A 115,343-nucleotide genomic window follows, 5' to 3' on the forward strand; every position below is an offset into this window, starting at 1 on the left:
CTAGAGAATCAATGAAACTTAACCCTGGACAAAATGAAGCTGTTAAATATGTAAGTGGCCCCTGCCTAGTACTTGCCGGTGCTGGTAGTGGTAAAACCGGTGTTATTTGTCAAAAAATAGCGTACCTCATTCAAAAGTGTGATTACAAAGCACGAAATATTGCTGCGGTAACTTTTACCAATAAAGCCGCAAAAGAAATGAAAGAACGTGTGTCAAAAATGCTAGGTCGAGATTTAACTCGTGGCTTAACGGTTTCAACCTTTCATTCGTTAGGCTTAGACATTGTCCGTAAAGAAATTAAAACCTTAGGCTACAAACCTGGTTTTACTTTATTTGATGACCAAGACACCTTTGCGTTACTAAAAGAATTAACCATTGATGAACTTGACGGTGACAAAGATTTACTCAATAAATTGCAAGGCATGATTTCCAACTGGAAAAACGATTTACTGCTACCCGATCAAGCATTAAAACTTGCCACTGATGCCGACACCAACGAGTATGCAGAGTTTTATCAGCGCTATCACCAGCACATGAAGGCATACAATGCCTTAGATTTTGACGACTTAATTCTTATTCCAACGTTATTATTAAAAAATTACGCTGAAGTAAGACAACGTTGGCAAAATAAAATACGCTACCTTTTAGTGGATGAATATCAAGACACAAATGCCAGTCAATATGAACTCGTTAGATTAATTACCGGTGAACGCGCCCGACTTACAGTAGTTGGTGACGACGACCAATCGATTTACTCTTGGCGAGGCGCTAAACCTGAAAACTTAGTATTGCTAGGTAAAGATTTTCCCCAATTAAAGTTAATCAAACTTGAGCAAAACTATCGTTCAAGTGGCCGCATATTAAAATGTGCCAATATACTTATTGCTAATAATCCACACGTTTATGATAAATCACTATTCAGTGAACTAGCCTATGGGCCTGAACTTAGAGTGGTTCAAGCAAAAAATGAAGAGCATGAAATAGAGCGTGTTATTGGTGAACTTATTGGTCATCGATTTATGAATAAAAGCCAGTATCGTGACTATGCTATTTTGTATCGTGGTAATCATCAATCTCGTTTACTTGAAAAAGCCTTAATGACCAACCGCATTCCTTACAAGATCAGTGGTGGAACCTCCTTTTTCTCTCGCGCTGAAATTAAAGATGTTATGGCTTACTTGCGCGTTTTGGTTAACCCAGATGATGATAATGCCTTTTTACGCATTGTAAACGTACCTAAACGTGAGTTAGGGCCAGCAACCCTCGAAAAGCTAGGTAATTACGCCAATATGCGTCAAATTAGTATGTTTGCCGCAAGTTTTGAGTTAGGGCTAGAGCAACACTTAACGGGTCGAGGTTTACATAAACTGCAAGCATTTACTGCCTGGTTAGTGGAAACTGGCGATAATGCGCAACGAGGTGATACCGCTGCAGTATTGCGCTCAATGATCCGTGAAATAAATTACGAAGACTATCTATATGATACTTCACCTAGCGCAAAAGCAGCAGAAATGCGGATGAAGAATATTACTGAATTATTCAGTTGGGTAACACAAATGCTTGAAGGTGGCGATGATGAGCCGCCAATGACATTGCCTGAAATCGTCACTCGGTTAACCTTGCGAGACATGATGGAGCGCAATGAAGAAGAAGATAACAATGATCAAGTGCAATTAATGACCTTACACGCTTCAAAAGGTCTTGAGTTTCCATATGTTTTCTTAATTGGCATGGAAGAAGGTTTACTACCTCACCAAACCAGTATTGATGAAGGCGGCGTTGAAGAAGAAAGGCGCTTAGCCTATGTTGGCATCACCCGTGCTCAGCGCGAATTAATATTCACTTACGCAAGAGAAAGACGCCAATTTGGCGAAGTAATACGTACTGAAGCCAGTCGTTTTTTACATGAACTACCTCAAGATGATTTAAACTGGGAACTTGGACAGGTTAAAAAAACAGAAGAGCACAAAGAGCAATCGAACAAACAAGGTGTTGCGAATTTACGTGCGTTATTTAAGAAATAACGCTTCTCAACTTATTTTACAGTGCAGTTTTCTTTTAAAGCTGGAAATAATGAAGCTTTACTAGCCACTCTAACTTTTACACAACCTGTTTTTATATCTATCTTCTCTTTCTGTATCAGAGTGAATTTCCCTTCACGTTCTGATTTTAGCTGATACTCAAATGCTTGATTACTGCCTTCAAACAGCGCCACAAACAGCCCTCCTACTATCGCACCAGCTAGCCCACCTGCAATCATATCTTCGTGGTTACCGTCCAGCTCATCTATAACACCTACAGTGGCACCTCCGACAATCCCCGTAACCACTTCTGAAGAAAGTTGCACTGGTTTTACAGACTCTATTGACGCATAAAATTCTTTTTGTATTTCATTCTGATTTGACCTATCAACACCTGTGCTTGAGCAACCACTTAATAAAATAAGAGAAATTAATGTTTTTTTCACTTTTCAGCCCTTAGAAATAATGATGAATATATCTCATTGTAGCTGGGTAAATTCTTTAAAAATGACTGAATAGTGTCTTATCTTTGTAAAAAAACGTAAGTAATAAAACACTCTAAAATATATCGTTGCATAGGCGCCAAAATAGAACTGTTATAGTTCAAACCTATCACTAACTAACTGGTTGGAACGATTAAAAATTTTCCATTTATTTTTTAAATGCATTAAATGCAAATACCACTGACAGCGTTATTGCACTCGTTGATAACACCACAAAATTTTGTGTCAGTAGAATAGCTGAAACCACCAATAAACCCGTTGAAAAAACACCATACAATAACTTTTGTTGTTGTGCTTTTTGTTGATTCAACATCTTTTCAAACATTATGCTCTGTTTATGATGATGATCTTTCCCCGCTTTAAGGTAGTCGTAAACGAGATCAGGCAATTCAGGTAATTTCTCATTCCAAAAAGGAAGATTCTCTTTAATTTTACTGAATACGGCTTTTACGCCCATTTGCTCTTTCACCCAGTTCTCTAAAAACGGTTTAGCGGTTTGCCATAAATCTAGTTGCGGGTATAGCTGACGTCCTAAGCCTTCTATATAAAGCAACGTTTTTTGCAAGAGCACTAACTGTGGTTGTACTTCCATATTAAACCGACGGGCAGTATTAAATAAATTCACTAACACTTGCCCAAACGATATTTCAGACAAGGGTTTATTAAAAATTGGCTCACAAACCGCGCGAATTGCAAATTCAAATTCATCAACGCTGGTGTCTGACGGTACCCAACCAGAATCAACATGTAATTGTGCAACTTTGCGATAGTCACGATTAAAAAAGGCAACAAAATTTTCAGCTAAATAGCGTTTATCTTCTCTATTTAACGTACCAACAATACCACAATCAATAGCAATCCATGTTGGATCATCAGGTGTACTTGCATCAACAAAAACATTCCCAGGGTGCATATCAGCGTGGAAGAAACTGTCGCGGAAAACTTGCGTGAAAAAAACTTCTACACCGCGTTGTGCTAATAATTCCATATCAACATTCAAGCTATGAAGTTTATCAATTTCACCAACACCGATACCGTAAATTCTTTCCATAACTAGTACGTTTTTATAACTGTATTCGCTATGAATCTCAGGTACGTAAAGAACATTATCGTATTCACGCCCTTGAGAAAAATTATGTTTTAATTGAATAGCATTCGCCGCTTCACGATTTAAATCTAACTCATCTAAAATAGTTTTCTTGTATTCAGCAACCACTTCTTTGGGACGTAAGCGTTTGCCATCAGGCAGCCATCTGGCGACAACGCCAGCAAATAAAGACATTACCTTAATATCAGCCATAATCGTTTTAGCTATATCAGGTCTTAATACCTTAATTACTACATCTTGTTGCTGCTCATCTTCAATCAAAGTGGCGGTATGCACTTGCGCGATAGAGGCCGATGCTAACGGTGTCACATCAAAATCGTTAAAATGTTGTTCGAATATATCAAGGCCAACAGCGTCGATAATAAGCTGTTTTGCTTCTTCACCTGAAAATGGCGTCACTCTATCTTGCAATAAGGCTAATTCATCAGCAAAGTTTGGTGGTAATAAATCGCGCCTAGTTGACAGCATTTGACCAAACTTTATAAAGACAGGCCCTAATGATTCAATCGCTAAACGAAAACGCTGCTCTACAGGCTTATCTTTATGTTTATTTCTCAGCCAAAAAATACTGAATCGTGCAAATTTTGCATACCAAGGTAGTAATCTTGGTGACACCATTTCATCTAAGCCATATTGCAAAAATGTTTTAACTATTTGATATAGGCGACGAGTGCTCACTGATATATTCAACCTTATGTGATTGTATAATTAATTTTCGTTTGAATGATTAACTAATGTTGCTAAACGTGATTCGATATTACTTAGCTGTTCTTGTGTTTTTGAAACGGCCTGATTAAAACGTTTTATTTCGCTATTTGTTACCGCTAACTTCTTCTCATGAATGAGAAACTCAGTTACATCTGATTCTAATGAGGTGATCAGTTGCGCTAAACTACTTTTAGCTTTTTCACTGATTTTTGTTAATTTATGTGTCGGCACATCACCAATATGTTTAGCTATTTCTGTTTGCCAATCAATTTCAAGTTCTTCTGCTATACGTGCAAACTGCTGAGCCAGTTTAATATCACCTTGTATATCGAGTTGTTCTTGTTTAATTAACTCAGTTAACTGCTGCTTAGCTTGCAATTGACGTAACGTAGTTACACTACTAATAAGTGTACAATCACTGGCAGCGCCAGTACTAGTAACCAAGAGTTTAGTATTAGAGGCACTGACACTAATAGGAAAATTTAACTCTGCTAATTCAAGGGTTAACGTTTTATTTTCTATATTGGTAAGTGACACAGGCTTGTTACTTAAAGCAAGTGCTTTATTCATAATAAGTTCAATAGCAGAGCAAAGAAACTGAGGAATCATCAGCTGCTCTGAAATGTTAACTGCACGATTATTTGCAAGCATTAAAACTTATAACCTTTGTGTAATGCTACGATACCACCCGTTAGATTTTTATAACTTGTTTGTTCAAAACCTGCATTTTCCATCATGTTTTTGAGTGTATCTTGATCTGGATGCATGCGAATTGACTCTGCTAAATACTGATAACTCTCACCATCTTTAGCGACTAACTCACCCATTTTAGGCAAAATATTAAAAGAGTAGAAATCGTAAGCTTTATTTAGCACTTCATGTTCTGGCTTTGAAAACTCTAGCACTAACAATCGACCACCCGGCTTAAGTACTGAAAAAATTGATCGTAGCGCTTTATCTTTGTCGGTTACATTACGTAAACCAAAAGCAATAGTCACAATGTCAAATGTATTTTCTTCAAATGGAAGATATTCGGCATTGGCTTGAACATACTCAATATTTTGTACTAACCCTCGATCACGTAATTTATCACGACCTACATTCAACATTGAGCTATTAATATCAGCTAATACGACTTGCCCTTCTTTACCAACAAGTTGAGAAAACTTCGCCGTTAAATCGCCAGTACCGCCAGCCAGATCTAAAACTTTATTACCTGGCCTGACACCACTTGCATCTATAGTAAACCGTTTCCATAAACGATGAATACCAAATGACATCAAATCATTCATCACATCATACTGTTTAGCTACCGAATGAAAAACACCCGCAACCTTTGATACTTTTTCTTCTTTTTCAATAGTCTGGAATCCAAAATGCGTTGTATTATCGGTTGTTGAATTTGCCGTGTTTTGCTCTGAAGCAGGGGTAGAATTTTTTTCGACTGAAGACATCTTGTTATCACTGAAAGCTATAATTGCCGATAGTTTATCTTATCAATGCTTGAACACCAAATGACGGGTTAAATTTTATTGATCTAAATACAACATTTTTTAGCTTATGTTTTAAAAATAGGAACCTGTGGGTATTGACTGTTAACTTTCATTGTAAAACTCTATGTAACCACAACAAAAACTAATAAAAGAACACAAAAATGAAATAAAATTACATTTTTACTTGTCAAGATAGAGTATCTACTCTATACTTCTCTTCGTTCCCTTATGTGGACGCTTGTTGTAATAATTGAATATTCTAGCTTTCCTCATAGCTAACTCGCCGATAGTAATGCTATCGGCTTTTTTTTACCTGCAACTTTATCATCTACTTACTTTGTAAAATAATTACAACACACTTTCTTTAGCTAAACCTATAAACTAGCTTACTTTCAATTAATTAAAAAAATAAAATGCTCGTTTTCATTTTTTGTGGCTATACTAAAATGGACAAAAAACCAAAAAAGATTTAGCACCTCAACTAAGGGATATAGATAAACTATGAACTTCTCCGATCTTTCATTTAGAAAAAAAATACTCATTCTACTTTTATTACCAATGTTTGGCTTTCTCTGGTTAAGTATTTCCTCAATAATCAGCAGCATAAAAATAAGCAATGAAATGTCGACCATCTCCCAACTAACAGAGTTGTCTACAGTATACAGCGAGTTAGTGCATGAACTTCAAAAAGAACGAGGAATGACGGCTGGTTTTTTAAGTTCAAAAGGGACTAAATTTGTCAATAAATTACCGAATCAAAGACAAAATACAGATAACAAAATTGGCAAAAGAACACAGTACCTAAATGAAAATAAACTTCACCTTCCTGAAATAAAGCAACTTAATCAAGTAGTCAGTCAAAGTCTGCAACAATTAGCAAATATAAGACAACAAGTGTCTAAGCAATCGATTTCTACGCCTGATGCCATTACATTTTATACCCAATTAAATGCTAAATTACTTAGTGTCGCGGTTATTAGTTCTGATATAAGTACCGATGCAGTAGTCACTAGAGAAACCGTTGCTTATTACAACTTCCTTCAGGGAAAAGAAAGAGCGGGTATAGAGCGCGCAGTATTAAGTGGCACTTTTTCGGCGGATAAATTTGCTCCAGGTATGCTCGTTAAATTTATTAGTTTAGTGACCGAACAAAAAACATTTTTCGATAATTTTAATAATTTTGCAAATGATGAAAACATTACTTTTTTTCAACAAGCAATCGATCACCCAGCCGTTCGAGAAGTTTTGAAATTGAGAGAAGTGGCATCAAGCAAAGCGGAAAGCTTCGGCATTGATAGTGAATATTGGTTTAGTCAATCAACAGGCCGTATAGGACAGCTTAAAAAAGTAGAAAGTAAACTGAGTGAAACATTATTAGCACTTGCTCATGAAAAACAATCAAGCGCCTCTTACTCAATGATGATAAATATTATCTCTAGCGGTATTTTAATTTTCATTGCGCTATTAATTAGCCATTACATTATTAAAGAATTAACAAACCGCGTTCACGATTTAACCGCACTCATGGCTAAGGTGAGAGATGACAACGATTTAAGAGTACAAAGCACATTTATAGATAACAGCGAATTAGGGCAAATTGCGGCGGCTCTTAATTTAACACTGCAAAAATTTTCAACTGCTATCAGTGAAATATCGCATTCAAGTCTTACCTTAGCTTCTGCCTCAGAACAAACCTCACAAACCTGTGAACTTAATTCACAATCAATGCACCAACAACAAGAAGGAATCGCATTAATTGCTACAGCCGTTGAAGAACTATCAGCAACAGTTAAAGAGGTAGCGAATAACACCCAAAGTACCTCCACTTCAGCGAGAGAAGCGGACGAGCAAGCCAAAAGTGGTTTAAGTATTGTGCAAAAATCCTATAGTTCCATTGAAACCTTAGCACAAGATATTGATGGCTTAGCGGTTCAAATTACTAGCTTGCACGATAGCAGTAATAATATAACTAAGGTCGTCGATGTTATTAAATCGGTAGCCGAACAAACAAACTTACTGGCATTAAATGCGGCAATTGAAGCAGCAAGGGCTGGCGATCAAGGTCGAGGTTTTGCCGTTGTAGCAGACGAAGTAAGAACACTCGCACAACGTACGCAAGACTCTACATCAGAAATAGAAAGCTTTATCAATTCATTACAAACTGATGCTAACTCTGCCTACAATGTTATTGAAAGCAGTCAGAAAAAAGCAGAAGATGCGGTGAATAGTTCAAAAGATGTTGAAGAAATGTTAAGTGAAATAACAGCTTCCGTCAGTGATATTTTTGCCATGACTGAACAAATAGCAACAGCTATAGAAGAGCAAGCAGTTGTGACACAAGATGTTGCTCAAAATGTCGTGAATATTGAACAAAAAGCCCAAGAAGAATCAACGGGAGCAAGTCAAATTGCCGCCACAGCGAAAGAACAAGCTTTACTTGCTAGTAAGCTTCAAGATATTGCCAGTACCTTTAAGGTTTAAAAGGTTTAAAAACTAATCATTGCTTCATAATATCACTGAAGCAATGATTAAGTGAATTTCCATACGCTGTTATGGGTAGTTACCATTTCCTCTTAGTATTAATAGTTTTGTAGCTATCAAGGCGGATTAGTTAAATAACCCCTTGCGACTCAACAGCGGTATAACACATAAAATAAATATCATGATACTTGACGTTCCACCTGAACTAGAGCTTTCTACCTTAGGTGGCTCAACGACAGGAAATAAAGCCGAATTATCATCAATTAATCGCATAGATTGATCAACGCCACCACTATCAGATACATTTCCTAAAGCATTTTCATATTGATGCCAATGACCATTTTGCCAATCAGCCACGGTACGAGGGTTAGCATCCAGCTTTTGTCCTACCATATCGGTTGTCTCTACTTTAAGGTTTAATCGAGTAATAGACTGCCAGTCAAAATCACTGGGTAACTGAAAATCAATTAGATAGCTGTCAGTTTTATAATACCTAAAACCTTCTAGAAGCCATTCACCTTGGTTAGAAGTAATACTCACTTCTTTTTCTTCATTATTTTGCAGATACTGCCAATACAAATTAATTCCTTGAACTTGAGACAAATTTGAAAATGCGACAACGTCACTATCAGCTACTTGGCGCATAGGTTTATTAAAGCTAACTTGCAATTGATATGGGGTATCGGCTAACAAGGCTTGTTCAAGCACAGTGATTAATTCAGCGCTATTATCTGCGCTCTGCCACTCTTGCTGCCATATCACCTCATTAAGATGCAAAATAGTAATTCCTGTTATTACCGGCGGCTCTGACATAGCATATAGGCCAGCTAATGCTGCTGTAGTGGTTTCAGCTCTCATCCTATTGACTTCTGAATTCGGTAAAATAAAGCCATCGTGAGACACACCAAAACCACCGTATTCCGTTGCTGAATTTAACGGTTCAATTTCTAGAGTATATGAAGGTATTTGATAGGTATTCGCAAAATACTCATCGGTACTACCAATACCTGAACCCGCCGCAGAAGGTCCATACTGATACTTGTAGCTATTCGCAGCACGCATAATATTAGCAAGTTCAAAAGTAATGTTATCTCGCCTTTCGTCACCTGTCATCGGGGTGAAATAAATCTGACTAAATGAATGTGTGTCTGTATAAAACCGCAACCTGTCTTCACCAGCAACAACAGCAGCTTGTTGCAAGGCTTTTGTTTCAGACTCTGATGCGGCACTACTACCATGATAAATTAACGACGAATTATCAGGTGAACTGCCATTCGCGTTAGTTGCCCAATAGGGGTTGTTGTTTCTATTTAAATCAATGCCATGAAAATTATCAGCAAGCGTTTGAATATCTTCATCAACGGCATGCATATTTTTTCTTCGCATACGGCCTTCTCTTGGGTAGCTAGCAAGATCGGTAACTTTATTGAAAAAGCGCTGAGTTTGTAAAAAACCATCAATATTTAATACCGGAATCAACACAAGCGTTAGGTTTTCCAGTAAGTACTGCTCTATATGTTGATTCGCTTGACCTGAAAACAAGGCTTCCATATACCCTGTAACCGCCTCGGGAGATTGCCACTCCCTAGCATGAATACCTCCATTAATGAGTGCACTTCCTTCAAGGCCTCCGCTAACTTTTATTTCATCATTATCTGATAATTTATATGCCCATATACTGCGACCATTAAAGGTTTCTCCAATAAGTATTCTTTCTATTAACGATGTTTGAGCAGCCAATTGCTGATGACGTAAATCAAGACTCTGATAGCTTCTAAAACCATCTACAGGTGTTAATGAATCGACAGGAATAGGCACCGGATAACCGAGAGGTATATTACCGTTATCACTATTAATTTCAGTGTAAGTAAATGTCTCATTGCGTGCTTGATTCGAAAATAGAATAAGTAACATGACAAGATATTTCATTACAGAGCCTCCTTCATGCAACGTTTAACGTATAAGATGGCTGATAATTCACGGCCTAACTGCATAATTTTATCAATCATGCCTTCATGTTGAGATGAACAGACAGCCATAGCAACATGCCAGGCAGTGTCTTTTTCATTGAGTAAGGCCAATAACTTATTTTGCACTGAGTCATCATCAATAAATACTGTGGTTAACTTTAAAATGGCTTGTGATGCTAACTGGCTATTATGGCTAGCTAAGTTAAGTTGTTTTATAGCCTCTTCTTTTGCAAATAATTGCTCGATACCTTGCAGTAACTGATAACTATACTGATCAGCTTCATTTTCCCACACTTGAGCAACTAATGCTTTTGACGCATGCAATGAAGCTAACATTACAAGCAATTGATTATCAGCTTGCGTAAACGACGCACTATTGATTAATTCGTTTTGAAGCCAAAGCAATGACGCTTCATCAGCATCATTTAGCGCAAGGCTAAGTGCCGCATATTTTCCTTTACCTTGTTCTGCAATAAAATCATGCCACTGCCAACGATAACTGGCCAGTGCTTCAGTGATAGTTTTTGCTTTTTCTTTATATTGCCAAATTTCCAGCACTGCTTTAGCTTGTTTGGCAATGTTAACCACTTCAAGTTGTTGCTCTGGATGATCAGGGTTTGGAATATAAAGAACATCGTCAGATAATAACTGTGAATTAAGCCATGAGGTATGCGCAAATGAAGGTGGTTGTGCGGTTAACAACCTAAAGACACGCTCAGTCGCCAACAACCTCGTCTCGTGTTTTTCTATATCCGTTAATGCTAACTTGAGTTTCGACACGTCTTGCAGTTTAGAAGAAAGCGCAAAATGTTCAGCACTTTTCTGAGCTTGTATAAATTCACTATTTGATATGGTTTGACTATATATGCTAGCGGGCAACAACATTGACGCCAACATAATAATCGGCAGGGCTAACTTATGCGTGTTCATTACCTACTCCCTTTATTAACAATGTATTCTCTTATTAACAATATATTCTCTTTATACTAATCCGTATAAGAAAGTGATCTCTTAGCGAGAAATTTTTAGTCGAATGGTATAACTATAGCTCATAGTAATAAAGCACTCAGCGAATAACGAGAAAAGACTTAGTGCGTGTTGACCTAAACAAGCATTGTCACGGTTATAAAAAACAGACTCGGCAAAATAAAGAAATTTCGTTGATATTTACTGGTGGTAATGATGGTTATTAAAGTACCAATTGGTAACAAAATCAAAACAAACGTAGAGAAACCAAGTTTGCTTTGTAACACTATACTAACCAAAACGGCTAACGTAATAATAGGCAAAATATCAGTAATATAGCGCGTTCTAGTGCGGCTCAGTAAACTTGCTAAAAAATGCTCGTACTGCTGATAAAAAGCTTCATTATCAAACTGAAAGGATCCCAATAGTAACGCTAACAACCAACAAAACAGTACTTGTAAATACCCTTGTGAAACTTGTGCCATTTGCTGCTGAACATAGGCTAATAAACTCAGCAGCACTACTATGATAAAGAGTCGAATAATAGTATTCGAAGGCGAGCTCATCATGGCAACTAAACGTACTTGCCAGTAATACTTAGTTGGCAATAGAAGTGGCTTAATATGCGCTAATGGCTCAATCAACATTTCAATCGTCATCACAAATAAAACGATAAAATTTAACCAGCTAGCTGTCATTGTGAATTCACCTGGTAACAATAACAACACAATAGGTAGGCATAATAAAGACAGCCAAGGGATACGGGCAAGGTTAATGGCCCCATAGGCAACAAACCAAGAGATCAAAGTAAATAAAGGAAAATGCAACTGCTGCCAAAATACCTGCCAACTAGGAATATAAAAACTTAACAACAAAGGCGCTAATAATAATAAATTTCCTGCGACTATCGTTAACAAGGCTGTCGTGGTTCTGCTTATAATTACACGTTGGGAATAACTGCTAAGAAAGTGCTGATATTTACTCGCCAAAATGGCTTTTCTTTGGACTCTAATTAAGCAAAATAGTAAAAAGAAATAACTCCACTGATATATCACTCGATCTTGCAGTGTGGTCTCGGTATCCGCAATGATACTTAACCAAACTAGCGGCATTAATATCATGATGGGTAACGCTAAATACAGCACCAATGTTACAAAGGTAAATAGCTGGCCAACACTGGCAATTAATTGCTTCAGTTCATCATGATAAATCTGCCAGCGTAACGCTAATAAACTCATCATCTAACTAAGATCTGCAATATTAAGTTGATTAAAATCAGTGTTATTTACGAAGCACTCTTCATGACTGGTCACAATCAATTGGCCGGCATATCCAGCTAAAAACTTTAGCAGCCACTCTCGACTATATTTATCCAACCCCGTTGTTGGCTCATCAAGCAATAAATAACTCGGCTGGTGAGAGATTGCCAATAACAATGACATTTTTTTTAGGTTACCTAATGACAAGTCACCGATAAGGGTTGTTAATTGTCTATTAAAGTTTAACTTTTCAATATATTCTTGTGGGTACGGACATTGATGCTGGCTACAATGAAACACTAGCAACTGTTTTGCGGTTAAAAACTGCGGCAAAACTATTCTGTCTGATGATACACCGATACTTTTCTTTATTTCCTCTGTATACACAGCATGCTGGTTAACCATCACATCACCACAGTCAACTGGCTCCAAACCTGCCGCTAACATAAGTAAGGTAGTTTTACCGCTGCCGTTAGGTCCAACAATACAATACCGTTGCTCGGTAAAGTTAAATGTTATGTCCTGTAACACCACTTTCTGCTGATATGATTTGGTCACCTTGTTTAAGTTAAGCATTTATTTTTATTAGATAAGAATTGTAATTATCACTATGCAAAAATCACAGCCGCTATTCAACAAGAAACATGTCAGCGAACATTTCAGTGTCACTCAAACCCCTTGAAAAAATATTTTTAAAATTTAACCCCTTTTCTATTTCTGCATCGTTTTAGCTATGAAGGTACTTTCACTTGGTTTGAAAAATATTAAAAAACAAAAGGTGACAATATGAAAAAAACAGCAATTATTATCTTTCTAGCAGGCATTACTACCATGAGTTTATTTGCCTTTATGGCGTTTCTGATCTCGACTGAAAAAGTAGAAATCACCCAATTGCCAGAGGAACCTATTATTGATGTAGCCAGCTTACCTGAAGATTCTCAGGTAGAAAGTAAACCCAAACCCCTAATACAGCCGCCAGAACCACCACCGCCTTTACCGAATACAATTGAGCCAACAGAAGTAAACGATACCGTAAGTGATTTAGTTTATACATCACCTAAAATAAGCATACCTAGTACAACAATTGCCGGAGCTGGGCTTGGTAATCAACCTGATAAAGATGCTAGACCTATTGTTAGAGTAAATCCTAAGTACCCTATTGTGGCAGCAAGAGATGGTATTGAAGGCTGGGTTAAATTATCGTTTGATATTAATCCTATTGGCGAAGTGATCAATATTAAGATTGTCGATGCTTCCCCAAAAAGAACCTTCGACAAAGCCGCAAAACAGGCTTTAAAAAAATGGAAGTATCGAGCAAAATCCGTTGACGGTAAAGCCGTAGCACAACATAATTTCATCGTACAATTAGACTTTACAATGCCTAAAGCCAGTTAGCGATAAAGGAAATAATTTGCAGCTACCTTCAATGATAAAAGGTTGGTTTAATCCCTCAAATACACCTGAGCAATTAATGCTCAGGTATAGCCAAACGAAAGAGCAAAAATACCTCATTAAATTAATTGAGTTATTTAACTTGCCTATTTATCACTATTTATTGAGCCTTTCAAACAAAGAAACGGCTGAAGATGCCCTACAAACAACTTGGATAAAAGTAATGCAAAAATCTCATTACTATAAAAACCAACAACAAGTTAAAAGCTGGTTATTTGCTATTGCGAGAAATACTTTAATTGATGAACTTAGACATCAACAAAAATGGCAATGGACAACGCTAGATGAAGAAACATTAATATCTACCTCTAACCACAAAGACACAGAGCAAAAAGACCGCTTAACATTATTCAATAATACTGTTGAATCGTTACCTTTTTTTCAGCGAGAGGCGTTCATTTTTCAACAAGAAGGGTTTTCAATCAGTCAAATTTGCGCCATAACTGATCAGTCTTTTGAAACAATAAAAAGCAGGCTTCGCTACGCACGACAAAACTTAAAGGCACAATTAGGAAATCACCATGACTAACGATAAATTTGACCGTGAGCTGAACTCTTTATATCAGCAGCGTCAGTCTCAAATTACGCCCCCCAACGTCTGTGTAAGTGAAAAAAGCTCTGCACCTAAGCGAACTCCATTGCAATTTATCGCAGTTTTCGTTGCCGGTGGTTTTGCTTCGTTCGCTATTATGGCGTTCATTAGTCATTTATCTTCAGCCCCAGAGCCTGATATGGCAATACCATTGACTCATGTAGAAATAGATATCAATGATGTTGTTGATGATGATGAAGATCAAACAGTTATTGTTATTAAGCAACCTTTACCAAAACCGCCTACTTCGACCCAACCGCTTGCGCAAGAATCAATGATACCTAGCCCTGTAGCGCCAATCACACCGCTGTTAGCTGAAGACATTGTAATATCACCTGCTACTGACACCCGTTTACCGACGATTAACCTGTCTGCGTTCAAAATCGAACCTGTATTAAAAGTTATGCCCAAATACCCACGAAACGTTACCTTAAAAAAAGTCAGCTCCATTCAGTTGCGCTACACCATTACAACAGACGGCGCGGTAAAAGATATCGTTGTAGTGAAAAGCGATGTCGCAAATACATTAGAAAAAGCAACGAAGAAAGCATTATTACAATGGCGCTATAAACCCCATGCAACTTACCCAATTCAGAATGAGATTATTTTTGAATTTGAACCCAATGAACCATGATGTCATATAGTTCAATAAATGAATGCTAACCTAACAAGATACAAGTTTGATACACTAAGCGTACTGTTAACTCGCTAAAGTAAACGTGTATATGTCACTGACCCCGCAAGCATTAGATACCATTGAAAATTATGATGATGAACAACGCTTAAATTATTTAATTCAGCAAGCTGTAGAGCATAACACCCTTTGGATCCTTGCCGATGAACATGGCTGTGTCATGCTAAACACTGATGAAGAAGACTGTGTACCAATTTGGCCAAATGAAGCATTAGCACAACGCTGGGCAACAGAAGAGTGGCAACACTGCCATGCAGAATCAATCTCTTTAAACAAATGGTTTAGCCGATGGACTATGGGGTTATTAGATGATGAATTAGCCTTGGTTGCCTTTCCTAATCAGCAAAATCAAGGGTTGGTTGTTTATCCTGATGAATTTGAAGAGATGCTGAAAAAGGCACAACGAAAAAAAGGCAAAAAGTAATTTTTTGCCTTTGGTTTTATATATTTCCCGCTAATTTGGCGAGTAATTATTTTTTATTCGCTTGAACGTTAGCAATCCAGTCGTTAACTCTTCGTTCAAGAATTTCCATTGGCAATGCACCGCCACCTAACACGGTATCGTGAAAACCTCTGATATCAAATGACTCGCCTAACTCTTTTTCAGCGTGTGCACGTAACTCTAATATTTTCAGCATCCCCACTTTGTAAGCAGTAGCTTGGCCTGGCCATACTAAATAACGTCGTACTTCAGATTTTATCGCTTCTTCTGATATAGGCGTTTTCTCTTTAAAGTATTCCACCGCTTGTTGCTCGGTCCAGCCTTTTGAATGCAACCCAGTGTCAACCACTAAACGCACAGCTCGCCATATTTCATTCACTAAACGGCCAAAATCAGAAAAATCATCTTGATAGCCACCCATCTCTTTTGCTAGTAATTCAGCGTAAAGCCCCCATCCTTCTGCATAAGCCGTAAAACGGGCTTGCGTTCTAAATTGCGGCACTGACTCCAACTCTTGAGCGATAGAAATTTGCATATGATGACCAGGGCTACCTTCATGATATGCAACACCTTCTAATTCATTTTTTGGCATCGCAGACATATCAGATAGATGAGCATAATAAATACCTGGACGTGCACCATCAGGAGTACCTGGGAAGTAATGCTGAGCGCCACCATCTTGCTCTCTGAATGATTCAACACGTTTAACGACTAAATCAGCTTTAGGTAAAATGCCAAAAAAGTTAGGTAATTGTTCTTTTATGTGGGCTAAATGTTTCTCCGTTTGCGTAATATAACCTTGGCGACCTTCATCATCATTATTAAAGAAGAATTGCTTATCGGTTTTTACGAAAGTAAAGAATTCTTGTAATGTGCCTTCAAAGCCAACTTTATCTTTAATTTCTTCCATTTCACTGGTAATACGCGCTACTTCAGACAAGCCAATTTGATGAATTTCATTTGCTGTTAACGGGGTTGTAGTTGACGCTTTTAGCCTTGAGTTATAATACGCTTCGCCATTAGGCTGACTACCAACACCAGAGGCATTTTCTTTTGTATTAACAATATCTTGTTCGAACCAAGAGACTAACGACTGGTAGCTTGGTAAAAAATGCTCATTAAGCATTTTTTTAGTTTCAGCTTTTAATGATTCAGCTTGTGCTTCATCTATTTTTTTGGCTTCAACTAAACTGGTAATTTTTCGTTTTGCATCAGCCCATAATGCTGAATCTGGGGCATCACTTTCTTCGGTAAATGGTGCGCCGGTAATTAACGCGCGAGCTTGTTCAATAACACCATCATAAGCAAATTTTGGTGGCCTTATGCCTTTTTCAGCCCTTTCTTTTGCTCGCACAAGCAAGGTTGAAATCGCCTCTGAAACGCCAGCAATACGTTTATTGTATGCACTCATATCTGACGCATCATCAACCTTATGAAAATTAATTAAAAACTGAGCAGCAAATGCTTGAATACCTTGCATTTGAGTAAAAACATACGCACTTTCAGCAAACTTATCAGCCTCTAGCGCTTGATTGTATTGAAAGAGCCAGATGTCATAAGATATCTTCGCTTCTTCATCTAATTTACGGTAGTCGAAGTTATTTTGTAACTCTTGCGCAGCTTGCTTTTGCCACGCTAATTGGCGCAACTCTTCAGCGCGAGACATATCATCTACTTGGTCGTAACGCTCTTTTCTTCCAAGAAAAGTTAGCATCATCGGGCTGTTTTGAAGTTGTTCTTCATACTTAGTCGCAAACCATTGATTTAATCGTTCACTTTCACTGATGGCACTCGTCTCTGTCACGACTTGAGTTTCAACAGCTTTAGCAGTTTGGCTAGAAGTAGCATTATCTGCTGGCTGGCATGCGGCTAATACCGCGATAGCAGATAAGGTCAATACGGTTTTAAGTTTACCTTGTGTAAAAAGGTGCATAATTTTTCCCTGATTATTATTGTCACATTACGTTAACGTTATCGAGCATAGTCGTCAATTATCCGCTTTGTTTCAAAATATTACTAAACGGTACTACCTTGAATAGCCAGTAATTAACAATGTTTTAGATAATAGCTGATATTCTTTCTTGTCTCTCTTATACTCTGCTATATTCACATGCAAAAAATTATTCATTACTGATTAACTTTTTAGTCGCTTACGCTGTAATATTAATCACTTAATCAGTAAGTTAACCATATGGGAAAAATCATGAAGGGATCAATGAAACATTTTTTCATCAAAGGTTTTCTACTAGTGAGCATCGCTTTTTTACAAGCTTGCGGTGGCTCTAGTGACGAAAAAATCTATACCATTTCTACTGACATCTCTAATGCAAGCTTTAGTAATGAGATATTTCAGCAATCAACACAATCAATCGCAGTGCAAGTCACTTTTGAAGGTGATGGAATTTTAGTTGGATTTCCGCCAGAGCAAGATCCTGTGCCTTGGTTAGCATATCGTGCAGAAAATGTAACCGATAACTCTGCGACAATTTTTATTGAAGTCATTAATGAAGAGCGTTTAAGAGCAGATACTTATGCTAGTAAGTTACGTATTGCTGTTTCAAATGATAATGGTGAAAAATTTGCTTCAAAAGACATTGATGTTTCACTATTGGTTTGGCAGTTAACCCCTACTACAGCGAAACTAAATTATAGTGCTACGCTAGGTGATGCCAGTGTTGCTAGTCAGCAATTTGATATTATAAGCGAAAATAACCAGTGGGCAGCCAGTAGTGATGTTGATTGGCTATCTCTCGATGTTACATCAGGCACAGGTAACGGTACTATTACTGTAACGGCTAATACCCAAGAGTTTATCGCATCAGGGATAAAACAAGGCAATATCATTCTAACAGAAGTCACTTCTGGTGATAGTAAAGTCTTACCGGTAGACCTCGCGTTAGACAATATATATTATCAGGCAGATACTCCTGTTATCGCTTTAACAAAAACCACAAATATTGAAGCGTTAGAAAAAACACTAAACATTAGTAATAACAGCGAACACGTTTATCCATGGCAAGCGAGCACAGAAGCAGACTGGTTAACCTTAACCATTATTGACGATAACAAATTACATATCACAGCTGACAGCAGTTTAACCCAAACGAACGCAGTAAACACGGCAGAAATCATCATTACTAGTATTGATGAAAATGCTGTGTACAGTGAAAATGTTATCGTTAACTTCTATCACAGCGACTTAGTAGTTGAAAATAAAATCATAGAGCCTACCTCTATTGATGATGGCGCTATAGTTACATCACCTGCTTTACCTGTTTTTTATACTGCGGCTGAAAACACCTTACGCAAATATCATCAATATACGGGTGAGCTAGAAAATACGTTAATAGTATCACCAGAAGGAACATTGTTAGAGCAACTAATTATTCATCCTCGTGGAGATTATATTTTAGCCAAAGCGTTAGAAACAATACCCAATGATGATGAAACAACTACCGAAGTGGTACACCGTTATCGTATTAATTTAGCTGACAATACCATTACTGAATTACTAGATGCTGATATTTTATATGAACCAACGGATATTGTTAGATTATCAAGTCGCTACTTCGTTATTACGCAAACCCTTGAATACGCCAATGAAGCACTACAAGTACAATTTTGGAATAGTGCCAATGCTTATTTTGCCTCAGATATCGATGTTGCTAAGCAGCGAAACAACATATATGCATTAAACTACTCAACCGCAACGATTAACCGCTATACCACGCAAGTTAATGACTTTGGTGAACAAAGCATCTTAACAACCCTTACCCATGAGTATCGTCCAGAGTCATTAGCTGATGATCAATTTATCAATAATTTTGTTATTGCCGATGACGAAAAGCATTTATACACCATCAGTGAAACCACTGAATGGAGTACCTTTGATGGTACAAGCTTTATTGATCAAGGGTTACTTGAAGCGACAGCGGGTATTGTAACGTTGCAATTAGAAAAAAACCAAAGTAATCAGCCGCATTTTTTACGCATTAATACCACCAATCTTGATGGTTTTTACGTCGACATTTACGATGAACAGCAAAACATCAGCGCAACAATTCAAACGGAAGGTAATCAACCTAGTAGTATGAAAATATCCTCAGACGGGCAACGTTTAATTCTTAATGCAAATGCTGCTGATCCTCTGGTAACCGATAGGATTGAGCTTGTTACGTTAACACCTTAAATGTTTATCTTCATTAGAAAATCGACGATTGCGAAATAGTAGTTAGCGATTCAAGCATTTTCATACCTAGGTAGGAGTTACCTTTCTTATTAAGTTTAGGGCTCCACACTGCCACGCTGTATTTTTGTGGATGTATGGCAATAATACCGCCGCCAACACCACTTTTCCCAGGTAAACCCACTTTAAATGAGAACTCTCCCGCTTCATCGTAAAAACCACATAACTGCAAAATAGCATTAAGCCTTTTTGCTTCACTTGAAGTGACAACCGTTTTTTTTGACAACGGATTTACACCATTTTCAGCTAAAAACATAAAGGTTTGTGCCATTTCTTTACATGTCATTTCAATAGCACAAAGGTAGAAATAAACATCGAGCACAGTAGCAATATCATTTTCGATATTACCAAAGCTTTTCATAAAATTAGCCAGTGAACAGTTTCTAAAGCTAGAATCTAACTCAGATTTAGCAACAGTTTCATTAATAGATACCTCTGGGTTTCCACTTAGCTCACAACATAAGCGTAAAATTTCATCTTTCGGGTTATCAAATTGACTAACTAGCACATCACAAATAACGATAGCACCAGCATTAAGAAAAGGATTTCTAGGAATACCTTGCTCATACTCTAGCTGCACCAATGAATTAAAAGCTGTACCTGATGGCTCAATACCAACCCTTTGCCACAAGCGATCACCAAGCGCTTTAAAAGCAAGCGTTAATGAAAGAACCTTTGATATGCTTTGAATAGAAAACTTCTCACCGGCATCACCCGCATGAAAATGTTCATTATTAGTAGTAATCAGATGAATACCTAATTTTTGCGGATCTACATGGGCCAACTCAGGAATGTAGCTCGCCACTTCGCCTAACATCTCAGTATTTTTTGCTTGTTCAAAGACCCTATCGAGCACAGATTGGTAATTTATCGACATCAATTCAGCCATAATTTGTACCTATTTATTATTTTTATGGGCGCAAAGATAGCAGAGTAAAGCAAGAAGAGGAACAAGCAGAGGTTGAATTGTATAAGAAATACAAATGAGGCCTGAAAAGTACTAAAAAATAAAGTGAAAACTATTTTACTGTTTTTTAAAAGTCCCCCACATGCCCGCTTCGGTATTATTCTCACACTTTATTAAATAGACATCAGCCCAAACAGGAATCACTTGTCCTGAACTGTGTATATACTCTTTTTCGTACGACATTTGGCCGTTAGCAAAAACGTGCTTATAAACGTGGTTGATTTCTATTGAGTGCCATTTTTTCGGTGTTATATCTGGATAGGCAAGTTTCTTAAGCTCTGCTAATGAATAGCCAATTAATTTTTCATAAGCACCATTAGCCTCTATGTACTCACCTACTATATTAGTACGAGCGACAGGAATAATGTTCTCTTCAAAGAGTTGGCGAAAGTTAGTTAAGTCCATGTTTAAGCCCTTAATTTTTATTATTAATGTTACTTTAGCTTTCACAAAAAAACTTTTAGTACATAACGACAATTTTTAAGTGCTATATTTTATAACTAAATACTTTCTCTTTAGCAATCCTTTTGTCTACTCCCTGTATTAGCCTAACCACAAATTATTTCAATATTGAGTTCCGATTCTGGCTATATTGTTAGTTTACTCACGCTATACTAGATCAGAAATAACCATACGAGTCATATATGTTATCTAACGAAATTTGTAAAAAAGCGCGACTAGCAAAGGACGCTCGCTTTGATGGCAAGTTTTTTACCGCGGTAAAAACTACCGGTATATACTGCCGTAGTATCTGCCCAGTGAAACCGCCTAAAGAAAAAAATGTGGCTTATTACCATTCAGCTATCGAATGTGGTTTAGCTGGTTTTCGACCTTGCTTACGATGCAGACCTGATAGCGCACCAGACTCCCCTGCTTGGAAAGGAGTAAATACCACTTTAGATAGGGCAATAAAACTTATCAACCAAGGCGCTTTACAACAAGGAACATTAGCTCAACTTTCTGAACGCCTAGGCATTAGCGATCGCTATTTACGACAATTATTTACACAAATTATAGGTACATCACCTAAATGTTTTGCCCAGTATCAACAGTGTTTATTTGCCAAAAAATTATTACACCAAACAAAACTACCTATTCACCAAATTGCCATTGCCAGTGGCTTTAACAGTGTTCGTCGTTTCAATGATTGCTTTAAATCGCAATTACAACTCACGCCTTCGCAAATGCGAAAGTCCAATGAAGATAACACACCAGCAAATACATTAACGTTAACACTGCATTATCGCCCACCCTACAATTGGCATTTTATTCAGCAAAATCTCGCCGCACGATGTGTTGATAAATTAGAGTGGTGTGATGATGATAACTATGGTCGCACGTTTACTTGGTTAGATTGCCAAGGAACATTTAATGTCACCCATGATGAAACTGCACACTGTTTTTATGTGGCACTTAGCCTCGATAAGCTAGAACACTTAAGCCCGATTATTAGTAATATTCGCCGAATACTTGATTTAGATGTTGATGCTCAAGTCGTTGAGGATAATTTATTATCCTGCCTACCTGAATCATTCAATTTTCGTTCGGGTATTAGGCTTCCTGGTATTTGGCATGTATTTGAAGCAGGTATAAGAGCAATATTGGGTCAACAAATATCAGTAACCGCAGCAAGAACACTTATTAGCCAATTAGTAGAGCATTTAGGGGTTAACTATCAGCACAACAAGTTATTTCCAACTCCTGAGGCGATTGCACAAGACGAACTTAAATTTATGAAAATACCCGGTTCGCGAAAACAAACATTACGTAATCTTGCTGTGCATTTCATTGAGCATGAAAGCGCATTAAACCCCGATACGTGGTTAACACTCAAAGGTATTGGCCCTTGGACGGTCAATTACGCAACAATGCGCGGTTTAAGTAATCCTGATATATTTCTTGGAGGCGACTTGGGTGTGAAAAAAGCATTAAAGCATACTCATGAAGCCTTTGATCCTAGCCTAGCATCTCCTTGGCAAAGTTATTTAACCTATCAATTATGGAGTCAATTGTAATGTTCATTGATTATCTAGAATCCCCTCTTGGCTTAATTGAATGTAAAGCTTCTCTGCTCGGTTTACGTCACGTTATTTTTTGTGGTGATGAAAAAAGAACAGTGAAATCCAACCACATTACTGACCTTGCTAAACATGAATTGTCTGAATATTTTGCAGGAACAAGAAAAAAATTCACCGTACCGTTAGACCCACAAGGGACAGATTTTCAACAAGCCGTTTGGCAATGTTTAACTGCCATACCTTTTGGTAATAAATGTAGTTACGGTGATATTGCGAAATTACTCAACAAGCCCAAAGCATCTCAAGCCGTAGGTGGAGCTAATGGCAGAAACCCTATTAGTATTATTGTGCCATGCCACCGCGTAATTGGCAGCAGTGGGAAATTAACAGGCTATGCTGGTGGTATTGCACGTAAACAATGGTTATTAACACATGAAGGCATTGAGCATATTCAAGAAGAGCGTGATGCTGAAAAATACAGTAAAACGTTAAATACCGTCATTAATACTCGCCAGAGTAAAACTAATTTCTTAACCTAAAAAGTGCACTATCAACTTATTCTTCATTGATATCATTGTATAAAATGCCATTATTATCTACACTAAAACTCCCGTATGCTCTGACAAATAAAGGAAAAATCATGAGCGGTGTAGAAAATTCAATGACTCAAGTAGAGTCACTTACAATGCAAGCATATGAACTCGGGTTGCTTTATGCACCAAAACTCGGACTAGCTATACTCACGTTAATTATCGGTTTATGGATTATCAGCGGTATAAGCAAAGTATTAGTACTTTCAATGGAACGTTCAAAGGTAGACCCTACTTTAGTTCCTTTTATAGAAAGTCTGTCATCATGGACATTAAAGTTATTACTTTTCATTTCAGTAGCTTCAATGATAGGTATTGCAACAACCTCTTTCATCGCAGTACTCGGTGCAGCAGGCTTAGCAATAGGTTTAGCACTACAAGGCAGCCTATCAAATTTTGCTGGCGGCGTACTTATTATGATATTTAAACCTTATAAAGTAGGTGATTTAATTGAATCTCAAGGTCATTTCGGTGAAGTAAAAGAAGTACAAATTTTCAATACAATTCTTGTCTCTCCACAAAGTAAGCGCATTATTATTCCAAATGGCGCGGTATCAAATGGCTCTATTGTTAACTTTACCACCGAAGGTAAAATACGTGTCGATATGACCATAGGTATAGCATATGATGCTGATATTGATGTAGCGAAAAAAGTTTTGATGGACGTATTAGAAAATAATGACAAGGTAATGAAAGAACCAGCTCCATTTGTTGGTGTTTCAGAAATGGCTGATAGCTCTGTAAATCTTGCGGTTTGACCCCATTGTTTACCAGAACATTACTGGGCTGTTTATTTTGCTGTAAATGAAGAGATTAAGAAAAGTCTTGATAGTAATAACATTACTATTCCGTTCCCGCAGCGCGATGTACATCTTATTCAGCAATAAGTAACACACTGCACTTGTATATACAAACGCTAATTTATTATTAGCGTTTTTTTATAAAAAACTAGGGGCTGTTGATCTTTCGCGATTAAGTTTTGTTCGAGCTAAAAGCGTTTTATTCGCGGCGAGTAGTGTGTAGCTTAGTCATTCTAAGCAAATACTACTCAACAAAGCCTAAAATGCTTTTAATTAGAGTGCTTTAACCATAAAATATTTGGCACCCTGTAATGGGTATTGTGTTTGAGTCCATTGCACTTCATAACCGTATTTTTCGTAAAAACTTTTCGCCTGAAACTCTAGCGTATCGAGCATACTAAAAAGGCACCCCTTCTCTTTGGCTTTGCTTTCGAGCTGCGCAAGTATTTTACTGCCCCAGCCTTTTCCTCGTAGCTTTTCTGATACCCAAAGTGTTTCAATCATTAACCAGTGACCAAACGTTTTAGCATTAGCGCCAGCAACAACATTACTGCGCTCATCGTTAATACTAATCAACAATGGTTTTTTTATTGTGTTTTGCCAATGTGTGGCATTAAATGCTCTAATTTTTTTACTTAAAAAGTGAGCTAGTTCATCGTTGTTTTGTTCTTCTAAAGTTAAGGTTAATTTTGTCATTTACTTACATTGCCTTGTCTCGTTTAAAGTCATTTCTTCGTGAGCTTATATTTACGCCCAATGTACCGGATCAACATGATAAAATTGCTTAAGTTGTTTATACAACTTAGGGTGCTTTGCCCAAAAGTCTTGAGGTTTTTCAAAAAACACCTCACTGGCCACAGCAAAAAACTCAGCGGGCTCTGTTGCGCCATAGTAGTCAAACAATGATGGAGTTCCATTTATTGCCTGCTGCTGTAATTGCTGAAATTGCGCTAGAAACGCTTTAGACCAAGCTTGATAATTTTGCCCCTTAGCCAAAATTGGCGCTCCATTAGCCCGACCGGTTTCTTGATCTAATTGGTGGGCAAACTCATGAATAACAACATTTCTACCATCATCTGGAATGTCTGCACCTTCAACAGTATCTTGCCATGATAAAACCACCTTACCAAAATCCCACGATTCACCTGCTAATGTCACTTGCTGACTATGCGCTATACCACCCGTGACTTTACTTTGCCGCTTAATGAAAGCACTTGGATAAACTAAAATAGTTCGCAATTTAGGGTAATAATTAGTCGGTCTATTCAACAAAAGCAAACAAGCTTGAGCCGCAACTGTTACACGTATTTCATCGTTAATCACCATACCGTTGCAGCCAACAAAGTCTTTTTCCGCTAAAAAAACCTGAATATGCCCTTTTAACTGTAACTGTAAATCTGCTGGCATTTGACGAAAGTAAGGCATTCGTTGTTGAAGTATTTTGCGCCACTCTTTTTTAAAAGGCTCAGCTTTTATTTTGTTTCGTTGGTGCTCACGCCAATAAGGTTTACCCGCTAAATAGGCAATAAGAATTAAGGCAATCGCAAGAGGTAACACATAAGAAAGCATAAGATAACCGAATAAGGTCTTTATTATTAAGTAGGTACGAAGTGCAGCTAAATCAAGCATTGAGCAAGGTTATTTAAACTGAACATAAAAAAATGGAGCCATTGGCTCCATTTTGTCTACGAAAGCTTAAGCATCTTTTGCTTTAGTTATCGACAACTTGCACTGTCATATTCAACTAAGATAGTGGCGCCTGTTGACCCACCAGATACTTTCAAATAAGACCAATAATCACTACCTGCGGTTAAAGACAGGCACGTTGATGTTGTACCATTACCTAATGCTTGACCGTCATTATTACTAGTGCTTGGCCAGCCACCATTTTTGTATAATACATCAACATTACCTTGGCCGTAGCCTGTCGTAATTTTCACTGTTTGGTGAGTAGAGGCTTCGCCTACACTTAACCAAATAGTGCTGCTATTACCTAAACATGCGGCAATACCGTCGGTTAAACGACCACCGGTAATAGGTGAATTATTCAAACAAGCATTTTCAAGTTGATCATCAACAGACACGATAGTGACTGAGGCTGAATCAGTATGTGATGCACCATCATTATCGGTAACCGTTAACGTGGCGGTGTAAACTCCTGGTGTTGTATAGGTATATACTGGGTTAGCGCTATTACTTTGAGCACCATCGCCAAAGTCCCAAAGATAGTTAGCAATAGTACCGTCAATATCTTTTGAACCTAAACTGCTAAAGTTTATAATATTGCCAATATTAACCTCATAGTCACCATTAGCATCAGCGACTGGAGCAACATTACCTGCATCAGCAATAGTCACCATGTAATCTTCAGCTTCACCATCGCCTAACGAACCACAGGCCGATGTTGGTGCGCCAGAGTACTTCATGAGAACACGCATACGTGTCGTTAAGCCAACGAGCGTATTATCAATAACTAGGTTACCTTCAACCGTTCCTTTACCTGAAATACCAGAGACTAATTGCTCTGAGCTTTCAAAACTGCCGTTACTGTTAGTATCTAACCACACTGCCCAATGCTCAGTATAATTACCGCCAGCCGTTAAGCTAATAGCATTATCACCTGTATTTAAAGGTAACGTGACATTTGTGAAGTCACCGTAGCCTTCTTTTGCACTCGCATTATCTACACCACCAGCGCTAACATTCGCAATCCATTCGTAACCAGTATTGCCTGTTACCGTACAGTAGTCATTAATGACTGGCGCAATCGATGCTGTTGTTGTGACGGTTGTTGAAGCGCCATCATTATCAGTTACCGTTAATGATACTGCGTAATCGTCTGCATTTTGATACACATGCGTTGGCGATGCTGAAGTACTAGTACTACCATCACCAAAAGACCAATTGTAGCTATCAATTGTTCCATCGTTATCGATTGTGCCAGTACTAGAAAAAGCAACAGACGAACCTTCAATGCCTGAATATGGACCATTAATATTAACTACTGGTGCTAAATTTTCAGCTGCAATAGTTACCACAGAAGAATCTGTTGCTTGGTTATTGTCATTGTCTGTCACCGTTAAAACTGCACTATAAGTCCCACTTGCCGTATACGTATGGCTTGGGTTAGCTTGAGTGCTAGTAGTACCGTCACCAAAGTCCCACAAATAACTCACAATGGTGCCATCAGCATCAACTGAACCAGCGCTGTTAAAGTCAATACTTTCATTAACTAACGCACTATAACCACCATTAGCTTCAGCTGTTGGTAAACCAATATCAACTGCACCTGCACGCTCATAGTACACTCTAAATGTTGCACCGCTGTAATCTAAAAACGGGTCAATAATAACGTTCACCGTACTACCACCAACATTGTTTCCTAAATCACAGTACTCACTTAAACGTGGTGCGCTAAATGGTGCACAATCTGAAACAGATGTTGTCGGAACAGAATCAACACTTACATACATGTCAGGATCACCTTGGTAACCACCAGGCATTACCGCAACAACACGTGACGCATCGCTTGGAATATCAAAAGAGAAACTCTTAATCACATCGCCTTTCGTCGCCGATAAGTTAGTTTCTTCTGCTAGAAAGACTCGTTCACAACCATTACATAATGTAGGATCATCAACTGACAATACCTCTAAAGTGGCATTTGAATAATCTGAAAAAGCATCAATAGTCGCAAAGTATGATTGCGTAGTAGAAGGTGAAGATAAGGTTACTAATTCTGGCGTACCTGCCGATTTAAACGAGATAAAGTCAGCGATCCATGTTTCACCACTTTTCGACGGGGCAACGCCTTTACTTACGTAAAGATCAGGGTCTTGGTTAAATCCTTTTAAGTAAACTGCACCTGCTTGAGTACCTGCTGGGAAACTAAATTCAAATGTATCAGTTTCACCTTTAGTTGCTGATAAATTAGTAAATTCTGCTAACACTTCGCCAGTCGGTGCAACATCTAATCCTGAACCATCCCAAGGGTGATCACCATTACTGGTATATTCTTCTAAACCAACGGCAATTAGGTTTTCATTACTCCATAATGTTTTACGCGCATCACCATGCAAAGCTGCAGTCATTCTTTTCACTTGCCCTTGCGTATACATGGCGTAGTTATCTGAATAGTGCATAAAGTTTTCTGTATTGGTTGGCTCACCTAAACAATTCAGCGCATTATTTTGTAGAATACTGCTACTCATTTGTGGTGTATCACAGTTGTTATCACCAGTAGATTCACAAAATGCCTCTTGATGAACTGAACAGACATCGCCATCAAAGGTATGTGGTAAATTTAACCAGTGACCGAATTCATGAGTTAATACCGAACGGAAGTTTTCACCTGTATTCGCCCCTAAATAATTACCGTTATATACCACACGAGACAAGCCCGCTTCTGACATACTCATTTGTGGATACCACGCAACACCTGAACTACCAGTATCACCATCGGCGTACAAATCACTCATCAAGTATATATTCATGTACTTGAAGTTATCCCAAGCATCAGCCGCAATCTCTGCATCATTACCAGAGCCGTTACCATAGCCTGATTTATTGGCATAGCGCACAATGCCGTTTGTAGGATTACCTTGAGGATCTTTTTTAGCCAGCACGAATTCTATATTTAAATTGTCGCGAATGGCTTCAAATTCAGCGGCAATAGGGCCATCTTGTGTATTGGTACCTAAAAAGTCTTCATTCGACTTATTTAAGGCATCAATTATTTTGTTTTCAGTTAAACAATAAGCGCTTTCATCTGAACAGTTATACTGATCGCCATACACATGAACGACAACAGGAATGTAATATCGACCTTCTACGCCATTACCATTTGCCGCAGCTTCAACTTGAGTTGTCGCTGCCTGTAATTGCGGTGCAACTTTTAGCATAGATTTAGTGAGCTTTTTCTTTAATTGAAGTTGGTTTTCAATTTGTAAAGCATCCCAATCTTGTTTGTTTTTATCTGTGCCACATACTTGCTTTTTATTGGCTAGTGTACTGACAGAGGCTTCTTTATTTTTAAAGATGGGATGTATATTACCCGCTAATGCTGCTGTACTTGAAACAGTTAACATAAGGGCCATTAGTGATGGAACTTTGTGCTGCAAAGGCATGAATTCTCTCCTATCATGTTTTGATAACATGTTTTGGGGTAACCAATAATGGCGAAAAGTATTCTAAGGCACATTACAGTTACACATTTATTATAATTTTTATTGTGAATTTAATGTAATAACCATTGCTAACATCTTGTTAAATATATAATTCCCTATAAAACAACACACTGCTCATATATTCACCAGTATATTTATACTACAAATACTATATATTGTATACATATTATTTATAGTATAAGCGTTAATGGGTTTACTTAATATAAAGTCACTGATGCAAATCACGGTAAAGAGGAAAACCAGTAATGAAGCATAAAATCTAAAAGCCTTATTAAACTCGAGTGAAAACCTTGTAACATTAACGTAATCATAAGTCGGTATATTATCTTAACGATGACGTAAAGTTATTTTCAGGCGCATGAAATGCAAGAATATTTATGCAATATTCGCTTTGTATCATAAAACACTATGGGCTATCTGATAATACGAGATATCTCAAAAATAAGTACACTTTTCCTATATCAACAACAGAAAAAGCATTGAAATAAAACTACATACAGACACAAAAAACGAATTAAAATGACGGTAAACTTGATTTTTATTCATTTGTGGCGTAAAAATACTACATAGCATTAATATTTTTGATGCTGATAAATAACTGAGCAGAGGTGAATACGATGGAAAATGATGACGTAATGATCAAAGACAGTAAATCTTTAGAGCCTACCCAGTACGATTACGACAATACTGGTTTACCACGCGATTTTGATATTCGCATTGAAGTTGCCGAGCAACGAGAAATCTTAGAACAAAACTAGAAAAGTAATAAGTGAAAAGTAAAAATATAAAGTCAATCAGCCTCAATGAATGAGGCTAACTTTTTCAAATAGAAGAACACCTAAACAACCTGACCACTGGCTACACCACTAGCCCAGCAAAATTGAAAATTATACCCCCCTAAAAACCCAGTGACATCAATTACTTCACCAATAAAAAACAAACCAGGCACTTGCTTACTTTCAAAAGTTTTTGAAGAAAGCTCATCAGTATTCACTCCACCTAAAGTCACTTCCGCTGTACGGTAACCTTCGGTTCCATTCGGCTTAATTTGCCAATGATGAATGTATGCACTGAGAGTATCAATTTCACTATGTGTTAATTGATTTATTGCTTTGTCAGCAATATGGCCTTCTTCGACTAATACCTCAATAAAACGTTTAGGTAGTAATGTCGCCATCTGGTTTTTCAATGACTTTTGCGCGCTGTTTTCACGCCACGTTGCAATAGTTTCTTTGAGGTTATGCTCGGGTAATAAGTTAATAATTATCGCTTGCCCTGCTTGCCAAAATGATGAAATTTGTAAAACTGCCGGCCCCGACAAACCACGATGGGTGAAAAGTATATTTTCTTTAAACATAACACCCGATTCACTACTGACTTCAGTAAGTAAGCTAATACCCGATAAGCCATCAAAGCGTTGTTTATCATGTTCGTGCAAGGTAAAAGGCACTAAGGCTGGACAAGTTGATACAACATCTAAGCCAAATTGCTCTGCAATTTTATAGCCTATTGGGCTAGCACCTAACTTCGGCATGGTTAAACCACCTGAAGCAACCACTAACGATTCACACTCATAGCTATCAGCACTAGTTTTAACCACAAACCCATGACTAGTTTTTTCAATGCTAAGTACTTCGGTTCTTAGTTGAACGGTAACGCCTGCCCACTCACATTCTGTTAGTAATATATCAACTAAATCTTGAGCACTATTGTCGCAAAAAAGTTGCCCTAATGTTTTGTGATGATATTCAAGGCCATGTCTGTCAACTAATTCAATGAAGTCTTCTGCTTTATAGCGACTCAACGAAGATTTTATAAAATGCGGGTTTTTGCAAATATAATGTTCAGGAGCCGCATTTTCGTTAGTAAAGTTACAACGACCCCCACCACTAATGAGTATTTTACGAGCGGGCTTTTTACCCATATCAAGCACAGTAACACTTCTGCCTCGATAGCCCGCATTAAATGCGCACATTAAACCCGCAGCACCTGCACCAATAATAACGACATCAGTTTTAATCACATTTATTCTCAATCATTTTACACCAAATACATTATAAGGATTAGCAGATAGAACAGCTAGCTATCTACGCTCTAATTAATGAAATAGCCCTCGAAAATAAAGAAATGCAAAGATTGTGTAAAGCTTCGAACTGTTTGATTCAGTAACGCTCTATTGCTTGTAAATCTCTGCTTTCAAGCAGTCTCTTATCAACAAATGGATTAAACATGAAAAAAATAACATTCAAAAGGCTCTTGCAAAAGAGCCTAAGCCTTTTAACAATTTTTACATTAATTGCGTGTGACTCGAGCAGTGAAAACAGTGGTACAGGATATATAAAGCTATATAACTTATCTGCCAATGCACCTAGCATCTACTTAACTGTCGATGAAGATTTAAATAGCACAGATGACGACCATTTCGAACAAAGCTACACAGGTGTTTCTTTTGCTCAAGCAAATAGTAACTATGAGTTAGAAGCGGGCGCTTATTGGTTTCAATTAGCTTGGCAAGATGATGACAGCACAGCATCAGATAATTTAACCGTCTTACATGAACATGAGCTAACCATTGCCAACGATACCATACAAATGATCGTACTCAGCGATAGTATTTTAACTCCACAGATAATGACCTATACCATACCAGTTATTGATGATGACAATGATGATACTGAGGAGTTATTTAATTTACGCGTATTGAATATGCATACTAACCAGCAAGAAGTTGATTTCTATCTATCCAAAGATAATGAAACCTTTAATGAAGCTCAATTAGTTGATGAGATACATTATCAAGAACTATCAGATAATCATAAGTTTGAACAAAGTGATTATATTTTTTATATCACTGAGCAAGGCAGTCGTGAAGTGCTATTTAAAACAAACAGTATTTCATTTACTTATAGCTCACAACAGTCACATGCTCAATATACGTAAAAAAATCAGCCGATTATCAAGAGAAGAATATATTAAAACTGTACGAGGAAAGGGGTATATATTATTACAGTAAAGTGAATTGAACAAAAAGTAAAATAGCTTTCCTAAGTGATTAACTTAGGAAAGCTACTCACATCTACATCACGTTATTATGCAGATTCTGTCATGATACTGGTGTTACCACCTTTTGCCATTTCAGCTAAATCTTTATCAACAAAGAATAACGCATGGCCATCATTACCAACCAAATTAATTTTATCTAAAATACCTTTGAATAGTGTTTCTTCTTCATGTTGTTCAGAAACATACCACTGTAAAAAGTTAAATGTTGAGTAGTCTTGATTCGTGAATGCATGATGCGCTAACTCATTGATTTGTTCTGTTATCAAACATTCGTGTTCATAAGTTAATTCAAATAATTTACCTAAAGATTCAAACTCATGAGGCGGCGCATCAATTGCACCAATAATAGGCAATGCGCCTGTTTCACTAACATAAGTGAATAAGCGATTCATATGAGCCATTTCTTCAATAGCATGTTGGCGTAAAAATTCTGCAGCACCTGAAAAACCATGCTCTTCACACCAAGCACTCATTTGAAGATATAAATTTGAAGAGTAAAACTCTAAGTTAAGTTGCTGGTTTAACTTATCAACCATTTCTGCTTTTAGCATAACATCGCCTCAATATAAGAATATAACAAGATCTTGCCTTGTTAGTTACCTCGATACAAGCAAAAAGTTGTATCAATATTTATTTGTTAAAGTGACTGAGAAGCATTGCTACTAGCAGCCAAAACAAACACGATTACAAGTTCTCAAGTATCACTTCGGCCTTACTTACCTCAAAAGATTTTGGTGCTTCTACATGCAAGCTAGTCACAGTGCCGTTATCAATAATCATGGCGTAACGCTGAGAACGGATACCACCAAAGCCTGCAGTATCCATCGATAACCCTAACGCTTTAGTATAACTACCATCACCATCTGCTAGCATGGTGATGTTTTCTGCATTTTGCGACTCTCCCCACGCTTGCATCACAAACGCGTCATTCACAGACAAACAAATAATTTCATCAACGCCTTTTGCTTTAAGTTCATCAGCAGAAACAACATACCCAGGCAAATGTGCTGCTGAACATGTTGGCGTGAATGCCCCCGGCACGGCAAATAAAACCACTTTTTTGTTGGCGAATAGTTCATTAGTTTGATGAGTAATCATTTCACCATTACGTAATTGTTGCAGCTCGCCTTGCGGCATTTCATTGTGTTGTTGAATCATAAAAAACTCCCTTATCTGTTATTGAATTTAGTGTAACTAATTGCTCATCACTTTTGCATAATAAACATAGTATAAAAATGTAATGCTCATACAAGCTGGTCACAGCCAATTAAAATCACTAGAAAGATGAATTCAGAGGTGAAAGCTGAAAGTATCAACACGGTCTAATCATTGTTACTCACTTACTTTAGACCGATTATGGCTGGATTATAAACTCGCTATGTCTTGGGAATAGCTTGATTTACATAAACATCAAAACGGTTTTTCTTCATTTTGATACTCATGGTTGGCTTTTTATCAGCCAGCGGTGATGCATAATTGGGACGTTTTACCACAACACGATATTTCGCTAACGCTAATGCTGGTGCCAATAACCCATCGGCATCTAAATCTTCCCCAACTAACGACTGAAAAATACGCATTTCTTTTTTAACAGCCGCAGACTTTTCACGATGTGGGTACATGGGATCTAAGTAAACCACATCTGGTTGATTCGCTAATGACATATCGTTAATTGATGAGGCATGAATTAACTGCATATTTTCAGCAATATCTGCTATTTCATGATTTAATTTTGCTCGCTCAATACCGTCACCAAGTAAGGCTGCCACCACAGGCATACGCTCCATCAGTGTTAATTGACACCCTAAGCTGGCCAAAACAAAAGCATCACCACCTAACCCAGCGGTTGCATCTAACACATGCGGCGTAAAACCATGTTTTAAACCCACAGCTTTAGCAATATCTTGACCTCTCCCGCCACCGAATTTTCGTCGATGGGCTGAAGCGCCTTCAACTAAATCAACCTTTATCGCTCCTAACTTAGGTTCATCAAGCTTGCGAAGCTCTAGCACACCATGGTTAACTTGTAATAAAAATGATAATTGTGGTTGTTTAACTACCGATGCAGCATCGCCAATATAAGCAAACTGCCATTTTTTGGCAATTTGCTTAGCTTGATCACTATCGACAGAATCTAGGTATGCGACTGCGATTTTATCTAATGAAAATGGATTCATTAACTTCCTATATGCTTATCTAAAAAAGACAATATTCTTTGATTTAACTCCAGAATATTATCTTCATTATAAAAGCCATGACCTTCTTTGTCTTTGACTAACCATTCAAAAGGATAGTTATTTGCCTCTAAAGAGTCTTTTAGCGCTAACGCATGTTCATAATGTGCTCTGTTATCATCTTCACCATGAACAATAAATACTGCGGCCTTTAACTTATCAACATTATGTACTGGTGATTGTGCTTTTTGAGCAGCAACATCAGTTCCTAAGGTTTTATCTAAATAGGCATCACCCCATTTTAAGGTTTTGATATCGCCTTCATTATAAAGCATAGGTAAATCGTACACGCCCACATAACCGATAGTACATTTGAATAAGTCAGGTTTTCTAATCGCACTTTGCAAAGCACTGTAACCACCAAAACTAGCACCAAAAATACACATTCTTTTTTTATCACTAATACCTTGCTGTACAGCATAATTAGTTGCCAAAATGATGTCGTCTTGAATTTTGGTTCCCCAAACGCCATAACCTGCGTGTTCAAAACTTTTACCGTAACCAGTAGAGCCTCTAAAATTAACCTGTATAACCGCGTAACCCGCATTAGCTAGCATTTGAACTTGCGGATGATATCCCCAGTAATCTCTTGCATGCGGGCCGCCATGTGGCAACACAACCGTTGGCAGGTTCTTTGACTTTCCTTTAGGTAACGTCATGTATCCATTAAGGATAAAACCGTCTTTTGATTTAATTCTAAACGGCTCCGTAACCGCCATTTCACTCGCTTTAATCCATGGACGTGCATTAAATATATGCTTTGTCTTCATCGTTTTAGTGTTAAGCATATAAAAGGAGCCAGGGTTTCTATCGCTACTTACATGAACAATGACCTGCTCGCCATCATCAGTTTTACTCGTTATAACGACATTGTCACCCTTAAATGCATGATATAAAGCTTTGTGTAGCTTTGCATCTCTAACTGTTTCGTCAATATAAATATACTTGGGGTAGTCTTCATCAATACGTACCCCATAAACTTCATTTAAATCTGATTTAATTGTATGAGTTGGATCGGCTATTTCACTTTGATATAACAAGGTTTCCTTATGTGTTTTTAAGTCGTATTTATATAGCCCTTGTGTCTTACCTTGCTCACTTTTAAGTGCATAAATATTGTTATTATCTTTGCCAAAAGAGATAGGTTTAAAGTCACCTGAAATATCTTTACCAAAGGATTGCCATGGTTCCCCTTTACCTTCAGAGTAAAATAGCTTGGTATTATAATTTTTATCCATGCCTGTAGCAAAACGTGGCTGGCCATTTCCGTCAATTAAAAAGTTGCTATATGGCATAGGCGCTCTTTTAACTTCCCTCTCTTTGCCTGTGTATATATTTAACTTAACAATGCTAGACAGTGCGTCTGAGTTTCTTGAAAGCAAGCGCTTATGTATGAGTACATGCTTTGGATCATTTTCTAATTTATCAATTAAAAAACCCGCATCGCCTGAAAGTACTATCCCTTCTTTAGAGCGATAGCCAAATATCATTCGCTTTTTACTACCATCATAATTTATTCCATAAATTTCTCCCATATTAATGGGCTTTTCTAATGATCCTCGCCTCTGTTCAACTTGAATCACTACTCTCTCATTATTCGCCCAGTAATATGAGGCTGGCTGATTTTTACTATTCGCATTAAGTGAGTAGGTGACTTTGTATGTATCTGTCTCTAAAAAAACTAAACTTCTCACGCCATCATTAGTAACAAGTGCAGCTAAGTGTTTTCCATCTGGTGATATTTTTACGTTATGGTATTGAGCATGGCGCGAAAAATCTTCCACGCTAGCTGAATAAGCAGTAGATATATTTGTTAGACTAAATGTGATAAATAAACACATTAGCATAAAAGTTTTCAACATTTTTCTTCCTTGTGCAGATTAAGTGGTAGGTGTAACAATTTGTGTCTACTCTATCTTTTTTTTCATAAAGAATAAAGGCTTGCAGCTTATCTACAGGAAAGAGATAATACGTTAAATTCACCCGTAGCCAGTTATTAAAGGAGTCTATTTGTGAAAAATATCTCTGCAGCTTCTCCCCATATGTGCGCGGTAACATTGCTAGGCAACTTAGTAGCAAAACCCGATATTCGTTACCGAACTAATCCTGTGGTTGCTATCACTGAAATTACGTTAGCAACGCACAGTAAATGGCTAGACAAGAAAACCAACCAATATAAAGAGTGGACGAGTTTTCATCATGTGAAAGTTGAAGGTCAACTCGTCGAACAAGCGCTTTTGCATGCGAATAAAGGCGATATCATTTTAATTCATGGTTATTTAAATAACATTAAAACAAAGTCAGAAATTTCTGAGCATCCCCCAATAGTGCATGCTAATTTCATTCAAGGTTTTAAAAAAGGTTATACCGAATCTATTAATCAAATTCATTGCAGCGCTAAATTGATAACACCGCCGCAGAAAGTACTAACAGAGCACAATAAAATCTTTTGTTCTGCTAACATAGTGATTGATCAGCAAATTTATTCTCCCGAGAAACAAGATTGGATAATGATTAAAGTTGAACGTCCTATTCATGCGTGGGGTAAGCAGGCACAGTACTTTGCAGATCATGCTCAACTTAATCAAGAGCTTATGGTGGAAGGAAAATTAAGCTACGCGAGTAACAAATCACAATTTATTGAGGTTAACAAGCTACACTTATTTAACATTTAACTTTTTCTCTATAGTATATAGGTATAGGTGAGACCTATTTTTTAGAGATGGATGACTAAATTACATGAACGTAGCACTAACCCCCCTTTTTATCACAAGGTTTAAAGCCCTAAAATTAGTAGCATTGTTTACTACGGCTTTATTTTCGTTATTCACGCCGCTAAGTACCTTAAGTAATGACTTTTCCCTACACCACTTTAGTCAAGCAGAAACTCAAGAAACATGGCGACAAGTGGTTAGTCACCCTAGTCGTGATAATTTTTTTTATATTAGTAACGCTAAAAATCAACTCTTAACGTTCAATGCCGATAATAGCCAGCTCTCTACTAAATTACTGCTTGATATTAACAACACTCAACAACTTACCGCGGCAATAAGCCAAAAGAAAAAACTCACCGCATATACATTGCATCCAAACTTCGCATTAAAAGAACAGGTTGGCTTTGCTACTTTTTATACTGCTCATACAGAAAATGTAAACAAACTCAGCAAAACACAAAGATTATACGATGGAAAATCAAAAAAAAGTGTTTATAAGGAAGATGCTGTAATTACAGAGTGGCAACTCAATTTGACCAATTTAACGCAAGTAAACATCAACAGCCAACGTGAAATTCTCCGCATAAATATCCCTAAAAATCACTCGGGTATACATCAACTAACCTTTAGCCCTTTTATTAAACCTTGGAATGACAATTTTGGTCTACTATACATAGCATTAAATGCTGCAAACATAGCTGAGCCTAGCTCTCTATATACTGGCGTAGTATTACGCATTAACCCGACCAAACTGGGCGGGCGAAGCTTTAGTGTTCCTTCAAATAATCCATTTATCAGTAACAGTTCTATTCACGATGCTATTTTTCTTCTGGGTGCGCAGCAGATTAAACAAATCATTTGGCCTGATAAAAACACTGAAAAGTTACTTATTTCTCATCATTATCAACCGCAGCAATTAACAGATGCCTACTCAAGTTCATCACAGTGGTTATCATATGCTCGGGGCGGTGAAGACTGGCGCGCTAAAATACCTAAACAAGCCCTTTTTAAAAATGAACATCAAGATATTAAACATATAGTAGTCTACCAAGGAAAAAACGTTCCTAGTCTTAGAGGTAAGTTAACCGTATTACTTAACACGCCCGAACAGTGGCAAATAGCCTCTTTACCTAACCTATTATCAGGCGTTATTACCGAGCCATTATCAGAGCCGATTATTGAATGGGAAATCACTCACCAAGCAGCAGCAAATGAGACCGTCTCTTTAATTACCAACAGCCAAGATGAAATAACGTTTATTAATCATGAAACGGGTCAGTTTTTTCAATTATTACAGCATAATGTCGCGAGTACTGAACAGCCTTCATCAAACACTAACGGGGTAATTTTCTTTATTATATTGCTAGCCTTATTTGGCACAGCTGTTTGGTTTTATTATAGGAATGTTATTTTAAAGAAAAATTCTGTCAAAGCCCTGGTGCATAGCCAATTCGCAAAAATCACCCTAGATAAAAGTAAGCAATATTTACAACTATTTAAACGCCATGAAAAAGTCTGTGAAAAGTCTATCGCGCTTAATCACTTAAAAACATGCCAAGTATTTTTAGGTGATAACTGCATTGTTCATATTAGCCGTATGCCCATGCAAGGTTTTTCAAATAGCAATGAAACAGATGTTAGAGAGCTCTTTAAAAGAGAGCATACCGAGAAAATGATTGATCATCGTGTTAGGCGCATTTGCGTTTTACTAACCGATATTGAAGATGAGCAATACACAGTTTGCCTATATTTACGTAAAGGCAATGATCGCATCACCAAAAAAAGTTATTTCCAAGTTATTGATGAGTTAATGGATTGGTGTTGGCTTATTGCCAACGCTATTGCCAGCAATAAAACAGGCGTTCGAGATGAAAGGCAAGCCATGACTGAAGAAGAAATAGCTCTTTCTCAGCATAAAGCCCATGATGCAACCCCATTACATAAACAAGCCGCTGCCATAAGACCTGCAACACATACTGAGCAATTTGAACTTGAGCATTCGACAAGCCTGAGCGAGCAAGATAAAATAACCCCTGCACCTATTGAAAAGCCAACAACGGTGAACAATCAACCAAATAACGAATCAAGTAATGCGGCGGTTGATGCCGAATTAGTGAATGCATTAGAAAAACTAGTCACACTGCAAAAACAAGGTTTTTTAAACCCTGAAGAATTTAACAAAGCCAAAGAAAAATTATTGAAAGACTTAATTAATGAGCGATGAAAAAGCAAAACACTCCTTAGCAAACATCATTTTAGCGTTCACAATAATAAGCGGTTTAATTGGTTTAATCTGGTACTTTGTATCTGTGCCAGAGGTTAATTTAACTAACATAACAATCTCAATCGTTGATAGCTTACAATGGCACCAAGGTGAAAGTCAGTTAACTCAGGCGTTTACTTTGTTAGTTTTTTTAGCCGTTGCCACAAGCTGTGCTTTACCTCGACAAATAGCCGCACTTGTTGCTGGCATTAATTTAGGTGCCGCATTAGGCGCATTTGTTGCGACATTAGCAGCCGCAATTGGTTGTTGTATTACCTTTAGCATCGCGCGCTATTTTTTTAGTGATAAAATCAAGGCAAAGTACCCCGAAAAACTCGCTAAGTTAAGTAAATTTTTAGGGGAAGATACCTTTCTAAAAACTATTGTTATACGTTTACTACCTTTAGGCAGTAACTTCCTCACGAATATTGTTGCCGGAGTTAGCAATATTTCTATGAAATCTTACGTGAGTGCATCCTTTCTCGGCTTTATTCCTCAAATGGCTATCTTTGCTTTAGCAGGTAGTGGCATAAGGCTTGGAGCAAAAAATGAAATGTATGCCAGCGTTGGCTTATTTGTTATTGCTTCATGCATTACCGCGTACTTATATAAAAAACACCAGGCAAGCAAACAAGCTTTCATTGATGAATCATGCCCTACTCCAGCCTTAAAGCCATCAAAATAACCTTTGTTACAATGATTACAACAATAATGAAGAGTCAATTGGGTGAAACTTATCTGCAACGTTAATCAGCGAATTAGCCGTTAATTTTTCAACACCATAAACATGTGTTTGTACTTGATACTTTGCTTTAATTTTTGCCAGTAATAAATCGAAATCACCATCGCCTGACAACAAAATAACGGTATCAACATCAGCTGCGTGTTCAAGCACATCAATGGTTATTCCTACATCCCAATCACCTTTAGCTGAGCCATCACTTCGCTGTATAAAAGGCTTAAGCTTTATCTCAAAACCAATATGTTTAAGCGCTTTTTGAAATTTATGTTGCTGATCATCATTTCGTGCAATCGCGTAAGCATTAGCAACAACAATATCTCCTTGTGCCATAATTTCCTGCCAAAACATACGATAATTAAATGGCCGCTGAAATGCATCACGCGTGGTGTAATAAATATTTTGCACATCAACGAAGATAGCTATCTTTCTCAAAAGTCACCTTTTTTGTAGTATTTCAATATCAATGCAGTTTGCTACTTCTTTAGTGCTAAGCCAAGACAATTTTGCTAATTAGTGCTAAAATTCGTCCTTTGAAATTATTTTTGGATAACACCGAGCAAATTCTTATGCTGGCTTTACGTTCATTCTTTTATTTATTACTTAAACTCCCGGTACGATTATTAGTGCGTTGCAAAATAGTTGCCGATACCAAAGTACCTGATAACAAATCTGGTCAACCCATTTTTTATGTGGTTCGCCATCAATCAGCCAGTGATTTATTAGCGCTGCAAAGTGCATGTAAACAGCAGAATTTACCCGATCCATTAGACACAATAGAAATTAATGGTAAGTCATTCGCTCGCACTTTATGTTTGTCAAAACCTACTCCGTTGTTTCCTTGGATGAAAAAGCGTAAAACGGCTGCCCTAAATCAAGGGTTAGACTTATTAAGTCAACACGCCTTAGATGAAAAACTTGATGCGCAATTAATTCCTGCCAATCTCATTTGGGGCAGAATGCCAAGTAAAGAAAAAAACAATGCCACAGTAGGAACATTGCTAGCAGATCAAGAATCACCCAATTGGTTACGTAAGTTTTTTATCGTCCTTTTCTTAGGAAGAGATTCACTGGTGCGTTTTAGCGAAGCTTTATCGTTTAGAGATATATCTGATAACCATGGAAATGATCAAAAAGCGGCACGTAAACTACTGCGTGTTGCCCGCTTTCACTTTTACCGTCAAGATATTGCAGTTCGAGGTCCTCGCCTAGTACATCGTCAGCAAATGTTTACTGCACTATTTGCCAACCCGTCAGTTAAACGTATCATCACTGATGAAGCAAAAAGCAAAAAGATTTCAGAAGAAAAAGTGAAGAAACAAGCGCAAAAAATCATGGATGAAATTGCGGGAGATTACAGCTTTTCTTGGATCAGATTAGGTGAACGCATATTACATTGGCTATGGGGTCGTTTATATAGCGATATTAAAGTAAGCAATGGCAAAGTGCTTCGCGAATTAGCTCAAGATGGCCATGAAATTATTTATGTCCCTTGTCATAGAAGCCACATGGATTACCTATTACTTTCTTATGTTATTTTACAAGAAGGCGTAATGATGCCACGCATCGCTGCTGGTATTAACTTAAGCTTCTGGCCTGCTGGCCCAATTTTCAGAAAAGGTGGGGCATTCTTTATTCGTCGTAGCTTTGGTGGCAATCGCTTATATTCAACAATTTTTAGAGAGTATCTGGGGTTATTATTTGAAAAAGGCTACTCTGTTAAATATTACACCGAAGGGGGTAGAAGCAGAACAGGACGTATTCTAGAGCCTAAAACAGGCATGCTAGCCATGACCATTCAAAGCCTACTACGTGGTATTGACCGACCATTAACATTAGTACCTGTTTATTTAGGCTATGAGCATGTAATGGAAGTAGGCACATACCACAAAGAATTAAGTGGTAGCCAAAAGAAAAATGAGTCTGTTTTAGGGGTATTAAAAGCCATCAAAAACTTACGTAACTACGGAAATGGTTATGTAAACTTCGGCCAACCAATGAACGTTAATGAATTCTTAAATGAACATGTACCTCACTGGAAAGATGCCATAGATCCTATTGAGCCACAAAAACCAAGCTGGTTAACTCCTACTGTTAATGTATTAGCACACGAGGTAATGACCAACATTAACAAAAGTGCCGCTATTAATGGTGTCGCTTTAGTCGCCCTTATTTTACACGCGAGTGAAAACAAAGCGCTTGCTAAAACCGAACTAGAAACACAAATTGATTTCTTCTTAAATATACAACGAAATGCACCCTACAGTGACTTGCTGACCATACCTGACGAAACAGGTGCAGATATTGTTGCTCATGTTATTTCATTAAAGAAAGTCATTGTAAGTGAAGACAGTTTCGGCAGCATTATTTCGCTAACTGATACCGCAAGCTTAGAAATGCGTTATTATCGCAACAACATTCTTCATACCTATATTGTACCGGCACTGGTTTGTCGATTACTGCAAAAACACAACAAAATCAATGAAGAGCAGCTTATTGAAAATGTTCAGAGTATAGTGGCTGTTCTTAAAGATGACTTATTCTTATGTCAAAATACTGAGCAAGTCGCGAGTCAAACTAAGCAAGTATTAAGTAGCTTACAAACTGATGACATTGCCAAACAAACTAAAGCAGGCTTTTGGTCATTAACAGAAGAGCCAGCGAAACTTACTAGCGTTCATGTGTTGGCAGAGTGTGTTGATGAGTGTTTACAACGACTTGCGATTATCACCTCACTAAGTACACGTTTAGCACCAATAAGCCGACGTGAACTTGAAGAAAAGGTTGTCGCCATCGCCAAGCGCTTGTCAGTATTAAATAATATTAATGCCCCCGAGTTCGTTGATAAAAAAGCACAAGCAACCCTTATTGCCAGCATGCGTGAACATGGCTACTTAGACATGGATGACGATGGTTTAATCGTTGTAAGTAAAACCATGCCTGCTATTAAGGCAACCATTATCAATTTAGTCGATATTGAAGTACTACAAAGCATCGCTAGATAATCATATAAAAAGCACTTTTGTTGGGAACCAAAAGTGCTTTTTCTTGTCTATTTAACATCTATTAATAAACAATGATTACTGCATCGTTAAGGCAATTGTGCAAAAAGGAATTTATACAGAACTGCCCATCGATAGTGATACGCTAACGTTAGGGGATTTGCAGCTAGATATTAAGGCACTCAAACATCAAAGCAACATCGCTTTTGATACTTTCACAGCTTCAATAACTACGGGTACAGAGCAGACTCTACCCACTATCTACAATTTTTCTGACGTTATCATTAGCGACATACCAAAACTAATTATTGGCAAAGAGAAGATCAACAGCGGCACGCCTCCTGCTATTAGCACCCCCACTAAAAAGCAAATAATTGTATTTTTTACCTCAATACTGGCACATATACTCTTGGTTATTGCTTTATGGTTTGCAGCAAAAGATTCCGCCATCAGTAAAACTAAATTTATGCAGTCATTGCCTGAAGTAAAAACCATAAAAAGTTATTTATATGCTAAACCTGTTGTAAAAAAACCTAAAACTATAACTACCATTCAGGCACCTGAGATAACACAAGCAAAAGATCTAGAAAAAGCCGAACCGACACAAAAACCTATAATGGCAAAACCCACTATAAAAAAAGCAGTAGCTGCTGAAGCTGAAACTCACATTGAAACAGCAGTGAACAAAATTGAAAATGCTTCTACTAATCAAACATCAAAAGAAAAGACGCCCACACCCACTAAACAGCGTACTTTCTCTGCTTACGGGCAACTATCAAAGCTACGTGACTCGATAAACAAGAGTATAATGCAAAAGGAGATAGATGATAAAAATGGCACACGAACACTATCAGGAATGACACCAAACCCTTTTCCTGTTCCTCATTCCACAATTCAGCTTACACCAGAACAAATAAAAGAAAAAAACACCAGTAATTTTGGTGGAGGAACCATCACTAAAGTGGGCGATGGTTTATGCACGATTGAAAGAGAGCAAATGTTAGGAAGCCCGATTGAAGCCTCGGTATCAGCTTTTGCGTGTGGCGAAAGTGACTTTGACAAAAGCTTTCGAGCACATATGCAAAAGGTCAACAAAAAAATTAACCCCGTGAACTAGGGGCTGTTTTTACCGAATCTAACAAGCAGTTAAATGCGAGAAGCGGATATTACATCGATAATATTTATCAAAATTTACCTTTGGGCTACAACTGAGCCTTCTCAGTAACAACCTAATTTTTGTTAAAAGTTAACTTTTATGGTTTCTAATGCTTTGAAGTTGTGAGATATTACTGAAAAGTCTCCGAAATAAGCTGTTAGGTTTACACATGAATCTGAAAATTAAGCGAATATTCTCATTATTATTTATTGTTTTAGCTAGTGGTTGCACTACTTATAGCACTGAAGATTATGCAGAGTCAGATGCTACCAAGAAAAAATCTTTATGTGTAAATATGGAGCCAGCTCAGGAGATGAAGTGCAAAGAACAAGAAGATAGCTTATACATCGGGTTAGGTGCAGACGAAAATTGCAATCATCCTTATGAGTATGAGCGAAACAGATGTAAAAGCGAACAAGAAAAGAAACTCAAAACATTAAACGAATCTCTTAAAAAACATACAGGTAAATAATACGGTTATAGCAAGCCAAATAAGAGGATAAAAACCGCTGATTTTAAGCCCTCTCCGCTTATGTTAACCAACTAATTTTTACCTCATAATTAGACGTAAACAGCACAAGGCAGTGTCCCGATTGCCATAAAACCCCACAGAGGCGGTCTGTTCTTACATTTCACAGACCAAGTCAGTTATCCGATAAGTTCAAGCTCATTACTTAGCCTCAGCAGAATTCTTAAGCAAAGATAAACACGTGCTAAACCAAGAGCTTATTTTGTTAACACAGCTAACTCTAGCGTTACTTGCTCAACGCCTTGCTTCGCAATTTTATGACTTAACTCAGCTTGTTTACTGCTTAATAATGAAATGCCTTCTACGACCATATCAAACGCCTTCCATTGACCTGTTTTTTTGTTCTGACGCATTTTAAAAATCACATCAATTGTTGGCGCATTCAAATCAACAATTTGTGTTTTAACTGAAACTATCTTTTTTCCTTTAGTTGGCTTATCTGCTTCGAAAATCACTTGTTGATTGTTATATTTCATTAACGCGGTAGCATATGTTCTCACTAAATAACGGCGCATTGCTTCTGAAAATTCAGCACGCTGCTCTTTGGTTGTTTTTTTAAGGTGTTTACCCAATATTTTGTATGAAGCATAGCGATAATCAATAGCGGGCATAAGCTCTTCTTCAACAATATCGCGCATTAAGAGCGGAAATTTCTTAATTTCTTTTTGGTTAGCTGCAATACGGTTAAATAAATTATTGCCCACCTCTTTTAATACTAAATAAGGCGAGCTTTCATGCTGGGTACTATTGCTAGCCTGTATCTGAAAAGACAAAAGAGAAAGTGAAACCAGCATAACAGATAATAAGTTAAGCAATGTACGCATATTTTATGCTCCTAAGTAGTATTAACATCAATCAAGCCAACAAACCGATCGGTCGGTTTATTAGTGAGGCGAATATTACCACCGACCGAACGGTTTGTGAATATTTTTATAAAAACACTTAAGAAAAATTTATACTGAAAGTATCTGACTCATAGCTAAATTATAGTGCTTAGTTTTTAAAAAGGAGGGGATAAGCTGAAATCTATTTTTTTAGTGAGCGAATATATCGACACAGTTCAGAGGTAACTTTTTGAAAAAGTTCTTTATTTCTTGAGCTTTTACTTAAACTCGTTGAGCCATGAAAAGCTGAAACAATAAAATATGCTACCTGATCTAACTCAAGCTCAGGGCGAAGTGATGCTTCAATTTTACTTAAGCTATCAACAATAAGTTGATTAAGTTTTTCTTGCATAGCCAGAATTCTCAGGCGAAAGCCTTCATCAACATTGGCCATTTCTTCGCATAAATTATTTAATGGGCAACCACATACTACCTCACTACAATTCATGTTATTACACATTGCAGTGAAGAATTCACACAAGCCCTCGATTGGATCTTTTTGCGCTAAAGCAGGCTGCCACGTATTTAAAAAAGTAGGAACATAAATTTCTTCAAATACGGCATAACCCAGTTCAATTTTGCTAGAGAAGTGATAATACAAGGCACCTTTTGAAATAGCGCAACGTTCAAGAATAACTGACAAACTGGTGGCTTTATAACCATGCTGGTGTATTTCATCAGCAGCTACATCTAAAATATTTTGGCGGGTTTTCTCTGCGTCACTCATGATATGAACTCGTTACAACAACTGTCATATAAATAATAACCAACCGTTTGGTATGTTGCAAGCACACAAAGCTTTCTAAAACCAATGCCTGTATTCAAACGTTAAGCTTCTTTCTACAGAGTTTCTTTTATCCTGTTCTTCTTATTTTTTATTGCTCACTTTTAATGCATTAACAAGGATAAAACCCGCGCTATAGACTACGCTTTATATGTATTAACGCTTATCAAGGTAAGGAAATGAAGCAAGATTATTCCAGCTCTGACACAATGAAAATGCTCAATGCAATTTTAGATGTGCCTAAAGAGCTACACGGGAAAGGTTATTTACTAAAAATCGCCCGTAATATTTGGGATATTTGTCAGTTTGAGTATGTCATTATGGGGCATGCTGTTGGTAAAGAAAATGAAAAAGTTAGAACATTAGTTGCCTTAATTCATGGCGAATTAGTTGATAATTTCACATACAACCTAGCGCATACGCCTTGTGAAAATGTATTTTCAGGCCAACGTGTTTGCATTTATAAGAACAACGTAGCTGAACTTTTTCCTGACGACCCAATGTTAATCAACATGAAAGTTGAGAGTTATATAGGAGCCCCCACCATTGTTAACGGGCAGCTATATGGTCTGATTGCTTTATTAGATGCTAACCCAATCATTAATGAATCGTATTTTCATGCTTTTATTGAGTTTATCGCTTCTCGTACTTCTATTGAGTTGGAACGCTATATCAACCAAAAAGAAATGGAAACACTCACTAAACGCGCAAAGCTCGATTCTTTAACAGGTATTTTTAACCGGAGTGAATTTGATAAATCAGCGAATGATTTATTACAACGCTACGCACACGCGAACTATGCCATTATTTTTATCGACGGAGATAATTTCAAAGAAATAAACGACAATTACGGTCATCAAAAAGGGGATGAAGTTCTTTGCATGTTAGCTGAAAAATTACAGCTATCCATGAGGCAAGGCGACATTCTCGCACGATATGGCGGTGAAGAGTTTATTGCTATTCTAGCGAATGTTAATGTCGCTATTACTGAGGAAGTTACCGCTAGAATACATGAGAATATTGCTGGTAATAACGTTTACCCTGTTACCGTGAGTATTGGTGTCTCTATTGGTAAACCTAGCGAACCACTGAGTAACGTAATAAAGCGTGCCGATACAGCCATGTATCAAGCCAAAAGTAATGGAAAGAACCAAACATGTTTGATTAATGAAGAACAAAAGTTAGCCTATAGCAGCGATAGAGTAAATCCTAAAAAATTTATGCCATACGGGCGTATAGAAATCACTTTAATTGATCAACATATTGTATTTTATCGTGCTGAGGGACCTTTTAATCAAGAGCTTATGGCTGCAATATCAGAAATGGAAAGTATCGCCCTTGCTGATTTTCATACCGCGGATAGGCAGTGGGTTGAAGTCGTCTTATTTAGAAACAGCTGTGCAGCTGAGCCTGCCTTTCTTGCTGCGCTATCTAGTTATATCAAGCATATATCAAAAAACAATATTGCTCCTTTAGCGAATGCTTTTATTATTCCAAACAACATTGAAGGAGCCATCAACATGCCCAAATTATACGCACAATGCTTTGCAGATTCTGAAATTGATTTCAAAGTGTTTCATCAGGAAATTGATGCTTTAGAATGGGCTAACGCCGTTTATAATAATCGTACAACTCAATAACTCGAATTCAGTTCAATGAATGATGCCCTATCAACCATTGTACTAACTTTAATGTAAATCACACCGATATTGATAGTTTTGCTAAAAATCTGATCTAACAAAACTATCATCACCGTATATTAATCTTACCTAATTCAATATCAACTGTTCAGGGAAGAAAATCACTAATAACAGCACCAGTATTTGCATGATAATAAACGGAATAACCCCTTTGTAAATTGTACTAGTCTTTAAATACTTAGGGGCAACGCCTTTCAAGTAGAACAAGCTAAAGCCGAAAGGCGGCGTTAAAAAGGAGGTTTGTAAGTTCATTGAAATAAGAATAGCAAACCAGACTAAATTTATGTCTAACGCAATAGCTACTGGCATTAAAATTGGCACCACTAAAAACGCTATTTCAATAAAGTCGATAAAAAAGCCTAAAATTAAAATTGCGAGCATCGCTAAAGCAATAAACGTCCATTTTCCACCGGGTAGCTCCATAAAGAAATCTTCAATAATATATTCACTACCTGAGTAACTAAAAACCATTGAAAATGCTGTAGCACCAATAAGTACGGCAAACACCATTGATGTTACTTTTACCGTTTCTTTTGAAATTTCATTTATTTTTCCAAAAGAAAAAGTACCATAAAAAATAGATAATATGACCGCGCCTACTGCGCCAATAGCTGAAGATTCTGTTGGTGTCGCAATACCAGAAAAAATAGAACCTAACACCGTTAGAATCAAAATTAACGGCGGTACAATATCTTTCAGTGCTTGAACAATCAGTTCACTTTTCTTTTCGTTGACCTGAATGGGAGGACAATATTCAGGCTTAAATTTACCCAACAGGAGAATATAAAGACTGTATACCACAATAAGTAATGCCCCTGGAATAACCGCAGCACGAAATAAATCGCCAACTGGCACCCCCATAACATCACCAAGAATGATTAAAATAATAGAAGGTGGAATTATCTGCCCTAAAGTACCCGACGCACAGATAACACCTGTTGCCGTTGGTTGGTGGTAATTATTCTTAAGCATTACTGGCAGCGAGATAACCCCCATCGCAACAACGCTTGCGCCAACAACCCCAGTTGATGCTGCCAATAAAGCGCCAACCACGATAGTGGAAATAGCGACCCCGCCTGCAATACTGCCAAATAACTTAGCGGCAGATTCTAGTAACCGCTCAGCCAAGCCTGTTTTTTGCAAAACAATCCCCATAAAAATGAACATTGGCACTGCCATTAATATAGTATTTTCCATGATGCTCATTATGCGATATGGCATAAAAGCAAATAAATCAACACCTAAAACATAAATTCCCACAAGCAGTGATACACCTGCAAAGGTGAAAGCAACGGAATACCCTAAAAATAGGCAAACTAATGCAATCGCAAACAGTACAATTCCAGTCATGATTAGCCTCCCTGCTCTTCAGTCTTTGCCTTATAACCCAACTGTAAGGTTTTTATTTGCGTTAACACGACATAAGCAATAGACAGCACCAAAAATGCTGACGAGGCAGGAATAACACTACGTACAACCCAACGGTGCGGTAAACCACCTGGGTCTGCACTACCCTCACCCATATTGTAGGCTTCTAAGGTATAATCCCAACTGTAATAAAAAATAAGTAAGGTAATTGGCAATGCGAATACTAATGAACCAAAAATATTAATAATGGCTTGTTTTCGTTTAGACATTGCATCGTAAAATATATCAACCCTAACGTGGGCATCTTCCTTTAACGTATAAGCAATACCAAACATAAACATACCTGCAAATAAGTGCCACTCAAGCTCTTGCATGGCAATACTCACATCATTAAAAAAGTAGCGCATGATGACATCGTAAAATACATTCACAATCATCAATAGCAGTAAAATACTGCATAACGTGCCAATGGCATCAATAGTTTTACCGATTAGTTTAATGGTGGCATCCATGTATAGGTACATCTCTAGTTTATAAAAATAAAAAAGCACTTAGCCTAATAGGCTAAATGCTTTCTCAATAATAAAGTACTACTTACTTAGTTGAAAGCTTTCCTTCACCATCAAAGCTATCTAAGTATGCGCGATCTGATAAGTTTGTCCAAGCACGCGCCTTTTTCTGATAATCACTTAATGACTTTAAAATTTCCGCAGTCATCTCATCTTTAGCAGCAAACTCTTTTAATAAATCTTGATTGGTTTTCCAAATAACATTCATCACTGATTTAGGAAATGAGCGCATTTTAACATTCGGGTAATCTTGCTCCAACGTTGCTAAATTCATAGCACTTTCATGATATGACTGTGCATACATATCATAAGCAGCGGTTTTCATGGCAACCGTAAGAATCTTCTGTAAATCTTTAGGTAATGCGTTATAAGCTTTTTCGTTCACCATAAACTGTAATTCAGCTGCAGGCTCATGCCACCCTGTATAGTAATATGGCGCTATTTTATGAAAGCCCATACGTAAATCAAGAGATGGGCCAACCCACTCTAAAGCGTCAATGGTGTTTCTTTCTAGTGCCGTATATAACTCACCTGAAGGAATATTCGTTGGCTTAGCACCCAAACGCGCTAATACTTCACCAGCAAAACCAGGAATACGCATTTTTAACCCTTTAAAGTCTTCAACACTGTTAATTTCTTTTTTAAACCAACCACCCATTTGGTTGCCGGTGTTTCCACCAGGGAAAGATAAAATGCCGTACTGATCATAAACCTTTTTCATTAACTCCATGCCACCACCATAATAGAACCAAGCATATTGCTCAGGTGCAGTCATGCCAAAAGGTGTTGTGGTGAAAAATAAGGTATTGAAGTTTTTGCCTTTCCAGTAATAAGAACCAGAATGACCCATTTGATATTGGCCCGTTTTGACAAAATCAAAAATGCCCAACGGTGATTTATGCTTATTTGAAGAATCTATACGAATTATAAAGCGCCCGTTTGACATTTCCTTAACCATGTTCGCCATATTTTTGGTCGCTTCACCAAAAATAGGAAAATTAGGGCCCCAGGTTTCAGCTAACTTCCAGCGTACTTTTTTACTGCTATCAGCATTTGCTAAGCCAACAAACCCTAAAGCAGAAATACCAAGCGACAGCACAATGGCCGCTTTTAATAAGATTGATTTCTTCATTCCATCTTCCCTTTTGTTGTTCACGTTGTTTTATCGTTATTTTTCTTGTCTGGCAATACCTTAAAGTAGCGCCAAAAAATTAACAAGAGCAATAAGCAGAACAAAAAAAGCTAGGCTATCAGAAAATATTTTTCTAATGGCGGCGTAGTTCTCAATAATAAAAGGTGTACTTACTAGGTAGAGTGAGGCGTTAAACTAGATAAGAGGATTAAAAAACACAAAAATTTTAGTAAAAAAAGATGTAATATCAATATAAGCTTTGTTTAAAAAATAGACTAAAGTCGTATACCTATTAACACAGAAAGTACTTGGGTTATTTGTTAGAAGTACTCAACAAAAATACCGCAAAATACCACCATACCAACCCAATGATTGTGCAGAAAAGCCTCAAAACAAGCTTCCCTATTTCGATTAACAATTAATATTTGTTGATAACTAAACAACGCCGCCGCAATGACTAAACTTAGCTGATAAGGCCAACCAAACGCTAACATATCGCCAACAGTCCATAATAAGCCTAAAGTGATTAACTGTAAGAAACCAATAATTCGCTTGTCATTTTCACCAAATAATATTGCCGTTGATTTAACGCCAATCTTTAAATCATCTTCTCTATCAACCATAGCGTAAATCGTATCGTAAGCAATCGTCCAGCATAAGTTGGCAATAAATAATAACCAAGCAATAACAGGGATTTCTCCTTGCGCTTCAGAAAAAGCCATCACCATACCCCAACTAAAAGCAGCACCCAGTACTACTTGAGGTAACTGAGTATATCGCTTCATAAATGGGTAAGATGCTGCTAATAACAAGGCGACAACTGACAAATAAATTGTCGGCCAACTTAAGGTCATTACTAAGCCAAGCGCCATACCAATGAGTAAACCAAATAGGTTAATGGCTTCTGTTGAGCTCATCATGCCTGAAACTAAAGGCCTGTTTTTTGTTCTTTCAACATCACCATCTATATGTCTGTCGGCAAAATCATTAATGACACAACCAGCACTGCGCATAATGAAAACACCTAAACTAAACACCACTAATAAATGCATGGTTGGCCAACCGTCACTGGCAATCCATAATGCCCAGTAAGTGGGCCACAATAGTAGATAGGTACCGATAGGCTTGTCCATTCGGGTTATCAGCTTAACCGCCTGCCATTTTTGTTGTAGCTTACTGAACATGTTTTGTCTCTATATTTTCTGAACAATAAGCAAAAGCATTCGGTAAAAAAACTTCTGCCACCATTAAGGGTTTATTTTCTAAAATAAAGGTGGAACGTCTACCCCATATTGATTCATTGAAAGGTAAGTTTAAAGCTTTGCTTAACGTTGCAACGGATGAGTTTGCATCAAAGTGAGCTATTTCAATTTGGCGACGCTCTAAGGACGGGTTATTAAATAATACTTGCCCTAAAGATTGAGTACCTAAATTAGCCAACTGTTGTTCAGCGCCGGTTAAACTCGACAAAGGCAAAAAGCTTCGTGCAAAAACTTGTGGTACTTCATCACAATAGAGGATCACTTCTCGTACTAACACGTCTTCACCTGGCATAATCAAATCATTCGCTTCAGATTCTGGGCATGGCTGCACTTGTTGTCCTAGCAATTCGACTCTGAAATTTTGGCAATGCATTTTTAAGCGTGCTGTTAATGACCCCGTATCAAGCAACCAGTCGATAATTGATGAAGATAAAGCCTTTGATGATGCGTTATTACTGGCATCTTGTGGAGAAAACCATTGGCTAGATAACGTAACAGGAAAAAATTTGTTTTGCGGGTTCATAAGATAATTAAATAACTAAAATCGCTAATATAATATCATGCTTAATAATCAATCTCATAGTCGATAAACAAAGCTTATAAAAAAACTTAAGGTTATATTAAAAATTTCCAACCAATTATCGAAAATAAGGTTATGATAACTATTAACTCTATTATTAACTTTGCCTTTAGAACGTTATTTTATGTTTAAATATTTAATACTAGCGCTAAGCCTTATGACATTACCTACCGCCACAACACAAGCCAGTGATTATGGTTATTATGGCTTTGAACCCGATATTGTCACCAATTATGTCGCGACCCAAAAGAAGATGGGCTATGTGCGTTTAACGGTTGAATTAATGGTAGAAAAAGGGAATAACTTAGCGATTGTTGAACACCACGCCCCATTATTACGTGATGCTATTATTGCTATTATTGGTCAACAAGACGAAGCCAGTATTAAATCTATGAAAGGCCGAGCAGAAATTCAACTAAAATGTGAAGAACAAGTTAAAGAGATTCTCAAAAAAGAAACCGGCCAACCCTTGATTAAGAAATTACTCTTCACCCAGTGGTTAGATAACTAAACTCTATTTATCTTTGTTTAATAATTCAGCTGAGGGATAATAAAGGGATAAAAAAGCCCTCTGATGATATCAAGCAACAGAGAGCCCATTATAAATATATTAAGAGTAAGTATTAACTAACTTACTTTTGTATAGTCTTTACCTTTAACGGCCTGATAGACAACACCTTCATGGGGTTTGTTAACCATAGCGTTTTTCACTTTTATGGTAATCATTGCAAGCATTGTAAAGCTAACAAAAAACAACAACATTATAGGCAATAACACCGCAAATAATGCCAATGATATTAACCCCAGTAATATATCTTTTATTTGTAGTTTATTAATTAACACTGACTTAGCAAACATACTATTCTCCTTAATAAAACCAGCCTATGTCTTTAAACCCAACATCTAGTTTGTAGTGTTATCGTACAACTTATAAGCCAATCATGTTGTAATTGTTATCACTGAATCCGTTACAATATGTATGTTCACTGAACGCAATTGTGTAGAGTAGTTAATCACTTTGTAGCGCATCAATCGGATCAAGTTTAGATGCTTTTATCGCAGGATAAACCCCAAAGACTAACCCCACTAACGCACAAATACTGAAAGAAAGTACTATAGCGGTTAAAGACCAAGAAACAGCCCATTGTGAATAAATAGAAATCAATTCTGACAGTAATATGCCAAAAAACACACCAAGAATACCGCCCAATATTGATATAGTAAAACTCTCAGCAATAAATTGCTGCTGAATGTCTTTTTGAGTGGCGCCAATAGCTCGCAGTAAACCTATTTCTTTGGTTCGTTCTAACACTGTGGCAAGCATAATATTCATAATACCAATACCACCAACAAGCAAAGAAATACCTGCAACACACGACATAACGATATTAAAAATTTGCTGCGTTTTTTTTTGTTGAGCCAGTAAAGCGGCTGGTACTACAATGTCATAATCATCAACTTCGTTATGGCGACGTTCTAGTAAATGGCTAACGGCTTTTGCTGCCTCGACAGGATCAACAATGCCATCTAGTTTTAACCGTAAGCTATCAACTTCGCTCACTAAGTCTTTACTTGGGAACTTATGCAACGCAGTATTTAACGGAATAAACACTTTATGCTGATCACCACCCAGCTTAATACCTTGGAACTCTTCTTTCTTAAGAAATGGCGCTTGTAAAACACCTACCACTTTGAACCAAATATGGTTAATTTTGATATTTTGACCTAACGCACCGCCTTGTGGAAATAATTGCCTTGCCGTACTTGAACCCAGTAATACCACTTGCGAAAAATTAACATTGTCTTGCTCATCAAGAAATCGACCATCATCTAAAGTGAATTTCGATAACTCAAAAAAGCTTGAACTTACCCCCAAAGCTTCGCCATCACTTTTACCTTTTGCGCTAAATATACTGTAAGTATCGACAATTTTTTGCGCACTAAACGACTGAACAAAAGGTAGCGATTCTACGCTAACTTCACCATCTCTAATGGTTAAACCTGTAGAGTGCTTTCGTTGCTCTTTCAGTTCTTTTTCTTCAAATTTCTTACCATTAACAATTAAGTTGTGTAAGCCCATAGTATCAATCATTTTAAGGGCTTCGCGTTCAGCGCCTTCACCAATATTTAACATGGCAATTACCGCACCCACACCAAAAATCATACCCAGTAATGTCAATAATGTACGCAGCTTATGTTGAGCTAATTCAGCGAAGGTATCTTTAAATATTTCAATTTTATCCACTTAACTGTGCTCCTGATCGATTAACGAAATGTGCTGCCCTGCACTGATCCCTGAAACCACTTCAACATGACTCAAATTGGCTTTTCCTAATTCCACTTCTGCTTGGGTGAACTTACCGCTATCGTATACAAAGACAAAAGTACGGTTATCTTTAGTAAACACTGATTGCAGTGGTACAACTAACTTAAGCTGGGCTTTATCAACAATGATTTGTGCTTGCAACTTACGTCCCGGTACAAAGAGTGTTGTATTTTGCTCATTGAGACTCACCTCCACTTCAAAGTACTTTTGTGGATCGCCACGTTTAATCGACTTTGGAAACGGCGCGACAGAGCTTATACGCCCAGTAAAAGGTTTATCTACATGGGCAAATAAATGTAGGTTAACTTCTTTATCTTTAACTAAGCCAATCGCTTCACTTTCAATCACAAAAAGTTTGGCTTTCATTTCATTAATATCAGGTAGTTCCGCTATTTTTTGTCCCGGCCAAACACTTTGACCTGCGCGTGGCTTCTCTCCACGCCAATTCGCTTTGTAAGCAAGTAAACCATCGTGAGGCGCTTTAATTTCAAGCTGCTCTAAACTTTCAGACAGTTGTGCTAACTTACTTTGTTTTTGTTTTTGCTTCATTTCTAATAGGCTCATATCACCCATAGAGCTTTCATTAAAGCTATCACTCTTCCAGTGTAGATAGTCTTGTTTAACACCTAAATACGCGGTGTTTTGCAAAGAATCAATAATCTCAAGCTTAGAGCGAATACGAACATCATCAATTGAAAACTGATCGGCAAAAGCTTTTTCCTGACCAACAACGGTAATATCTTTATTGATAGCGTATAAATCTTTATTTAGTGATCCTGATTTTTCCAAAATGTCTTGCGCAATAATAGCCGCTTCATTTTGATTTCGCTCACTTTCAACTTCCATAGCTTCGCCATCAAAGCGAGCAATGACATCACCTTTTTTAACCGTAGAATATTCTGGTGCTAACCAGGCAATGTTTTGCACGCCTCCACGAGAAACAGGAGAACTTATCACCGTGGCCTGTGCGGCAAATAACTCCCCTCTTGCAGGTATTTTTATTGCAAATGCTTGCTCTTGCACTTGATACAGCATAGGAGGTTTTTGCTCTTCGCAGGCAATAGTTAACAGCGCTAAACCGACAACAATTAGCTTTTTCATTTTGCTACCCCTTCAGTTAATGAAAGGTTATTCGCTACGCCCGCAATCAACATTGAATTACCTGTTATTGGAAGCGTAACATTTTGGCGTGAAAGTGCTATCGCATCGTTATCTGCTTCTACAATGACTTCAACACGTGCTGTCATTCCCGGTCTCATCACGTCAACATCAATTTCATCGAAGGCAATAATAACATCGAGTACTCTGCGCTTGTCTTGAAATGATTTATCTCTAAAAACACGACCAAGGCTAGCGACTTTCCCTTGAGTGACCAACTCTTGCGTACCATCTAAGATAATTTTAACTTTTTGACCCACTTTAACTTTTCCGCTATCAGGCTCTTCTATTTGTGCTTTTACCTGCATTTTTTCGCGAACAGCCAATTCTATAATAGGCTGACCAAACTGAACACTTTCACCAACGGCAGGTTTCTCACCTTGCCAATCTGCTTTATAAATCACCATACCGTCCATGGTCGCCTTGACTTTCAAGCGCTCAATATCTCGATTAAAGTTATTTACTTCTGAGGTTAATCGTTCAACCTTACCTTGCGCTAATTTTAGGTTTAACGCTTTATTGCTGCGCTGATATTTCAATTTTTCTTTGGCTAAAAACAAATCATTTTCAGCAATAGTAAAATCAATTTCTGCCTTTCTTCTGTCATTGTCAGAACGGCTATTATCAACGATTTCTGCTTTGCGTTTTGCTTTTTCAAATTCCATTTCTTTTTCAGCAACCAACAAAATAAGTTCTTGCTCGGTTTCTACTTCTTTTATCTTTTTGTTGTCTAGTTCTTTTTGTGCTCGATCTAATTCAGCTTGTTTATCTATTAGTCGGTCTGTCACCTTTTTATCATCAAAAGCAGCCAGTAAATCGCCCTGTTTCACTTCACTGTTTTCAGGCACCAAAAATTTAATTTGATATTGCCACATACGTGAAATAGAAGGTGGCGCTATCATGGCTGTTTTTTCTGACTCTAACTCACCACTTGCCGTAACCACCACTTCATTACTTTCATTCGAAATAACTTCTAATGGCTCGCTTTGGCAAGCTTGTAATAACAGTGCTGCGCACATTACAGTTAATTTATTCATCGGCTGCTCCTGCAAATTCTAATTGCGCACTCATCCCTGGTAATAGTGTCATGGTATTATTCGGTTCAAAATTAAATAGGGTGCGATAATAAACACCTTTTCCCCATTCTTTTTTCTCTTCAGGCTGAGTCGATATCTCTACTAGTTGAGCTGTTTGCTCTGCACTAGGAAAAGCATCAAAGGTAAGAGTTGCCGTACTGTTTAATTGAAGGTTTTTGTAATCAACTTCATGCACCCATGCTTCAATAAATAAACCATTCATTGACGGAATTTCGGCAATTTTCCATGACGGCTGCGCAGTCATACCAACAAAAACTTTTTCACCATTCCAAGGGTGGTTGCCATAAAGTACAGGGCCTGAACGCTGAGCTCGCAAGCTCATTTTTTCTAATTTATTTCGGTTATACAGCAACTTGCTTTGATGCTGTTCAATTTTTAATTCTTGTTTCTTTTTCGCGACCTCAGCAGTGATTTTCACTTGCTTTAAGTTTTCAATCGCTTTGCTATTTGTAACCACTGCCTTTTCAAATTCAAGCTGATTTTTTTCAAAGTCATATTTGCTTAAATGCTCTACAGCAATACTGGCATCAATGCGCGCTTTCTCTAATAATAAAGTCGTTTTTTTCTGTTCATAAATAGCTTCTAATACTTGCTGACCATTACTACTTACTAAGCGGTGCAACTCCTCTTTAGCAGCAATTAAGCTAACTTCTTCTTGCTCAATTTGGCTTTGCATTGAACCACTATCAAAAACCACGACTAAATCACCTACCTTAGCAACATCACCTTCAGGTAACATCCATTGCACTTGCACACGCCAAGTATCGGTTTTAGGGGCGTAAAACGCTTGGTTTTCACTAGCTTTTATTTGACCAGACAATGTGAAATGTGAGGTTTTTGCGTGTACCGAGGCGACTAATAGTATTAACAATAGACTTAGGCTACTACGCATAATTTCTCCTCGATGATCTTGCCATCTTTCATACGAATAACTCGATCAGCATAAGCAGCAATATCTTCTTCATGAGTCACCATCACGATAGTTTGCCCTTGCTGATGTAACTCACACAATAAATCCATAATTTCATAAGATGTTTTACTATCAAGGTTGCCTGTTGGCTCATCAGCAAAGATAACTTGGGGGTTATTCACTAAAGCTCTTGCAATAGCAACTCGTTGTCGCTGACCACCCGACATTTCAAAAGGTTTGTGGTGCCCCCGCTCAGCTAAGCCAACCTTAGCCAGCATTGCTTTCCCACGTTCTTGCGCTTCTTCTGCTTCAACATCGCTATAACGTAGCGGTAAGGCAACATTTTGCACAGCGGTTAATCGAGGTAATAAATGAAAGGTTTGAAAAATAAAGCCTATCTTTTCATTGCGAATTTTAGATAAGCTTTCATCATCAATATCTTTAACAGAGGCGCCAGAGAGCAAATACTCCCCCGTGGTTGGCGTATCTAAACAGCCCAAAATATTCATTAATGTTGACTTGCCAGAGCCTGAGGTGCCCATGATAGCGACGAATTCATTTTCTTTGATTTCTAACGAAACATTAGCGAGGGCATTAACAGTAATGTCACCCGTACCATAAGTTCGGGTGATATTTTTTATCCTTATCACTTAACTTTCCCTTTTTTGTGACTTTTTTGATTGCTCTATTGAATCATAAGAAGGGGGTAATATAAAAGCTTGAATGTAACAAATTGTATATCATCTACATTTTAGACGTTTTTACTTGTATAACAGCAAATAGACAACCTGAAAGTAAACCTAATAAATGCGCAGTATTTGCCATATTTACAGGGAGTAATTCGGCAAAACCTAGTAATAACCAAAAGATCATAAAGCCGATAATCGGTTTAGAGATGTTTAAACCACGTTCTGGTGCTAAATAACCAACCCACCAAACAAACCCGACTAAGCCATAAACAACGCCAGAAAGGCCACCAAAATTTGGCCCTGAAACCAAGAATTGACCAAGGTTCGATGCAATAGCGCTGATAAGGAATAAATTTATTAAAACCCCTTTTCCTAAGGTTTTCTCAATGCTGCCGCCTAATTGCCACCACCACATGGTATTAAATACGATATGTAACCATGAGAAATGAAAAAAAGCAGGGCCAAGTATTCGTAATGGCTCTTGTACAAAGGCATCGATTGAAAGGTGGTTATAAAACTGTAATGATGAAAATAAATTAACCCCCCAACCTAATAAACTGCCAACAAACACTAACCAACATAGAGAAAAAACGATAAGTGTCACTATGCCCGCATGCGCAAGAAAGTTTTCTTTGAAAGCTTTAAGTAAGGTTAGATCATCACGAGAAACCTCAACTGTTTCGCCATGTTGCCAGGCAGCTTGCTGGTATTTACTGTGATAAGGTTGCTTTATAAATGCCTCAAATTCAGTTTTAGCTTGCGCTAAATGAGCCTGTTCACAAAAAATAATATAGTCTTGTTGCTGGGTAACAACGTCTGCTTCAATATTTAATGTTGTGAGGTAATTAGCAAATAATAAAGCGAGATTATGATCTTGCAGCTGCACTAAAGCTTGCAATAGGTGATTATTTTTCTCTCTAGTGCTCGCCAAATCGTCAGTCATTAGCGTTCAATATTTTCTGGATATTGAGTTTGCCACTGCGTAAAGCCGCCATCAAGAGAATACACTTCGGTAAAATCTTGGCTTAATAAATATTGAGCCGCTTGAATACTTGAAATGCCGTGGTAACAGCAGACAACTACAGGCTGATCTAAATCTGCTTCTCTAACAAAATCAACAATATTGTCATTAGTTAAATGACTAGCTTGTTTAATATGGCCATTTGCAAAAGAGGCCGCATCACGAATATCGACAACCTTATGGCTGCCAGTCGCTAATAAATCATGTAACTCTGACACTGACATATGTTGTACTGACGTTGAATTATCTGACACGAAAACCTCTTTACTGTTACTTTGTTAAATTGATGTTATTTATTCCAATCAAGAATCACTTTACCTGACTGACCTGAACGCATCACATCGAAACCTTTTTGAAAGTCATCAATGCTGTAATGATGAGTGATCATCGGTGATAAATCTAAACCTGATTGAATAAGGCTTGCCATTTTATACCAAGTTTCAAACATTTCGCGACCATAAATTCCTTTTATCGTTAAACCTTTGAAAATAACCTTACTCCAGTCAATCGCCATATCATTACCTGGAATACCCAACATGGCTATTTTACCGCCGTTATTCATGTTCTCTAACATGCTCGTAAAGGCCATTGGCACACCCGACATTTCAAGGCCTACATCAAAACCTTCAGTCATACCTAGTTCATTCATGACATCAGCTAAGTTTTCTTTGCTTACATCTACAGCCCGGGTAGCACCCATGGTTTTAGCTAAATCTAAACGGTATTCATTGATATCGGTAATCACAACATGGCGAGCACCTACGTGTTTTGCTACCGCTGCGGCCATAATACCAATAGGGCCAGCACCAGTAATTAACACATCTTCACCGACTAAATCAAACGACAAAGCAGTATGTACCGCATTACCAAAAGGGTCAAAAATAGCGGCTAAATCATCTGAAATTTCATCAGGCAATTTAAACGCGTTGTAGGCAGGAATAACCAAATACTCAGCGAAAGCGCCGGGACGATCTACGCCCACACCAACCGTATTACGACATAAGTGCGTTCTACCGCCACGACAGTTTCGACAATGGCCACAGGTAATATGACCTTCACCAGACACTCGATCACCTATTTTAAAGCCTTTAACTTCTTGGCCAATACCAACCACTTCGCCAGCATATTCATGACCAACAACCATAGGCACTGGAATGGTCTTTTGCGACCATTCATCCCAGTTATAAATGTGAATGTCAGTGCCGCATATAGCGGTTTTATTGATTTTGATTAAAATATCATTATGACCAATTTCAGGTTTTTCTGTTTCTTGTAACCAAATACCGACTTCAGGCTTTAATTTAACTAAAGATTTCATTGTAGTTTTCTCTCTATTTAGCGTTAATTTAGGCTGAAATAATGCCCATTTCTTTGCCGATACGGGTAAAAGCATCAATCGCTTTGTCTAATTGTTCTTTGGTATGCGCGGCTGAAATTTGCGTGCGAATACGTGCTTGGCCTTTTGGCACTACAGGGAAAGAGAAACCAATAACATAAATGCCTTCGGCTAATAATTTGTCTGCCATGTCACTAGCAACTTGAGCATCGCCTAACATCACCGGCACAATAGCGTGATCAGCACCTGCACACGTAAAGCCCGCAGCTTCCATGTTTTTTCTAAAGTAAGCGGCATTATCTTTTAATGTGGCACGTAATTGATCGCCATCAGCTAGTAGTTCAAGCACTTTTAATGAGGCGTTAACAATTGCAGGAGCTAACGAGTTAGAAAATAAATAAGGGCGCGAGCGTTGACGTAACCACTCTACCACTTCTTTTTTACCTGAGGTATAACCACCAGATGCTCCGCCCATCGCTTTACCGAGCGTACCAGTAATAATATCGACACGGTCCATCACCTCACAATACTCATGACTACCACGACCTTGTTCACCGACAAAGCCTACTGCATGAGAATCATCTACCATGACCATCGCATTATATTTATCAGCCAGATCACACACACCTTTTAAGTTAGCGATGACACCGTCCATTGAAAAAACACCATCGGTTGCGATTAATTTAAAACGCGCGCCTGCTTCATCTGCTTCTTTTAAACACTGCTCTAATGCTGCCATGTCGTTATTGGCATAACGAAAACGCTTAGCTTTACATAAACGTACACCATCAATAATAGAGGCGTGGTTTAGTGCATCACTAATAATGGCATCTTCTGGCCCTAAAATGGTTTCAAATAAACCAGCATTGGCATCAAAGCATGAAGAGTAAAGAATGGTATCTTCCATACCCAAGAATTTACTGATGCCCTGCTCTAATGCTTTATGGATATCTTGCGTACCACAAATAAAACGAACCGATGCCATACCAAAACCATGTTCATCTAAACCTGTTTTTGCTGCCGAAATAAGCTCAGGGTGATTGGCTAAGCCTAAGTAGTTATTGGCACAGAAGTTAACCACTTGTTCGCCTGTAGTTACGGCAATTTTTGCCTGTTGAGCTGTAGTAATAATACGTTCGGCTTTATATAAACCATCTGCTTTAACTTGATCTATTTGCTCAGTTAAATGTGAAAAAAAACCTTGTTTAGATACAGAACCAGTCATGTGAATCCCTTAAAATTAATGTGCTTTGATAAGCTTATTATCAACGTTGTCACTATCAAAATATAAGTGGCACTACTTGTTGATTTAACCTTTTTTGTAGTTAAATTGACATATTTACCTGTCAAAGTGTACATTACTAGCTAGATTATGAATGTAGCTGTGAAAGCGGAGTATAGTTTGCTTACTGAAAAAGATGAAGAATTGCTGTCAATATTACAAGTTAATGCCAGAGCCAGTGTTTCTGATATTGCCCGAGCGACTGGTGTTTCAAGAACAGCAATACAAAACCGTTTAAACAAACTTGAAAACAATAATGTTATTAAAGCCTATAGCGTTGTACTAGATAGCGCTTATACCAGCGGTCTCATTTCTTCTAACGTGTCATTAAAGGTAAAACCAAGTTTGCGCCAACCCATCTGTGTCGCGTTAAGAAAAGTTCCGCAAATTAGTCATATTCACTCAATTAGCGGTGAATATGACTTATTGGTTACAATTCAAGCAAGCACGCTAGAAAAGCTAAGTGAAGTGCTCAATGTGGTATGTTCAACAGACGGAGTTCAAAGAACGAATTCAGCGATTATTTTAGATACTATTTTTGAACGATAACATGCCAACTCATCGCTTTATTTCAAAATAGATTTGAGCCATAAAGCAATATCACTCACCAAAGAGTCATTAGCATTAATTAAATGACGATTGGTTTTATCACCTTTAAAGGTTTGCATCTTTGTATATTTAGCGCCGTTCCAATCAAATAATTCTTTCGCCGTTGAATAGCTCGCTTGATGATGAGCAGAACCAATAAAATAAGTGGGTATATCAATTAAATTTTTATAACGCTCTTTATCGCTATAGCCCATTTCAGGAGTAATTAGCACTAAAGCACTGATATGGATTTTCTCCGCTAACGACACCGCATAAGCACTAGCACAGCCACTGGCTACCACAGCAATACCCTTATCTTTATCCATTTTTGTTCGTAAATAATCGTAACTCGCTACTAAATCATCTGCCCAATAGGTCGTTAATAAAGCAACATCGTTCTGATAACTCACAATATCTTTGGCATTCTTTTTAATATCAAGCTCAGAATATCCTTGGGCAATACTTTCACCATAACCTCGTAAATCCATAGACAATGTATGCAAGTTTTGTAAGGCAATCGTTTCACTTAAGGTTTGGTAACGGCTTCTATTAGAATGGCAATCGTGTAAAACAATAACACCACCTGTTGAGTTTATTTTTGCTTGCGCTTTTGTTTGCTCCTTCACAACTTTTTTAGTGGTTAAATAGTCTCCTACCAATAAAAAATCATGATCTTTATTGGCTTGAATACGAGCAGTACTACTATATGGCAGCTTTTCAATTTTAGCCGCAGAACGACTCGGTATAGGTAATGGTTTTTCTTGCGTTGAAGGGGCTTGTTGAGCATAACTACTATTCATCATAAGTAGTGCGATGAAGCTAAATGCGGTCGCACGTGCAGGCACGCGTAACAATAATTTCATAGTGCTTGGCTTATTATTCATAATGCAGATGCTTAAATTAAATGTAAATTTGTTTATGTTAATTTTAACTTATTAGTATAATCTACCGACATTATCATAATAGAGCAATTTATGTTCTCTTTGCTATTTTATCGTTTGTTTTTCTTATTGTTGCTGCCGCTATTAGTTATTGCGCTGCTTGTTAGATCTCGTCGTAACCCTGACTATAGAAAACGACTTACTGAGCGATTAGGAATCAGCCCAAGTCATATTAAGCCAGGTGGAATAGTGTTGCATGCCGCCAGTGTTGGGGAGGTTATCGCACTAAAGCATTTTATTGAACAATTACTCGCAAGCTACCCTGATATACCACTCACCGTAACAACGTTTACGCCAACAGGCTCTGCTCAAGTGAGAAAACTTTTTGGCGATAATGTGCAACATTGCTATTTACCCATTGATGTTATCCCTTGTACCTATTTTTTTTTAACGCGATTAAAACCACAATTAATGATTTTTATGGAAACTGAATTGTGGCCGAACCTTATCGCACAAAGCCAAAGTCGCAACATAAAGTTATTGTTAATCAATGGTCGTTTATCGCAAAAATCAGTAACAAGTTATAGTAAAATCAAAGCGTTAATAAAACCTACCCTTAACCGTTTTGATAAAATATTGTGTCAAAGTCAAGGTAACATGGAGAACTTTCTTCACTTAGGATGCCAAACACATCGTACACAGGTAAGCGGAAACTTAAAATTTGATATCAGCATTAATGACGAACTTAATGCCAAACAAGCCGAACTCGCTAAATATTGTGCATTTACTGAAATTAACCCTAGAAAGGTGTGGTTAGTTGCTAGTACTCACCCTGGTGATGAATCACTTGTTTTATCCGCTTTTAAACTCATCAAACAGCAACACAACGATGCATTACTTATCATAGTACCCAGACATCCTGAACGTTTTAATGACGTTGCCAACTTATGTCTTTCACATAACTTTACTCTAGCCAAGCGCAGTGAAAAAACCATAGTGAGTCAACAAGATATTTGGCTACTTGATACTTTAGGTGAACTAATGGCAGCTTTTGCTCTCGCTGATGTAGTAACGATGGGCGGCAGCTTTAGTGAGGTCGGTGGTCATAATCCGCTTGAGCCCGCTTTATTTAAAAAGCCAATTGTCGTAGGTAGTAATATGAGTAATTTCACCGAAGTACTGGCACAACTAAAAAACCAGCAAGGCATTATTCAATTAAGTGACGAAGCATTAAGTGAACAATTAGAGAGTACCAGTACTGAATTAGCCGAATGCGTCTCGTCACTTTTTTTAGATGCAAAGCAACGACAACAGCTTGGTGAAAACGCTCATAAAGTCGTATTGGCTAATCAGGGAGCAAGTCAACTTTCACTAGCTTATGTACAAGCTCTCATGGCAAGATGATTTATTAAAAGGTCACTTAGCAGTAGGTAGTACCTGAACAAGCACTGCGATTAACTTAACCATTAAAAAAGCATGATAAACGAATTAACACACCAAAATAATTATTGCCGATACGTAAGCGATAAAATCAGTCACTTTTCAGTTGAGATGTTATCGGCTGAATATTGGCAAGCAAAGCATGCTATAACAGGCAGTGCACAAGGTCGCGGAACAACATGGTTTATTCAATATCATGACGACGATAAGCCAGAAAACCCCGATCAGCAATGGGTACTTCGTCACTATTATCGTGGTGGGCTCATTGGAAAAATAATTAACGACAGTTACCTTTTTACGGGAATGGAACAAACTCGCGCAGCAAAAGAATTTACCCTACTTCATCATTTACACACCCTTGATTTACCTGCCCCCATGCCTATTGCCTTTCGCGTTAAGCGTCGTGGTTTATTTTATCAGGCTGATTTATTATCGAGTCGCATTGAGAATGCCCAAGATTTAGTGGCAATACTTAGTGAAAAAGCGCTTGATGACACAGTTTGGCAACGTATTGGCGCCATCATAAAACGATTTCACCAACACAATATTTATCACCATGATTTAAATGCGCACAATATTTTAATCAATGATAAACAACAAGTGTTTATTATCGATTTCGATCAAGGTGAAGTAAGAACAAACCATAGTAATAAGTGGCAGCAAGGAAATATTGATCGCCTAAAACGTTCCTTTCTAAAAGAGCTAAACAAGCTCCCAAAGTTTCATTTTAATGAAGAGCATTGGCAACAATTATTATCTGGATATAGCGAGTAGAAATACCTTAAAATAGCGCACATCCGTCGTATTAAAAAGTACAGAGATATTGTAAAAGTAAAGAGAATCCCTATGAATTTCATCACGCTAATATTTATTGCATTAACTCTTTTCTCTAACCTTGCTTTTGCTGAAAAAAGCAAAACGCGTGATATCAGTCACCTTATTTCTAAAGAAGAGTTCTTAACATATGCAGATGTCGCTGACTTTATTGATAAATCACCGAAAGTGAGTGAGATGTTGCCTGCCTCAACGGATGATGTTGATGAACAAGGTCGCCCTTTTGTTACAATGTTAACCGGCTCTGACTGTGATCGTGATGGTAAAATGGACGATAACCCAACCTGTAATGCAGTGTTCTTTAAACTGTGGTTAAAGTACGCGCGCTAAAAACCAGCACTTTCATTGGCGCTAGTCTTTAGTTCATCATGAAAAACTCATATTCGCATTTTACATTGACATGGGCGACTTCATTACATTGAGTCGCCCACTCTTTTTATTCCTCTAATTCAATGTCAGTATCTTGAATTAAACCAGTATCTGTCTTGTTAGCACAGGCTTTATCACGAATATTCTTTTGCATTACAACGACAGAGAAAATACTTAAGGTATAGGCCATGGCATAAAAGCCTTTTTCGCTTAATAACAATTGCGCATTATATAAACCTATGATTAATAAACTAATGGCAATAGCGGAAGACGCCCAACAAATACGTGTATAAATTTTAGAAGTTTGAATACCTTCACGTTCATCTCTTACTGCTTTTTGCACTGACACCATAGAGAATAAACCAAACAACAGAACAATTAAGTAATAGCCTTTTTCATTAAGCGCCATATCAGCATTATATAAACCAATTGCATAAGCAAAGCTGCCAATAAGTAAAGCGGCTACAGAAGCTAAGGTATATGATTTTGTCGGAATAGTGGCTTGAATTGTTGCTTGAGTCGTTACTTGTGTCGCTAAAGTCGGTGTAGTCATTTTTGATTCCTTTTAAGTGTTTCGTCTTGTTGACAAGAGACACTATGAATCAAAGAATACACTAAATAAACCTTGTTATCATAAGTAGCTTAACATACAGCTTAAAGTATTTTAATACTATACCTTAAGCTATGCTTTAAGCTGTATGTAGGGGTTGTTCATTGCGGTTACTTAATCGCTGCAATAAATTGTTGTAAGGATTTCAACATGTCTTGGTAATGGGGATTGTAGGTTAAGCGCTGTAGTAAGTTAGCATTCGTTAAGTTTTCTTCGGTCAGTTCACCTTTGATCACCTCTTGGCTCGTTTTACAGGCACTAAAGCGGGCAATATCTTTAATGTAGTGTTCACAATTTCGATACTGCCCATTAATACCGTAATGTGGATTATCTGGTGAGTTGGTCGTGGCGGTATGCGCAATATTATATATGTCTTTACACAATGAGTTACTTTCACACTGAGGATTAATTACTTGAATACTTTCTTGTAAAGACGCAGGAATACTTGCTTTATTGCCATAAAAGACAAAACGACTTGGATCGTCCTTATAGCTTTCTTTTCCTTGTTGCCACTCATTAATTAACACATATGTTTGTTGAGTTTCTATAGTTTGATCATGCTCGCTAGCGACTACAAATAATGGGATGTTGTGCATTTTTCTTTCACTAGATGCATCTTTACCGACAATTCGACTCATTAAGCTGTGCACTTGCGCCCCTGCGTTATACGGAAATGATTCATACTTGGCAAAATCAGCATCCATCGACAAATCAATCCAATCAACAAAAGGAATATAATCGACATATTTCGCTAACCAAGCCAGATCACTCTTTGCTTTAGAGGCAGGCGACCACATCAGTAAGCCTGAAATTTTTTCATCAACTACTTCTTGGTGCATTAAGTAGTCAAAAATCAGTGCGCCACCTGTAGAAAATCCGCCGAGATAAACTTGCTCAAAATCTTGTAGGGTGCGCTCAATGCCATACTTTGCTGCTTGCTGCCATTCTTGATAACTCACATCCTGCAATTGTGCTGGAGCAGTACCATGACCAGGTAATAATAACGTTCTTACCGTAAAACCTTGTTGATAAAAGAACTGCGCTAAATCATGGAATGAGTATGGCGAATCAGTTAAGCCATGAATCAATAAAACCGCTTTTTTAGCATCGGGTTGTGTTAATTCAAAGGGAGCAACTAACTGAGCTATCGTCGGCTCTTTAGCCCAGCTATTTAATACAGCAAGTTGATTAAAGGTTTTAGTATAAATTGGGCAAGGTAATTCAGCTCTCGGGTTTTGCGCTGCAATAAGCTGATGGCTATATTGTATATATTGATCAAAGCTTAAATTCGTTTCAAAACTAAAGTGAATGCGCTCATCTGCCAAAGGGTTATGGCTTTCTCGATATTTTCCTGCTGCTATTTGCTGCTCAATATCTTTTTGCTCAAATGAAAAATCTAAACACGTTGCTTGCTTAGCGAAAAGAGTCGGCGAAGTAACCATTAAAAAGCCGATAATTAATTGACTAAATAATTTCATGAATATTCCTTTATGTCGGTTTTCTTAATTTAGCAAACGGGGTGTATTCCCACGGTCTCATGGCGCACAACATACCAATATGCTGTCTTTTGTCTAGCGGTATTTTTGCATCTTCTTGATTAAGTAAGGCCGCTTCTTTGGTTAATTGATTAAGTTTACGTTGAATAATATCAATAGAAGATTGCGAATACGTACCACGCAAATAAAAGCGAAAATTATTTTCACCTTTAAAGCGAGAATGCATAAATTCACTAAATACGTCGGTGGCAATATTTTGCTCAAGCGGTCCATTGGGTATCCAGCGAAAATCTTGTGCAATTAATAACTTATATTCATTATTAGGCAGTAGCTGAATCATTTTAAGCTTATCTAATTTAGCCAATAATCGAATACATTCATGCTCAGTGATTTGATAATATTTAAGAATATCAGCAAAGGTCCACGAGTCTTTCACACAAACGGCAACTAAGAACAGTTTAGTGTCAGTCACTAATTCTTTTTCTTGTTCTGGTGTTAGTTGCGAGATTTGATCTTGTTGCTTTTCAGCAATTAAAAACAAATCTGACAAACTCAAATTGAGTAACTGACAAATCTCCTCCAATCGGTCTAAGGCAAAAGATTGCGTGGAAAAAATTCGCTTAACATTAGCCTCACTCATCGATAAATGGTTAGCAATATCTTTATAAGTAATGTGCTGTTGACGTAACAACGCCTTTAACGTGTTGCTTATTTGTTTAATTTGGCTCATAACAACTTCAAGGTATATTTATTTAATACTTTTAGTGGTTTAACAGTATACACACGACAACATAGTTTACACAAACAATCCTTAAATCTATATTTGCACTCAGTTAGCAAGGGCTAGCAACTAAAACAAATAAGGAAAATAATGATGTTTACTACTAACACAATGACTCAAATTCAATCGACAACAAAACAACCGACTTCAAAGAAATTTATTAATAGCATTGCCGTAATGCTATTAGCCGCTTCATTAACCACTAATGCTGTTGCGGCTGATTCAGCCCAGCATACTAGTAAAGCAGGTAAGCATTCTGCACTAGCCGTTTCTCATGGTGCAGCCTCGACGGCAAAGGTTGCAGCTGCAGTGGTCGCTGTACCCGTTGCTGTTTCAGGAGGTGCAATGCTTGGTACCGGCGTAGTAAGTGCTGGTGCAGGTTCAGACAAAGTAGGTAGTCAAATTGCCACCTCAGGTGCCGCAACAATGAGTGCTGCAGCCCAAACAGTACAAAGCATTAAATTTGAACATAAAGATGAAGATGAATTGATAATATCTGATATCACAATCACCGCAGATCCAGCACCCGCAACGGTAATGCAACAAAAAAGCGTAGAAACGACTAAAACCAAAGTTACCACTAAGACCACAATTAAAACAACGGAGCAAAAATAATGAGCGCCTTCAATTTATTTGCTACATCAAAATACACAATTTTTGCGTTATCTATTGCGGTAATTTCTAGCATCACCACAGCACATGCTGGCAGTACAAAAAATGTAGATCCTAAGCATTCTGCCAACGAAATAACCACATTTGCCAAACAGGTAGAAAAATATGCAGCCAAACAAGGTGCTAGGGCTTTTATTATTGCCCGCATGGGTCGCCCTAAAAAAGATTTACCAAAAGGCATTAGTTTTACCCACACGGCAATTGCTGTTTACTCAAACATTGAATTAGGAAACGGTAAAACAGCCAGAGGTTATGCGATTCATAACCTGTATCAAAATGAAGGGCAGTTAGACACCAGCTCTTTAGTTGTTGATTACCCTACTGACTTCTTTTGGGGGGCAGAAGAGTTAAAAGCAGGCATTATTATTCCGACTAAAGATTTGCAGCATCGTTTAATCGAAGCTATTGCTTCTGGTAAAAACAAAGCAGTTCACAATAGTCACTATTCGGTTATTGCGAACCCGTTTAATGATCAATTTCAAAATTGTACAGAACATACCTTGGATATAATAAATGCGTCGATTTACCAAACAACCGATATAGCACGATTAAAGCGTAACGCTAAAAACCATTTTCAGCCACAACGCGTAAAAACTAGCCCGTTTAAATTAATGCTAGGCAGTGCGTTTATGGATGATGTGACGACTAAAGATCATGATGGCAAGGTTTATACAACAACCTTTACCACCATTGCCAAATATTTAAACAAGAACCAATTAATGCAATCAAGCGTGGTGTTTGATCAACAAGGAAAAGCAGCAAAGTTAATATAATTCTTTCTAAAAATTAAATTCCTTTAGATTAAAACCAATAAAAAAGCCTTTAAGTCGAAACACTTAAAGGCTTTTTATAAGTAATATAGAGCTAATATATTAAATACCGTAGGCTTCGCGATACTGATTAATACTGGCTAAACTTGTAGCCAACTCATCAGCGTTGTCTGGTTTAGTCGCTAACTTCTCTTCTAAGTAGGTTACCACGTCAGCCAATTTTACGATTGACACAACTTGTGTACCAAAATCACGCTCAACTTCTTGAATGGCTGATAACTCACCTTGGCCTTTTTCTTGGCGATCAAGTGCAATTAATACGCCTGATAATTCAGCGTTATGCGCTTTGATGATTTCCATTGATTCACGAATGGCTGTACCTGCGGTAATAACATCATCAACCAACATCACCTTACCATTAAGATCTGCACCCACTAATGAACCACCTTCACCGTGCGTTTTCGCTTCTTTACGGTTAAAACAGTAAGGTACATCAAGGTTATGTTGATCAAACAAAGCAACGGTAGTCGTTGTCGCAATAGGAATGCCTTTATAAGCTGGGCCAAAAACTAAATCAAACTCAATGTTGGCATCAACTAGTGCAGCAGCATAAAAACGCCCTAAACGCGCTAAATCACCACCAGTTTTAAATAATCCAGCATTAAAAAAGTAAGGGCTAGTACGGCCAGATTTTAAAGTAAACTCACCAAAACGTAATACCTGTTTTGATAATGCAAATTCTATGAAATCGCGTTGATAATCTTTCATGTGTAAATTCCCTAAAGATTAATTAAATTAGCTTAATGCTGCTTTTTGAAGATCGAATAATTCATTAATACCATCTTTTGCTAATTGCATCATGGCATTCATTTCATCAAAGCTAAACGGCTCTTCTTCCGCTGTACCTTGTACTTCAATGAGCTTGCCTGTATCTGTCATGACTACATTCATGTCTGTTTCAGCACATGAATCTTCAGCGTAGTCTAAATCAGCAACAGGCTCACCTTGATAAACCCCAACAGAGACTGCTGCAATCATGTATTTTAACGGGTTCGTTTTAATAATGTCTTTTGCACGCATGTAGTTAAGTGCGTCAACTAAAGCAACACAAGCACCTGTGATAGAGGCTGTACGTGTACCGCCATCCGCTTGAATAACATCACAATCAACCGAAATTGTGTTTTCGCCTAAGGCTTTTAAATCAACCGCGCCACGAAGTGCACGCGCGATTAAACGAGAAATTTCTAATGTACGACCGCTTTGCTTACCAGAAGCCGCTTCACGACGCATACGCGTGTGTGTAGAACGAGGTAACATACCATATTCAGCAGTAACCCAACCTTTACCTTGGCCCTTTAAAAAGCGTGGCACACCTTCTTCAACCGATGCAGTACAAATGACTTTAGTATCACCAAATTCAATTAATACTGAACCTTCAGCATGACTAGTAAATTGACGAGTGATCGTTACTGGGCGAATTTGCCCTAATGTTCTGCCGCTTGGACGCATGAAGAATTCCTCAAATTAGTTAATTGCGGCTATTATAAAGCCAAGTTAAGAAATTTGACATAAAGACAGACCAACTATTTTGAAATATAGTTATTCTTTACAAGGTCTCTTGTTTTAACCGAGCAATTTATACCAAAGCTAACTAGCTAGATAATGTGAAATACAAACAATGAAGCAATTAATATCTATTATACTTGGCGTAACATTTTTATTTTCTGTGAATGTACTTGCCTCAACAACGCTAAACTCAATTGTTAACGAGTTGCCTGAATACAGTAAAATCTATGACGATACGCGTGATCCCTTTGAAGATGCTCGAAGCGCATTAACCTTAGCCAAAGAAACCAATCGCCAGGTATTAATAGAAATAGGCGGTAACTGGTGTAGCTGGTGTCATAAAATGGATGACTTCTTAGCAAAAAATCCCGATATATTTCAAGCGCTTCATGCTAATTATGTGCTGTTAAAAATTAATGTCAGCGACAGTAATGAAAACGAAGCCTTTATGGATGCCTTACCTCCTGTATTAGGTTACCCACATATGTATGTATCTACCGCATCAGGCAAAATGATTTTATCGAAAGACACCGCTGAGTTGCTTGCTGGTAGTGAATACTCAAGAGAACAGTGGTTAACATTTATTGATAAATGGTCACTGAACCAGTGGCTTGCAAACAGTAAAGAGAATCAACCCTCGCCTAATACTGGTTCTTCAAATAGCCGACAAGAAACTGAGGAATAATCATTGAATTTTATAAAATCATTTTTTGATATCGCTTTCACTACACCAGAGTTTCTTAAAGAAAAACAACAAACAAGACGTCGATTACTCAAATCTGCTGCGGGAGTTTCTGCGTTAACGCTTTTTCCCGCATGGACGGTTACCGCGACTCAAAACAAACAACTAAGCACATTACTGACCACAGATCCGTGGAAAACCTTAAACAGCGTAATGAATCATTTATTGCCGGCCTCAAAAACAGGCCCAAGCGCTGAAGAGATTCAAGCGATGCCATTTTTATATAACTTAGTCTTTGAGCGCCCAACTCCCAAAGATGAAATAGAGTTTATTTTTAAAGGTGTAGAATGGCTAAATGGTTATACAAACCAGAAACTTAATCGTTCATTTGTTAAATTAACTTTTGACGAGAAAGAAACAATGTTACGCGATATTAGCCAATCGAACGCAGGCAGTAACTGGATAAATATGATGCTGACTAACCTATTAGAAGCCATGTTATCGCCACCCGCTTATGGTGGAAACCCTAATGGTATTGGCTGGCAATGGCTAGAACATAAAGCGGGCTTTCCTTTACCAGCAAAAGGGCAGCGCTATTTTGAATTACCTAAACGCGCTAGCATTATTAAATTGTCGCGTTTATCAGAGGAAAGCAGCTAATGGATTATGATATTTGTATTGTTGGCTCAGGCGCTGGTGCTTCCCCTATCGCTTATCGGTTATCGCAAGCTGGCGCAAAAGTTGTGGTGTTAGAAAAAGGCCCATGGTTAACCGAAAAAGAGTTTTTTAAAGACGAACAAACGATTAGTTTACATGATGCTTACAACCCATCTTTAGCTGACGAACAACACGTTATTGAAGAAGAATACCTTAACGATAAAAACGAAAGCTATTGGCAAGGCGAGCCAACTAGTGAGTCAGGCTGGAGTTGGTGGAACGGTACTGTGGTAGGTGGTTCATCAAATTTTATGAGTGGTTATTTTCATCGCTTAAAACCGATAGATTTTCGTTTGAAATCTGAATTTGGTGATATAGCAGGTGCCAATGTCGCAGACTGGCCTATTAGTTACGACGAACTAGAGCCATTCTACGCTATGGTAGAAAAAGAAGTAGGCGTTTCTGGCAAAACAGTTAAACACCCCCATCAAGAGCCACGTTCTACCGACTTCCCTTACCCTCCTGTTGCTGAGTTACCTGTTGCTTCATGGATAGATAAAGCAGCGGCAGATATCGGTTTTCATGCTATTCCGGTACCTAGAGCCATATTATCGCAACCTGATAAAGGCCGACGTAGTTGTGAATACTCAGGCTATTGCAGTAGCTATGGCTGCTCTTCAGGCGCTAAAGGTAGCGGTCGTGCCGCGTTATTAAATCAAGCTGTTGCTTCAGGTAATTGCACCATAAAACCTAACTCAAAAGTTTATAATATTGCCACTGATAGCGAAGGAAAAATCACGGCCGTGCAGTATTACGACGGAGTAGGTAAAAAACAACAAATCAGCGCAAAAATATATGTTGTCGCCTGCCAAGCGGTTGAAACATCACGTTTATTATTAGCTTCAAAGGGCGAGAAATTCCCTCATGGATTAGCGAATAATAGTAAACAAGTGGGAAAAAACTTACTCTTTAGTGGTGGTGGTACAGGCCAAGGTGACTTTATTTTTGACGAATTCAATGATGAAAAGGTTGCACAGTTAAAGCAAGTAGGGCCTTTTATCAATCGAGCATTGCAAGATTGGTATCAAATAAACGATGAACAATTTGCCAAATCAAACGCAGGTATTAGTCAAGATGGCCAAGCAAAAGGCGGCACTATAGACTTTCTTTTTCATCAAAACCCTATCGCGCGCGCGCAAGGTAGTCAATGGCAAGAAGATAACAATAGTGTTGAAAGCTTAGTATGGGGTGAACAACTTAAACAAGCTTTGAAGCAAGAGTTCACTACCTATAAAACATTACGATTTGAAGTATTTAACGATTGGCTACCCACCGACGATTGCTTTGTCAGTTTAGACGAAGACATTACCGATAAATGGGGCGACCCAGTCGCTAAAGTACGTATTGGCTATCATAATCATGACCTTGAAGTAGGTGAGTTTTTGGCTCAAAAAGGTGAGCAATTACTAACGGCAATGGGTGCTAAAAACGTTTCATCTTCGATAAGCGGATCTCCTTCGAGTAATTTAATGGCTGGCGGTTGTCGCTTTGGTAATGACCCCAAAACATCAGTATTAAATAAAAATTGTAGGGCACATGAAGTAGACAATCTTTATGTAACAGACGGTTCATTTATGCCAACGGGAGGGAGCGTACCCTATACCTTCACCATTTACGCTAACTCATTTAGGGTGGCTGAGAAAATAACCAAACATTGGCAAAGTTTATCGCAGCAAAGCTAAGGCTTTAACATGTCGAGATACTTGTTTACTAATAAATATTTAATGCCTTTTCAGTTTTGTGATTATCAGGCTAAATATCAATATTATTCATCCTCTTAACAATACCCTAGCTACGTATTAAAAGGTAAGGCATAATTGCGTTAACTTAAGTATCAAAAAACTATTGCAGGTATTCAATTCACTGCATTTAAGATACTTACCATTAACGCAATGATAGGTAATTATTATGATCCACAGTATGACAGCATTCGCACGCCACGAAGTAAAAGGCGATTGGGGCAATGCTATTTGGGAAATTCGCTCAGTAAACCAACGTTTTTTAGAAACCTACTTTAGATTACCTGAACAATTTAGAGGCATAGAGCCCCTATTGCGAGAGCGCTTTAGAAAACAATTAAACCGAGGCAAAGTAGAATGTAGTCTTCGTTTTAATGCCAACCCTGCCGCTAAAAGTGAAGTAACCATTAACGAAAAATTAGCCCTGCAACTTATTCAGCATGCCAACTGGGTTAATGAACAAACCTTAAATAGCCAAGTAAACCCAATTGAAGTTATGCGCTGGCCTGGTGTTATGGAAGCAGCAGAAGCAGACATATCAACGATTCAAGCAGAACTACTCGCAGGCTTTGATATTGCAATTAAAGACTTTATTAACGCAAGAGCCAGCGAAGGTGAAAACCTTAAAGCGATGATTGAACAGCGCTTAGACGCTATAACCATTGAAGCAGATAAAGTTCAAGAACAAATGCCAGCCATTATAGAATGGCAGCGTACCCGTATTACCGATAAATTTACCGACGCCAAAATAGATCTAGACTCAAGCCGCGTAGAACAAGAATTAGTATTACTTGCACAAAAAATGGATGTTGCTGAAGAAATTGATCGCCTAAAAAGCCATGTAAGCGAAACTCAAAAAATCTTGAAAAAAGGTGGTGCACAAGGTCGTCGCTTAGATTTCATGATGCAAGAGTTTAACCGTGAAGCGAATACCTTAGGCTCCAAATCAATCAATACCGACATAACTGCTAGCGCTGTAGAATTAAAAGTACTGATTGAGCAAATGCGCGAGCAGATCCAAAATATTGAGTAATTTTACCACCCGTTACCATTTGCAATAAATAACAATTAAAGCCTCGTTTTGCGGGGCTTTTTTGTTTCTGTGTATTTCCATTCGTTCATAGGTGTTGTAGTATTTCTGGTGGGCAATATGGTGAGCGCATGATCACCATTAAAACATCATTGGTGGGCAATTAACAATATGGCAACTATCACAGCAAAACAAATACAGGCTTTTGTAAAAGGTGAACCTAAAAGACACCCCATCGGTAGTGGCTTGTATTTAGTTGTAAGAAACTCAGCAACTCCTTATTGGATGTTGCGCTATTCATCAAATGGTAAGAGAAAAGAAATTACATTAGGTCAGTACCCTGATTTATCATTAGCCGATGCTAAAGCTGATGCAGCTATAAAAAAGCGTGAAGTCAATTTAGGATATGACCCTCTAATCGCTAGAAAACGAATTAAAGAGCAATCCATTAAGCTAGTTGATGATCTCTTTGCTGATTGGTTTGATAATGATATTGCTAAGCGCCTTAAACACCCGAATATACCCAAACGAGTTTATACCAATGATGTTAAGCCCTTTATCGGTGATATACCCCTTGATCAAGTAAATGCCCGTGATATTCGCAAAATCATTCAAGCGATATCTGATGATCGGCCAACAATTGCTAATGATGCGTTAATGTATTTAAAGCAATTATTCAGGCATGGCATAAAGTTGGATTTGATTGCTCATAATCCTGCTAGCGCGTTTACTGTTTCTGATGCTGGTGGTGTTGAAAAAAGTAAAGATAGATATTTAACTTTGGATGAAATCACCAAAGCTTTCAAAATATTTAAACAGCACCAAGCGAAGTTTAATCGAGATAACTATTTAGCTTGTGCTTTGCTTGTGACGTTAGGTGTTCGTAAAAGTGAGCTTTGTTGCGCTAAGTGGAAAGAATTTGAACTTGATAAAGCTTTGTGGCACTTGCCCGAAGGGAGAAGTAAAACAGGTGCACCAATTACCATTCCTTTACCTAAACAAGTATTAGTATGGCTAAATGAGCTAACTATACGCGCTTGTGGTTCTGATTATGTATTCCCCGCAAGGCGAGCATCGAAAAAACCTCACATGGGCGACGATACGTTAAATAGGGCTATTTCATCAATGTTTGGGCGTGAAGCTGGTCGTAAAATACAACCACCCAATTTAATGGGGGATATGAAACCATTCTCACCGCATGACCTAAGACGAACATTTAGAAGTTTAGCGGCTTCTCAAGGAGTACCTGGTCATGTAGCTGAACGATGTCTTAATCATAAATTAAAAGGTGTTGAGGGGATTTATGATCGCCATGATTATCTTGAAGAGCGCAAAGAGGCGCATACTCTAGTCACAAACTTATTAGAGCCCGTTATCAATGGAAAATAACCCGAAAAAAATAGATTGTGTGCGCAGGCTAAAAAGATTAGCGAAGTGGTATCGGCCAAATAGGTATGCTTGGGTGAAAGATGCCTCATTATCTAAGATTAGTGATGAGCTATCGAGCAGACGAGTGGCTTATCATGAGTTAAAAAATAATAGCTTTGAAGATGGTTATATCGGGGATTTATTTTCTATAACTTTAGAGGAGTTACCTGCCAAAGAACCAAGTAATATTGAGTGTGAAAGAATTCACGAAGAGTTATATAAAAGTGATGTTTATCCTGTTTCCATGGGGCATATACTTTTATGTGAAAAGAAATATAAAACGCGCTCAGATTATGATGCAGATCCGTTTTCACAAAAGAATACTATGCAATTTCTGGCAGATAGCGATGAAGACATTTGGGTTAACTTACCGCTTTATATGCGAGATTCAGATATATTGGACGAAGTTCAAAAACTATTAAACCAGCTTAGAGCTAAGCTCAATAAGCCTCAACCAGATAATTACAAAATGAAGTCCCGTATAGAAAGACTAAAAAGAGGTGGGATTTTTGAGTATTTGGATTTAGATATTTGGGCGAAAGCAAATGGCTATTTACTTAATTTAAGTACCATTGCTCAAGCTATTAATTCGCATACTGTAGATACAGACCTTTATAGTTCAGGTTCAGAAAAGAAAGTTTATGATAAAAGAACTGTTTCGGATGATATAAAGCGACAAGCTGAAATTGCGATTACATTAAAGTTTTCTGATAAATTAGATTTAATTTTAGCTAATCAAAATAACGAAGATGTTGCGTAGCCCTTTAAAATCAATACAACCACGTATCGTGGTTTCTCCACTGTAGTTTTTATCAAAAAATCTACGGACAACAGCAATATTTTACGCACTAGTATATGCCAATCCCTATACGAACAGGCAGAGGCATTATGACAGCACAATACACCCAACCCACCCCAGAGAAACGAAAAGAACTACTACAAATAGTTGGTGAATCAGATCGCTTAGTAAAGGATCTAGAACGTAAGAAGCTGACAACTTTGAGTCGAACACAGACGTGGAAGTTAGAAAAGCAAGGCCTACACCCACAACGCCGTCAACTCAGCACTAACTCAGTAGCTTGGTTATTGTCAGACCTTTTATGGTTTATCTATAAGCAGGAACCAACAAGCAACACTAATAAAAAATCTAATTCCTAAAATATTTAACCATGTAAATAGTAATCGGTCTTCAATATTCTTATAGGTAATTTATGGGGTTTGAAAAAAATAAGCGGTCTAAGCCTAAAGAGCGTTTTGCTGGTATTCCTCATGTTGTTATGAATCATATTGATTATATTGAACTCAGTGGTAATGCTATCAAATTATTGCTAGAGGCTGCTAGGCAATACAATGGCAGAAATAACGGAAAACTATGCTTTGTTTGGTCACAAATGGTTGAACGTGGCTGGAAATCTAAAACGACTTTAAGCTCTGCAAAAAAGGAATTATTAGCAAAAAACTTACTTGTTATTAGCAAATATGGGGGCTTACTCCATGGTAAGGGAATACCTCAATATTATGCTTTAACTTGGCAAGCGATAGATGAAATTAACGGCTTTGAAATTGATGTTGAGCCAACAATAAAACCGATGAGAAACTTTCGGTTATAAAAATATCCTAGTCCAGTTTCTATACCGTATCAGTCCAAAAGCTGGACTAGTATCGGTACAAAATATGGACTAGGGCTATATTTTTCGGTACAGAAATTGGACTAAGAGAGAAAGCTTAAACCCTAATTTTTAAATACGCATAAAGTTAGTGTTTGCAAACTACTGTAGTCCAGTTATTGGACTCCTATATATATAACCATATTCCAAGTATGCGAAAACGCTTGGTTAAGTGAAAAAATTAAATAAATTTAAAAAACATTAAGTGGAAATAGTATGTGTAAGCAATTAAAAATAATAGAAGTGATAACTAGTAAAGCAGATCAAATAAACGTCATAGCATCAGTTGCACAACAAGGCAGTATAGAAGAGTTAAATGCAGATAAAATTGAAAGTCTATTCGGGCTAATAATGCAGATATCTAAAGACATATCATTGATAGCGAATCAGAGTGTATTTACAGAGGGTGCATAAATTCTAATTATGCCTAGAGTACATTCAACCAGAGATCGTGACGAGTTTAATATTGTCCTTAAAGCGTTAGAGAGGAATCGTGGTATTAAAGCTCGTTGGATCGCAGAACTTACAGCACTTTGGGCATTGAGAATTAGTGATTTACTTGTAATCACAACAAGTCAAATTGATCAGTCATTTAATACTGGTGAGTTTGTAATCATTGAAAGCAAAACTAAAAAAAGGAAGGTCATTACCCTAACCAAACATGCAATAAAGTTGCTAGACGAAATGCGACTAACATTTCCAAATGATGTTTATTTATTTGAGAGTAGATATGGTGGGAAAAGGAAACCGATTAGTCGTAAAACTGTTTGGCGTTGGATGTGTGAAGTTGAACCTGATGTTATTAAATGGCGTAGATCTTGTGGCCGTCTGGGTGGAGTTAACTTAGGTACTCATTCATTACGAAAGTCAGGATCAAGGTTAAGGCAGCAAGCGGGTGTTTCATTGGAAGAACTCCAACAGTTATTGAACCATAGTAAACCAGAAACGACGATTAATTATCTTGATAACAATGAGCAAGATTTGGTAGATACGTTTGTTGCTGGTGATAAAGCTTTGTTTGGATAAGTTAATTAACTTGAGACAGTTTATAAGTTACGTCCCAACAGTAAGTTAATGTATTGATATTTAAGGAATCATAGTCCTGTAGATTTAACATGACTTTAATATTGACATTTATGTTATTGGTAAGAGATAAAGCTATATATATCAAATGACTACTTGTAAATAGATGTTCTGAAAACTATAGGGGACCCTGAGAGTTTCATTAGTAACCACGGGTGCGAGGCTCGCGGTAATTGAAAAATATTTACGTCTACCATAGTGCAGCATCAGCTTTACCACTTGGGTGGTAAATTACTTGTATTTATTGGGCTGTAGCTTGCTGAATTTGAGTTTTTAAATACTGTAAATACTATTTTCAATTTATAGATAAAGAAAATGTAATATTTAAACAATAAGGATAGAAAGTCATGACTTCATGGTACAAAGTAGAGATAAATAAAAGAATAATTTATGCAGTAAGAATAGACGATGATAAATTAAGTGATGAAAAAAAATTAGATGAAGCTGCCCATTTAGCCGCTAATCATGAAAATGATTTTGAAGAACTTATTTGTTCACCACTTGAAGTGGGTGATATTACTAAAGTATTAAATGAGGCTGATACTGTGATAACTCACTGAATTTCTACCTATAAGACCAACCTCGATATTTTACATGCAGGCATGAGAAATTGTTTATTGCAATAAGAATCTAGCGCTATATTTCATATCGAAATAGGAAATCGCATACTGTTTAAATGTACAGTATTGGTTTGGCGTGTTATAATAAAGTAGTTATTACTAGTAAAAGTATGACACTATACAAGTTGTAGCTTATAAAGTGCCATTATTTCCTTGGAAATAGTGGCCTATTGTTAGATTAAAGAAAAAGAAGAAAACTGTTGAACCGTCTAAATCATATATTTAAAAAGTTGAATTTGACGAAAGAAAATGGCCTTTATGTTGCTGGTGAGCATAGAGAAAGCTTATTTTCTAATCGTGTAGAAAGACTTTTACTTAAAACTATTCAACCTGATGCTTTCTTCTGTATCGATAATAAACCACTGATTCTTTTTTTTGAAAATTTAGGAAATGAAAAAGAAGCTAAGCTTAGGGATATTTGGAATTTCAATGAATCGCCAATAATAATTATATCAGAATCGGATTCTGTAGAAATTTATAACGGCTTTAAATATTTGACTGATGAAAATACTCTTGAATTATTTGGTAAAGATGAAGCTTTGTCAGATTTTTCATATTTTGAGTTAGTTACAGGTAATACGTGGGAAAAACATCAAAAAGGTTTTGAATCTACCAATCGAATAGATTACCACTTACTCGAAAATATTAAGTCAGCGAGAGATATCCTAATTTCAAAGTTTTTATCTCCCGAGCTCACAAATTCTCTTATTGGTAAAGTTATTTTTGTTCGTTATTTAATTGATAGAAAAATCAAATTGGATTTTGAGCAGCGTGGACAGTCTCGAATATGGAGCAATTCTGATTTTTGTTCTCTCCTTTCAGACAAAATTAAAGTTAACGACTTCTTTAATTACTTAAAAGAAAAATTCAATGGTGATTTATTTCCAATTACTAAAAATGAAATTGATGATATCCCTAAAGAATGTCTGGATGTATTAGTTGACTTGTTATCTGGTGACAAAGTAGGACTAGGGCAAAGATCACTTTTCGATTTATATGATTTTTCAATTATCCCTGTTGAATTCATTAGTAATGTATATGAGTTATTCATTGGGCAAGTTCAGCAAGAAGAACAAGGTGCATACTACACACCATTGTTTCTAGTAGATTATATTTTAGCTGAAACTGTTGAGAAGAAAATCTCTAAGGACGCTATTTATAGCTGTAAAGTACTTGATCCATCATGTGGTTCAGGGATTTTTCTTGTTGAAACTTTAAGAAAAATTATTGAGCAATACCAAAAGCAGAATCCGAACTACTTATCAAATCACATTCAATATACAAATGATTTGAAGCATCTTGCTTTAGATAATATCTTTGGAGTAGATAAGGATAGGAGCGCAATTAATGTAGCTATTTTTTCTATATATTTAACTCTTTTAGATTACCAAACCCCTTCCGATATAGAGTCTTTCAGATTTCCCGTTTTACTTAATAATAATTTCTTTGCATCTGATTTTTTTGATCAAGAAGCAAACTTTAATGAAGTGTTCAGAGAGAAAGATTTTGATTTTATTCTAGGGAACCCTCCTTGGAAAGGTAATGGAATTGGACAAGAAGGAAAGAAATATTTAAAAGATAGATTAAATAGAGAAAAGGACAAAGATAAGAAATATCCCATTGCTATCAATAATGGAGAGATTGTCGAAGGTTTTATTTTTAGAGTAAGTGATTTTAGTAGTCATGATACTAAAACAGCCCTTATTGTAAGAAGCACAATTCTTTACAACAAAGGGTATTCAGAACAAAGTAAATTTAGACAATACCTTTTAGAAGAATTTTATGTGGATAGAATTTTCGAGTTAGCTCCTGTTCGATTTGAAGTTTTTGATAGGTCTAATGACCCTGCTGTAGCCCCTGCAGCTGTATTATTTTATAGGTATGCACATGGATTAAATACTGATGATAATACCGTAGAACATATAACTTTAAAGCCAAGTCGTTTTTTCTCTTTATTTAAAGTTTTCTCTATTAGTAGGCCAGACTATAAGAAGCTTATACAAATTAAGTTAAAAAAGTATGACTGGTTATGGAAAACATTAGTTTATGGCTCTTACCTTGACTTTAATTTCATTGCTCGATTAAAGGCGGATTTTAAATCCTTGAAGTCAGTCTTGGCGAACAAAAAACTTTTTAAAAAAGGCACAGGGGTAAAGCTAAGCAAGACTCCTTTAGAAGACACATCTCATCTTATTGGGAAGCCTTTTATTGATAGTAGAGATATTGAACCATTTTGGGCAAATACAAATGAATTACCTGAATTTACTTTAGATAAAGTAGGAAGAAAACGAGATTTAGACCTGTTTAAAGGAACTGTTTTATTAGTTAGAAATGGACTTGATACCCACTTGTTTAAACCACGAGCAGCAATCGTTGAATCTGATATTGTTTATAAAAACTCATTAACGGGTATAAAGCCCATTTCTGGTAAAGCTAAAAGAATTCTAAAAAATATTTCAGCTAACCTTTATTCTGATTTATATCCGTATATAGCAATACATACTTTTTGTTCAATAGGAATTGAAAGAGAGCAAACTAAAGAATATGAAAAATTTGATATCCCTTATGTTGATAACTCTTTAGATGAAATTGTTAATGAGATATCTAGAACTAAAGATCTCCTGTACTCCGAGAGGCAAGAAGTTCTTATCAATAACGCAAAAGTATCTAGTTTAAAAAAGGTTGTTGCTGAAAATCTAAAAATAATTAACCAGATTATTTTTGAAAAACTTTCTATTAATGAAAATAGTTTGGAGTCTTCTTTAATTGATTACGCTTTAAATGTAAGTAGGCCATTAATTACAAAAGATAAAGACCCGCTGATAGTAAAATCTTTGTTCGGCTCTATTCCTGAAAATAGTCAGTATTTAGAAGATTATTCGAAAATATTTTTTGATAGGTTTAACTGTATATATGAGAAGTTAGATAAGAAATTAATTGTTGAAATCAAACATACGGATAAAATCTTAGGATTGTTTTTTAAATTGGTACCTCTAAATTCATTAGATGATTCCTTGCAAATAACAAAATTAGAAAGCTCTTCGATTCTTAGTTTACTTTCGTCTATTGGCGTCGAAAAAATTACAGATAGGCTTTTTATACAAAAAGATGTTCGTGGATTTGAAAAAGATGGATTTTATATAATTAAACCGAATGAACAAAGGCTTTGGCATAAGGCTATGGCTCATTTTGATGTAAATGAATTCATGGATGCGATTTTAGTATCAGGTAGTAAAGGGAAAAGTGATGTTTCCTAGTTTAGATGCCACAAACTTTCAATCTTCTACATTGGTTTACGCAATAAAATTTGAAGACATACTCTCTAAAATTGTTCGCTGTTATAACATGATGGTTTCTGATTGTGTAGCTTTAGAAAATAATGAAAATGAGATAAGAGATGTGCTCTTATATAAGTATTTAAAGAATAATAGTGTAAGACAGAGTTTAGGGTTCGTTTCGGATCAAATTCATTTTGAAAGTGAAGTAAGAGAAGATCACTCTGTTGGTAGAACTGATTTAAAAATAATTTCACCTAATATATTTGAAAAGCAAGAAGCTTATTACATAATTGAATGTAAAAGATTGGATAAAAAATATGCAACAGGGAGTTCTGGATTAAATAAAAAATATATTGATGAAGGCATGTTTCGTTTTACTTCAAAGTATTATTCTTCTTATTACAGAGTGAATGCAATGCTTGGTTTTGTTGTTGATGACATGGATATTCGATTAAATACCAATCATATAAATCAACTCTTACTTGATACATCTTCAATTATAACTTTAAAGAAAATAACTCAGGGTAATTTTATAAATAACTTTGAGTATCACTATCATTCACAACATAGAGATGTTGATAACGAAGAATTGAAGATCTATCATTTAATGCTAGATTTTAATTTGAATATCCAAAAGCCTAAGTAAAAACTTATTCGAATGGTGGGCTAAATGGTGGGCTAAAGAGAGCTCCTATGTGGATTGATTATCCAAACTCATGTTTTTAAATGTTTTTTCACTAATACTCTATATTCAGATCCAAAACATAGAGTAGACAATTTAGTACCTGTTATTTAGCGGCATTGATATATTAAGTGTTAACAACCGCTAACTACAATTTGAAAGCAGGATAATCAGTTATTCACATTGCTAATGTAGAAATAAAACTCGCTATCATTTACAATCTTTTTTTTGGAAGTAACTTAAAAAATGGATTCAATGTGAAAAAAATAATCTTAGTAGTCATTGCAGTTTTTATTTTATCAGCTTGTAAAACAACGCCTGTTTATAACGTAGATAATTCGAACGTACCTGAGGGCATAACTGCAAAACAAGTAGAAAAAAATATAGTAAAGGCTTTAAACCAAAAAGGTTGGAAAATTACTGATAAAAGTAAAGATGCGATTATTGCTGAAATCAACGTAAGATCACATTTTGCTAAAATTAAAATATCTTTTGATGAAAAACAATATGCTATCGATTATGTAGACAGTACAAACTTAAAATATAATGCTCAAAAAAATACGATTCACAAAAACTATAATAACTGGATTATCTATATAGACAGGTTAATTCAATCGGGTTTAATAGAAGACAGTTATAACAATTAATTTTAAATCTTTGTTGCTATTGAAACAACATAGTCATCTTCGATTAGACTAGACAGCTGATAGTTACGTTTCAGCACACTTGAAGATTCATTTAACGTATTGAATATTGAGGTGTTTAACAATTTGGTTAGCGCCTCTTTTTCAGTCCAGATCTTATAAAATTCATTAATTGGATTCTGCGATGAATGTATTAATTCACGATCTTCTTCACAATAAAAATTAAGTGCTATTGATGCTATATCTCTGTTAGTTTTCTGCTCAATATCTACGCCTATACTTTCATTTAAGGCACAAAAGCTAAAAGCGATATATTCTCCACTATGACTTAAGGAAAGTTTTTGTATTAATTCTTGCTGTTGAAATACACCTGCAGCGCCAATTTCAGGGCAGTATTTTATAGTGAGTATTTTTGCTTGCTGCTTTTTCTTGTTCAACGCTTTCTTTATCAAATAACGGCTAAATATAAACTCTGAAGCTTTACGTTGCCTCTTTGCAAGGATCAACAACTCTTCAGAGCTTAAATAATCCTGTTGGTATTGGTTTTTTGAGGTGTCCATTTTGCCAATATATAGCGTTTTATCCTTCCCTTGCTGCTTGATTAAAAAAGATTTCATAATGTAACAATATTGTAGAGAAAATACCTATTTGGTAAAATAAATGAGAAATCACCCAGTTATAGCAAAAGCATAACGTAATGAAACTATATATAAATAAAATTCACGTATGGCTAAATGGACTTAATGATAGCACTTCGCTAAATTCATGGGCAAATGGCGATATAGAATTACCGAATACTTATGCTTTACCAAAACCGGCATATTACCCAAAAACTCAACTAAGGCGATTAAGTCCCTTTAGTAGAGTAGCCCTGCATTGTTTAGATATGCCACAAGTCCTAACTGCGTCACTTCCTTTGATTTTTGCATCACGACACGGTGATTTAGCTAAGACAGTGAAGCTAATTAAAGATTCAGCATCTGGCGAAGACTTATCACCAACACAATTTGCATTATCAGTTCATAATGCAACCTCAGGCCTGTTTGGTATAGCAACAAAAAATACCACTGCAACCACAACGATTAGTGCTAGTAAAAATACCTTTATCGAGGGGTTGATTGAAGCGTTAATGCAATGTCAAAAAAATCACGAAGAAGTACTTTATTGTTATTGTGATTTTGATGTTCCTGATGAATATCGTCAATATGAAGAGAAGCAACCGGCAAGATGTATTGCATTATTGCTTTCCGCCGTTAAAAGTAAAGAGACGCTTGTAAGTATCGATTTATCGCCAAATAGCACCTTATCAAATAAAAAAAGCGTACAAAGCAAGCAAGAAACCCCGCCCTGTATTGATTTTATTCGACACATGTACTGTCAAAGTCAAGAGAATATAGCGTGTAAAAACTACACTCTCTCTTTAGGCTTTCATTAATGCAAAAGTTAAATTATTTGTGGCGTATTGTCGCGACTGGAATATGCTTTTTTACTTTTGGTCTTGGTGCATTGTTCATTTCTTCTCTTATCTTCCCACTACAAGCATTGTTTATTAAAAATAAATCAAAACGCAAACAAAAAGCGAGATTTACGATTCATAAATCGTTTGCTTTTTTTATCCACCTAATGCAATGCTTGGGAATTTTAACAGTAAACAAGCATAATTTCAGTCAACTGCAGGCTTTGCGAGGCAAAGTAGTGATAGCCAATCATCCATCATTAATAGATGTAGTTGCCATAATTGCTTACCTTCCTAATGCCAACTGTGTAGTGAAATCAGCACTTTTTAAAAACCCTTTTTTGCGAGGAGTTGTAAAACGTGTAGGGTATATAGACAACGACAGTTCAGAGCAATTGTTTATTGATTGTGCCAATAGCTTGTCTGAAGGTAGTAATATTGTTGTTTTTCCTGAGGGCACGCGTAGTAAGAGTGGACAACCACTTAAATTTAAAAGAGGTGCCGCAAATATTGCAATACGTTGTCAAACAAATTACCAACCAATCACCATTTCTGTTGTTCCAACTACACTAACTAAACAAGAATCATGGTATGATGTGCCGCATAAAAAATTTGTAATTACCCTAACTGCCTTAGCAGAAATTGATAACAGCAAATATTTTAATCATGAAAACATTTCATTGGCAGTACGAGCACTTACCCGTGAAACAGAGCAGTATTTTTGTAAGGAATTAAAATTAAATGGCTGACATTAAAGCGACATTAAAAGCATTGATTATTGACACTCTAGACTTAGAAGATATTTCACCTGAAGATATCATTGATAATGAACCACTCTTCGGTGATGGTTTAGGGTTGGACTCTATCGATGCCTTAGAATTAGGCTTAGCAATAAAGAAAACTTTTGATGTGAAAATTGAAGCTAACTCTGAAAAAACTAAAGAACATTTTTACTCTATTGATAACTTAGTTAAATTTATTGAACAAAATTAGTATTGAGAAAACCATGCAAACTAAAGAAGAACTACTAACCATGTTAACCGAATTATTGGTTAATGAATTTGAAATTCCAGCAGAGGATATTACCTTAGGAGCATCATTATATGAAGAATTAGACCTTGATAGTATTGATGCCGTTGACCTTGTAGTTCGTTTACGCGAAATAACTGGCAAAAAAATTGCGCCTGAATCTTTTAAAGAAGTGCGTACCGTTGAAGATATCGTTAATGCATTATTACAACTAACTTCAGCAGCATAACCCTCACGACAATAGAGTATCGGTAATAATATCGTAATGAAAATTATCCTAACGCTAATATCGATACTTTACCCTTTGGTAGTGTTTTATGGTTTAGCTGAGTTTTCTGTACGTTGGGTTAGCCTGATACTCTTATTGCTTTTTCTAACGCGACTTTTACTGCTTAAAAAAAGTAACACTCTAGAAAAGCAAAACAAACAATTACTGAGTGACAAAGCCAGCAAAATAATTACCATTTGGGTAGCAAGCTTTTTATTGATGAGTTTTATTTTTGGCAATGATACTGGCTTATTATTTTACCCAGTTATCATCAATGCTGCCTTAGCGTTAGTTTTCTCTTACTCTTTGGCTAACCCACCACCAGTTATAGAGCGCCTTGCGCGTTTAACACAAGCCGAATTGCCGCCTCATGCGATAGCGTATACCCGAAAGGTAACCAAAGTTTGGTTAGGCTTTTTTATTATCAATGCCATTATCGCTTGTTATACCGCGTTATTTACTAGCCTAGCAACTTGGACTTTATATAACGGATTAATTGCTTATATCTTGATGGGCGTGCTTTTTACAACTGAGTATTTAGTGCGATTAAGGGTACAAAAGCTTAATGACAATTAACACTTACCTTTTCCCGAGAAGCCCTAAAGGCTTCTTTATTTGTCATGACACTGTTATTAGTGGTCAACAATGGGCTCAAGAATGTATTGCTTTAGCGCAAGATATTTCCAGCTATAAAGAACAAAGTTGGTTACTCTATCATGATGATTTTTATCAATATAGCGTGCTGTTCTTTGCTTTATTAATCGCTAAAAAAAATATCGTTTTAGCACAAGGCAATCAGTCTGAACGACTTAAGCAGGCTGCCAATTTTGCCGATATTTCAATTGGTGACTTTGAACTTAAAAAGAATGCCAAAGAGTTAATCCCTCACTTTAAAAAGTCGATTAATCAGCGAGTTAAAAGCTCTTTAGCTAAACTAACCATTGATGAAAACACTAACATAACCTTATTTACCTCAGGCTCAAGCGGTAAAGCAAAGGCGATTAAAAAGTACTGGTACCAGCTTGCCAGTGAAGTAGAAACACTACAAGCACTCTTTCCGCATACAAAAAACAATGTTATAGCAACAGTTACCCACAAACATATTTATGGCTTGTTATTTAAGTTAATCTGGCCTGTGTTTACTGATAAAAATATCATTTGTCAGTGCATTGAATACCCTGAGCAAGTTGAGCTTTTTACTCAGCAATACTCAAACATATTGCTCGTTTCCAGTCCAAGTTATCTAGCTCGCACCAGTCATCAATTTTCATCTCAGGCGATTAATGCAATTGATGAAATATTTTGCTCAGGTGGTGCTTTGGCAACCTCAACCGCTGAAGATTTCTTTCAATTTAATCAACAAGCAATTACTGAGGTCTATGGAAGCACAGAAACCGGCGGCATCGCTTGGCGACAACAGGCAAGAAGTGCTTTATGGCAACTTTTCCCCGAGCACCAAGTAAGCTTAACATCGCAAAACACCCTGTTATTGCAATCTCGCTTTTTAGCAAAAGGTGAATATTACGAAACCGATGACAGCGTTGAGCTTAATGGACGTTTCTTTACCTTATTAGGCCGTGTAGATCGCATCATCAAGTTGCATGAAAAACGCTTATCACTTGATGAGATGGAAACCAAGTTAACAAGCTTAACCAATGTTAAAGCTTGCCGCTGTTTCATCTTAGATAATTCATTAAGTAAAACCACATTAGTGGCTGTGATAGAATTACCTGCAACAACTTTAATACCTAAAAGTAACATAGAAAAAAAACAGCTTGTTAACCTGCTTAAAAAGGCATTATCGACAACATTTGAAGCTTCTTTATTACCAAGGAAATGGCGTTTTGTAGAGCAATTACCTTTTAATAGTGAAGGTAAATTAGTTAAAAGTGAACTAAGCAAACTGTTTAAATAGAGTGAAATTTCAATGAACAACAGCAAAGAGCAACGATTACCAACCATTACCCAAGTTGAACAAGAAACAGACAAGCTGGTATTAGCGCTCACCATTGATGCCGAATTACGGTGCTTTAAAGGGCACTTTGATGATGCCGCGATTGTCCCTGGTGTAGTGCAATTAGATTGGGCTGTCACTTTTGCTAAAACCTATTTAACCATGCAAGGTGATGTACAAGATGTTGGCGTATTAAAATTTCAAAACTTATTATTACCCAATACACAGGTTCAGCTAGAAATAATCAAAAAATCATCTGCTAAATTCACTTTCAGTTATACCGCTGAAGATGAAAAGTACTCTTCTGCTCGGGTTGAGTTGGCGTAATGACAAGCAGACACAATGCTTGTGCCGTTATTCCAAGTTATAACCACAGTGCAAAATTGGCAGCGATCACCGAATTACTCTTGGCTAAAGATTTGCAAGTGATTATTGTTGATGATGCTAGCAGCGAAGAACACAAAAATAAATTACAGCAGATCACCAACAGCCATACAGACATTGAATTAGTCCGCCACAAAGAAAACCAAGGTAAAGGTGGTGCAGTCATCACAGGTTTGCTAAAAGCACAGCAAATGGGCTTTACTCATGCATTGCAAGTAGACGCTGACGGCCAACATGACCTTGATGATATGAGTGCTTTACTTGAAATGTCTACGGCATGTCCTCAAGCACTTATTAGTGGCCAACCTATCTATGACGATAGCATACCTAAAGGTCGTTTATGGGGGCGCTCAATCACACACTTTTGGGTGCATATTGAAACACTTTCCTTTCAAGTTAAAGACACCATGTGCGGCTTTCGTATATATCCTTTATCTTCTAGCTGCGCGTTAATAAAACAAATAGAGTTAGGTAAACGGATGGATTTTGATATTGAAATTATGGTTCGACTCTTCTGGCGTAATGTGCCAGTAAAGTTTGTCAAAACAAAAGTCGACTACCCTGAAGATGGACAATCTCATTTCAGAGCCTTACACGACAATTTACTGATTAGCTGGTTACATACCCGCCTAGTTTTTGGCATGTTATTGCGCTCTCCTGTTATGATTGTACAGCGATTGCACAAAAATCGAGAGGCCAATAATGACTTCTAGCTCTCATTGGTCTTCAATGCGTGAACGTGGTTCATTACTAGGGCTAAAAATCATTTTTGCCTTTTATAAATGTGGCGGTCGTTACCTGGCGGTAGTACTATTATATCCAATAATATTTTATTTTCTCCTCACCGATAAAGTCACACGCAGTGCTTCTCAAGATTACCTAGAAAAAATGTATCGTCTTGGTTATTTAAAACAAAAACCAAGTTTTTGGCTCAGTTTTCAACATTTTTTATCGATGGGTTTTGCTGCTCTAGATAAAGTTGATGTCTGGTTAGGCAACATCGATATAGATTCAATCAATTATGTTAATTATAACCTCTTTGAAGAGTTACTATTTAGAAAACAGGGGGCGCTAATTGTTGGCTCACATATAGGGAATTTAGAAATCTGTAGAGCTCTTTCTAGTAAAAAAACTGACGCACAATTTAACGTGCTAGTTTTTACTGAGCACGCACAAAAATTCAATGACTTCATCAATGGGCTTAATGACCAAGCCAAAGTCAATTTAATTGAAGTCTCCGAAATGGGACCTGATCTTGCTATTTTGCTGCAAGAAAAAATTGACCAAGGAGAGTATGTGGTTATCGCTGGCGATAGAACCTCAACCACGGTGGCTGGACGCGTAATTTACAATGACTTTTTAGGCAAGAAAGCGCCCTTCTCCCAAGGTCCATTTATATTAGCTGGTATTTTGCAATGCCCAGTATTAATGATGTTTTGTTTAAAAACAAAATCAGCGGAAAAACAACAATACGATTTAATCTTTGAGCAGTTATCAACGGGTGTTCAATGGAATAGAAAAACACGCGATAGCGAGTTAAATAAATTAGTAGCAATTTACGCTAAAACGTTAGAGAAGTATTGCAGCAAATACCCATTGCAATGGTTTAACTTTTTTAACTTTTGGCAGCGAGACAATCTTAGCAGAGGCACGGTTAGCCCAAATGCTAATAGCAGTAATAAGTAGGATTTAAAAATGTTAGAAAATAAAGCCAGCACCTATTTTGGTGCCGAGCCATTAACCATTGAAGATATTGTCGCCATAGCCAAAGATCAAAAAAAAGTCGCCCTGACCGATGATAAAGGTTTTGCTGAAAAAATAAATGCCGGTGTTGCCTTTCTTGATACGCTATTAAAAGAAGATGGTGTGATCTATGGTGTAACAACAGGTTACGGTGAATCATGTACCGTTGAAATTCCAACCGAACTAGCTAATGAGCTCCCTTTACATTTAACCCGCTTTCATGGCTGTGGTTTAGGCGATTACTTCTCACCTGAGCAAGGCCGTGCAATATTAGCAACACGACTTGCATCTTTAAGTCGTGGCTATTCTGGCGTTAGCTGGGCATTACTTAGTCAAATCACTGATTTTTTAAATAAAAACATTATCCCAGTGATTCCACAAGAAGGCTCTGTAGGCGCCAGCGGTGATTTAACGCCGCTTTCATATGTTGGTGCTGCGCTTTGTGGCGAGCGAGATGTTTATTATCAAGGTAAAAAAGTTAGCGCAAGTGTTGCACTTAACAATGAAAACCTTGAGCCAATTACCTTAAGACCTAAAGAAGGTCTGGCAATTATGAATGGTACGGCGGTAATGACAGCTTTAGCCTGTCAAGCGTATGATAGAGCAGCCTATTTAACTAAGTTAAGTGCGCGCATTACCGCATTAAGCAGCTTGGGTTTAAAAGGGAACAGTAATCACTTTGATGATATTTTATTTTCGGTAAAACCTCATCAAGGTCAAGCTAATGTTGCCTCGTGGATCCAACACGACTTACATCATCATCATCACCCAAGAAATTCACATCGCTTACAAGATAGATACTCTATTCGTTGTGCGCCGCATGTAATTGGTGTACTAGCAGATTCACTTCCTTGGTTAAGGCAATTTATTGAAAATGAACTAAATAGTGCCAATGACAACCCAATCATTGATGGAATTGGTGAGCATGTTTTACATGGCGGTCATTTTTATGGCGGCCATATTGCCATGGCTATGGATAGTATGAAGGCAGCCGTTGCTAATATTTCCGATTTACTTGATAGGCAAATTGCCAGTCTAGTCGATGTTAAATACAATAATGGTTTACCTGCAAACTTATCAGCGGCGTCACCAGAACGTATAGCCATCAATCACGGCTTTAAAGCAGTACAAATTGGTGCCTCAGCATGGACAGCAGAAGCATTAAAACTCACCATGCCAGCCAGCGTATTCTCTCGCTCAACGGAATGCCATAACCAAGACAAGGTTAGCATGGGTACAATCGCTGCTAGAGACTGTTTACGTGTATTAGAGCTTACTGAACAAGTAGTTGCAGCAACTTTATTAGCCAGTTATCAAGCGGTGACTCTGCGCATTTCACAAGGTGAATTAAAACGTGAAACCTTATCAGCCCCCATTGCCGAAATGTTGACTGATATTGGTGAGTTTTTTCAATTAGTCACTGAAGATAGACCGCTTGAAGGGGTGTTACGCGAAACCGTCAGCCATATTCAAGCACAACGATGGGCTCTTTATGAGTAAACAAACATGTTTATCTACCTCGGTAGATATTGAAATTCCGTTTCATGACTGTGACCCAATGCATATTGTATGGCATGGCAACTACCCGCGTTACTTTGAAGTAGCGCGTTGTCAGCTATTACGCTTATTTAATTATGATTACCTTGATATGCAAGAGTCTGGCTATATGTGGCCGATTGTTGATATGCGAGTTAAATATGTCGGCTCTGCAAAGTTTACCCAAGTGATTACCGTTACTGCAACCTTGGTTGAGTATGAACATAGGATCAAAATTAACTACCTGATCACTGATAAGGTCTCTGGCGCAAAGTTAACAAAAGGTCATACCGTACAAGCGGCTGTTTCAATCGCAACTGATGAATTGCAACTTGAATCACCTGCCATTTTACTGGAAAAGCTACAACCGTTATTAGCAACGTTAAAAGAAGACTAGCCATGAATAAAACAAAGACAACATTGTTCAACAAATTGCAGCTACCAATCGCTACACTGCTGTTTATTTTATTGTCTTTGTCGTCAGTAGCCTTTAATAGTCATGCTGAGTCTGAAACTAAAGCTCAAAGCAACGCTGAAGCCATTGAACCTTTAAAAGGAACGTTTTTACAAAGTAAAAATATCAAACCGTTAAAGCGCCCTTTTAAATCGTCTGGTCACTTTGTCTATTTCCCGACAAAAGGGCTACTTTGGCAAACAGAAAAACCCGTTAAGTCAGTAAAACTTTTTGCCAACGAAGGGGTTTATAAAGTTGATCAACACGGGACATTACAAAAAGAAGCACAACTCGACAATGCTTTCTTTTTAGCGTTATTTGCCGGAGATGAACAAAAACTTGCTCAGTTTTTTATTACTCAACCCATAACAAATGATGATGCAACATTAACGTGCCTAGCATTAACACCAAAAAGTGACACAATGAAAAGCTTGTTTGCTCAAATTCAACTATGCACAAAGGCGATGAATAATAATGTTAAGCTGCCAGTGACTATTGCATTACTTGAAGAAAAAGGTAATCGCACCGATATTAACTTTCAGTTATCAGATACGCCATTAACCGCACAGGAGTTGGCTTATTTTGACTAAGCAGCCCATAACATCTGATAATTTGTTATCTCGCTTAAGCCCTAAGGCATCATTTGTCTTATGGTTTGTCATGGTGGTTACTTGTTGCCTCGTTTTACTCGCTGAATTTAGCAAAGCAGAGGCAAAATATAATGCTGGTTTACTGGCCGCACTTGAGATTAATTCAGCAGAACATCAAGCGGCTATCGCCTTAGGTCAAAACTACCAAAATAAATTGTTAGTGCTAGTTGGTGATAAGCAACTACAAAGCGCAACAAGTACCGCCAGTGATATACGTAAGCAACTTCAAGGTAAAGCTTGGTTAGAAAGCATTTATTCAAACCCGCTTGATGCCAAAAAGCTACAACAACTAATAAGCTATTATGGCGCTTCTCCCTTTAGTTATTTAGCCTCCGAACACAAGGCAAGGTTGCAAAAAGCAATTGCTGAAAAAAAAGCACAGCCAGTTAGTGATAACTTCTTTTCTTTGCTTAACCAATGGTCAGACCCTATTGTCAGTCAATCGTTAGAGCAAGATGCAACCCTGACTTTAGCCTCCTTTTTAAAAGAGCGCTTATTCGCGCAAAGCAGTGGCGCATCAAAGTGGCAATTTAGCCAACAAGAATTCATGCTTACAGGTGATGAGCTAAATTACATTCCTATTTTTATCACCATCAAGGCAAGTCACCTCAACATGCGTGATTCGGTCGATATTTATAAAACCCTGCAAAGCATTAAAAGTGACTATAGCCAAGTAAATACAGAAGCTGACACTAGCTCAGAAATACTAATGACAGGGATGATTTTGCACTCTGCAGCAGCAAGTTTACAGGCTCAATCGGAAATCAGTAGCTTTGGTGTATTTTCATTGGTCGGCGTAATGCTAATTATTTTCTTGGCTTTTCGCGCAATAACGCCACTAATTGCTTCGTTAGCGGTTATTGGTTGTGCACTCTTAGTGGGACTTGTTGCCCTGACCTTAGTATTTGAATCAATACACCTACTGGCTTTTGTTTTTGCTGTAAGTATTTTAGGCATTGCCGTTGATTATGGTTTTCACGTCTTGGTCCTACGACAGCATACTCAAGCATCGGCACAAGTTATTCGTAATAAGGTCTTTCTACCATTAACCATTGCGTTGGCTTCAACCATTGCCGGTTATAGTTTATTTTTCACCACACCGATTGAGCTATTACACCAAGTTGTTATCTTTGTTGGTTTTGGCTTGGTCGGCGCATACCTTAGTGCTTTGTTACTACTGCCACATATCCACTTTAAAAATATTGGCAGCTCATTTGCCCTGCAACCGAAACAACACAGTACTTACCTTACTATCGCCACCATATTGATGCTCGCAGGCATTAGTATACTGAACTTTGATGACAGCATAGCTAACCTCAATACCAAAGCAGAAGTTCTGGTAAAACAAGAACAAAAAGTATCAAGCTTAACCGGAGAGACGGTTTATCCCCATATGGTGGTGATTAGCGACAAAGACCAAGAGGCACTGCTGAATAAAACTCAAGAATTAGCCGAAAACTTACGCGCTCAAGGTGCAATACTAAAAAGCATTGCTGATTGGCAACTTAGTAAATCAGCACAGCAAAATAATATCGATTTGGTGCAAGCAAACTGGCAACTAAATAACTACCAAGACGTTTCCTCATACTTGGCTGACAACGCAATCGAGAGAAGCTTAAAGCAAGCAAAACCACTTGAGTTAGACCCTGCTTTTATTGCTCAGTATACCGGAGTCAACATTAAAGAAATTGATAATAAGTATTGGACGGCACTACTGCTTAACGAATTGCCATCAAAGAATCAAAAACAGTTAATAGCACAAAGCCTTGATAGTCACTATATCAATCTACCACAAGCGCTATCACAGCAATTAACACAGGTTAGAACAGACATTATATATGTCGCCTTACCTGCCGCCATCATTATTCTAGTAATTTTATCACTGTATTTTGGTTTCTCTAGTGCTGTAGTGATGTTACTCGTGCCTGTAGTTTCTTCTGGTTTAGCGTTAGTTTTCAGCCAATTGTTTCAAACCAGTTTAAATATATTTAATGTCTTGGCTTGTTTGCTAATTATTACCTTAGCTATTGATTATATGGTTTTTTTCCGCGCTCATGGCGCGACAAAGCTGATTAGCCATACCGTAAGCTTATCAGCAATATCTTCAGCACTAACCTTTGGTATAATGTCTTTTAGTACTACACCCGCGGTCAGTAGCTTTGGTTTAACACTATTACTTGGTATCTCACTAGCTTGGCTACTAAGCCACCTAACCCCTTTAACAAATATAAAAAAATAAATTAAGTTGGCGCGCTATTAAAGACGTCAAAAAAATGGAAGTAACAAGATGATCAAATTACCTGAACAAGGCGAACTCTCAGCAGTAGATGCTAAATCTATGGCGCAACATATCGCATTTTCGCCTTATATTTTCCAAGCCACGGCTGCATTGAAAGACTTAGGTATTTTACAGTATATTGATAAAAACAGGCGTAAAGGTGTACCGTTAGCTGACATTGTTGCAGCAGTTGGCGTAACAGAATACGGCGTTAGTGTTTTATTAGACTTTGCCTTAACCTGTGGCCTAGTCACCCTAACAACTGATGAGAGTCAGCCTGAAGCTCAACCTCGCTATAGCTTAACTAAAGTGGCTTTTTTCCTTTTACATGACGAGATGTCGGTAGTTAATTTTGATTTCACTCAGCACTTTGGTTACCAAGGGCTAGCAAACCTGACCGAGTCAATTAAAACCGGTAAGCCTGAAGGCTTAAGAGTTTTTGGCGACTGGTCTACATTGTACCCTCACCTACCTGAATTACCCGATGAAACAAAAACAAGTTGGTTTGCTTTTGATCATTTTTACTCAGATCATGCTTTTGATGAAATTTTACCTCTCATCTTTGCCAACAACCCGAGACATATTGTTGATATTGGTGGTAATACCGGGCGCTTTACCACCAAGTGTTTACAACACGATAGTAACGTAGAAGTCACCATTATGGACTTACCGCCACAACTTGCTAAGGCCCAAGAGAATATCTCTGCTGCAGGTTTAGCCGATCGTTTTACACCATTTCCTTGTGATATGCTAGATCCTAAGCAAGAGCTAGCACAAAATGCCGATGTTTATTGGATGAGCCAATTTTTAGATTGTTTCTCAGAGCCGCAAATCAAAATCATTTTGTCGAACATCGCCAAGGGTATTTCAGGAGAACAACGTGTGCTTATTCTAGAAACCTTCTGGGATGCACAAAAATTTGATGCTGCAGCGTTTAGCTTAAATGCAACATCACTTTATTTCACTTGTTTTGCTAACGGCAATAGCCGTATGTATGCAGCAGATAAATTTACCGCCTTAGTAGAAGCAAGCGGTCTAAAAATCGAAAAACAAATTGATGATATCGGTTTAGGTCATAGCTTGTTAGTTTGTCGTAAAGCTGGTGAGTAACCATGTACTTAGGTAGTACTGTGTTAAAACAAATGAAGCGAGGCATTTTATTGTTGTGCACACTTGCGTTTATCAGCGCGTGTGTAAGTCAGCTCAATAATGTACACCAGGTTCAACTTGATGACAATATTACTTATGTATTACAACCTATTCCTGAGGAATTAATTAATACCGGTATTTTGGCATCTTTTAGTGTTAATCAGCAGGGCAAGGAAGAACAGCTGTTAATGCAAGTGGAAATGAGCCCTTCGCGATTATTAATTTCGGGTATGACTGTTGAAGGATTATCGCTATTCTCTCTTGATTGGCATACCTCACTCGGCACGCTCAATATCGATAAAAAAATAGTTATTGAGCCACTACGCATTTTAGCCGAATTACAATTGGCACTATGGCCTAGCACCAGTATTTCTCAAGGATTAGCGCAAGGACAACTTCACGTTAAAGAAAATAAACGTGAAATAACCGCTGCTGGGGAAGTGATTTATCAAATCACTGTAAACGAGAATAATAGCGAATTAATTAACCTTAAACAAAATTACACCATCGCTGTTGATGAAATAGAGCGTTGGCTGTTAACCACTGAACAAGGCAAGTTGGAAACTAAACCATGACCATCTATTTGAACGAACTCGGTTTAGCTTGTGCTCTGGGCTCAGATAAACAAACTGTATTGAATAACTTTCTTGCTGGTGATGCTTCTTTTATGAAAAGAGATAACACCTTTGGTATTGAGACAGTTATTGGGCAAGTGGATGATAACTTACCCGATTTATCAACTTACGGCCCTTATCAAAAAAGCCGAAATAACCAATTAGCGTTACTCGCTTTTCAACAAATAGAAGGTAAGCTAAGTAAGTTAAAATCAAGCCTAGCTAATAAGTTGCAGCGAGACATCAATATTGCGGTGATTATTGGTACCAGTACTTCAGGTATAGCTAGCGGCGAAGCGTCAATGCAAAATTATTTAGCAACGGGTGAGCATAACGCTAATTTTAACTACACAATGCAAGAAATGGGCGCTACTGCGGAGTTTATTGCACTGCTAGCTCAGGCTAACGCCAGCGTTTACGGTATTTCAACAGCTTGTACCTCAAGCGCCAAAGCATTAATTAGCGGTCAGCGTTTATTAGCTAGCGGCTTAGCTGACATTGTTATTGCTGGTGGTGTTGATAGCTTATGTAAAATGACCATTAATGGCTTTAATGCTCTTGAGTCAATATCAGCTAACCATACCCAACCAATGCAAGAGACTCGTTGTGGCATCAATATTGGTGAAGCTGCTGCTTTATTTATTATGAGTCAAGAACAAAGTGAAATTACACTTTCTGGCTTTGGTGAAAGTAGTGATGCGCATCATATTTCAGCGCCACAACCAGAAGGCATAGGTGCCCGTAAGGCCATGTTATCCGCCCTTGAAAGTGCTAACTTGACGGCAAAAGAAATTAATTACATTAACTTGCATGCAACAGGCACCCTGCAAAATGATGCAATGGAAGCGAAAGCTGTTGCGAGTATTTTTTCTAACATAACCCCTTGTAGTGCCAGTAAACAATTGCATGGGCATTGTCTTGGCGCTGCAGGTGCGCTTGAAGCGGGATTGTGTTGGTTGTTATTGAGTACTGAAAATAATGACAATAACTACCCAGTAATGCACCTTTTAGCAGACGTTGATGATAATATTGATGAAATTAACCTCATCAGCGAAAGTTGTAACATCGATAAAAAGCTTAACCACTGCATGTCAAACTCCTATGCTTTTGGTGGCAACAATGCCAGCTTAGTCTTATCACGCACACACAAACGAAGTTAATAAATAGTCATGTACAATATTGAAGAAGTAATCAAGCATAGGAAACCTATGCGCCTTGTTGATGAATTAATCTCTTTTGATGAAGAGAATGCTTGTGTCTCCGTTACGATTGATGAAAACAGTGAGTTTTATCAAGTAGAACGCCAAGGTGTGCCTAGCTATATTGGCATTGAATATATGGCTCAAGCGATTGCGGCTCAAGCTGGCGCAAATGAACTAGCTAATGGTAAAAACATACGTTTAGGTTTTTTATTGGGGACACGTAAATATAAACCAAGCATTAACTATTTTGACTTAGACACTACGCTGCATATTACCGTAAAAAGGTTATTAATTGATGCTGCTGGTTTATCAGTTTTTGACTGTAGCATTGTCGATAAAGCGCAACCTGAAATAATGTTAGCAAAAGCAAAAGTCAACGTCTATCAACCTGAAGACTCAACAGAATATGTCAGTAAGTGACAGGAAGAATAATGAATAATACAGTTTTAGTAACGGGATCGAGTAAGGGCATAGGTAGAGCTATTGCCATTGAGTTGGCAAAAAGTGGTTTTGACATCGTTGTTCACTTTCATAGTGACAGCCAAGGTGCCAAAGAAACCTTAGCACAAGTGAAAACTCACCAACCAGCGGGTAAGAGTCGCATAGTTCAGTTTGATATTGCTGATGGCGAACAAAGTAAACAAGTATTAACGGATGATATTGAACAATTTGGTGCCTACTATGGCGTAGTATGTAACGCTGGCGTACACAGTGATAATGCCTTCCCGGCTATGACTGAAGATGAATGGCATAAAGTTATTCATACCAACCTTGATGGTTTTTATCATGTGGTGCATCCTCTCGTTATGCCAATGATTCAATTACGAAAAGGCGGCCGTATTGTCGCCATATCTTCGGTATCAGGTATTTTAGGCAATCGTGGCCAAGTTAACTACAGCGCATCAAAAGCTGGATTAATCGGCGCGGTTAAAGCACTTGCTTTAGAGTTAGCGAAAAGAAAAATCACTGTAAACTGTGTTGCTCCGGGCATTATTCAAACTGAAATGACCGAAGATATGCCAAAAGATATGATCAAACAAATGGTGCCAATGCGCCGCGCAGGTAATGATATTGAAGTGGCAGCGACAGTTAACTTTTTATTCTCACAAGGGGCAAACTATATTACCAAACAGGTGATTAGTGTCGATGGAGGATTAAGTTAATGCAGCGTGTTGTGGTAACAGGCATGTCAGCTATAACTGCCTTAGGGGACAATTGGAAAGATTTCTCTGACAATCTAAAAAAAGGTAAGAATGCAGTTCAAACTTATCAGCCGTGGAATGACTATAAGGAATTAAATACTCGCTTAGCTGCACCTGTCGTTAACTTTGAAAAGCCTAACCATTATAACCGAAAGCAATGTCGCTCAATGGGACGAGTATCTTTGATGGCAACTACGTCGACAGAAGCCGCTTTAAAACAAGCAAACTTGCTCAACAGTGAGCTACTTACCAATGGTGAAATGGGTATTGCCTATGGTTCAAGTACTGGCTCTACTGCGCCATTTATTGATTTTGCTAACTTGTTAAGTAACAAGAGTATGACGAGTATAACCTCAACTAGTTATATCAAAATGATGGCGCATACAACAGCAGTAAATGTTGGTGTCTTTTTTGGTATTAAAGGTCGAGTTTATACTACAAGCTCAGCGTGCACCTCTGGCTCTCAGGCATTAGGGTATGCTTATGAAGCGATAAAATATGGCAAGCAAACAGCTATGGTTGCTGGTGGCGCAGAGGAATTATGTGTCACAATTGCAGCAGTCTTTGATACCTTATTTGCAACAAGCACAAAAAACACTTCACCCGAAAAAAACCCTAAACCTTATGATATAGATAGAGATGGGCTCGTTATAGGTGAAGGCGCTTGTACATTTATTTTAGAAAGTTATGACTCTGCCAAGGCTCGTGGCGCTACAATTCTTGCCGAACTTGTAGGCTATGGCACCAATTCAGACGGGAAACATGTAACGCAACCATCTGCTGATACAATGAAAATAGCAATGGAAATGGCCATTAAAGATGCAGGTATTGATGCAGAAAATATCGGCTATGTAAACGGTCATGGTACGGCCACCTTAAAAGGAGATATTGCAGAAACTCAAGCTACTGAAAGGGCACTCGGAAAACAGACACCAATTAGCTCTTTGAAAAGCTATTTAGGTCATACTTTAGGTGCCTGTGGAAGTATTGAAGCATGGGCAAGTATAAATATGATGAATGATAATTGGTTTGCACCTACATTAAATTTAACTGAAGTAGACCCTGCATGCGGTAAATTAGATTACATCAAAAGTAGCGGATTATTTAAGCATACCGATTTTATTATGAGTAATAATTTTGCCTTTGGCGGAATCAATACCTCATTAATTTTTAAACGTTTGAATAATTAATGAGGTATAGCAAGGTGAACACACATCATCCTCTGAATTAACATCATCATCTCGTTTGCACTAAAGGCGCAAACGAGATGAAAAATCTTCCATTATTCGCCTACTGCCAAGTTCATTGTAAATGATACCTTAAAACAAATTAGATTTTAGCTGAGGCTACAAATTAATAGCGAGCAGTATTCTAAGCGTAGTAAGTTAAATTATCCCGAGCTGAAGTTAAATTAGATTTCCTTGATGATTTACTGTATTTTTTATGTCAATTAACAGTTCAATTGATGCCTAACTTAGAAATAACACATGTCGATATTATTAGAAAAAGAAGACTTAATTGCGTTAAATCGCACGGGTGAAAACTTAAAGAGTGTTTTGCGTCACTTAGTGGATAAATTTCCGGCCAGCGCACAAACTATTTCAGGTATGTCGAATTGGCTCGACTATAACCGCTCAAATTGTCAACGAATACTCAATGGTATTAATAAAAGCAGAGATGGCAAAGAAGTATTATGTTATTTGCCTGGTCAAGCAGGCTTGCAAGAATTTTTAGTGCAAGTCGATAAAAAACCATTAGAGCAACAATTAATTCTCCAAGCCCAAAGTGCTGTAGAATCATTTAATGTACAAATTAAAAAGTATGCTCGAAGTCATGCCGAGTTAAAACGTTTACTAAGCAATAAGCCAGTAAAAAACAACCTTGATAAACACTTACTCAGTGCTGAAGAAAAACGAGAACAACATTATCTCGCGTCTAAGCAAATTATTGGCTCTTCAGTAGAAACGCTTTTCAGTTGCTATATATTAAAAGAGAGCGATGAAAATAAAGAGTATTTGCAAGAAGTTGCTATGATTTCTAAGCAAAATATTGTTAGATCTAAAGCAGCGCCACCTTTTGTCCAGTTTTACACTCATCCACACCCTGAAGGCTTTACTGTTCCTGAGAATCTAACTTTACACTCTCGAATTAAACCAAGCCATTTTCATATTGGTGTTGTTAATGAATACTCAACTGCAGGCTTATTGTCTGCTTATTCAAGTTATTCACCCAGTAATTCTGGAATTGTATTTAATGATTTAGAGGGTGTTGATAAATTTGATGCTACCTTCTTATTTAGTAATCCAGATGAACTAGCGAACCCGCTAGAGCACCAGAGCAAATGCAGCTCAACCAGTATTTCTATTAAAAACCCAACAAAAAAATTAGTCATGCTAGTTTTTTTAGAAAAAAAGCTCGATATGCGCAGCAGTGTTAATGTTGGTTGCTATTCTGGTAATCAGAAGGTTAAAGAAGGAAAGTTACGCTCAGATGATATGTGGACAGAACGTTTGCCTGAATTTCCAGAGTTAAAGGTACTTCATCCCGACTCTCCTGGTGCGCAGTTTAACGGCACAATTCCTATTGGTGAAATGAGTGATTATGTTTTTTCTTTTGCTGAATTAAATAAGAAAGACTTTACCTGTTACCTATTAGATGTTGATTTTCCAATTTGGTCATCTACTTATAGAATATATTTTGAACATAGCCTTTAACGAAATATCTGAGATACTCTTTATATACAGACGTTCTATTGAACTTGGTATTGGCTATTTTGCCATAGACTTCTCTTGATTATCTCGTCATATCTATAAATATTAGGCTTAGTAAAATTCACTCAATCAAAAGCCAAGCTAAATAATAGATAAGTTGCTTCGAAAAACCACTGCTCGAACCCACAACATTGCGATACTTACCATTAAAATGCTTCAAATCGATGTCATTAATCACATATAAGTAATATATTTTTTTCTTTCTTAACCCGTTCGTAAAGAAAGGATTACACCTAAATTCCTTTCTACCATTACTATTGCTGGTTTTTCATACAGCAACCCAACTGGTAAGATCAGTATAAAATTCACAAATAAAGTTGAAAAACAAAATATCTCAGATACTATTTAAGATTCTTACTAGATGAATTAGATACTACTTCTCTAAGTGAGACATTTACAATAATTATAAAGAGATAAAATGATGAAAAAATTATTCAATAAAAACAAGCTGAGCAGTAGTATTTGTTCATTAGGTGCTTTAATTGCCATTACGTCACTCAGTACGGTAGCTCAACCTGGTGATTTAAAAACGCAAATAGTTGGTGGCGTAGAAACCACACCTAATTCGCGGCCTTATCAAGTCGCGTTATTAATGAATGGTCGCCAAGGATGTGGTGGTACATTAATTAGTAAAGACTGGGTTTTAACCGCGGCACATTGTTTAGACAGTGCTTCTACCAGCAGCTTAACCGTTAAAGTCGGTGCCCACCGCATGAGTGCTGGCGACGGTACTACTCACAGAGTGAGTCAAATAATTTCACATGAAAATTGGCGTGGAGCTAATAATATAACATCAGGGTATGATATTGCAGTGCTTCGCTTAGCCACACCAGCAAGTGGTAATGTAACTCCTGCTTCCCTTCCAACCAATTCAATAGCAAATCAAATAGCAGCAGTGGGTGAGTACGCTACAGTATCAGGCTGGGGGTTAACTTACGGTGGTAGTAGAACACCTAGTGATATTCTGCGTGAAGTATCACTTCCTATTATTTCAAATGCTGTCTGTTCAAATCAATTAGGCACTAACGTAGATAATGGTGCAATTTGTGGTGGTGGCCCTAACGGCACTTCAGCTTGTAATGGTGATAGTGGTGGTCCTTTTGCAATCAAGTCTGGTGGCAAATATTATAGTATTGGTACCGTAAGTTGGGGCAAAAACTGCGTGGGAGCTACAGCATTTACACGTACTTCTGCTTACCTTAATTGGATAGAGGCTAAAACAGGCGTCACACCTAACGATGGCACAATAACCGATACCGCACCTGAAGCACGCTTTACTTCAAAAGTGAGTGGTAACACAGTGTCGTTTACTAATAATTCAACAGATGATAATGGCATAGCTAGTTCAAAATGGAACTTTGGCGATGGCAATGCTAGTACTGATTCTTCTCCTTCACATACCTTTGAAAGTTCAGGAAGTTTCACCGTAACACTTGAGGTAACCGACACAAAAGGACAAACAGATTCTACCGCAGCAACAGTTGTTATTGCTGGCGATAGCTGCTCAACAGGAAACCAAAGTACTTATCCTGCTTGGAGTGCCCTAACCAATTACACTATTGGAGATCGTGTTACGCATCAAAACAGTAATTATGAAGCCACTTGGTGGTCTACAGGCGCTGAGCCAACAATTTATACTAACGTATGGAAAGCAGTTGGTGATACTGGTAGTGAGTGCCCAAATGACAATCAAGCACCTGTATCAAGCTTCTCTTCTCAAGAAACAGGTTTATCTGTAAGTTTCAGCAGTAGTTCAACAGATGATAAAGCAGTAACGAATTATCGTTGGGATTTTGGTGATAACACTGTTTCTATGAATGCGAACCCCAGTCATACCTATGCTGTAGCAGGAAGTTATGAAGTTACGTTAACCGTATATGATGCTGAAGGATTGAACCATACGTCGAGTCAGTGGCTAACGGTTAAAGAAAATAATGGTAATGATGGTTGTGATGGACTTGAAGAATGGTCAATATCTAAGTCTTACGCGCTAGGTGACAAGGTTTCTTATAAAGGCGCAAAGTATGATGCTATATGGTGGTCTACAGGCGCATCACCTGAAATTTATAATAATGTTTGGTATCGAACGGGTTATTGTCAGTAATAACTATTTGACTCTATTTACCCTAAGGTAATACAAAACATGAGGCGTGATAGCCTCATGTTGTGTAAGTATATCTCAATGATTGCGATTATTACTTTTTTGCCTCAATACCTATCTACAATTGCTGAAGCAACGCTAAGCGACTTTGATCCATTAACTGTACTTCTTTTACCGTTTCGTCTAATTATATCCACACGATAAACTTAACCTCATACAAGGTAATCGGTTAATTATCAACCGTGTTTAAAACAGTATTAAAAATATTTTTATCATTATTTACCAATGGGTTGTGCTTCAACCTTGTATAATGTCAGTTATTTTTGTTATTTTAATTCTTTCGGTTAATTGTAATTTAATTATTTTCAAAGGATGCCTTCATATGATCTCTCTTTCTCCTGAACAAGCCCGTGTCATTGGTGTGATGTTAGAAAAAGAAACAACCACGCCTGAGCAATACCCTCTTTCCATCAATGCCTTAACCAATGGCTGCAATCAGAAAAGCAACCGTGAACCCGTTTTATCATTAACAGAAAGTAACGTGCAAAATGTGGTTGATGAGCTAGTGCAAAATAACCAGCTTATGGTTGATCAAAAAGCATCTGGCAGAGTAAATAAGTACTTCCATCGCTTTTGTAATACTGAATTTGGTAGTCTGCAACTAACACCACAGCAACGTGCAATTATTTGCGTGTTATTACTTAGAGGCCCACAAACGCCAGGCGAGCTTAGAACGCGTACTAACCGTTTAGCTGATTTTACTGATGTTAATGAGGTTGAAACGGCACTAACTGAATTACAAGATTTAGGCGGTAATGTTTTAGTAAAAAAACTAGCGCGAGAACCTGGTAAAAGAGAATCTCGATACGTGCAACTTTTCTCAGATGCTGAAGGTAATCACTTAGTAGAGGATTCAGAAGTACAGAATGAAAGTGCTTTAACTGCCAGCGATCATCAGTTGTTGTCAGAGCGAATTATCGTACTAGAAGAACAAGTTGCTAAGTTAGCTGAAAAATTAACGCATTTATCGGCTCAGTTAGGGGAATAAACTGTTCAACCTATCGCTACGCCGCTAAAGCTACTTATTAACATCAGTAAAATCAACTAAACGCTCAACACGCCCTGTTTCGTGTAGTTGGTTTCCCTTTAAAATGGAAAAAACATTGCTATATGCCATAGTTATTACAATACATTAAAATAATTTAGGGTATTGAAATGTTAGAAAAGATTCGAGATATCATTGAGGGTGTTTCAAATAGCTATGGTGAAGAGTTCACCAACAATATCATGTTATCTCTGAATAAAGCGATTAACGCAGATTATACTTTTATTGCTCAGTTAAATGAAAAGCAATTTACTGCTCAAACTATTGGTCTGGTAGCACAGGGACAATTAATACCTAATATAGAATACTCTTTAGAAAATACGCCTTGTGCCAATGTTATTGAAAATACCGTATGTTGTTACAGTAAAGAGGTATGTAAGATATTCCCTAAAGATCAATTACTTATTGATATGCATATTCAGGCATATTTGGGCACTCCTTTGCATAATTCTAAGCAACAAGTCATAGGTCTTATTGTTGCGTTATATGAGCAACCTATCAACGATGAAGATGAAGCCTTAGCCTTGTTTCAAGTGTTTTCAGGGCGAATAGCCGCTGAGTTAGAACGAAGGGAACACGAGAACTCATTAGAACAAACCGTCGCTAGTAGAACAAAAGAGCTATCTGCTACAGTTAAAAAAATGCAAATAATGCAAAAGCAGTTAATTGAATCGGAAAAAATGGCGGCTCTAGGTGATTTAGTTGCCGGTATTTCACATGAAGTAAATACGCCATTAGGAATTGCCATTACCACCCACAGCATTATGCATGATGAACATAAGCAATTAACCAAGTCTTTGAGCGACAATACACTTTCAAAAAAAGCTATGCAACATTACCAAAAGGCAGTTGAAAATGCCTTAAATTTACAGGGTGAGAACCTAGCTAGAGCAAAAAAATTAATAGAAAACTTTAAAGAAACTGCTGCAGATCAACACCAACTTGAAATCGAAATGGTTAATATTAGTGATTACTATCATAGAGTTATTTCAACCCTTCACTCTCTTATCAAAACGAAAAAGGTGACTTTGTCTGTTGATTGCTATGACGATATTGAAATCGCAACTTATCCCGGAATACATGCACAAATAATTACTAACCTTATCAGTAATAGTATTCGTCATGGTTTCAATCAAGTTAATAAAAACCATGAAAATCAGATAAAGTTCACGATAAACAAAGCTGACGAAGACATAGTACAAATTATTTATCAAGATAATGGCATTGGCTTATCTGAAGAAGCTAAAACCCATGTATTTGAACCCTTTTATACAACCGCAAGAGATAAGGGCGGAGTAGGTCTAGGTATGTCTATTATCTATAATCTTATCAATCAAAAGCTTGATGGTAATATTACATACAAAGAGACTACTGAAGGGGCATGTTTTGTTTATCAATTTAAAACAAGTCAGTCTGCGCCAACCGTTTAACAATAAAATATTCATCAAGATTTTTTTCTAAATAATATAAATACCTTTTAAAGCTTAAAAGAACCTTACGCTTGATACTAATAAATCAACATGTAGTGCAATGGCATTAGCCATTAGCACTATATGTAGTTTTTTATTTTGTCTAACAATACAAAAATGTGATCGAGATCAACTATCAGCCACCATTAATTACTATATATTGTGTTTAACAAAACAATTATATCTATATATAGGTTTCAAAATGGACTTCAATTGCATTGCACCTACCGTAGTTTTTCAAGAGGTACCTAATGAAATTAGCTTATGCTTTAGCATTACCGGCTGCAAAGTAGGCTGTAAAGGTTGCCATAGTACCGAGTTATGGAATGAAAACTACGGTATGTCTTTATCTAAAAATAATTATCTACATTGGTTAAAAAAATATAAAGGCTTGATCAGTTGTGTTGTTTTTTTTGGTGGTGAATGGCAACCCAATGCACTTATTGAAAAACTTCTTATCGCAAAAAATTTAGGCTTAAAAACCTGCTTATACTCTGGTGAAAAACATATAGGTATTAATATTAGTCAACATTTAGATTTTCTAAAAACAGGTGACTGGCGTGCAGAACTTGGCGGTCTTGAAAGTGTTACCACTAATCAAATATTTCGCGATATGAACACCGGCGAAAAACTCAACCATTTATTTATTAAAGACCCAATTAATACAAACTTATTACAAGGAGCAAACAATGTTGCGGCTTAATCAAGAACAATTAGATGATAAGAAAGATTTTATAAAACATTATTTTGCAGCACAAAATGCCGCAGATGGTTCAAAGATGGATGCCAATGCTAATGTTAGCCATAAAAACATTGCCACCCTTGAAGCCGAATTATTAAAAGACTGCTTCGTGCAAATAAATCGTACCTTAGTACATGATAAAATTAGTGAAAAATTTGATGCTGACTTAGCTAAAGAGTATTTACGCCAAATAGAAGACCATGAGATTTACGTACACGATGAAACCAGTTTAAAACCCTATTGTACTTCAATTAGTATGTACCCTTTTTTATTAGATGGCTTAACTAAACTCGGTGGAGAATCAAAAGCACCGAAGCATTTAGAGTCATTTTGTGGTTCTTTTGTAAATCTTATTTTTGCCATTTCGGCACAATTTGCCGGTGCAGTTGCCACGGTAGAGTTCTTAACCTATTTTGATTACTTTGCTCGTCTTGAATACGGCAATGATTATTTAGAAACCAATAAATTTGAAATATCAAACCATTTACAACATGTAGTATATGCAATTAACCAACCTGCTGCTGCGCGTGGCTACCAAAGTGTTTTTTGGAATATTTCGCTCTTTGATCAACATTATTTTGAGTCAATGTTTGGTGAGTTTGTATTTCCTGACTTTTCTAAACCTAATTGGCAGACGGTAGACAAATTACAGCACTTTTTCTTAAGTTGGTTAAACAAAGAACGTGAACAATCTGTATTGACCTTCCCAGTAGTTACCGCCGCTATGTTAACTGAAAATGGTCAGTGTAAAGATCAAGCATTTGCCTTAAAATTAGCAGAAGAAAAAGCACAGGGTAATTCTTTCTTTATCTATTTATCTGACAGCGCAGATTCATTGGCCTCATGTTGTCGCCTACGAAATGAAATTTCAGACAATACCTTTTCTTATACCTTAGGTGCTGGGGGTGTCGCTACTGGATCAATAAATGTAATTACCTTAAATATGAATCGCCTTATTCAAGATGGACGTGATTTAAAAACAGAAATTGAGAAAATACAAAAATATCAAGTTGCTTATCGAAAACTGATGGAAGAATACAAAGCGCAAGGTGCACTATCGGTATACGATGCTGGCTTCATCAGCCTTGATAAACAGTTTTTAACTATTGGTATTAATGGTATGGCTGAAGCCGCTGAATACTCTAATATTAAGGTCGGTAACAATGCCGAATACAAATCTTTTGTTAGTGATCATCTGCAAGTCATTTATCAAGCCAACCAACAAGCAAAACAAGAATATGGCTATATGTTTAACACTGAATTTGTCCCAGCAGAAAACTTAGGTGTTAAAAATGCTAAATGGGATAGTAAAGACGGTTACCAAGTTAATCGTGAGTGCTACAACTCTTACTTTTATTTAGTAGAAGATGACGAAACTAATCACCTTGATAAGTTTGTTATGCACGGAAAAGAGATGACTCAATACCTTGATGGTGGCTCTGCATTGCATTTAAATTTAGATGAATCTCTATCAGCAGATGCTTATGTTAAACTTTTTAATGTTGCCGCTTCGACAGGCTGTAATTATTTCTGTATCAACGTAAAAATTACTATTTGTAACGCCTGTGAAAAAATAGATAAGAGAACATTACATTATTGCCCTGAATGTGGCAGCGATAATATTGACCATGGCACGCGAGTTATTGGCTACTTAAAACGAGTTACTGCATTTAGCCAAGGAAGACAAAAAGAACATGGATTAAGGCATTACCACAGGAAAAGCGCTTAAACTCAAATATAAACATTGATAAATATCAACAAGTTAAATTAGTTGTATATACATTAAAGGTTGTATTGTATATACAACTAGTCAATTTCATTTGGCGTCACTTTATAGGCGCATCGCCTTGCTCCTTCAATAATATGCTCTTCTCGAGTTACCTGTGCAACATCAGCCATTAATGTTTGAAATAAATGCAATTCTGAACGACAAAAATTAACACACTTACTTGCCGCTGCACAAATTGGACAATGATTTTCTAGTAACCAAAAGATGTCTCCCTCTTGCTCAACCGTTGCCATGTAGCCTTCATCTGAACGTATTTTCGCCAACGTCTCGAGTTTTTCTGCCACGCCGTATCGATCTGCTAATGCCAATCGATAGTTAGCCATTGAACTACTTTCTCGATGTTCAATTAATTTGTCTAAACCATCATCACCGAAAATGGCAATAACAGAGTCAATGATTTGAACGGTTAATTCGTCATGTCTATCATCAAAAAGACTATTACTCTTGTCAGTGAGTAACCATGAACGTGTAGGCCGACCACGAGCGGCCTTTTCATCTTTAAAAACCACATCACCCGACTCTTCGAGCGCTTGCATATGTTGTCGCACACCCATCGTGGTTAATTGCAATTCATTTGCCAAAAATTTTGCCGTTAGTGCGCCATGCGTTTTTAATAAATGGAGTATCTTGTCATGTGTTTTCATTTGGTAGCACCTCAAATCAATGTTTTTTTCATACTAACTCTCCTTATTATCAACCATTTAATCATTAAGTAAACTTTTTAATTTATTTTATTACTTGACACCATTAAGTAAACAATTTAATTTACATAATAATTAGTAAACAAAAAACATTATTAATTATTGAGCGATGTTTTTAGTCATTTAGACTGATCTTTTATTAAATACATAAGGAGTGATGGTTATGAAAATAGTCATAATTAGCGCAAGCCAAAGAGCGGAGTCTCAAAGTGCCAAAGTAGCCAACTATTTAGCTGAAATAGTGCAAGGCTTTGAAAGTATTAACCATATTGAACTATGCAAGCAGAATTTACCTTTATGGGACGGCAAAGAAATTAGCAAAGTGGATAATGCTAGTGATTGGCTAGCCATTAATAGTGAGTTGAAAAAAGCAGATGCCTTCATTTTAATCACGCCCGAATGGGGCGGAATGGCATCACCATTATTAAAAAATTTTCTGCTTATGTGTACCAGTGAAGATGTTGCCCATAAACCAACACTACTAGTTTCTGTTGTCAGTGGTATTAATGGTGCTTATCCCATTGCAGAATTAAATATGAGTGCTTTTAAAAATAATAAATTGGTGAGCATTCCCGATCATTTAATTATTCGATATGTAGAAGATGTTTTAAATACGCATACCGACAAAAACAAAAAACTGTCCGACAGAGATAACAGCATTAGACAGCGAATAAATTATAGCCTGCATACGCTAACACATTACAGCAAGGCGCTAAAAGGGCTACGTAACCATTTCGCAATGCAGCCATACTTAGGCCAAGAGAAATACAACTTCGGCATGTAACACGCTAATCAAAGGAGTACATCATGAATATGAACCAAATAACTCTACCTGTTATTAATATCGAAGAAGCAAATAACTTTTACCTCGCATTGGGTTTTATACAAATAGTGGCTACTGAGCATTATTCCCGATTTGAATGTCCAGAGGGTCAAGCAACCTTTTCATTAAGTTTACATGAACAAAAAGTTCCACACGACGTAGTCATGTATTTTGAACACGAAAAGTTAGACGACTGGGTAAAACAGTGCCAACAACGAGGAATTGTTTTTGAGCAATTACCAACCGACCAACGCTACCTATGGCGAGAAGCCAGTTTATCTGACCCAAGCGGCAATAAATTAAAACTTTATTGGGCTGGGAATAATAGATTAAACCCGCCATGGCGAGTACATAAGACATATCAATAAACAAAACGATTAGCAAAGAGCTAAGTCAATACAACAACACAACAATACAACGACACAACAACAATACAAAAAGGATAAAATTATGATTACATTAGAGCATTTAAATTTAGTGGTGAGTGATTTAGAAAAAAGTTTAGCTTTTTACCAAGCCGCTTTTCCTCATTGGTCAGTACGCGGTGGAGACAATGGCGAATGGTATGGTAAAAAAAGGCAATGGCTTCATTTTGGTGATGATTATCAATACTTATCACTCAATGATAATGGTGAAGGCATTAACCGCGATTTAACGGGACATCAAATCGGCTTATCGCATTTTGCCTTTGTCACCAGTGACATTAAAGGTGTCGTTCAGCGCTTAGCAGACGCTGGCTTTAATGTAGACAAAGACGGCGCTGAAGATGAATTTAGAGATAATGTGTATTACATTGACCCCGATGGCTATGAAGTAGAATTTGTGCAATACCACAGTGATTTACCTGAGCAACGTAATCGCTATGGATAATCACTAGGACTATTCTATTAATAGCCTAAACACAGGCAGGTTTAAGCTATCTTTAAATGCGTAATCCTTCTATAGCAAAACTTGATTACGCTGAAAATATTACCGCTTATCGCCTCAAATATATTACTGAAAAAGCTATTTTAATGATTATAATTTTAAAATATGCCGCTTAATATGGGGTG

Annotated in this window: 113 protein-coding genes; 68 read left to right on the top strand and 45 right to left on the bottom strand. The window is 37.3% G+C overall.

The window, feature by feature from the left end; all coding sequences use genetic code 11:
• Positions 1 to 11 precede the first annotated feature (11 nt).
• Positions 12 to 2,024 carry a DNA helicase Rep gene (gene rep / locus D1094_RS11320; RefSeq protein ID WP_118960220.1) on the top strand — a complete coding sequence of 671 codons (2,013 nt, stop codon included), beginning with the start codon at positions 12 to 14 and terminating at the stop codon, positions 2,022 to 2,024.
• Positions 2,025 to 2,035: 11 nt separating this feature from the next.
• On the opposite strand, the gene D1094_RS11325 is transcribed toward rep, so the two are convergent.
• The 4 genes from D1094_RS11325 to ubiE all read right to left on the bottom strand — a co-directional run bounded on the left by D1094_RS11325 (position 2,036) and on the right by ubiE (position 5,794).
• The gene (locus D1094_RS11325; RefSeq protein WP_118960221.1) at positions 2,036 to 2,467 is read right to left on the bottom strand and encodes a hypothetical protein; all 432 of its coding nucleotides are present in this window, start codon (positions 2,465 to 2,467) and stop codon (positions 2,036 to 2,038) included.
• A gap of 205 nt (positions 2,468 to 2,672) precedes the next feature.
• The gene (gene ubiB / locus D1094_RS11330) at positions 2,673 to 4,310 is read right to left on the bottom strand and encodes a ubiquinone biosynthesis regulatory protein kinase UbiB (protein ID WP_118960222.1); all 1,638 of its coding nucleotides are present in this window, start codon (positions 4,308 to 4,310) and stop codon (positions 2,673 to 2,675) included.
• A gap of 30 nt (positions 4,311 to 4,340) precedes the next feature.
• Complete coding sequence (locus D1094_RS11335; RefSeq protein ID WP_118960223.1) at positions 4,341 to 4,991, bottom strand: SCP2 domain-containing protein; 651 nt, start codon at positions 4,989 to 4,991, stop codon at positions 4,341 to 4,343.
• Complete coding sequence (ubiE, locus tag D1094_RS11340; protein ID WP_118960224.1) at positions 4,991 to 5,794, bottom strand: bifunctional demethylmenaquinone methyltransferase/2-methoxy-6-polyprenyl-1,4-benzoquinol methylase UbiE; 804 nt, start codon at positions 5,792 to 5,794, stop codon at positions 4,991 to 4,993. The genes D1094_RS11335 and ubiE overlap by 1 nt, the downstream gene beginning before the upstream one ends.
• A 660-nt stretch (positions 5,795 to 6,454) precedes the next feature.
• Here ubiE and D1094_RS11345 point away from each other — a divergent pair.
• Positions 6,455 to 8,314 (top strand): methyl-accepting chemotaxis protein, encoded by a 1,860-nt coding sequence (locus D1094_RS11345; protein WP_259337921.1) that lies wholly within the window; start codon positions 6,455 to 6,457, stop codon positions 8,312 to 8,314.
• A 126-nt stretch (positions 8,315 to 8,440) separates the two neighbouring features.
• Here D1094_RS11345 and D1094_RS11350 read toward each other — a convergent pair whose 3' ends face one another.
• The 4 genes from D1094_RS11350 to D1094_RS11365 all read right to left on the bottom strand — a co-directional run bounded on the left by D1094_RS11350 (position 8,441) and on the right by D1094_RS11365 (position 13,085).
• Positions 8,441 to 10,243, bottom strand: a complete 1,803-nt coding sequence (locus tag D1094_RS11350) for a M14 family zinc carboxypeptidase (protein ID WP_118960226.1) — start codon at positions 10,241 to 10,243, stop codon at positions 8,441 to 8,443.
• Positions 10,243 to 11,214, bottom strand: coding sequence for a hypothetical protein (locus tag D1094_RS11355; RefSeq protein ID WP_118960227.1), 972 nt, complete (start codon positions 11,212 to 11,214; stop codon positions 10,243 to 10,245). Before D1094_RS11355 ends, D1094_RS11350 begins: the two co-directional genes overlap by 1 nt.
• Positions 11,215 to 11,387: 173 nt before the next feature.
• Complete coding sequence (locus tag D1094_RS11360; protein WP_118960228.1) at positions 11,388 to 12,491, bottom strand: DUF6136 family protein; 1,104 nt, start codon at positions 12,489 to 12,491, stop codon at positions 11,388 to 11,390.
• Positions 12,492 to 13,085 (bottom strand): ATP-binding cassette domain-containing protein, encoded by a 594-nt coding sequence (locus D1094_RS11365; RefSeq protein WP_118960229.1) that lies wholly within the window; start codon positions 13,083 to 13,085, stop codon positions 12,492 to 12,494.
• Positions 13,086 to 13,295: 210 nt separating this feature from the next.
• Here D1094_RS11365 and D1094_RS11370 point away from each other — a divergent pair, with 210 nt between their 5' ends.
• The 4 genes from D1094_RS11370 (at position 13,296) to D1094_RS11385 (ending at position 15,671) form a co-directional block, all read left to right on the top strand.
• Positions 13,296 to 13,904, top strand: a complete 609-nt coding sequence (locus tag D1094_RS11370; protein ID WP_118960230.1) for an energy transducer TonB — start codon at positions 13,296 to 13,298, stop codon at positions 13,902 to 13,904.
• Between the two features lie 16 nt (positions 13,905 to 13,920).
• Positions 13,921 to 14,490 (top strand): RNA polymerase sigma factor, encoded by a 570-nt coding sequence (locus D1094_RS11375; protein WP_118960231.1) that lies wholly within the window; start codon positions 13,921 to 13,923, stop codon positions 14,488 to 14,490.
• Positions 14,483 to 15,187 (top strand): TonB family protein, encoded by a 705-nt coding sequence (locus D1094_RS11380; RefSeq protein WP_118960232.1) that lies wholly within the window; start codon positions 14,483 to 14,485, stop codon positions 15,185 to 15,187. Before D1094_RS11375 ends, D1094_RS11380 begins: the two co-directional genes overlap by 8 nt.
• Positions 15,188 to 15,278: 91 nt before the next feature.
• Entirely contained in the window at positions 15,279 to 15,671 is a 393-nt protein-coding gene (locus tag D1094_RS11385) for a DUF2750 domain-containing protein (protein ID WP_118960233.1), read from the top strand.
• A gap of 46 nt (positions 15,672 to 15,717) precedes the next feature.
• Here the strand turns inward: D1094_RS11385 and D1094_RS11390 are convergent, their stop codons facing one another.
• Positions 15,718 to 17,622 carry a DUF885 family protein gene (locus tag D1094_RS11390; RefSeq protein WP_118960234.1) on the bottom strand — a complete coding sequence of 635 codons (1,905 nt, stop codon included), beginning with the start codon at positions 17,620 to 17,622 and terminating at the stop codon, positions 15,718 to 15,720.
• Between the two features lie 270 nt (positions 17,623 to 17,892).
• On the opposite strand from D1094_RS11390, the gene D1094_RS11395 reads away from it, so the two are divergent.
• Positions 17,893 to 19,878 (top strand): BACON domain-containing protein, encoded by a 1,986-nt coding sequence (locus D1094_RS11395; RefSeq protein WP_118960235.1) that lies wholly within the window; start codon positions 17,893 to 17,895, stop codon positions 19,876 to 19,878.
• 13 nt (positions 19,879 to 19,891) lie between these two features.
• On the opposite strand, the gene D1094_RS11400 is transcribed toward D1094_RS11395, so the two are convergent.
• Positions 19,892 to 20,824 carry a glutaminase gene (locus D1094_RS11400; RefSeq protein ID WP_259337922.1) on the bottom strand — a complete coding sequence of 311 codons (933 nt, stop codon included), beginning with the start codon at positions 20,822 to 20,824 and terminating at the stop codon, positions 19,892 to 19,894.
• Positions 20,825 to 20,959: 135 nt separating this feature from the next.
• On the bottom strand, positions 20,960 to 21,307 hold the full coding sequence (locus tag D1094_RS11405; RefSeq protein WP_147361076.1) for a PAS domain S-box protein: 348 nt from the start codon (positions 21,305 to 21,307) through the stop codon (positions 20,960 to 20,962).
• Between the two features lie 239 nt (positions 21,308 to 21,546).
• On the opposite strand from D1094_RS11405, the gene D1094_RS11410 reads away from it, so the two are divergent.
• The 3 genes from D1094_RS11410 to D1094_RS11420 all read left to right on the top strand — a co-directional run bounded on the left by D1094_RS11410 (position 21,547) and on the right by D1094_RS11420 (position 24,268).
• Positions 21,547 to 22,917 (top strand): DNA-3-methyladenine glycosylase 2 family protein, encoded by a 1,371-nt coding sequence (locus tag D1094_RS11410; protein WP_118960237.1) that lies wholly within the window; start codon positions 21,547 to 21,549, stop codon positions 22,915 to 22,917.
• On the top strand, positions 22,917 to 23,459 hold the full coding sequence (locus D1094_RS11415) for a methylated-DNA--[protein]-cysteine S-methyltransferase (protein WP_118960238.1): 543 nt from the start codon (positions 22,917 to 22,919) through the stop codon (positions 23,457 to 23,459). The genes D1094_RS11410 and D1094_RS11415 overlap by 1 nt, the downstream gene beginning before the upstream one ends.
• A gap of 101 nt (positions 23,460 to 23,560) precedes the next feature.
• Positions 23,561 to 24,268, top strand: coding sequence for a mechanosensitive ion channel family protein (locus D1094_RS11420; RefSeq protein WP_404851479.1), 708 nt, complete (start codon positions 23,561 to 23,563; stop codon positions 24,266 to 24,268).
• Positions 24,269 to 24,583: 315 nt separating this feature from the next.
• Here D1094_RS11420 and D1094_RS11430 read toward each other — a convergent pair whose 3' ends face one another.
• From D1094_RS11430 to D1094_RS11440, 3 genes are all read right to left on the bottom strand, one after another.
• Positions 24,584 to 25,006, bottom strand: coding sequence for an N-acetyltransferase (locus D1094_RS11430; protein WP_118960239.1), 423 nt, complete (start codon positions 25,004 to 25,006; stop codon positions 24,584 to 24,586).
• Between the two features lie 51 nt (positions 25,007 to 25,057).
• Positions 25,058 to 25,879 (bottom strand): zinc-dependent peptidase, encoded by an 822-nt coding sequence (locus D1094_RS11435; RefSeq protein WP_118960413.1) that lies wholly within the window; start codon positions 25,877 to 25,879, stop codon positions 25,058 to 25,060.
• A gap of 146 nt (positions 25,880 to 26,025) precedes the next feature.
• Positions 26,026 to 29,436 (bottom strand): PKD domain-containing protein, encoded by a 3,411-nt coding sequence (locus D1094_RS11440; RefSeq protein ID WP_118960240.1) that lies wholly within the window; start codon positions 29,434 to 29,436, stop codon positions 26,026 to 26,028.
• Positions 29,437 to 30,113: 677 nt separating this feature from the next.
• On the opposite strand from D1094_RS11440, the gene D1094_RS18645 reads away from it, so the two are divergent.
• Positions 30,114 to 30,254 (top strand): hypothetical protein, encoded by a 141-nt coding sequence (locus tag D1094_RS18645; protein WP_182440167.1) that lies wholly within the window; start codon positions 30,114 to 30,116, stop codon positions 30,252 to 30,254.
• Between the two features lie 80 nt (positions 30,255 to 30,334).
• Here D1094_RS18645 and D1094_RS11445 read toward each other — a convergent pair whose 3' ends face one another.
• The gene (locus D1094_RS11445) at positions 30,335 to 31,519 is read right to left on the bottom strand and encodes an NAD(P)/FAD-dependent oxidoreductase (protein ID WP_118960241.1); all 1,185 of its coding nucleotides are present in this window, start codon (positions 31,517 to 31,519) and stop codon (positions 30,335 to 30,337) included.
• A 206-nt stretch (positions 31,520 to 31,725) separates the two neighbouring features.
• On the opposite strand from D1094_RS11445, the gene D1094_RS18650 reads away from it, so the two are divergent.
• The gene (locus D1094_RS18650) at positions 31,726 to 32,436 is read left to right on the top strand and encodes a DUF4397 domain-containing protein (RefSeq protein ID WP_182440168.1); all 711 of its coding nucleotides are present in this window, start codon (positions 31,726 to 31,728) and stop codon (positions 32,434 to 32,436) included.
• Positions 32,437 to 32,585: 149 nt separating this feature from the next.
• Here D1094_RS18650 and ftnA read toward each other — a convergent pair whose 3' ends face one another.
• The 4 genes from ftnA to D1094_RS11470 all read right to left on the bottom strand — a co-directional run bounded on the left by ftnA (position 32,586) and on the right by D1094_RS11470 (position 36,655).
• Positions 32,586 to 33,110: a non-heme ferritin gene (gene ftnA, locus D1094_RS11455; protein WP_118960243.1), complete on the bottom strand. Its 525-nt coding sequence runs from the start codon at positions 33,108 to 33,110 to the stop codon at positions 32,586 to 32,588.
• Positions 33,111 to 33,243: 133 nt separating this feature from the next.
• Positions 33,244 to 33,717 (bottom strand): peroxiredoxin, encoded by a 474-nt coding sequence (locus D1094_RS11460; protein WP_118960244.1) that lies wholly within the window; start codon positions 33,715 to 33,717, stop codon positions 33,244 to 33,246.
• A gap of 218 nt (positions 33,718 to 33,935) precedes the next feature.
• On the bottom strand, positions 33,936 to 34,736 hold the full coding sequence (locus tag D1094_RS11465; RefSeq protein WP_118960245.1) for a class I SAM-dependent methyltransferase: 801 nt from the start codon (positions 34,734 to 34,736) through the stop codon (positions 33,936 to 33,938).
• Positions 34,736 to 36,655 (bottom strand): S9 family peptidase, encoded by a 1,920-nt coding sequence (locus tag D1094_RS11470; RefSeq protein WP_118960246.1) that lies wholly within the window; start codon positions 36,653 to 36,655, stop codon positions 34,736 to 34,738. The genes D1094_RS11465 and D1094_RS11470 overlap by 1 nt, the downstream gene beginning before the upstream one ends.
• A gap of 150 nt (positions 36,656 to 36,805) precedes the next feature.
• Between D1094_RS11470 and D1094_RS11475 the strand changes: the two genes are divergently transcribed.
• The 3 genes from D1094_RS11475 (at position 36,806) to D1094_RS11485 (ending at position 40,455) form a co-directional block, all read left to right on the top strand.
• On the top strand, positions 36,806 to 37,468 hold the full coding sequence (locus D1094_RS11475; RefSeq protein WP_259337924.1) for a single-stranded DNA-binding protein: 663 nt from the start codon (positions 36,806 to 36,808) through the stop codon (positions 37,466 to 37,468).
• 64 nt (positions 37,469 to 37,532) lie between these two features.
• Entirely contained in the window at positions 37,533 to 39,731 is a 2,199-nt protein-coding gene (locus D1094_RS11480; protein ID WP_118960247.1) for a hypothetical protein, read from the top strand.
• Positions 39,721 to 40,455 (top strand): TVP38/TMEM64 family protein, encoded by a 735-nt coding sequence (locus D1094_RS11485; protein WP_118960248.1) that lies wholly within the window; start codon positions 39,721 to 39,723, stop codon positions 40,453 to 40,455. The genes D1094_RS11480 and D1094_RS11485 overlap by 11 nt, the downstream gene beginning before the upstream one ends.
• A 15-nt stretch (positions 40,456 to 40,470) precedes the next feature.
• Here D1094_RS11485 and D1094_RS11490 read toward each other — a convergent pair whose 3' ends face one another.
• Positions 40,471 to 40,944, bottom strand: coding sequence for an NYN domain-containing protein (locus D1094_RS11490; RefSeq protein ID WP_118960249.1), 474 nt, complete (start codon positions 40,942 to 40,944; stop codon positions 40,471 to 40,473).
• 134 nt (positions 40,945 to 41,078) lie between these two features.
• Here D1094_RS11490 and plsB point away from each other — a divergent pair, with 134 nt between their 5' ends.
• From plsB to D1094_RS11505, 3 genes are all read left to right on the top strand, one after another.
• Positions 41,079 to 43,514 carry a glycerol-3-phosphate 1-O-acyltransferase PlsB gene (gene plsB, locus D1094_RS11495; RefSeq protein WP_118960415.1) on the top strand — a complete coding sequence of 812 codons (2,436 nt, stop codon included), beginning with the start codon at positions 41,079 to 41,081 and terminating at the stop codon, positions 43,512 to 43,514.
• Between the two features lie 97 nt (positions 43,515 to 43,611).
• Complete coding sequence (locus D1094_RS11500) at positions 43,612 to 44,628, top strand: hypothetical protein (RefSeq protein ID WP_118960250.1); 1,017 nt, start codon at positions 43,612 to 43,614, stop codon at positions 44,626 to 44,628.
• A gap of 208 nt (positions 44,629 to 44,836) precedes the next feature.
• Complete coding sequence (locus D1094_RS11505; RefSeq protein WP_118960251.1) at positions 44,837 to 45,139, top strand: hypothetical protein; 303 nt, start codon at positions 44,837 to 44,839, stop codon at positions 45,137 to 45,139.
• A 254-nt stretch (positions 45,140 to 45,393) separates the two neighbouring features.
• Here the strand turns inward: D1094_RS11505 and D1094_RS11510 are convergent, their stop codons facing one another.
• Together D1094_RS11510 and D1094_RS11515 are read right to left on the bottom strand one after the other, a co-directional pair.
• Positions 45,394 to 46,020 carry a phospholipid-binding protein MlaC gene (locus D1094_RS11510; protein WP_118960252.1) on the bottom strand — a complete coding sequence of 209 codons (627 nt, stop codon included), beginning with the start codon at positions 46,018 to 46,020 and terminating at the stop codon, positions 45,394 to 45,396.
• Between the two features lie 202 nt (positions 46,021 to 46,222).
• Positions 46,223 to 46,807: a TetR/AcrR family transcriptional regulator gene (locus D1094_RS11515; RefSeq protein ID WP_118960253.1), complete on the bottom strand. Its 585-nt coding sequence runs from the start codon at positions 46,805 to 46,807 to the stop codon at positions 46,223 to 46,225.
• A gap of 236 nt (positions 46,808 to 47,043) precedes the next feature.
• Between D1094_RS11515 and D1094_RS11520 the strand changes: the two genes are divergently transcribed.
• On the top strand, positions 47,044 to 48,504 hold the full coding sequence (locus D1094_RS11520) for a sensor domain-containing diguanylate cyclase (protein WP_118960254.1): 1,461 nt from the start codon (positions 47,044 to 47,046) through the stop codon (positions 48,502 to 48,504).
• A 129-nt stretch (positions 48,505 to 48,633) separates the two neighbouring features.
• On the opposite strand, the gene D1094_RS11525 is transcribed toward D1094_RS11520, so the two are convergent.
• The 5 genes from D1094_RS11525 to D1094_RS11545 form a co-directional block, all read right to left on the bottom strand.
• Entirely contained in the window at positions 48,634 to 49,914 is a 1,281-nt protein-coding gene (locus D1094_RS11525; RefSeq protein ID WP_118960255.1) for a TRAP transporter large permease subunit, read from the bottom strand.
• Positions 49,915 to 49,916: 2 nt separating this feature from the next.
• The gene (locus D1094_RS11530) at positions 49,917 to 50,444 is read right to left on the bottom strand and encodes a TRAP transporter small permease subunit (RefSeq protein WP_118960256.1); all 528 of its coding nucleotides are present in this window, start codon (positions 50,442 to 50,444) and stop codon (positions 49,917 to 49,919) included.
• A gap of 82 nt (positions 50,445 to 50,526) precedes the next feature.
• Complete coding sequence (locus D1094_RS11535) at positions 50,527 to 51,633, bottom strand: TRAP transporter substrate-binding protein (protein WP_118960257.1); 1,107 nt, start codon at positions 51,631 to 51,633, stop codon at positions 50,527 to 50,529.
• A gap of 320 nt (positions 51,634 to 51,953) precedes the next feature.
• On the bottom strand, positions 51,954 to 52,817 hold the full coding sequence (gene ubiA / locus D1094_RS11540) for a 4-hydroxybenzoate octaprenyltransferase (RefSeq protein WP_118960258.1): 864 nt from the start codon (positions 52,815 to 52,817) through the stop codon (positions 51,954 to 51,956).
• Positions 52,807 to 53,418, bottom strand: coding sequence for a chorismate lyase (locus D1094_RS11545; RefSeq protein WP_118960259.1), 612 nt, complete (start codon positions 53,416 to 53,418; stop codon positions 52,807 to 52,809). Before D1094_RS11545 ends, ubiA begins: the two co-directional genes overlap by 11 nt.
• Positions 53,419 to 53,599: 181 nt before the next feature.
• On the opposite strand from D1094_RS11545, the gene D1094_RS11550 reads away from it, so the two are divergent.
• Complete coding sequence (locus D1094_RS11550; protein WP_118960416.1) at positions 53,600 to 53,986, top strand: flagellar basal body-associated protein FliL; 387 nt, start codon at positions 53,600 to 53,602, stop codon at positions 53,984 to 53,986.
• A gap of 116 nt (positions 53,987 to 54,102) precedes the next feature.
• Here the strand turns inward: D1094_RS11550 and D1094_RS11555 are convergent, their stop codons facing one another.
• The 10 genes from D1094_RS11555 to D1094_RS11600 all read right to left on the bottom strand — a co-directional run bounded on the left by D1094_RS11555 (position 54,103) and on the right by D1094_RS11600 (position 63,237).
• On the bottom strand, positions 54,103 to 54,333 hold the full coding sequence (locus D1094_RS11555) for a hypothetical protein (RefSeq protein ID WP_118960260.1): 231 nt from the start codon (positions 54,331 to 54,333) through the stop codon (positions 54,103 to 54,105).
• Positions 54,334 to 54,484: 151 nt separating this feature from the next.
• Positions 54,485 to 55,720 carry an ABC transporter permease gene (locus tag D1094_RS11560; RefSeq protein WP_118960261.1) on the bottom strand — a complete coding sequence of 412 codons (1,236 nt, stop codon included), beginning with the start codon at positions 55,718 to 55,720 and terminating at the stop codon, positions 54,485 to 54,487.
• Positions 55,721 to 56,902: an efflux RND transporter periplasmic adaptor subunit gene (locus D1094_RS11565; RefSeq protein WP_118960262.1), complete on the bottom strand. Its 1,182-nt coding sequence runs from the start codon at positions 56,900 to 56,902 to the stop codon at positions 55,721 to 55,723.
• Positions 56,899 to 57,996 (bottom strand): HlyD family secretion protein, encoded by a 1,098-nt coding sequence (locus D1094_RS11570; RefSeq protein ID WP_118960263.1) that lies wholly within the window; start codon positions 57,994 to 57,996, stop codon positions 56,899 to 56,901. The genes D1094_RS11565 and D1094_RS11570 overlap by 4 nt, the downstream gene beginning before the upstream one ends.
• On the bottom strand, positions 57,989 to 58,948 hold the full coding sequence (locus tag D1094_RS11575; protein WP_118960264.1) for an HlyD family secretion protein: 960 nt from the start codon (positions 58,946 to 58,948) through the stop codon (positions 57,989 to 57,991). The genes D1094_RS11570 and D1094_RS11575 overlap by 8 nt, the downstream gene beginning before the upstream one ends.
• Positions 58,933 to 59,616: an ABC transporter ATP-binding protein gene (locus D1094_RS11580; RefSeq protein WP_118960265.1), complete on the bottom strand. Its 684-nt coding sequence runs from the start codon at positions 59,614 to 59,616 to the stop codon at positions 58,933 to 58,935. Before D1094_RS11580 ends, D1094_RS11575 begins: the two co-directional genes overlap by 16 nt.
• Before the next feature lie 94 nt (positions 59,617 to 59,710).
• Positions 59,711 to 60,598, bottom strand: coding sequence for a rhomboid family intramembrane serine protease GlpG (gene glpG, locus D1094_RS11585; protein ID WP_118960266.1), 888 nt, complete (start codon positions 60,596 to 60,598; stop codon positions 59,711 to 59,713).
• On the bottom strand, positions 60,598 to 60,930 hold the full coding sequence (gene glpE, locus D1094_RS11590) for a thiosulfate sulfurtransferase GlpE (RefSeq protein ID WP_118960267.1): 333 nt from the start codon (positions 60,928 to 60,930) through the stop codon (positions 60,598 to 60,600). Before glpE ends, glpG begins: the two co-directional genes overlap by 1 nt.
• A 35-nt stretch (positions 60,931 to 60,965) precedes the next feature.
• Positions 60,966 to 61,994: an L-threonine 3-dehydrogenase gene (gene tdh, locus D1094_RS11595; protein WP_118960417.1), complete on the bottom strand. Its 1,029-nt coding sequence runs from the start codon at positions 61,992 to 61,994 to the stop codon at positions 60,966 to 60,968.
• A gap of 28 nt (positions 61,995 to 62,022) precedes the next feature.
• Complete coding sequence (locus D1094_RS11600; RefSeq protein WP_118960268.1) at positions 62,023 to 63,237, bottom strand: glycine C-acetyltransferase; 1,215 nt, start codon at positions 63,235 to 63,237, stop codon at positions 62,023 to 62,025.
• A 147-nt stretch (positions 63,238 to 63,384) separates the two neighbouring features.
• Between D1094_RS11600 and D1094_RS11605 the strand changes: the two genes are divergently transcribed.
• Entirely contained in the window at positions 63,385 to 63,843 is a 459-nt protein-coding gene (locus D1094_RS11605) for an Lrp/AsnC family transcriptional regulator (RefSeq protein WP_259337930.1), read from the top strand.
• Between the two features lie 17 nt (positions 63,844 to 63,860).
• Here the strand turns inward: D1094_RS11605 and D1094_RS11610 are convergent, their stop codons facing one another.
• Positions 63,861 to 64,766, bottom strand: a complete 906-nt coding sequence (locus tag D1094_RS11610; RefSeq protein WP_118960269.1) for a hypothetical protein — start codon at positions 64,764 to 64,766, stop codon at positions 63,861 to 63,863.
• Between the two features lie 90 nt (positions 64,767 to 64,856).
• Between D1094_RS11610 and waaA the strand changes: the two genes are divergently transcribed.
• The 3 genes from waaA (at position 64,857) to D1094_RS11625 (ending at position 67,367) form a co-directional block, all read left to right on the top strand.
• Positions 64,857 to 66,167 (top strand): lipid IV(A) 3-deoxy-D-manno-octulosonic acid transferase, encoded by a 1,311-nt coding sequence (gene waaA, locus D1094_RS11615; protein ID WP_118960270.1) that lies wholly within the window; start codon positions 64,857 to 64,859, stop codon positions 66,165 to 66,167.
• Positions 66,168 to 66,239: 72 nt separating this feature from the next.
• Positions 66,240 to 66,977 (top strand): 3-deoxy-D-manno-octulosonic acid kinase, encoded by a 738-nt coding sequence (locus D1094_RS11620; protein ID WP_118960271.1) that lies wholly within the window; start codon positions 66,240 to 66,242, stop codon positions 66,975 to 66,977.
• A 72-nt stretch (positions 66,978 to 67,049) separates the two neighbouring features.
• Entirely contained in the window at positions 67,050 to 67,367 is a 318-nt protein-coding gene (locus D1094_RS11625) for a hypothetical protein (RefSeq protein ID WP_118960272.1), read from the top strand.
• Between the two features lie 106 nt (positions 67,368 to 67,473).
• On the opposite strand, the gene yiaA is transcribed toward D1094_RS11625, so the two are convergent.
• The 3 genes from yiaA to D1094_RS11640 form a co-directional block, all read right to left on the bottom strand.
• Positions 67,474 to 67,959 carry an inner membrane protein YiaA gene (gene yiaA / locus D1094_RS11630; RefSeq protein WP_118960273.1) on the bottom strand — a complete coding sequence of 162 codons (486 nt, stop codon included), beginning with the start codon at positions 67,957 to 67,959 and terminating at the stop codon, positions 67,474 to 67,476.
• Between the two features lie 167 nt (positions 67,960 to 68,126).
• Positions 68,127 to 69,494, bottom strand: a complete 1,368-nt coding sequence (locus tag D1094_RS11635; RefSeq protein WP_259337931.1) for a carboxylesterase — start codon at positions 69,492 to 69,494, stop codon at positions 68,127 to 68,129.
• 10 nt (positions 69,495 to 69,504) lie between these two features.
• Positions 69,505 to 70,242, bottom strand: coding sequence for a helix-turn-helix transcriptional regulator (locus D1094_RS11640; RefSeq protein WP_118960274.1), 738 nt, complete (start codon positions 70,240 to 70,242; stop codon positions 69,505 to 69,507).
• Positions 70,243 to 70,383: 141 nt separating this feature from the next.
• Here D1094_RS11640 and D1094_RS11645 point away from each other — a divergent pair, with 141 nt between their 5' ends.
• The gene (locus D1094_RS11645; RefSeq protein ID WP_182440169.1) at positions 70,384 to 70,908 is read left to right on the top strand and encodes a hypothetical protein; all 525 of its coding nucleotides are present in this window, start codon (positions 70,384 to 70,386) and stop codon (positions 70,906 to 70,908) included.
• Positions 70,908 to 71,738: a DUF2145 domain-containing protein gene (locus tag D1094_RS11650; RefSeq protein WP_118960275.1), complete on the top strand. Its 831-nt coding sequence runs from the start codon at positions 70,908 to 70,910 to the stop codon at positions 71,736 to 71,738. The genes D1094_RS11645 and D1094_RS11650 overlap by 1 nt, the downstream gene beginning before the upstream one ends.
• A gap of 99 nt (positions 71,739 to 71,837) precedes the next feature.
• Here the strand turns inward: D1094_RS11650 and pyrE are convergent, their stop codons facing one another.
• Both pyrE and rph read right to left on the bottom strand, forming a co-directional pair.
• The gene (pyrE, locus tag D1094_RS11655; protein ID WP_118960276.1) at positions 71,838 to 72,503 is read right to left on the bottom strand and encodes an orotate phosphoribosyltransferase; all 666 of its coding nucleotides are present in this window, start codon (positions 72,501 to 72,503) and stop codon (positions 71,838 to 71,840) included.
• Positions 72,504 to 72,530: 27 nt separating this feature from the next.
• Positions 72,531 to 73,244: a ribonuclease PH gene (rph, locus tag D1094_RS11660; RefSeq protein ID WP_118960277.1), complete on the bottom strand. Its 714-nt coding sequence runs from the start codon at positions 73,242 to 73,244 to the stop codon at positions 72,531 to 72,533.
• Positions 73,245 to 73,413: 169 nt separating this feature from the next.
• On the opposite strand from rph, the gene D1094_RS11665 reads away from it, so the two are divergent.
• The 14 genes from D1094_RS11665 (at position 73,414) to D1094_RS11730 (ending at position 86,874) form a co-directional block, all read left to right on the top strand.
• Positions 73,414 to 73,986: a thioredoxin family protein gene (locus D1094_RS11665; protein WP_118960278.1), complete on the top strand. Its 573-nt coding sequence runs from the start codon at positions 73,414 to 73,416 to the stop codon at positions 73,984 to 73,986.
• 3 nt (positions 73,987 to 73,989) lie between these two features.
• A complete protein-coding gene (locus D1094_RS11670; protein WP_118960279.1) occupies positions 73,990 to 74,643 on the top strand; it encodes a gluconate 2-dehydrogenase subunit 3 family protein in 654 nt (217 codons plus the stop codon).
• Complete coding sequence (locus D1094_RS11675) at positions 74,643 to 76,382, top strand: GMC family oxidoreductase (protein ID WP_118960280.1); 1,740 nt, start codon at positions 74,643 to 74,645, stop codon at positions 76,380 to 76,382. Before D1094_RS11670 ends, D1094_RS11675 begins: the two co-directional genes overlap by 1 nt.
• A 226-nt stretch (positions 76,383 to 76,608) precedes the next feature.
• Positions 76,609 to 77,472, top strand: a complete 864-nt coding sequence (locus D1094_RS11680; RefSeq protein ID WP_118960281.1) for a YicC/YloC family endoribonuclease — start codon at positions 76,609 to 76,611, stop codon at positions 77,470 to 77,472.
• Positions 77,473 to 77,640: 168 nt separating this feature from the next.
• Positions 77,641 to 78,858 carry a site-specific integrase gene (locus D1094_RS11685; protein WP_118960282.1) on the top strand — a complete coding sequence of 406 codons (1,218 nt, stop codon included), beginning with the start codon at positions 77,641 to 77,643 and terminating at the stop codon, positions 78,856 to 78,858.
• Complete coding sequence (locus D1094_RS11690; protein ID WP_118960283.1) at positions 78,848 to 79,657, top strand: DUF6387 family protein; 810 nt, start codon at positions 78,848 to 78,850, stop codon at positions 79,655 to 79,657. The genes D1094_RS11685 and D1094_RS11690 overlap by 11 nt, the downstream gene beginning before the upstream one ends.
• Positions 79,658 to 79,785: 128 nt before the next feature.
• Positions 79,786 to 80,055, top strand: a complete 270-nt coding sequence (locus D1094_RS11695) for an AlpA family phage regulatory protein (RefSeq protein ID WP_118960284.1) — start codon at positions 79,786 to 79,788, stop codon at positions 80,053 to 80,055.
• A 53-nt stretch (positions 80,056 to 80,108) separates the two neighbouring features.
• Entirely contained in the window at positions 80,109 to 80,507 is a 399-nt protein-coding gene (locus D1094_RS11700) for a hypothetical protein (protein WP_118960285.1), read from the top strand.
• Between the two features lie 273 nt (positions 80,508 to 80,780).
• Positions 80,781 to 80,978 carry a hypothetical protein gene (locus D1094_RS11705; protein ID WP_118960286.1) on the top strand — a complete coding sequence of 66 codons (198 nt, stop codon included), beginning with the start codon at positions 80,781 to 80,783 and terminating at the stop codon, positions 80,976 to 80,978.
• Positions 80,979 to 80,987: 9 nt separating this feature from the next.
• Positions 80,988 to 81,590 (top strand): tyrosine-type recombinase/integrase, encoded by a 603-nt coding sequence (locus D1094_RS11710; RefSeq protein WP_118960287.1) that lies wholly within the window; start codon positions 80,988 to 80,990, stop codon positions 81,588 to 81,590.
• Positions 81,591 to 81,994: 404 nt separating this feature from the next.
• On the top strand, positions 81,995 to 82,207 hold the full coding sequence (locus D1094_RS11715; protein WP_118960288.1) for a hypothetical protein: 213 nt from the start codon (positions 81,995 to 81,997) through the stop codon (positions 82,205 to 82,207).
• 296 nt (positions 82,208 to 82,503) lie between these two features.
• Positions 82,504 to 85,524 carry an Eco57I restriction-modification methylase domain-containing protein gene (locus D1094_RS11720; protein WP_182440170.1) on the top strand — a complete coding sequence of 1,007 codons (3,021 nt, stop codon included), beginning with the start codon at positions 82,504 to 82,506 and terminating at the stop codon, positions 85,522 to 85,524.
• Entirely contained in the window at positions 85,514 to 86,191 is a 678-nt protein-coding gene (locus D1094_RS11725) for a hypothetical protein (RefSeq protein WP_118960290.1), read from the top strand. Before D1094_RS11720 ends, D1094_RS11725 begins: the two co-directional genes overlap by 11 nt.
• Positions 86,192 to 86,484: 293 nt before the next feature.
• A complete protein-coding gene (locus D1094_RS11730) occupies positions 86,485 to 86,874 on the top strand; it encodes a membrane lipoprotein lipid attachment site-containing protein (RefSeq protein WP_118960291.1) in 390 nt (129 codons plus the stop codon).
• A gap of 2 nt (positions 86,875 to 86,876) precedes the next feature.
• Here D1094_RS11730 and D1094_RS11735 read toward each other — a convergent pair whose 3' ends face one another.
• Positions 86,877 to 87,488 (bottom strand): 4'-phosphopantetheinyl transferase superfamily protein, encoded by a 612-nt coding sequence (locus D1094_RS11735; protein WP_118960292.1) that lies wholly within the window; start codon positions 87,486 to 87,488, stop codon positions 86,877 to 86,879.
• A gap of 80 nt (positions 87,489 to 87,568) precedes the next feature.
• Here D1094_RS11735 and D1094_RS11740 point away from each other — a divergent pair, with 80 nt between their 5' ends.
• The 25 genes from D1094_RS11740 (at position 87,569) to nrdD (ending at position 112,707) form a co-directional block, all read left to right on the top strand.
• Complete coding sequence (locus D1094_RS11740; RefSeq protein ID WP_118960293.1) at positions 87,569 to 88,306, top strand: beta-ketoacyl synthase chain length factor; 738 nt, start codon at positions 87,569 to 87,571, stop codon at positions 88,304 to 88,306.
• Positions 88,306 to 89,076: a lysophospholipid acyltransferase family protein gene (locus tag D1094_RS11745; protein ID WP_118960294.1), complete on the top strand. Its 771-nt coding sequence runs from the start codon at positions 88,306 to 88,308 to the stop codon at positions 89,074 to 89,076. The genes D1094_RS11740 and D1094_RS11745 overlap by 1 nt, the downstream gene beginning before the upstream one ends.
• The gene (locus tag D1094_RS11750; protein WP_118960295.1) at positions 89,069 to 89,320 is read left to right on the top strand and encodes a phosphopantetheine-binding protein; all 252 of its coding nucleotides are present in this window, start codon (positions 89,069 to 89,071) and stop codon (positions 89,318 to 89,320) included. Before D1094_RS11745 ends, D1094_RS11750 begins: the two co-directional genes overlap by 8 nt.
• 13 nt (positions 89,321 to 89,333) lie before the next feature.
• Positions 89,334 to 89,585: an acyl carrier protein gene (locus D1094_RS11755; protein ID WP_118960420.1), complete on the top strand. Its 252-nt coding sequence runs from the start codon at positions 89,334 to 89,336 to the stop codon at positions 89,583 to 89,585.
• 36 nt (positions 89,586 to 89,621) lie between these two features.
• On the top strand, positions 89,622 to 90,200 hold the full coding sequence (locus D1094_RS11760) for a hypothetical protein (RefSeq protein ID WP_118960296.1): 579 nt from the start codon (positions 89,622 to 89,624) through the stop codon (positions 90,198 to 90,200).
• The gene (locus D1094_RS11765; RefSeq protein ID WP_118960297.1) at positions 90,190 to 91,539 is read left to right on the top strand and encodes an AMP-binding protein; all 1,350 of its coding nucleotides are present in this window, start codon (positions 90,190 to 90,192) and stop codon (positions 91,537 to 91,539) included. The genes D1094_RS11760 and D1094_RS11765 overlap by 11 nt, the downstream gene beginning before the upstream one ends.
• A 12-nt stretch (positions 91,540 to 91,551) precedes the next feature.
• Positions 91,552 to 91,905: a thioester dehydrase gene (locus D1094_RS11770; protein WP_118960298.1), complete on the top strand. Its 354-nt coding sequence runs from the start codon at positions 91,552 to 91,554 to the stop codon at positions 91,903 to 91,905.
• A complete protein-coding gene (locus D1094_RS11775) occupies positions 91,905 to 92,675 on the top strand; it encodes a glycosyltransferase family 2 protein (protein ID WP_118960299.1) in 771 nt (256 codons plus the stop codon). The genes D1094_RS11770 and D1094_RS11775 overlap by 1 nt, the downstream gene beginning before the upstream one ends.
• A complete protein-coding gene (locus D1094_RS11780) occupies positions 92,665 to 93,648 on the top strand; it encodes an acyltransferase (RefSeq protein ID WP_118960300.1) in 984 nt (327 codons plus the stop codon). Before D1094_RS11775 ends, D1094_RS11780 begins: the two co-directional genes overlap by 11 nt.
• 9 nt (positions 93,649 to 93,657) lie before the next feature.
• Positions 93,658 to 95,205 (top strand): histidine ammonia-lyase, encoded by a 1,548-nt coding sequence (hutH, locus tag D1094_RS11785; RefSeq protein WP_118960301.1) that lies wholly within the window; start codon positions 93,658 to 93,660, stop codon positions 95,203 to 95,205.
• On the top strand, positions 95,198 to 95,638 hold the full coding sequence (locus D1094_RS11790) for a thioesterase family protein (RefSeq protein WP_118960302.1): 441 nt from the start codon (positions 95,198 to 95,200) through the stop codon (positions 95,636 to 95,638). The genes hutH and D1094_RS11790 overlap by 8 nt, the downstream gene beginning before the upstream one ends.
• 2 nt (positions 95,639 to 95,640) lie before the next feature.
• Positions 95,641 to 96,285, top strand: a complete 645-nt coding sequence (locus D1094_RS11795; RefSeq protein WP_118960303.1) for an outer membrane lipoprotein carrier protein LolA — start codon at positions 95,641 to 95,643, stop codon at positions 96,283 to 96,285.
• Positions 96,278 to 98,584, top strand: coding sequence for an MMPL family transporter (locus tag D1094_RS11800; protein ID WP_118960304.1), 2,307 nt, complete (start codon positions 96,278 to 96,280; stop codon positions 98,582 to 98,584). Before D1094_RS11795 ends, D1094_RS11800 begins: the two co-directional genes overlap by 8 nt.
• 48 nt (positions 98,585 to 98,632) lie before the next feature.
• Complete coding sequence (locus D1094_RS11805) at positions 98,633 to 99,733, top strand: methyltransferase (protein WP_118960305.1); 1,101 nt, start codon at positions 98,633 to 98,635, stop codon at positions 99,731 to 99,733.
• Between the two features lie 2 nt (positions 99,734 to 99,735).
• Complete coding sequence (locus tag D1094_RS11810; RefSeq protein WP_118960306.1) at positions 99,736 to 100,347, top strand: DUF3261 domain-containing protein; 612 nt, start codon at positions 99,736 to 99,738, stop codon at positions 100,345 to 100,347.
• Positions 100,344 to 101,546: a beta-ketoacyl-ACP synthase gene (locus D1094_RS11815; protein ID WP_118960307.1), complete on the top strand. Its 1,203-nt coding sequence runs from the start codon at positions 100,344 to 100,346 to the stop codon at positions 101,544 to 101,546. The genes D1094_RS11810 and D1094_RS11815 overlap by 4 nt, the downstream gene beginning before the upstream one ends.
• Before the next feature lie 9 nt (positions 101,547 to 101,555).
• Positions 101,556 to 102,008: a 3-hydroxylacyl-ACP dehydratase gene (locus D1094_RS11820; protein ID WP_404851480.1), complete on the top strand. Its 453-nt coding sequence runs from the start codon at positions 101,556 to 101,558 to the stop codon at positions 102,006 to 102,008.
• An 11-nt stretch (positions 102,009 to 102,019) separates the two neighbouring features.
• Positions 102,020 to 102,751, top strand: a complete 732-nt coding sequence (gene fabG / locus D1094_RS11825; protein WP_118960309.1) for a 3-oxoacyl-ACP reductase FabG — start codon at positions 102,020 to 102,022, stop codon at positions 102,749 to 102,751.
• Positions 102,751 to 103,980 carry a beta-ketoacyl-ACP synthase gene (locus D1094_RS11830; RefSeq protein WP_118960310.1) on the top strand — a complete coding sequence of 410 codons (1,230 nt, stop codon included), beginning with the start codon at positions 102,751 to 102,753 and terminating at the stop codon, positions 103,978 to 103,980. The genes fabG and D1094_RS11830 overlap by 1 nt, the downstream gene beginning before the upstream one ends.
• Positions 103,981 to 104,277: 297 nt before the next feature.
• Complete coding sequence (locus tag D1094_RS11835) at positions 104,278 to 105,504, top strand: hypothetical protein (protein ID WP_118960311.1); 1,227 nt, start codon at positions 104,278 to 104,280, stop codon at positions 105,502 to 105,504.
• A gap of 475 nt (positions 105,505 to 105,979) precedes the next feature.
• Positions 105,980 to 107,665 (top strand): trypsin-like serine protease, encoded by a 1,686-nt coding sequence (locus tag D1094_RS11840; RefSeq protein WP_118960312.1) that lies wholly within the window; start codon positions 105,980 to 105,982, stop codon positions 107,663 to 107,665.
• 379 nt (positions 107,666 to 108,044) lie between these two features.
• A complete protein-coding gene (locus tag D1094_RS11845; protein WP_118960313.1) occupies positions 108,045 to 108,710 on the top strand; it encodes a YceH family protein in 666 nt (221 codons plus the stop codon).
• Between the two features lie 167 nt (positions 108,711 to 108,877).
• Positions 108,878 to 110,197: an ATP-binding protein gene (locus D1094_RS11850; RefSeq protein ID WP_118960314.1), complete on the top strand. Its 1,320-nt coding sequence runs from the start codon at positions 108,878 to 108,880 to the stop codon at positions 110,195 to 110,197.
• Positions 110,198 to 110,438: 241 nt separating this feature from the next.
• Positions 110,439 to 110,939, top strand: a complete 501-nt coding sequence (nrdG, locus tag D1094_RS11855; RefSeq protein WP_118960315.1) for an anaerobic ribonucleoside-triphosphate reductase activating protein — start codon at positions 110,439 to 110,441, stop codon at positions 110,937 to 110,939.
• Positions 110,926 to 112,707 carry an anaerobic ribonucleoside-triphosphate reductase gene (gene nrdD / locus D1094_RS11860; protein ID WP_118960316.1) on the top strand — a complete coding sequence of 594 codons (1,782 nt, stop codon included), beginning with the start codon at positions 110,926 to 110,928 and terminating at the stop codon, positions 112,705 to 112,707. Before nrdG ends, nrdD begins: the two co-directional genes overlap by 14 nt.
• Positions 112,708 to 112,784: 77 nt before the next feature.
• On the opposite strand, the gene D1094_RS11865 is transcribed toward nrdD, so the two are convergent.
• Positions 112,785 to 113,411 (bottom strand): metalloregulator ArsR/SmtB family transcription factor, encoded by a 627-nt coding sequence (locus D1094_RS11865; RefSeq protein ID WP_118960317.1) that lies wholly within the window; start codon positions 113,409 to 113,411, stop codon positions 112,785 to 112,787.
• A gap of 220 nt (positions 113,412 to 113,631) precedes the next feature.
• Between D1094_RS11865 and D1094_RS11870 the strand changes: the two genes are divergently transcribed.
• The 3 genes from D1094_RS11870 to D1094_RS11880 all read left to right on the top strand — a co-directional run bounded on the left by D1094_RS11870 (position 113,632) and on the right by D1094_RS11880 (position 115,161).
• Entirely contained in the window at positions 113,632 to 114,252 is a 621-nt protein-coding gene (locus D1094_RS11870) for an NAD(P)H-dependent oxidoreductase (RefSeq protein WP_118960318.1), read from the top strand.
• A gap of 23 nt (positions 114,253 to 114,275) precedes the next feature.
• Entirely contained in the window at positions 114,276 to 114,659 is a 384-nt protein-coding gene (locus D1094_RS11875) for a VOC family protein (protein ID WP_118960319.1), read from the top strand.
• Positions 114,660 to 114,741: 82 nt separating this feature from the next.
• On the top strand, positions 114,742 to 115,161 hold the full coding sequence (locus D1094_RS11880) for a VOC family protein (RefSeq protein WP_118960320.1): 420 nt from the start codon (positions 114,742 to 114,744) through the stop codon (positions 115,159 to 115,161).
• Positions 115,162 to 115,343: the final 182 nt, after the last annotated feature.

It is taken from the genome of Colwellia sp. RSH04 (assembly GCF_003545765.1).
In the GTDB taxonomy this organism is placed as follows: Bacteria; Pseudomonadota; Gammaproteobacteria; order Enterobacterales; family Alteromonadaceae; genus Colwellia.

Bases quoted from the DNA above. Each gene is read 5' to 3' on its own strand.
- rep (WP_118960220.1), top strand. From the start codon at position 12: ATGAAACTTAACCCTGGACAAAATGAAGCTGTTAAATATGTAAGTGGC.
- D1094_RS11335 (WP_118960223.1), bottom strand. From the start codon at position 4,991: ATGCTTGCAAATAATCGTGCAGTTAACATTTCAGAGCAGCTGATGATT.
- ubiE (WP_118960224.1), bottom strand. From the start codon at position 5,794: ATGTCTTCAGTCGAAAAAAATTCTACCCCTGCTTCAGAGCAAAACACG.
- D1094_RS11345 (WP_259337921.1), top strand. From the start codon at position 6,455: ATGTCGACCATCTCCCAACTAACAGAGTTGTCTACAGTATACAGCGAG.
- D1094_RS11350 (WP_118960226.1), bottom strand. From the start codon at position 10,243: ATGAAATATCTTGTCATGTTACTTATTCTATTTTCGAATCAAGCACGC.
- D1094_RS11355 (WP_118960227.1), bottom strand. From the start codon at position 11,214: ATGAACACGCATAAGTTAGCCCTGCCGATTATTATGTTGGCGTCAATG.
- D1094_RS11360 (WP_118960228.1), bottom strand. From the start codon at position 12,491: ATGATGAGTTTATTAGCGTTACGCTGGCAGATTTATCATGATGAACTG.
- D1094_RS11365 (WP_118960229.1), bottom strand. From the start codon at position 13,085: ATGCTTAACTTAAACAAGGTGACCAAATCATATCAGCAGAAAGTGGTG.
- D1094_RS11370 (WP_118960230.1), top strand. From the start codon at position 13,296: ATGAAAAAAACAGCAATTATTATCTTTCTAGCAGGCATTACTACCATG.
- D1094_RS11380 (WP_118960232.1), top strand. From the start codon at position 14,483: ATGACTAACGATAAATTTGACCGTGAGCTGAACTCTTTATATCAGCAG.
- D1094_RS11385 (WP_118960233.1), top strand. From the start codon at position 15,279: ATGTCACTGACCCCGCAAGCATTAGATACCATTGAAAATTATGATGAT.
- D1094_RS11390 (WP_118960234.1), bottom strand. From the start codon at position 17,622: ATGCACCTTTTTACACAAGGTAAACTTAAAACCGTATTGACCTTATCT.
- D1094_RS11395 (WP_118960235.1), top strand. From the start codon at position 17,893: ATGAAGGGATCAATGAAACATTTTTTCATCAAAGGTTTTCTACTAGTG.
- D1094_RS11400 (WP_259337922.1), bottom strand. From the start codon at position 20,824: ATGGCTGAATTGATGTCGATAAATTACCAATCTGTGCTCGATAGGGTC.
- D1094_RS11405 (WP_147361076.1), bottom strand. From the start codon at position 21,307: ATGGACTTAACTAACTTTCGCCAACTCTTTGAAGAGAACATTATTCCT.
- D1094_RS11410 (WP_118960237.1), top strand. From the start codon at position 21,547: ATGTTATCTAACGAAATTTGTAAAAAAGCGCGACTAGCAAAGGACGCT.
- D1094_RS11415 (WP_118960238.1), top strand. From the start codon at position 22,917: ATGTTCATTGATTATCTAGAATCCCCTCTTGGCTTAATTGAATGTAAA.
- D1094_RS11420 (WP_404851479.1), top strand. From the start codon at position 23,561: ATGAGCGGTGTAGAAAATTCAATGACTCAAGTAGAGTCACTTACAATG.
- D1094_RS11430 (WP_118960239.1), bottom strand. From the start codon at position 25,006: ATGACAAAATTAACCTTAACTTTAGAAGAACAAAACAACGATGAACTA.
- D1094_RS11435 (WP_118960413.1), bottom strand. From the start codon at position 25,879: ATGCTTTCTTATGTGTTACCTCTTGCGATTGCCTTAATTCTTATTGCC.
- D1094_RS11440 (WP_118960240.1), bottom strand. From the start codon at position 29,436: ATGCCTTTGCAGCACAAAGTTCCATCACTAATGGCCCTTATGTTAACT.
- D1094_RS18645 (WP_182440167.1), top strand. From the start codon at position 30,114: ATGGAAAATGATGACGTAATGATCAAAGACAGTAAATCTTTAGAGCCT.
- D1094_RS18650 (WP_182440168.1), top strand. From the start codon at position 31,726: ATGAAAAAAATAACATTCAAAAGGCTCTTGCAAAAGAGCCTAAGCCTT.
- ftnA (WP_118960243.1), bottom strand. From the start codon at position 33,110: ATGCTAAAAGCAGAAATGGTTGATAAGTTAAACCAGCAACTTAACTTA.
- D1094_RS11460 (WP_118960244.1), bottom strand. From the start codon at position 33,717: ATGATTCAACAACACAATGAAATGCCGCAAGGCGAGCTGCAACAATTA.
- D1094_RS11465 (WP_118960245.1), bottom strand. From the start codon at position 34,736: ATGAATCCATTTTCATTAGATAAAATCGCAGTCGCATACCTAGATTCT.
- D1094_RS11470 (WP_118960246.1), bottom strand. From the start codon at position 36,655: ATGTTGAAAACTTTTATGCTAATGTGTTTATTTATCACATTTAGTCTA.
- D1094_RS11480 (WP_118960247.1), top strand. From the start codon at position 37,533: ATGAACGTAGCACTAACCCCCCTTTTTATCACAAGGTTTAAAGCCCTA.
- D1094_RS11485 (WP_118960248.1), top strand. From the start codon at position 39,721: ATGAGCGATGAAAAAGCAAAACACTCCTTAGCAAACATCATTTTAGCG.
- plsB (WP_118960415.1), top strand. From the start codon at position 41,079: ATGCTGGCTTTACGTTCATTCTTTTATTTATTACTTAAACTCCCGGTA.
- D1094_RS11505 (WP_118960251.1), top strand. From the start codon at position 44,837: ATGAATCTGAAAATTAAGCGAATATTCTCATTATTATTTATTGTTTTA.
- D1094_RS11510 (WP_118960252.1), bottom strand. From the start codon at position 46,020: ATGCGTACATTGCTTAACTTATTATCTGTTATGCTGGTTTCACTTTCT.
- D1094_RS11515 (WP_118960253.1), bottom strand. From the start codon at position 46,807: ATGAGTGACGCAGAGAAAACCCGCCAAAATATTTTAGATGTAGCTGCT.
- D1094_RS11520 (WP_118960254.1), top strand. From the start codon at position 47,044: ATGAAGCAAGATTATTCCAGCTCTGACACAATGAAAATGCTCAATGCA.
- D1094_RS11525 (WP_118960255.1), bottom strand. From the start codon at position 49,914: ATGACTGGAATTGTACTGTTTGCGATTGCATTAGTTTGCCTATTTTTA.
- D1094_RS11530 (WP_118960256.1), bottom strand. From the start codon at position 50,444: ATGGATGCCACCATTAAACTAATCGGTAAAACTATTGATGCCATTGGC.
- D1094_RS11535 (WP_118960257.1), bottom strand. From the start codon at position 51,633: ATGAAGAAATCAATCTTATTAAAAGCGGCCATTGTGCTGTCGCTTGGT.
- ubiA (WP_118960258.1), bottom strand. From the start codon at position 52,817: ATGTTCAGTAAGCTACAACAAAAATGGCAGGCGGTTAAGCTGATAACC.
- D1094_RS11545 (WP_118960259.1), bottom strand. From the start codon at position 53,418: ATGAACCCGCAAAACAAATTTTTTCCTGTTACGTTATCTAGCCAATGG.
- D1094_RS11550 (WP_118960416.1), top strand. From the start codon at position 53,600: ATGTTTAAATATTTAATACTAGCGCTAAGCCTTATGACATTACCTACC.
- D1094_RS11555 (WP_118960260.1), bottom strand. From the start codon at position 54,333: ATGTTTGCTAAGTCAGTGTTAATTAATAAACTACAAATAAAAGATATA.
- D1094_RS11565 (WP_118960262.1), bottom strand. From the start codon at position 56,902: ATGAAAAAGCTAATTGTTGTCGGTTTAGCGCTGTTAACTATTGCCTGC.
- D1094_RS11570 (WP_118960263.1), bottom strand. From the start codon at position 57,996: ATGAATAAATTAACTGTAATGTGCGCAGCACTGTTATTACAAGCTTGC.
- D1094_RS11575 (WP_118960264.1), bottom strand. From the start codon at position 58,948: ATGCGTAGTAGCCTAAGTCTATTGTTAATACTATTAGTCGCCTCGGTA.
- glpG (WP_118960266.1), bottom strand. From the start codon at position 60,598: ATGACTGACGATTTGGCGAGCACTAGAGAGAAAAATAATCACCTATTG.
- tdh (WP_118960417.1), bottom strand. From the start codon at position 61,994: ATGAAATCTTTAGTTAAATTAAAGCCTGAAGTCGGTATTTGGTTACAA.
- D1094_RS11600 (WP_118960268.1), bottom strand. From the start codon at position 63,237: ATGACTGGTTCTGTATCTAAACAAGGTTTTTTTTCACATTTAACTGAG.
- D1094_RS11605 (WP_259337930.1), top strand. From the start codon at position 63,385: ATGAATGTAGCTGTGAAAGCGGAGTATAGTTTGCTTACTGAAAAAGAT.
- D1094_RS11610 (WP_118960269.1), bottom strand. From the start codon at position 64,766: ATGAATAATAAGCCAAGCACTATGAAATTATTGTTACGCGTGCCTGCA.
- waaA (WP_118960270.1), top strand. From the start codon at position 64,857: ATGTTCTCTTTGCTATTTTATCGTTTGTTTTTCTTATTGTTGCTGCCG.
- D1094_RS11620 (WP_118960271.1), top strand. From the start codon at position 66,240: ATGATAAACGAATTAACACACCAAAATAATTATTGCCGATACGTAAGC.
- D1094_RS11625 (WP_118960272.1), top strand. From the start codon at position 67,050: ATGAATTTCATCACGCTAATATTTATTGCATTAACTCTTTTCTCTAAC.
- yiaA (WP_118960273.1), bottom strand. From the start codon at position 67,959: ATGACTACACCGACTTTAGCGACACAAGTAACGACTCAAGCAACAATT.
- D1094_RS11635 (WP_259337931.1), bottom strand. From the start codon at position 69,494: ATGAAATTATTTAGTCAATTAATTATCGGCTTTTTAATGGTTACTTCG.
- D1094_RS11640 (WP_118960274.1), bottom strand. From the start codon at position 70,242: ATGAGCCAAATTAAACAAATAAGCAACACGTTAAAGGCGTTGTTACGT.
- D1094_RS11645 (WP_182440169.1), top strand. From the start codon at position 70,384: ATGATGTTTACTACTAACACAATGACTCAAATTCAATCGACAACAAAA.
- D1094_RS11650 (WP_118960275.1), top strand. From the start codon at position 70,908: ATGAGCGCCTTCAATTTATTTGCTACATCAAAATACACAATTTTTGCG.
- pyrE (WP_118960276.1), bottom strand. From the start codon at position 72,503: ATGAAAGATTATCAACGCGATTTCATAGAATTTGCATTATCAAAACAG.
- rph (WP_118960277.1), bottom strand. From the start codon at position 73,244: ATGCGTCCAAGCGGCAGAACATTAGGGCAAATTCGCCCAGTAACGATC.
- D1094_RS11665 (WP_118960278.1), top strand. From the start codon at position 73,414: ATGAAGCAATTAATATCTATTATACTTGGCGTAACATTTTTATTTTCT.
- D1094_RS11675 (WP_118960280.1), top strand. From the start codon at position 74,643: ATGGATTATGATATTTGTATTGTTGGCTCAGGCGCTGGTGCTTCCCCT.
- D1094_RS11680 (WP_118960281.1), top strand. From the start codon at position 76,609: ATGATCCACAGTATGACAGCATTCGCACGCCACGAAGTAAAAGGCGAT.
- D1094_RS11685 (WP_118960282.1), top strand. From the start codon at position 77,641: ATGGCAACTATCACAGCAAAACAAATACAGGCTTTTGTAAAAGGTGAA.
- D1094_RS11690 (WP_118960283.1), top strand. From the start codon at position 78,848: ATGGAAAATAACCCGAAAAAAATAGATTGTGTGCGCAGGCTAAAAAGA.
- D1094_RS11695 (WP_118960284.1), top strand. From the start codon at position 79,786: ATGACAGCACAATACACCCAACCCACCCCAGAGAAACGAAAAGAACTA.
- D1094_RS11700 (WP_118960285.1), top strand. From the start codon at position 80,109: ATGGGGTTTGAAAAAAATAAGCGGTCTAAGCCTAAAGAGCGTTTTGCT.
- D1094_RS11705 (WP_118960286.1), top strand. From the start codon at position 80,781: ATGTGTAAGCAATTAAAAATAATAGAAGTGATAACTAGTAAAGCAGAT.
- D1094_RS11710 (WP_118960287.1), top strand. From the start codon at position 80,988: ATGCCTAGAGTACATTCAACCAGAGATCGTGACGAGTTTAATATTGTC.
- D1094_RS11715 (WP_118960288.1), top strand. From the start codon at position 81,995: ATGACTTCATGGTACAAAGTAGAGATAAATAAAAGAATAATTTATGCA.
- D1094_RS11725 (WP_118960290.1), top strand. From the start codon at position 85,514: ATGTTTCCTAGTTTAGATGCCACAAACTTTCAATCTTCTACATTGGTT.
- D1094_RS11735 (WP_118960292.1), bottom strand. From the start codon at position 87,488: ATGAAATCTTTTTTAATCAAGCAGCAAGGGAAGGATAAAACGCTATAT.
- D1094_RS11740 (WP_118960293.1), top strand. From the start codon at position 87,569: ATGAAACTATATATAAATAAAATTCACGTATGGCTAAATGGACTTAAT.
- D1094_RS11745 (WP_118960294.1), top strand. From the start codon at position 88,306: ATGCAAAAGTTAAATTATTTGTGGCGTATTGTCGCGACTGGAATATGC.
- D1094_RS11750 (WP_118960295.1), top strand. From the start codon at position 89,069: ATGGCTGACATTAAAGCGACATTAAAAGCATTGATTATTGACACTCTA.
- D1094_RS11755 (WP_118960420.1), top strand. From the start codon at position 89,334: ATGCAAACTAAAGAAGAACTACTAACCATGTTAACCGAATTATTGGTT.
- D1094_RS11760 (WP_118960296.1), top strand. From the start codon at position 89,622: ATGAAAATTATCCTAACGCTAATATCGATACTTTACCCTTTGGTAGTG.
- D1094_RS11765 (WP_118960297.1), top strand. From the start codon at position 90,190: ATGACAATTAACACTTACCTTTTCCCGAGAAGCCCTAAAGGCTTCTTT.
- D1094_RS11770 (WP_118960298.1), top strand. From the start codon at position 91,552: ATGAACAACAGCAAAGAGCAACGATTACCAACCATTACCCAAGTTGAA.
- D1094_RS11775 (WP_118960299.1), top strand. From the start codon at position 91,905: ATGACAAGCAGACACAATGCTTGTGCCGTTATTCCAAGTTATAACCAC.
- D1094_RS11780 (WP_118960300.1), top strand. From the start codon at position 92,665: ATGACTTCTAGCTCTCATTGGTCTTCAATGCGTGAACGTGGTTCATTA.
- hutH (WP_118960301.1), top strand. From the start codon at position 93,658: ATGTTAGAAAATAAAGCCAGCACCTATTTTGGTGCCGAGCCATTAACC.
- D1094_RS11790 (WP_118960302.1), top strand. From the start codon at position 95,198: ATGAGTAAACAAACATGTTTATCTACCTCGGTAGATATTGAAATTCCG.
- D1094_RS11795 (WP_118960303.1), top strand. From the start codon at position 95,641: ATGAATAAAACAAAGACAACATTGTTCAACAAATTGCAGCTACCAATC.
- D1094_RS11805 (WP_118960305.1), top strand. From the start codon at position 98,633: ATGATCAAATTACCTGAACAAGGCGAACTCTCAGCAGTAGATGCTAAA.
- D1094_RS11810 (WP_118960306.1), top strand. From the start codon at position 99,736: ATGTACTTAGGTAGTACTGTGTTAAAACAAATGAAGCGAGGCATTTTA.
- D1094_RS11815 (WP_118960307.1), top strand. From the start codon at position 100,344: ATGACCATCTATTTGAACGAACTCGGTTTAGCTTGTGCTCTGGGCTCA.
- D1094_RS11820 (WP_404851480.1), top strand. From the start codon at position 101,556: ATGTACAATATTGAAGAAGTAATCAAGCATAGGAAACCTATGCGCCTT.
- fabG (WP_118960309.1), top strand. From the start codon at position 102,020: ATGAATAATACAGTTTTAGTAACGGGATCGAGTAAGGGCATAGGTAGA.
- D1094_RS11830 (WP_118960310.1), top strand. From the start codon at position 102,751: ATGCAGCGTGTTGTGGTAACAGGCATGTCAGCTATAACTGCCTTAGGG.
- D1094_RS11835 (WP_118960311.1), top strand. From the start codon at position 104,278: ATGTCGATATTATTAGAAAAAGAAGACTTAATTGCGTTAAATCGCACG.
- D1094_RS11840 (WP_118960312.1), top strand. From the start codon at position 105,980: ATGATGAAAAAATTATTCAATAAAAACAAGCTGAGCAGTAGTATTTGT.
- D1094_RS11845 (WP_118960313.1), top strand. From the start codon at position 108,045: ATGATCTCTCTTTCTCCTGAACAAGCCCGTGTCATTGGTGTGATGTTA.
- D1094_RS11850 (WP_118960314.1), top strand. From the start codon at position 108,878: ATGTTAGAAAAGATTCGAGATATCATTGAGGGTGTTTCAAATAGCTAT.
- nrdG (WP_118960315.1), top strand. From the start codon at position 110,439: ATGGACTTCAATTGCATTGCACCTACCGTAGTTTTTCAAGAGGTACCT.
- nrdD (WP_118960316.1), top strand. From the start codon at position 110,926: ATGTTGCGGCTTAATCAAGAACAATTAGATGATAAGAAAGATTTTATA.
- D1094_RS11865 (WP_118960317.1), bottom strand. From the start codon at position 113,411: ATGAAAACACATGACAAGATACTCCATTTATTAAAAACGCATGGCGCA.
- D1094_RS11870 (WP_118960318.1), top strand. From the start codon at position 113,632: ATGAAAATAGTCATAATTAGCGCAAGCCAAAGAGCGGAGTCTCAAAGT.
- D1094_RS11875 (WP_118960319.1), top strand. From the start codon at position 114,276: ATGAATATGAACCAAATAACTCTACCTGTTATTAATATCGAAGAAGCA.
- D1094_RS11880 (WP_118960320.1), top strand. From the start codon at position 114,742: ATGATTACATTAGAGCATTTAAATTTAGTGGTGAGTGATTTAGAAAAA.